The 112388-nt window shown below is 60.5% G+C and carries 110 protein-coding genes and 5 pseudogenes (2 of these 115 running past the window's edge); 53 read left to right on the plus strand and 62 right to left on the minus strand.

Features of this window, described 5'->3' with window-relative positions; all coding sequences use genetic code 11:
- From FQ192_RS09250 to FQ192_RS09265, 4 genes are all read right to left on the minus strand, one after another.
- Positions 1–227, minus strand: partial view of an AraC family transcriptional regulator gene (locus tag FQ192_RS09250; protein WP_149658335.1) — the 5' end (the start) only. Its footprint begins 733 nt before the window's first position; the window shows 227 of its 960 coding nt (coding positions 1–227); it begins with the start codon at positions 225–227; its stop codon lies off the left edge, out of view.
- 121 nt (positions 228–348) lie between these two features.
- A complete protein-coding gene (gene catA, locus FQ192_RS09255) occupies positions 349–1278 on the minus strand; it encodes a catechol 1,2-dioxygenase (protein WP_149658336.1) in 930 nt (309 codons plus the stop codon).
- Between the two features lie 51 nt (positions 1279–1329).
- The gene (gene catC / locus FQ192_RS09260) at positions 1330–1620 is read right to left on the minus strand and encodes a muconolactone Delta-isomerase (protein ID WP_149658337.1); all 291 of its coding nucleotides are present in this window, start codon (positions 1618–1620) and stop codon (positions 1330–1332) included.
- Between the two features lie 10 nt (positions 1621–1630).
- Positions 1631–2779 (minus strand): muconate cycloisomerase family protein, encoded by a 1149-nt coding sequence (locus FQ192_RS09265; RefSeq protein ID WP_149658338.1) that lies wholly within the window; start codon positions 2777–2779, stop codon positions 1631–1633.
- A gap of 127 nt (positions 2780–2906) precedes the next feature.
- On the opposite strand from FQ192_RS09265, the gene FQ192_RS09270 reads away from it, so the two are divergent.
- Positions 2907–3791, plus strand: coding sequence for a LysR family transcriptional regulator (locus FQ192_RS09270; protein ID WP_149658339.1), 885 nt, complete (start codon positions 2907–2909; stop codon positions 3789–3791).
- 65 nt (positions 3792–3856) lie between these two features.
- Here FQ192_RS09270 and FQ192_RS09275 read toward each other — a convergent pair whose 3' ends face one another.
- From FQ192_RS09275 to FQ192_RS09285, 3 genes and pseudogenes are all read right to left on the minus strand, one after another.
- The gene (locus FQ192_RS09275) at positions 3857–4099 is read right to left on the minus strand and encodes a DUF1652 domain-containing protein (RefSeq protein ID WP_149658340.1); all 243 of its coding nucleotides are present in this window, start codon (positions 4097–4099) and stop codon (positions 3857–3859) included.
- A gap of 119 nt (positions 4100–4218) precedes the next feature.
- Complete coding sequence (locus FQ192_RS09280) at positions 4219–5118, minus strand: polysaccharide deacetylase family protein (RefSeq protein ID WP_149658341.1); 900 nt, start codon at positions 5116–5118, stop codon at positions 4219–4221.
- 140 nt (positions 5119–5258) lie between these two features.
- Positions 5259–5429: pseudogene (locus FQ192_RS09285) on the minus strand (ABC transporter substrate-binding protein); the annotation flags it as partial.
- Positions 5430–5643: 214 nt separating this feature from the next.
- On the opposite strand from FQ192_RS09285, the gene FQ192_RS09290 reads away from it, so the two are divergent.
- The 6 genes from FQ192_RS09290 (at position 5644) to FQ192_RS09315 (ending at position 9975) form a co-directional block, all read left to right on the plus strand.
- Entirely contained in the window at positions 5644–6630 is a 987-nt protein-coding gene (locus FQ192_RS09290; protein ID WP_149658342.1) for an aliphatic sulfonate ABC transporter substrate-binding protein, read from the plus strand.
- Positions 6631–6746: 116 nt separating this feature from the next.
- The gene (locus FQ192_RS09295; protein WP_149658343.1) at positions 6747–7583 is read left to right on the plus strand and encodes an ABC transporter permease; all 837 of its coding nucleotides are present in this window, start codon (positions 6747–6749) and stop codon (positions 7581–7583) included.
- Between the two features lie 3 nt (positions 7584–7586).
- Positions 7587–8300 (plus strand): ABC transporter ATP-binding protein, encoded by a 714-nt coding sequence (locus tag FQ192_RS09300; protein WP_149658344.1) that lies wholly within the window; start codon positions 7587–7589, stop codon positions 8298–8300.
- Between the two features lie 29 nt (positions 8301–8329).
- On the plus strand, positions 8330–9010 hold the full coding sequence (locus tag FQ192_RS09305; RefSeq protein ID WP_149658345.1) for an SOS response-associated peptidase family protein: 681 nt from the start codon (positions 8330–8332) through the stop codon (positions 9008–9010).
- Positions 9011–9284: 274 nt separating this feature from the next.
- Positions 9285–9557: a hypothetical protein gene (locus tag FQ192_RS09310; RefSeq protein WP_149658346.1), complete on the plus strand. Its 273-nt coding sequence runs from the start codon at positions 9285–9287 to the stop codon at positions 9555–9557.
- Positions 9558–9747: 190 nt separating this feature from the next.
- The gene (locus tag FQ192_RS09315) at positions 9748–9975 is read left to right on the plus strand and encodes a DUF6555 family protein (protein WP_149658347.1); all 228 of its coding nucleotides are present in this window, start codon (positions 9748–9750) and stop codon (positions 9973–9975) included.
- Positions 9976–10060: 85 nt separating this feature from the next.
- Here the strand turns inward: FQ192_RS09315 and FQ192_RS33975 are convergent, their stop codons facing one another.
- From FQ192_RS33975 to FQ192_RS09325, 3 genes are all read right to left on the minus strand, one after another.
- The gene (locus FQ192_RS33975) at positions 10061–10219 is read right to left on the minus strand and encodes a hypothetical protein (RefSeq protein ID WP_178129064.1); all 159 of its coding nucleotides are present in this window, start codon (positions 10217–10219) and stop codon (positions 10061–10063) included.
- A gap of 61 nt (positions 10220–10280) precedes the next feature.
- Positions 10281–10595, minus strand: a complete 315-nt coding sequence (locus tag FQ192_RS09320) for an AzlD domain-containing protein (protein ID WP_149658348.1) — start codon at positions 10593–10595, stop codon at positions 10281–10283.
- A complete protein-coding gene (locus FQ192_RS09325; protein WP_149658349.1) occupies positions 10592–11290 on the minus strand; it encodes an AzlC family ABC transporter permease in 699 nt (232 codons plus the stop codon). Before FQ192_RS09325 ends, FQ192_RS09320 begins: the two co-directional genes overlap by 4 nt.
- 161 nt (positions 11291–11451) lie before the next feature.
- Between FQ192_RS09325 and FQ192_RS09330 the strand changes: the two genes are divergently transcribed.
- Positions 11452–11826 (plus strand): DUF2784 domain-containing protein, encoded by a 375-nt coding sequence (locus FQ192_RS09330; RefSeq protein ID WP_149658350.1) that lies wholly within the window; start codon positions 11452–11454, stop codon positions 11824–11826.
- Between the two features lie 133 nt (positions 11827–11959).
- On the opposite strand, the gene FQ192_RS09335 is transcribed toward FQ192_RS09330, so the two are convergent.
- Together FQ192_RS09335 and FQ192_RS09340 are read right to left on the minus strand one after the other, a co-directional pair.
- A complete protein-coding gene (locus FQ192_RS09335) occupies positions 11960–13537 on the minus strand; it encodes a diguanylate cyclase (RefSeq protein WP_149658351.1) in 1578 nt (525 codons plus the stop codon).
- A gap of 61 nt (positions 13538–13598) precedes the next feature.
- Complete coding sequence (locus FQ192_RS09340) at positions 13599–14126, minus strand: DUF3087 domain-containing protein (protein ID WP_149658352.1); 528 nt, start codon at positions 14124–14126, stop codon at positions 13599–13601.
- A gap of 217 nt (positions 14127–14343) precedes the next feature.
- Between FQ192_RS09340 and ppnN the strand changes: the two genes are divergently transcribed.
- Positions 14344–15717, plus strand: a complete 1374-nt coding sequence (gene ppnN, locus FQ192_RS09345; RefSeq protein WP_149658353.1) for a nucleotide 5'-monophosphate nucleosidase PpnN — start codon at positions 14344–14346, stop codon at positions 15715–15717.
- Between the two features lie 138 nt (positions 15718–15855).
- Here the strand turns inward: ppnN and FQ192_RS09350 are convergent, their stop codons facing one another.
- Complete coding sequence (locus FQ192_RS09350; RefSeq protein ID WP_256672238.1) at positions 15856–16878, minus strand: alpha/beta fold hydrolase; 1023 nt, start codon at positions 16876–16878, stop codon at positions 15856–15858.
- Positions 16879–17104: 226 nt separating this feature from the next.
- On the opposite strand from FQ192_RS09350, the gene FQ192_RS09355 reads away from it, so the two are divergent.
- The 3 genes from FQ192_RS09355 to FQ192_RS09365 all read left to right on the plus strand — a co-directional run bounded on the left by FQ192_RS09355 (position 17105) and on the right by FQ192_RS09365 (position 18706).
- Positions 17105–17845 carry a response regulator gene (locus FQ192_RS09355; RefSeq protein ID WP_149658355.1) on the plus strand — a complete coding sequence of 247 codons (741 nt, stop codon included), beginning with the start codon at positions 17105–17107 and terminating at the stop codon, positions 17843–17845.
- A 173-nt stretch (positions 17846–18018) separates the two neighbouring features.
- Entirely contained in the window at positions 18019–18318 is a 300-nt protein-coding gene (locus FQ192_RS09360; protein WP_149658356.1) for a phage infection protein, read from the plus strand.
- 142 nt (positions 18319–18460) lie between these two features.
- Positions 18461–18706: a hypothetical protein gene (locus tag FQ192_RS09365; protein ID WP_149658357.1), complete on the plus strand. Its 246-nt coding sequence runs from the start codon at positions 18461–18463 to the stop codon at positions 18704–18706.
- 172 nt (positions 18707–18878) lie between these two features.
- Here FQ192_RS09365 and FQ192_RS09370 read toward each other — a convergent pair whose 3' ends face one another.
- From FQ192_RS09370 to FQ192_RS09420, 11 genes are all read right to left on the minus strand, one after another.
- Positions 18879–20324: an FAD/NAD(P)-binding protein gene (locus FQ192_RS09370; protein WP_149658358.1), complete on the minus strand. Its 1446-nt coding sequence runs from the start codon at positions 20322–20324 to the stop codon at positions 18879–18881.
- Between the two features lie 13 nt (positions 20325–20337).
- Positions 20338–21105, minus strand: a complete 768-nt coding sequence (locus FQ192_RS09375) for an ABC transporter ATP-binding protein (protein ID WP_149658359.1) — start codon at positions 21103–21105, stop codon at positions 20338–20340.
- Between the two features lie 3 nt (positions 21106–21108).
- A complete protein-coding gene (locus FQ192_RS09380; protein WP_149658360.1) occupies positions 21109–22449 on the minus strand; it encodes an ABC transporter substrate-binding protein in 1341 nt (446 codons plus the stop codon).
- A gap of 25 nt (positions 22450–22474) precedes the next feature.
- Positions 22475–23524, minus strand: a complete 1050-nt coding sequence (locus FQ192_RS09385; RefSeq protein WP_149658361.1) for a branched-chain amino acid ABC transporter permease — start codon at positions 23522–23524, stop codon at positions 22475–22477.
- A 4-nt stretch (positions 23525–23528) separates the two neighbouring features.
- Complete coding sequence (locus FQ192_RS09390) at positions 23529–24410, minus strand: branched-chain amino acid ABC transporter permease (RefSeq protein WP_123598352.1); 882 nt, start codon at positions 24408–24410, stop codon at positions 23529–23531.
- Complete coding sequence (locus FQ192_RS09395) at positions 24410–25186, minus strand: ABC transporter ATP-binding protein (RefSeq protein ID WP_149658362.1); 777 nt, start codon at positions 25184–25186, stop codon at positions 24410–24412. Before FQ192_RS09395 ends, FQ192_RS09390 begins: the two co-directional genes overlap by 1 nt.
- Positions 25183–26088 (minus strand): AMP-binding protein, encoded by a 906-nt coding sequence (locus FQ192_RS09400; protein ID WP_149658363.1) that lies wholly within the window; start codon positions 26086–26088, stop codon positions 25183–25185. The genes FQ192_RS09395 and FQ192_RS09400 overlap by 4 nt, the downstream gene beginning before the upstream one ends.
- 176 nt (positions 26089–26264) lie before the next feature.
- Positions 26265–27668, minus strand: a complete 1404-nt coding sequence (locus FQ192_RS09405; protein ID WP_149658364.1) for an LLM class flavin-dependent oxidoreductase — start codon at positions 27666–27668, stop codon at positions 26265–26267.
- The gene (locus tag FQ192_RS09410) at positions 27668–28105 is read right to left on the minus strand and encodes an acyl-CoA dehydrogenase (protein ID WP_149658365.1); all 438 of its coding nucleotides are present in this window, start codon (positions 28103–28105) and stop codon (positions 27668–27670) included. The genes FQ192_RS09405 and FQ192_RS09410 overlap by 1 nt, the downstream gene beginning before the upstream one ends.
- 10 nt (positions 28106–28115) lie before the next feature.
- Positions 28116–29309, minus strand: a complete 1194-nt coding sequence (locus FQ192_RS09415; protein ID WP_149658366.1) for an SfnB family sulfur acquisition oxidoreductase — start codon at positions 29307–29309, stop codon at positions 28116–28118.
- Positions 29310–29467: 158 nt separating this feature from the next.
- Entirely contained in the window at positions 29468–30031 is a 564-nt protein-coding gene (locus FQ192_RS09420) for a helix-turn-helix domain-containing protein (RefSeq protein ID WP_149658367.1), read from the minus strand.
- On the opposite strand from FQ192_RS09420, the pseudogene FQ192_RS09425 reads away from it, so the two are divergent.
- Positions 30026–31049, plus strand: a pseudogene (locus tag FQ192_RS09425) (DMT family transporter). The gene FQ192_RS09420 and the pseudogene FQ192_RS09425 sit on opposite strands and share 6 nt — an antisense overlap.
- Before the next feature lie 31 nt (positions 31050–31080).
- Here FQ192_RS09425 and FQ192_RS09430 read toward each other — a convergent pair.
- Entirely contained in the window at positions 31081–31488 is a 408-nt protein-coding gene (locus FQ192_RS09430) for a hypothetical protein (protein WP_149658368.1), read from the minus strand.
- 281 nt (positions 31489–31769) lie between these two features.
- Between FQ192_RS09430 and FQ192_RS09435 the strand changes: the two genes are divergently transcribed.
- From FQ192_RS09435 to FQ192_RS09460, 6 genes are read left to right on the plus strand one after another with little or no spacing between them, the layout of a single operon-like run.
- On the plus strand, positions 31770–34706 hold the full coding sequence (locus FQ192_RS09435) for a monovalent cation/H+ antiporter subunit A (protein WP_149658369.1): 2937 nt from the start codon (positions 31770–31772) through the stop codon (positions 34704–34706).
- Positions 34706–35050: a Na+/H+ antiporter subunit C gene (locus FQ192_RS09440; RefSeq protein ID WP_007986256.1), complete on the plus strand. Its 345-nt coding sequence runs from the start codon at positions 34706–34708 to the stop codon at positions 35048–35050. The genes FQ192_RS09435 and FQ192_RS09440 overlap by 1 nt, the downstream gene beginning before the upstream one ends.
- Complete coding sequence (locus FQ192_RS09445) at positions 35047–36732, plus strand: monovalent cation/H+ antiporter subunit D (protein ID WP_149658370.1); 1686 nt, start codon at positions 35047–35049, stop codon at positions 36730–36732. Before FQ192_RS09440 ends, FQ192_RS09445 begins: the two co-directional genes overlap by 4 nt.
- Complete coding sequence (locus FQ192_RS09450) at positions 36729–37217, plus strand: Na+/H+ antiporter subunit E (protein ID WP_149658371.1); 489 nt, start codon at positions 36729–36731, stop codon at positions 37215–37217. The genes FQ192_RS09445 and FQ192_RS09450 overlap by 4 nt, the downstream gene beginning before the upstream one ends.
- On the plus strand, positions 37214–37492 hold the full coding sequence (locus tag FQ192_RS09455; RefSeq protein ID WP_133836076.1) for a K+/H+ antiporter subunit F: 279 nt from the start codon (positions 37214–37216) through the stop codon (positions 37490–37492). Before FQ192_RS09450 ends, FQ192_RS09455 begins: the two co-directional genes overlap by 4 nt.
- The gene (locus tag FQ192_RS09460; protein WP_149658372.1) at positions 37489–37851 is read left to right on the plus strand and encodes a Na+/H+ antiporter subunit G; all 363 of its coding nucleotides are present in this window, start codon (positions 37489–37491) and stop codon (positions 37849–37851) included. The genes FQ192_RS09455 and FQ192_RS09460 overlap by 4 nt, the downstream gene beginning before the upstream one ends.
- Positions 37852–37969: 118 nt before the next feature.
- Here the strand turns inward: FQ192_RS09460 and FQ192_RS09465 are convergent, their stop codons facing one another.
- Positions 37970–38407 (minus strand): DUF3995 domain-containing protein, encoded by a 438-nt coding sequence (locus FQ192_RS09465; protein WP_149658373.1) that lies wholly within the window; start codon positions 38405–38407, stop codon positions 37970–37972.
- 95 nt (positions 38408–38502) lie between these two features.
- Here FQ192_RS09465 and FQ192_RS09470 point away from each other — a divergent pair, with 95 nt between their 5' ends.
- The gene (locus FQ192_RS09470) at positions 38503–38889 is read left to right on the plus strand and encodes a DUF2946 domain-containing protein (protein ID WP_149658374.1); all 387 of its coding nucleotides are present in this window, start codon (positions 38503–38505) and stop codon (positions 38887–38889) included.
- 88 nt (positions 38890–38977) lie between these two features.
- Positions 38978–41110: a TonB-dependent siderophore receptor gene (locus tag FQ192_RS09475; protein ID WP_149658375.1), complete on the plus strand. Its 2133-nt coding sequence runs from the start codon at positions 38978–38980 to the stop codon at positions 41108–41110.
- 88 nt (positions 41111–41198) lie between these two features.
- Here FQ192_RS09475 and FQ192_RS09480 read toward each other — a convergent pair whose 3' ends face one another.
- From FQ192_RS09480 to FQ192_RS09490, 3 genes are all read right to left on the minus strand, one after another.
- Positions 41199–42215 carry an ABC transporter substrate-binding protein gene (locus FQ192_RS09480; protein ID WP_149658376.1) on the minus strand — a complete coding sequence of 339 codons (1017 nt, stop codon included), beginning with the start codon at positions 42213–42215 and terminating at the stop codon, positions 41199–41201.
- Positions 42216–42343: 128 nt separating this feature from the next.
- Positions 42344–42547 carry a hypothetical protein gene (locus FQ192_RS09485; RefSeq protein WP_149658377.1) on the minus strand — a complete coding sequence of 68 codons (204 nt, stop codon included), beginning with the start codon at positions 42545–42547 and terminating at the stop codon, positions 42344–42346.
- The gene (locus FQ192_RS09490; RefSeq protein WP_149658378.1) at positions 42547–43017 is read right to left on the minus strand and encodes a hypothetical protein; all 471 of its coding nucleotides are present in this window, start codon (positions 43015–43017) and stop codon (positions 42547–42549) included. The genes FQ192_RS09485 and FQ192_RS09490 overlap by 1 nt, the downstream gene beginning before the upstream one ends.
- Before the next feature lie 408 nt (positions 43018–43425).
- Here FQ192_RS09490 and FQ192_RS09495 point away from each other — a divergent pair, with 408 nt between their 5' ends.
- The 3 genes from FQ192_RS09495 to FQ192_RS09505 all read left to right on the plus strand — a co-directional run bounded on the left by FQ192_RS09495 (position 43426) and on the right by FQ192_RS09505 (position 44434).
- On the plus strand, positions 43426–43674 hold the full coding sequence (locus FQ192_RS09495) for a hypothetical protein (RefSeq protein ID WP_149658379.1): 249 nt from the start codon (positions 43426–43428) through the stop codon (positions 43672–43674).
- A gap of 159 nt (positions 43675–43833) precedes the next feature.
- On the plus strand, positions 43834–44064 hold the full coding sequence (locus tag FQ192_RS09500) for a hypothetical protein (RefSeq protein ID WP_149658380.1): 231 nt from the start codon (positions 43834–43836) through the stop codon (positions 44062–44064).
- 130 nt (positions 44065–44194) lie between these two features.
- Positions 44195–44434: a DUF2789 domain-containing protein gene (locus tag FQ192_RS09505; RefSeq protein WP_149658381.1), complete on the plus strand. Its 240-nt coding sequence runs from the start codon at positions 44195–44197 to the stop codon at positions 44432–44434.
- A 207-nt stretch (positions 44435–44641) separates the two neighbouring features.
- Here the strand turns inward: FQ192_RS09505 and FQ192_RS09510 are convergent, their stop codons facing one another.
- From FQ192_RS09510 to iolC, 14 genes and pseudogenes are all read right to left on the minus strand, one after another.
- On the minus strand, positions 44642–46246 hold the full coding sequence (locus tag FQ192_RS09510; protein WP_149658382.1) for a methyl-accepting chemotaxis protein: 1605 nt from the start codon (positions 46244–46246) through the stop codon (positions 44642–44644).
- 196 nt (positions 46247–46442) lie between these two features.
- Positions 46443–46847, minus strand: a complete 405-nt coding sequence (locus FQ192_RS09515) for a TraR/DksA family transcriptional regulator (protein WP_007907888.1) — start codon at positions 46845–46847, stop codon at positions 46443–46445.
- A gap of 327 nt (positions 46848–47174) precedes the next feature.
- A complete protein-coding gene (locus FQ192_RS09520) occupies positions 47175–48197 on the minus strand; it encodes an ABC transporter permease (protein ID WP_054052830.1) in 1023 nt (340 codons plus the stop codon).
- A gap of 57 nt (positions 48198–48254) precedes the next feature.
- Entirely contained in the window at positions 48255–49823 is a 1569-nt protein-coding gene (locus tag FQ192_RS09525; protein ID WP_149658383.1) for a sugar ABC transporter ATP-binding protein, read from the minus strand.
- A gap of 70 nt (positions 49824–49893) precedes the next feature.
- The gene (locus FQ192_RS09530; RefSeq protein ID WP_149658384.1) at positions 49894–50820 is read right to left on the minus strand and encodes a sugar ABC transporter substrate-binding protein; all 927 of its coding nucleotides are present in this window, start codon (positions 50818–50820) and stop codon (positions 49894–49896) included.
- A gap of 146 nt (positions 50821–50966) precedes the next feature.
- Positions 50967–52019 (minus strand): Gfo/Idh/MocA family protein, encoded by a 1053-nt coding sequence (locus FQ192_RS09535; RefSeq protein ID WP_149658385.1) that lies wholly within the window; start codon positions 52017–52019, stop codon positions 50967–50969.
- A gap of 160 nt (positions 52020–52179) precedes the next feature.
- Positions 52180–52248 (minus strand): annotated as a pseudogene (locus FQ192_RS34350) (AP endonuclease); the annotation flags it as partial.
- 62 nt (positions 52249–52310) lie between these two features.
- On the minus strand, positions 52311–53321 hold the full coding sequence (locus FQ192_RS09540; protein ID WP_149658386.1) for a Gfo/Idh/MocA family protein: 1011 nt from the start codon (positions 53319–53321) through the stop codon (positions 52311–52313).
- A 41-nt stretch (positions 53322–53362) separates the two neighbouring features.
- On the minus strand, positions 53363–55294 hold the full coding sequence (gene iolD, locus FQ192_RS09545) for a 3D-(3,5/4)-trihydroxycyclohexane-1,2-dione acylhydrolase (decyclizing) (protein WP_149658387.1): 1932 nt from the start codon (positions 55292–55294) through the stop codon (positions 53363–53365).
- A gap of 11 nt (positions 55295–55305) precedes the next feature.
- A pseudogene (locus FQ192_RS09550) lies at positions 55306–56128 on the minus strand (TIM barrel protein).
- Between the two features lie 23 nt (positions 56129–56151).
- Positions 56152–57654, minus strand: coding sequence for a CoA-acylating methylmalonate-semialdehyde dehydrogenase (locus FQ192_RS09555; protein ID WP_149658388.1), 1503 nt, complete (start codon positions 57652–57654; stop codon positions 56152–56154).
- A gap of 29 nt (positions 57655–57683) precedes the next feature.
- Positions 57684–58493, minus strand: a complete 810-nt coding sequence (iolB, locus tag FQ192_RS09560; RefSeq protein WP_149658389.1) for a 5-deoxy-glucuronate isomerase — start codon at positions 58491–58493, stop codon at positions 57684–57686.
- Complete coding sequence (gene iolE, locus FQ192_RS09565; RefSeq protein WP_149658390.1) at positions 58490–59383, minus strand: myo-inosose-2 dehydratase; 894 nt, start codon at positions 59381–59383, stop codon at positions 58490–58492. Before iolE ends, iolB begins: the two co-directional genes overlap by 4 nt.
- 183 nt (positions 59384–59566) lie before the next feature.
- A complete protein-coding gene (gene iolC / locus FQ192_RS09570) occupies positions 59567–61504 on the minus strand; it encodes a 5-dehydro-2-deoxygluconokinase (RefSeq protein WP_149658391.1) in 1938 nt (645 codons plus the stop codon).
- Between the two features lie 311 nt (positions 61505–61815).
- Here iolC and FQ192_RS09575 point away from each other — a divergent pair, with 311 nt between their 5' ends.
- The 3 genes from FQ192_RS09575 (at position 61816) to FQ192_RS09585 (ending at position 64560) form a co-directional block, all read left to right on the plus strand.
- Positions 61816–62736 (plus strand): MurR/RpiR family transcriptional regulator, encoded by a 921-nt coding sequence (locus tag FQ192_RS09575; RefSeq protein ID WP_149658392.1) that lies wholly within the window; start codon positions 61816–61818, stop codon positions 62734–62736.
- 83 nt (positions 62737–62819) lie between these two features.
- On the plus strand, positions 62820–63431 hold the full coding sequence (locus FQ192_RS09580) for a glutathione S-transferase (RefSeq protein ID WP_149658393.1): 612 nt from the start codon (positions 62820–62822) through the stop codon (positions 63429–63431).
- 25 nt (positions 63432–63456) lie between these two features.
- Positions 63457–64560 (plus strand): DNA alkylation repair protein, encoded by a 1104-nt coding sequence (locus FQ192_RS09585; RefSeq protein WP_149658394.1) that lies wholly within the window; start codon positions 63457–63459, stop codon positions 64558–64560.
- Between the two features lie 197 nt (positions 64561–64757).
- On the opposite strand, the gene FQ192_RS09590 is transcribed toward FQ192_RS09585, so the two are convergent.
- Positions 64758–65318 (minus strand): cytochrome b, encoded by a 561-nt coding sequence (locus FQ192_RS09590; RefSeq protein ID WP_149658395.1) that lies wholly within the window; start codon positions 65316–65318, stop codon positions 64758–64760.
- Positions 65319–65505: 187 nt separating this feature from the next.
- On the opposite strand from FQ192_RS09590, the gene FQ192_RS09595 reads away from it, so the two are divergent.
- The 7 genes from FQ192_RS09595 to FQ192_RS09625 are packed head-to-tail and all read left to right on the plus strand — an operon-like array spanning position 65506 to position 71848.
- Complete coding sequence (locus FQ192_RS09595) at positions 65506–66183, plus strand: thermostable hemolysin (protein WP_149658396.1); 678 nt, start codon at positions 65506–65508, stop codon at positions 66181–66183.
- Positions 66173–67654, plus strand: coding sequence for an AMP-binding protein (locus FQ192_RS09600; RefSeq protein ID WP_149658397.1), 1482 nt, complete (start codon positions 66173–66175; stop codon positions 67652–67654). The genes FQ192_RS09595 and FQ192_RS09600 overlap by 11 nt, the downstream gene beginning before the upstream one ends.
- Entirely contained in the window at positions 67651–68325 is a 675-nt protein-coding gene (locus FQ192_RS09605) for a TenA family transcriptional regulator (RefSeq protein WP_149658398.1), read from the plus strand. The genes FQ192_RS09600 and FQ192_RS09605 overlap by 4 nt, the downstream gene beginning before the upstream one ends.
- Positions 68312–69121: an SDR family oxidoreductase gene (locus FQ192_RS09610; RefSeq protein WP_149658399.1), complete on the plus strand. Its 810-nt coding sequence runs from the start codon at positions 68312–68314 to the stop codon at positions 69119–69121. Before FQ192_RS09605 ends, FQ192_RS09610 begins: the two co-directional genes overlap by 14 nt.
- Positions 69118–69762 (plus strand): tetratricopeptide repeat protein, encoded by a 645-nt coding sequence (locus tag FQ192_RS09615; RefSeq protein ID WP_149658400.1) that lies wholly within the window; start codon positions 69118–69120, stop codon positions 69760–69762. Before FQ192_RS09610 ends, FQ192_RS09615 begins: the two co-directional genes overlap by 4 nt.
- Before the next feature lie 11 nt (positions 69763–69773).
- Positions 69774–70436, plus strand: coding sequence for a response regulator (locus FQ192_RS09620; protein WP_149658401.1), 663 nt, complete (start codon positions 69774–69776; stop codon positions 70434–70436).
- A complete protein-coding gene (locus FQ192_RS09625; protein ID WP_149658402.1) occupies positions 70433–71848 on the plus strand; it encodes an ATP-binding protein in 1416 nt (471 codons plus the stop codon). Before FQ192_RS09620 ends, FQ192_RS09625 begins: the two co-directional genes overlap by 4 nt.
- A 478-nt stretch (positions 71849–72326) precedes the next feature.
- Here the strand turns inward: FQ192_RS09625 and FQ192_RS09630 are convergent, their stop codons facing one another.
- From FQ192_RS09630 to FQ192_RS09645, 4 genes are all read right to left on the minus strand, one after another.
- Positions 72327–72722 carry a hypothetical protein gene (locus FQ192_RS09630; protein WP_149658403.1) on the minus strand — a complete coding sequence of 132 codons (396 nt, stop codon included), beginning with the start codon at positions 72720–72722 and terminating at the stop codon, positions 72327–72329.
- A gap of 34 nt (positions 72723–72756) precedes the next feature.
- Entirely contained in the window at positions 72757–73155 is a 399-nt protein-coding gene (locus FQ192_RS09635; RefSeq protein ID WP_149658404.1) for a hypothetical protein, read from the minus strand.
- A gap of 180 nt (positions 73156–73335) precedes the next feature.
- Positions 73336–73551 (minus strand): DUF4287 domain-containing protein, encoded by a 216-nt coding sequence (locus FQ192_RS09640; RefSeq protein ID WP_149658405.1) that lies wholly within the window; start codon positions 73549–73551, stop codon positions 73336–73338.
- 148 nt (positions 73552–73699) lie between these two features.
- Positions 73700–74596: a LysR family transcriptional regulator gene (locus FQ192_RS09645; RefSeq protein ID WP_149658406.1), complete on the minus strand. Its 897-nt coding sequence runs from the start codon at positions 74594–74596 to the stop codon at positions 73700–73702.
- Between the two features lie 121 nt (positions 74597–74717).
- Between FQ192_RS09645 and FQ192_RS09650 the strand changes: the two genes are divergently transcribed.
- The 3 genes from FQ192_RS09650 (at position 74718) to lldD (ending at position 79548) form a co-directional block, all read left to right on the plus strand.
- Positions 74718–76364 carry a GMC family oxidoreductase gene (locus FQ192_RS09650; protein WP_149658407.1) on the plus strand — a complete coding sequence of 549 codons (1647 nt, stop codon included), beginning with the start codon at positions 74718–74720 and terminating at the stop codon, positions 76362–76364.
- Positions 76365–76625: 261 nt separating this feature from the next.
- On the plus strand, positions 76626–78248 hold the full coding sequence (locus FQ192_RS09655) for an MFS transporter (RefSeq protein ID WP_149658408.1): 1623 nt from the start codon (positions 76626–76628) through the stop codon (positions 78246–78248).
- A gap of 154 nt (positions 78249–78402) precedes the next feature.
- Positions 78403–79548, plus strand: a complete 1146-nt coding sequence (lldD, locus tag FQ192_RS09660) for an FMN-dependent L-lactate dehydrogenase LldD (RefSeq protein WP_149658409.1) — start codon at positions 78403–78405, stop codon at positions 79546–79548.
- A 131-nt stretch (positions 79549–79679) separates the two neighbouring features.
- On the opposite strand, the gene FQ192_RS09665 is transcribed toward lldD, so the two are convergent.
- Positions 79680–80444, minus strand: a complete 765-nt coding sequence (locus FQ192_RS09665) for an AraC family transcriptional regulator (protein WP_149658410.1) — start codon at positions 80442–80444, stop codon at positions 79680–79682.
- Positions 80445–80643: 199 nt separating this feature from the next.
- On the opposite strand from FQ192_RS09665, the gene FQ192_RS09670 reads away from it, so the two are divergent.
- The 5 genes from FQ192_RS09670 (at position 80644) to FQ192_RS09690 (ending at position 87120) form a co-directional block, all read left to right on the plus strand.
- Positions 80644–82275, plus strand: coding sequence for an APC family permease (locus tag FQ192_RS09670; RefSeq protein WP_149658411.1), 1632 nt, complete (start codon positions 80644–80646; stop codon positions 82273–82275).
- An 11-nt stretch (positions 82276–82286) separates the two neighbouring features.
- The gene (locus FQ192_RS09675; protein WP_149658412.1) at positions 82287–83213 is read left to right on the plus strand and encodes a 4-hydroxyproline epimerase; all 927 of its coding nucleotides are present in this window, start codon (positions 82287–82289) and stop codon (positions 83211–83213) included.
- 51 nt (positions 83214–83264) lie between these two features.
- Positions 83265–84212 (plus strand): dihydrodipicolinate synthase family protein, encoded by a 948-nt coding sequence (locus FQ192_RS09680; protein WP_149658413.1) that lies wholly within the window; start codon positions 83265–83267, stop codon positions 84210–84212.
- A gap of 78 nt (positions 84213–84290) precedes the next feature.
- Entirely contained in the window at positions 84291–85868 is a 1578-nt protein-coding gene (locus FQ192_RS09685) for an aldehyde dehydrogenase (NADP(+)) (RefSeq protein WP_149658414.1), read from the plus strand.
- Positions 85861–87120 (plus strand): FAD-binding oxidoreductase, encoded by a 1260-nt coding sequence (locus FQ192_RS09690; RefSeq protein WP_149658415.1) that lies wholly within the window; start codon positions 85861–85863, stop codon positions 87118–87120. The genes FQ192_RS09685 and FQ192_RS09690 overlap by 8 nt, the downstream gene beginning before the upstream one ends.
- Before the next feature lie 8 nt (positions 87121–87128).
- Here FQ192_RS09690 and FQ192_RS09695 read toward each other — a convergent pair whose 3' ends face one another.
- The 3 genes from FQ192_RS09695 to FQ192_RS09705 all read right to left on the minus strand — a co-directional run bounded on the left by FQ192_RS09695 (position 87129) and on the right by FQ192_RS09705 (position 90182).
- Complete coding sequence (locus FQ192_RS09695) at positions 87129–87497, minus strand: DUF427 domain-containing protein (RefSeq protein ID WP_149658416.1); 369 nt, start codon at positions 87495–87497, stop codon at positions 87129–87131.
- Positions 87498–87790: 293 nt separating this feature from the next.
- On the minus strand, positions 87791–89200 hold the full coding sequence (locus tag FQ192_RS09700) for a serralysin family metalloprotease (protein ID WP_149658417.1): 1410 nt from the start codon (positions 89198–89200) through the stop codon (positions 87791–87793).
- A gap of 148 nt (positions 89201–89348) precedes the next feature.
- Positions 89349–90182, minus strand: coding sequence for an oxidoreductase (locus tag FQ192_RS09705; RefSeq protein WP_149658418.1), 834 nt, complete (start codon positions 90180–90182; stop codon positions 89349–89351).
- A 173-nt stretch (positions 90183–90355) separates the two neighbouring features.
- Between FQ192_RS09705 and FQ192_RS09710 the strand changes: the two genes are divergently transcribed.
- Positions 90356–91282 (plus strand): AraC family transcriptional regulator N-terminal domain-containing protein, encoded by a 927-nt coding sequence (locus FQ192_RS09710; protein WP_372242336.1) that lies wholly within the window; start codon positions 90356–90358, stop codon positions 91280–91282.
- 54 nt (positions 91283–91336) lie between these two features.
- Entirely contained in the window at positions 91337–91666 is a 330-nt protein-coding gene (locus FQ192_RS09715) for a DHCW motif cupin fold protein (protein WP_149658420.1), read from the plus strand.
- Positions 91667–91681: 15 nt separating this feature from the next.
- Here FQ192_RS09715 and FQ192_RS09720 read toward each other — a convergent pair whose 3' ends face one another.
- The gene (locus tag FQ192_RS09720; RefSeq protein ID WP_256672241.1) at positions 91682–92341 is read right to left on the minus strand and encodes a LysR substrate-binding domain-containing protein; all 660 of its coding nucleotides are present in this window, start codon (positions 92339–92341) and stop codon (positions 91682–91684) included.
- A 173-nt stretch (positions 92342–92514) separates the two neighbouring features.
- On the opposite strand from FQ192_RS09720, the gene FQ192_RS09730 reads away from it, so the two are divergent.
- The gene (locus tag FQ192_RS09730) at positions 92515–94464 is read left to right on the plus strand and encodes a DNA topoisomerase III (protein WP_149658422.1); all 1950 of its coding nucleotides are present in this window, start codon (positions 92515–92517) and stop codon (positions 94462–94464) included.
- Positions 94465–94554: 90 nt separating this feature from the next.
- Here FQ192_RS09730 and FQ192_RS09735 read toward each other — a convergent pair whose 3' ends face one another.
- The 4 genes from FQ192_RS09735 to FQ192_RS09750 form a co-directional block, all read right to left on the minus strand.
- Positions 94555–95502: a diguanylate cyclase gene (locus FQ192_RS09735; RefSeq protein WP_149658423.1), complete on the minus strand. Its 948-nt coding sequence runs from the start codon at positions 95500–95502 to the stop codon at positions 94555–94557.
- Positions 95502–100040 carry a CHASE domain-containing protein gene (locus FQ192_RS09740; RefSeq protein ID WP_149658424.1) on the minus strand — a complete coding sequence of 1513 codons (4539 nt, stop codon included), beginning with the start codon at positions 100038–100040 and terminating at the stop codon, positions 95502–95504. Before FQ192_RS09740 ends, FQ192_RS09735 begins: the two co-directional genes overlap by 1 nt.
- A 71-nt stretch (positions 100041–100111) precedes the next feature.
- The gene (locus FQ192_RS09745; RefSeq protein ID WP_149658425.1) at positions 100112–101821 is read right to left on the minus strand and encodes an EAL domain-containing protein; all 1710 of its coding nucleotides are present in this window, start codon (positions 101819–101821) and stop codon (positions 100112–100114) included.
- Positions 101822–101908: 87 nt separating this feature from the next.
- Positions 101909–103033, minus strand: a complete 1125-nt coding sequence (locus FQ192_RS09750; protein WP_149658426.1) for a response regulator — start codon at positions 103031–103033, stop codon at positions 101909–101911.
- Positions 103034–103382: 349 nt separating this feature from the next.
- Here FQ192_RS09750 and FQ192_RS09755 point away from each other — a divergent pair, with 349 nt between their 5' ends.
- Positions 103383–104012 (plus strand): glutathione S-transferase family protein, encoded by a 630-nt coding sequence (locus FQ192_RS09755; RefSeq protein ID WP_149658427.1) that lies wholly within the window; start codon positions 103383–103385, stop codon positions 104010–104012.
- A 16-nt stretch (positions 104013–104028) separates the two neighbouring features.
- Positions 104029–104547, plus strand: a complete 519-nt coding sequence (locus FQ192_RS09760; protein ID WP_149658428.1) for a GNAT family N-acetyltransferase — start codon at positions 104029–104031, stop codon at positions 104545–104547.
- Here the strand turns inward: FQ192_RS09760 and FQ192_RS09765 are convergent.
- Complete coding sequence (locus tag FQ192_RS09765) at positions 104530–104799, minus strand: hypothetical protein (RefSeq protein ID WP_149658429.1); 270 nt, start codon at positions 104797–104799, stop codon at positions 104530–104532. The genes FQ192_RS09760 and FQ192_RS09765 overlap by 18 nt on opposite strands.
- A 243-nt stretch (positions 104800–105042) precedes the next feature.
- On the opposite strand from FQ192_RS09765, the gene FQ192_RS09770 reads away from it, so the two are divergent.
- Positions 105043–105372 carry a hypothetical protein gene (locus FQ192_RS09770; protein WP_133836029.1) on the plus strand — a complete coding sequence of 110 codons (330 nt, stop codon included), beginning with the start codon at positions 105043–105045 and terminating at the stop codon, positions 105370–105372.
- A 68-nt stretch (positions 105373–105440) separates the two neighbouring features.
- On the opposite strand, the gene cynR is transcribed toward FQ192_RS09770, so the two are convergent.
- Positions 105441–106322, minus strand: a complete 882-nt coding sequence (gene cynR / locus FQ192_RS09775) for a transcriptional regulator CynR (RefSeq protein WP_149658430.1) — start codon at positions 106320–106322, stop codon at positions 105441–105443.
- 125 nt (positions 106323–106447) lie between these two features.
- Here cynR and cynS point away from each other — a divergent pair, with 125 nt between their 5' ends.
- From cynS to FQ192_RS09790, 3 genes are all read left to right on the plus strand, one after another.
- On the plus strand, positions 106448–106915 hold the full coding sequence (cynS, locus tag FQ192_RS09780) for a cyanase (RefSeq protein ID WP_133836027.1): 468 nt from the start codon (positions 106448–106450) through the stop codon (positions 106913–106915).
- A gap of 80 nt (positions 106916–106995) precedes the next feature.
- Positions 106996–107232, plus strand: a complete 237-nt coding sequence (locus FQ192_RS09785; protein ID WP_149658431.1) for a DUF2790 domain-containing protein — start codon at positions 106996–106998, stop codon at positions 107230–107232.
- A gap of 34 nt (positions 107233–107266) precedes the next feature.
- A complete protein-coding gene (locus FQ192_RS09790) occupies positions 107267–107929 on the plus strand; it encodes a carbonic anhydrase (RefSeq protein ID WP_149658432.1) in 663 nt (220 codons plus the stop codon).
- A 48-nt stretch (positions 107930–107977) separates the two neighbouring features.
- On the opposite strand, the pseudogene FQ192_RS09795 reads toward FQ192_RS09790, so the two are convergent.
- The 3 genes and pseudogenes from FQ192_RS09795 to glsB all read right to left on the minus strand — a co-directional run.
- Positions 107978–108307: pseudogene (locus FQ192_RS09795) on the minus strand (BON domain-containing protein); the annotation flags it as partial.
- Positions 108308–108369: 62 nt separating this feature from the next.
- Entirely contained in the window at positions 108370–109872 is a 1503-nt protein-coding gene (locus FQ192_RS09800; RefSeq protein ID WP_149658433.1) for an aldehyde dehydrogenase family protein, read from the minus strand.
- Between the two features lie 77 nt (positions 109873–109949).
- A complete protein-coding gene (gene glsB, locus FQ192_RS09805; protein WP_149658434.1) occupies positions 109950–110858 on the minus strand; it encodes a glutaminase B in 909 nt (302 codons plus the stop codon).
- Between the two features lie 209 nt (positions 110859–111067).
- On the opposite strand from glsB, the gene FQ192_RS09810 reads away from it, so the two are divergent.
- A complete protein-coding gene (locus FQ192_RS09810; protein WP_149658435.1) occupies positions 111068–111691 on the plus strand; it encodes a ferric reductase-like transmembrane domain-containing protein in 624 nt (207 codons plus the stop codon).
- A gap of 202 nt (positions 111692–111893) precedes the next feature.
- Positions 111894–112388, plus strand: partial view of a DoxX family protein gene (locus FQ192_RS09815; RefSeq protein ID WP_149658436.1) — the 5' portion only. It continues 21 nt past the right edge of the window; the window shows 495 of its 516 coding nt (coding positions 1–495); its start codon is at positions 111894–111896; its stop codon lies beyond the right edge, outside the window.

Here is a 112388-nt window from a genome sequence, read left to right on the forward strand (position 1 = left end):
ATGCTTTCCAGCGCGCCGGAGGTGACCCGCACGCTGGCGCCGTAGCTGATGCGACACAGGTCGAGGCTAGCGAACTTGCGGTGATCGAGGCTGGCCAGCGGTCGGCCGACACGGGGCATCAAGATGCAATGGTTGCCAACGTGCTGATTGACGTAGCCCGACACCGCGTAAGGGTCGGCGTGGTCGAAAATTCTGCTGCGCTGACTCAACAGTTGCGCGTGCATCATCGGGTCACTCTCATTGTTGTTATCGGTTGCGTCGGGCGATTCTAAGGCACCGGTCGCAACGCAGAAGGCCACGAGATAAACGGTCGGTTATCTCGTGGCCCGGGCCGGCTAAGTGATGCACTCAGTCTTCAAGTGCGCGAACTCGCTCATGGCGCTGTTGCTCCTCGGGCTGGGCGGACGACTGCAAGGTGAAATCGAAGTCGATTTCGGCAAACCGGCCGCTGACACCGTGGGCCGCCGCCCTTTTTTGATCGTCGCTGAAGGTGATGTGGGCGATCAATTCATCGCGAGTGGCGTAGGCGAAGTCGTCGTGCAGGTATTGATCGCCATCCAGGTTGATCTGGGTCGTCAGGTGACGATGATCCGGCGCCGAGATGAAGAAGTGGATATGCGCCGGGCGCTGGCCATGGCGGCCCAGTTGATCGAGCAAGTGCTGGGTCGGACCGTCCGGCGGGCAGCCATAACCCGACGGCACGATGCTGCGAAAACGATAACGACCCTCGGCGTCAGTGACGATGCGCCGACGCAGATTGAACTCCGATTGTGTGGTATCGAAATACGAATACGTGCCGCCGGTATTGGCGTGCCAGACATCCACCACGGCCCCGGCGAGCGGTTCGCCAGCGGTATTGCGCACCTGGCCCTGCATGAACAGCACCACGCCCGGATCGACACCGTCATCAAGTCGTGCCTCGCCTTCAGACAGCGGCGCGCCGGCCACATACAGCGGCCCTTCGATGGTCCGTGGCGTGCCACCGGCCTTGCCGGCCTGCTCGTCTTCGGCATCCATCAACAGGTCGAGGTAATGCTCCAGACCGAGCCCGGCCACCAGCAAACCCGCCTCCTGACGCGCACCCAGCACGTTCAGATAATTGACCGCTTTCCAGAACTCTTCCGGGGTTACGGACAGGTCTTCAATGATGTTCACCGAATCGCGCAGGATGCGATACACCAGCGCCTTGACCCGCGGATCACCAGCCTCGTTGAGCAGACCGCTGGCCTCTTCGAGAAACTTCTGGGCGCTGGCCGTGTGGGAAATCTTGACGTTCATGGGGGTTCCTCATCTTGTAGTTATTAGCGTAGCGAACTGAGCTGGCGGGGCTCAGCGGTCATCCTCGCGAATCGAAGAAGGATGCCGGCACATCGGGTCTATCTCGATGGCCATGTAGGGAAACAGCGGCAGTTGCATCAGCAGGTCGTGCAGTTCCTGAACGCTGTCGACATCGAACACGCTGTAGTTGGCGTAGTGCCCGGCGATTCGCCACAGGTGGCGCCATTTGCCCTGCTCTTGCAGGCGCTGGGCCAGGGCCTTTTCGTCGGCCTTGAGTCGAGTGGCGAGTTCGGGGGTCATGTCGAGTGGCAGGTTCACGGTCATTTTTACGTGGAACAGCATGATGCGCTCCTCAGGCTTGATAAATGGCGGTGGACGTCTTGTCGCGACGGAAGAACGCCAGGCGTTCTTCATCCAGGCACAAGCCCAGGCCCGGTGTATTCGGCACGTGCAGTTCAAAATCGCGATAGACCAGCGGTTCGCTGAGAATGTCTTCGGTCAGCAGCAGCGGGCCGAACAACTCGGTGTCCCAGGCCAGTTTGTTCAGGGTGATAAAGGCATGGGCCGAAGCCAGCGTGCCAATGGCGCCTTCGAGCATGGTGCCGCCGTAGAGGCCGATGCCGGCCGCTTCGGCAATCGCGGCGGTTCTCAGCACGGCGCGGGGGCCGCCGTTCTTGGCGATCTTCAGGGCGAACACCGAAGCGGCGCCCTCCCGCGCCAGGTTGAAGGCGTCTTCCACGCATTCGATGGATTCGTCGGCCATGATCGGCGCCGGGCTTATCGCATTCAGACGTGCCATGCCGGCGCGGTTGTTGCGCGAGATCGGCTGTTCGATCAGGTCGATGCCGTTGCTGCCGAGAATCCGGCAAGCGCGCAGTGCAACCGCTTCATCCCAGGCCTGATTGACATCGACCCGCACACTGGCGCGATCGCCCAGGGCTTTCTTGATCGCGATGACATGGGCCAGGTCGCGGTTGACCTCACCGGCACCGATTTTCAGTTTGAAGATCCGGTGGCGGCGCAGGTCGAGCATTTTCTGCGCTTCGGCGATGTCTTGCTCGGTGTCACCACTGGCCAACGTCCAGGCCACCGGCAGCGCATCGCGAACCCGGCCGCCCAACAACTCGCTGACCGGCAGGCCGAGGCGTTTGCCCTGGGCGTCAAGCAAGGCGGTTTCGATACCTGATTTGGCAAACGTATTGCCGCGAATACTGCGCTCCAGGCGCAACATCGCCGCATTCACATTGGCGCTGTCCTGGCCCAGCAGCAACGGCGCGAAGTGTTGATCGATGTTGGTCTTGATGCTGTCGGGGCTTTCATTGCCATACGCCAGGCCACCGATGGTGGTGGATTCGCCGACACCTTCGATGCCATCGGCGCAGCGCACACGGATGATCACCAGCGTCTGGTTCTGCATGGTGTGCATGGCGAGCTTGTGCGGGCGGATGGTCGGCAGATCGACGATGATCGTCTCGATCGATTCAATGGCTGTTGCACGCATGTCGATACCCGTCAGGTTCTTTAAATTCTGGGCTGAATTCTCATACGGCTTTAAAGTGACGGCCAATATAGAATTGGTCTGGCTTGATACCTTAAAGGTATTCAACCCATGCGCATCTGGAGGCTCCATGGAACTGCGTCACCTGCGTTACTTTCAGGTCGTGGCTCGCACGCTCAACTTCACCCGCGCCGCCGAGCAGTTGCACATCGCCCAGCCGCCCCTGAGCCGGCAGATCCAGCAACTGGAAGATGAGCTTGGGGTGCAACTGCTGGAACGCGGTCGGCCGCTGAAGCTCACCGACGCCGGACGGTTTTTCCATGAGCATTCAAGTGCGTTACTGGAGCAACTGGGCAAGGTCTGCGACAACACACGGCGGATCGGCCTCGGCGAAAAGACCTGGCTGGGCATCGGGTTTGCGCCGTCGACGCTCTATGGCGTGTTACCGGAACTGATTCGCCGCTTGCGCAACCATGAGCGTCTGGAACTGGAACTGGGGCTGTCAGAGATGACCACCCTGCAACAGGTGCAGGCGCTCAAGGCCGGGCGCATTGACGTGGGCTTCGGCCGTATTCGCATCGACGACCCGGCGATCATCCAGACCGTGTTGACCGAAGATCGCCTGGTCGCCGCCCTGCCCGCCGGCCACCCGCTGCTGGCCGGTCCGATCAGCCTGCGCGATCTGGCGAAGGAACCGTTCGTGCTCTACCCCGGCAACCCGCGGCCGAGCTACGCCGACCACGTGATCGCACTGTTCGAGTCCTATGGTGTGAGCATCCATGTGGCGCAATGGACCAACGAGTTGCAAACGGCAATTGGACTGGTCGGTGCTGGCATCGGCGTCACCCTGGTACCGGCCTCGGTGCAGTTGCTGCACCGCGACGACATCGGCTTCACCCCACTGCTGGAAGACAACGCCACTTCGCCGATCATCTTGAGCCGACGGGTGGGCGATGTGTCACCGGGGTTGAATCATTGTTTGCAGATGATTGATGAATTGTTGCCGAGAGATTAGTGCCGCAACACAACTGTAGGGGTTGTGTACGTCTGCAAATGTCGTGTTGTACGCGTTTACAGGTTTCAGCCAGCAAACGCCCGCCGCCCCGCGAGCATTTCGGTGCGAAGTTCGCCAATCAAGTTGGAAATATCGCGAATCGAGGTCAGGCGCGATGGCGAGACATAGGGCAACAACAGGTCGATCCGACCGGTCGCGGGGTCGAAGACCTTGATCCGCAATGAGCCGTCGGGGTTCACCGTGCAGTTGCACGAGAGCGGATCAAAACCTGACTCGACAATGCGGCAAATATCAAGAATCGAAACCATGACGGGGGCCTCCATGGCGATTGATCGGATTCAACCCGATCAGCATAGATCTGCTTTCACCAATCTGCGCCCGCAAACACCCACAATTAATGCGATCAGCTTCGCATTCTGGCGAGCATTCAGTGGGAATCTCCGTCCCAGAGCCAGTTCCAGATCCCCGGCAATTGCACCGGTTCCGCGCTTTCACTGACGGTGCGGGCCATGGCCGCGCGCTGCAATTGCCCTTGATCGTCGTAAAACGGCTTCGGCGCGGTGTTCACCCCGGTGGCCTGGGCGCTGTCGAGCAGGATTTGCAGGTATTCGCGGGCGTGCCGGGCGGAGTAGCGATTGAGGTCGTGGAAGGTCACCACCACCGGAATCACCCCATCGACCGTAGGCAATTCACCGTTGGCGATGCGCTCGCGCACTTCCGACAACTGGCGCAGCATGTTCGCGCGGCGTCGGGGGCTGGCGTTGAAGCCCCAGATCTTGCCGTCATTGGCGCTCAGGTCGGTCAGCAGCACGTGCATGCCGTGGCGCTGATAGGCGGCGAAGGTGCGTTTGTCGTAATTCCAGAACGGCGGACGCACCAGGGTCGGCGGCGCGCCGGTGATCGCGGCGATGTCGGCACTGCCTTTGCTCAGGGACTGCTCCAACTCTTCAGGGTCCAGCGAACGATGATTGGTGTGCGAGTGGGTGGCGGTGTGAAAGCCCAGGATCTGCCCTTCGGCGTGCTCGCGCTGCATGACCCGGCGCCCGATGTCGCTGTCGCCGGCCCGTGGCGCGCCGGTCTGGACGAAGAACACCGCTTTGATATTCGGCTGTATGTCGTTGTGCGCGAGGCTGTCGAGCACGGTGTCGGTCGGGTTCCAGAAGCTCGACGCGCTGGGGCCGTCATCGAAGGTCAGTAGGAAACGGATCGGTGCCTGGGTTTGCAGGCGTTGTTGCGTCTGCGGCGTCATCTCGATAGGCGCCGCAATGCAACCCGCCAACCCGATAACCAGGGCCAGCGTCGAGATCACCTTGAACAGTTGCGTCATGTTTTGCCTTGGGCCAGACCGTTGCGGTCATCACGTTAATGGCAAAAACCCCTCGCCAGGTGATCCTCCAATGGGCCCGCAGGTGGCCGCGGGCTCAGGTTGGATAAGGTTACACACTGTTTGGTTCACGCGCTTACGGATTAGTGCGTCAGTGCCTGCTGAAAGGAGTGATCGATGATCGGCGCCGTGGCCAAGGCTGTCGGCAATGCCTTGACCTTGAACAGGAAGTCCGCGGTGCTCTGCACATCCGCGGCAGCTTGCTGATCCCCCGGGCCGACCGTCATGTGCGCCTGGCGCAACCAATGGCGCGTGCCCGGTACAGCGCAGTGTTTGCCCAGCAACAGTGGCGCAACAGAGTGTTTCGTCGGGTACATCGATTGATCCCTCCAAGTCCCGCAAAGCCCCGGAAACCGGTGAAATCCGCCACATGGCACAGAGCCTGCAATATTCCTTTTATGCAGGAAGCATTCATAAAAACCATTAATCAGGACATAAGAATCCCGTTGCCTTGCCGGAGTTTCATCCATGAGTTCTCTCTTCCGTTTCCCCAACGCCAGGCACTTGATCAGCGCCGTCGCCATCGCCCTGAGTTTGCAACCCCTGGCCCAGGCCGCCGAAACCACCCCGGCCGAAGTGCATCTGGATTACGCCTATTACTCACCGGTCAGCCTGGTGCTCAAGCACTTCGGCTTCGTGGAAAAAGCCCTGCCCCAGACCAAGGTCGGCTGGGTGCTGAGTCAGGGCAGTAACCGCTCGCTGGAATACCTCAACAGCGGCGGCGTCGATTTCGCCTCCTCCGCCAGCCTCGCGGCGGTGTTGAGTCGCGCCAACGGCAGCCCGATCAAGTCGGTGTACGTTTACAGCCGCGCCGAATGGACCGCGCTGGTGGTGCGCAAGGATTCGCCCTACAAGACCGTGGCCGACCTCAAAGGCAAGAAAATCGCCGCCACCAAAGGCACTGACCCGTACCTGTTCACCCTGCGCAGTCTGCAACAGGCCGGGCTGAGCAATGACGATGTGGAGCTGGTGCATTTGCAGCACCCGGACGGCCGCACCGCGTTAGAAAAAGGTGATGTCGACGCTTGGGCCGGGCTCGATCCGCACATGGCGGCGAGCCAGGTCCAGGCCGGTTCTCGGTTGCTCTATCGCAACACCAACTTCAACAGTTACGGGGTGGTCAGCGTCACCGACCGCTACGCCAAGGAACACCCGAAAACCATCGAAAGCGTGCTCAACGCCTATGAACAGGCACGGGAATGGGCGGTTAAAAACCCGGAAGAACTGGCGAAGTTGCTTGCCGCTGAATCGGGCTTGCCGCTGGAAGTGGCGAAGCTGCAATTGTCGCGTACTGATTTGAGCAGTCCGCAATTGACGGCCAAGGATGTGATTGCGTCCAAGGCTGCGGCGCCGATTCTGGTGTCGGAAGAGTTGGTGCGCAAAGGGGTTAACGTCGATCAAGTCATTGATCAACTGATCGACACCGGTTTCAAAGAGACCGTGGCCCGTCAATAAAGAACGCTGCCCCCTGTAGGAGCGAGGCTTGCCCGCGAAGCTTTTGGCGATTTCAAAGGCCCCTTCGCGGGCAAGCCTCGCTCCTACAAGGGGCTGTGATCTGTCTGGAGAACCCCATGACCAGCAAAAGCAAAGACCTCCCCGCGCACTTGGCGCTACCTGAACCACAACGCCTGAACAACGCCTGGAAACTGCGCCTCAAAGGTCTGGCCCTGCCGATTGCGATCATCCTCATCCTGGAACTGGTCGTGCGCATCGGCTGGCTCCCCTCCTACCAAATGCCCGCCCCCAGCGAAGTCGCCCTGACCCTGCGCGACTTGGTCGAAGGCGCGCTGTGGAAGCACATTAGCGCCAGTCTGTTGCGGGTGTTGCTGGGTTTCGCCATCGGCGCCAGCCTGGCCCTGGTGTTTGCCGCGTGGGTCGGTTTGAGCCGCGAAGCCGAAGCTTATCTGGAGCCGACCTTCGCCGGCCTGCGTTCAATTCCGAGCCTGGCCTGGGTGCCGTTGTTGCTGCTATGGCTGGGCATCGACGAGACCTCGAAGATTGTCCTGATCGCCATCGGCGCCTTCTTCCCGGTGTACCTCAACGGCGTCGCCGCGATCCGCGACATCGACCGCAAACTGGTGGAAGTCGGGCAAATGTACGGCTTCAGCCGGGCGCGGCTGGTACGGCGGATTTTGCTGCCCGCCGCCCTGCCCGGCCTGTTCACCGGGTTGCGCAGCGGCATGAGCCTGGCCTGGATGTTCCTGGTGGCCGCCGAACTGATCGCCGCGACCAAAGGCCTCGGTTATTTGCTCAGCGACGGCCGCGAAACCTCGCGCCCGGACATCGTGCTCGCCGCGATCATCGTGTTGGCGGTGCTGGGCAAACTCAGCGACGGCATCCTCGCCAGCCTGGAGACACGTTTCCTGGCCTGGCGCGACACCTTCAACGGCCAAAGCGCGGAGGATTGAGGCATGACCGAACACCTGCTGGACATCCGCGTGGAGCGTAAAACCTTCGCCAGCACCACCGTGCTGAAGAACATCCACCTGCAATTGAAAGCCCGGGAAACCGTCAGCCTGCTCGGCCCCAGCGGTTGCGGCAAAAGCACCTTGCTGCGGATCGTCGCCGGGCTGGAAAAGGACTTTCAGGGCGAGTTGAAAAACAACGCCGGTGAAGTGGCGTTCGTGTTTCAGGAACCGCGCCTGATGCCGTGGCTGACGGTGGAACAGAACATCGGTTTCAGCGCCGACAGCCATTACGACAAGGCCTGGGTCGCGCAACTGATCGAAGAAGTCGGCCTCGGCGGTTTCGCCCAGGCGCTGCCCAAGGCCTTGTCTGGCGGCATGGCGCAACGGGTGGCCATCGCGCGCGGGCTGTATTCGCGCCCGCACGTGTTGTTGCTGGACGAGCCGTTCAGCGCGGTGGACGCCTTCACCCGGATGAAACTCCAGGACCTGATGTTGCAACTGGCCGAGCGCCACGCCATCGCCCTGCTGCTGGTGACTCACGATGTCGATGAAGCGTTGTACCTGAGCGACCGGGTGTTGGTGATGGACAATCGGCCGAGCAGCATTCGTCAGGAACTGGCCGTGGACCTGGCCCATCCCCGCGATCGTCGCGATCCGCTGCTGGCGCAGCTCAAAGCCTTGTCGCTGACCGAGTTGCAGCGCGCCCATGTCATCTAAGCTGAAATCTCCACTGGGAGGTTCAGTCGATGTGCGGACGCCTGTCGCAGTACCGGGGCATTCACGATTTCGTGGCGGTGTTGAGCATCCCCGACGCGTTGATCAACCACGTCGGCGATGAACCGCTGGCCCGTTATAACGCCGCGCCCACCACCCAACTGGCGCTGTTTCACCTGCAAAACGACGGGTTGCATGCCGACAACGTGCGCTGGGGTTGGCGGCCGCACTGGGCGAAGGATCGCGCGGCGCCGATTAACGCCCGGGTCGAGAAAGTCGCCCACGGCCCGTTCTTCCGGGCGATCTGGCCGCACCGCGCCATTTGCCCGATCGACAACTGGTTTGAATGGGTCGATGCCGGGGATTCGACGCGCCAGCCGTGGCTGATTCGCCACCGCGACCACACGCCGATTTACTGCGCGGCGATCGGCCAGTTCCCGGCCGCCGGTGCCGAGCCTCGGGGCGACGACGGTTTTGTGATCATTACCGCCGACGCTGAGGGCGGCCTGCTCGACGTCCACGACCGGCGACCGGTGGTGTTGTCAGCGGAGCTGGCGCGGGAATGGCTCGACCCGGCGACGCCCAGGGAGCGCGCCGAGCAGATGGTGTTGTGGCAAGGTGAAACCAGCGACCGTTTCCAATGGCACAGGGTCGGCAAAGCGGTGGGTAATGTTCGAAACCAGGGCGCCACGTTGATTGACGAGGTGCCTTGAGGGTTATCCAGCGTCTTTTAATTCCCTTACTAAAAAGTTGCCTATATAACCCAGACGTTCAAACGTTACATTCAGTGTTTCAAGCGCGAGACACTTATATATTCGCGGCCAATTGACGCACAACCGCCGGTCTGACATTCCAACCGTCATACATACATTTAACAGGACTACAGATAGCATGCGCGCCGCATTTCCATAAGCATGCCCGGTTGACCGAAGAGTCAACAACCTCAGGAAATCCCTACAACTTTTACACACTTTGCAGAGAAATAAGTTGCGCGACGATTTTGCAATCAAACAAGTCGATGGGCTGGACTGTGTCTATCTGTCAATGACAGAACACTTGCAACTCAACTGCTTTATCGGCAATTACATAAAGACTCGAAACCTGCACGCGGTCGTCAATATCGAACGCATTCTGCGCGCCACGCTGCAAAGCTATCCGGGCAAGCCGCCGGTGATGGTCAATGAAGTCAACGCCTGGATCGACAAGACCCTCGGTTATCGCGCCGCCCACCCCGACTTCCCTCATTTGGAAGACGCCTGAAGCCTCGCTGGCGGGTCATACGGCAGAAGAACTGAACGAACCCGCCCTGCAAACACTCTGAACAATGAGGCCGACCTGGCCTCTTGTTTTTCAGGCGCCCCTATTTCTGCATGACGCTGGCACCGCAGATCTCTCTGAATTCCCGCTCAACGACTAAGCCGATGGCCTGGCTGGCTCCAAAAAGGAATACATGAGCGAACTTGTCCCTTATGCCGTGCATTACCTGCTTGACGGTGTGCGACAACACTTTTTCAAATTGGCGGTGGGGTTTTCCGATGTGGAAGCCATCCATTCGGCTTCTGCTCATGCTTATCCCGAATCAGAACGCAAGATTGCCTCCCACGCGAGCCTCGAAACGGCGCGCGATAAAGCTCAGCAATTGGGTATTACGCAGATTCGCTGGAATGAGGCGATTTAAAGCATCGGTGCAAAAAAGATCGCAGCCTTCGTCGGCCCCCACCATTGCGTAGGAGCTGGCGAAGGCTGCGATCTTTTGAGCTTTCTTAAGGTTTCAGCGGCCTCTCCACATCCCGATCAGACAATTCCTTGCCATCATCCGGATGCTTCCAGTCCGGCGTTGAACGCCGTTGCCGCTTGATCTCTTCTTCGCTCGGTTCGTCCGCGTCTTCATCCATGTCCGGCTGCTTGGGTTCGGTTGTCATGTCCACCTCTCTTCCTGAAGGGAAATCAACTTCAAGCGTAGAACACTTCCGCCCGCCCGGCTCACAGCCACCAGCGCAGCAAAAAGAAGAAGCCCATGCTCAACAGCATGCTGAGCAACGTACTGCGCGTGTAGATCACCAGCCCCACCGCCACTAGCGAGCTGAGCAGGTACGGGTTGTCCCATTGCAGGTTCAATTGTTTGTCGGGCATGAACACAATCGGCCCGCAGATCGCCGTGAGCATGCCCGGCACCGCGAACCCGAGAAATTGCCGCGCATTGCTGCTCAACCGCACCGGCAAGCGCGGTTCGAGGAACACATAGCGGTTCAAAAACACCAACACGCCCATGCCGATAATCACTGCCCAAACGATCATGTGTGCTCCCGATACAGCTTGTTGCAGATAAACCCGGCGGTCATGCCCGCCAGCCCCGACAGCACCAGGGCCGAGCCCCATTGCCAATAGCTGAACAGCACCGAACAGAACAGCGACACCGCCACGCACACCACCGTCGGCACATTGCGCACCACCGGGGTGATCAGGGCGATGAAGGTCGCGGCGATGGAGAAGTCCAGGCCCAGATGCTCCAGCCCCGGAATGCTGCTGCCCAGGACGATGCCGGCCAGGGTGAACAGGTTCCAGGCGATATAGAACGTCAACCCCACGCCCAGGGCGTACCAGCGATTGAACTGTTGCTTGTCGTGCTGGCTGGTCAGGGCGAACAGCTCATCGGTGAGCAGAAAGCCCAAGCCCACCCGCCAGCGACCCGGCAACGGTGAAATCACCGAACGCATGCTCATCCCGTACAGCAAGTGCTGGGAGGTCAGCAGCAACGTGGTCAGCAGAATCGAAAAGACCCCGGCACCGCCCTTGAGCATGCCGATGGCCACCAGTTGCGCGGCACCGGCAAACACGATGCTCGACAAGCCCTGGCCTTGCAGCGGCGTGAGGTTGGCCTCGATGGCCATGGAGCCGGCCAGCAGCCCCCACGGCGCGGTGGCCAGGGACAACGGCATGATCGCCGCCGCGCCACGCAAAAAGGCGCTGCGCGGCATGAGTGAGTTCGACATAACGCTCTACAACCTGGGGAAAGACCGCCGACTGTGCCAGCAGACGCGGCCGAAGGCTTGAACAATCTTGCGCACTTGTGGCGCCCACTCTGAATTGATGGAGCGCAGGCCACCGCCCCGAGTAACATGGCGCCATTCACTTGAAGAGTCAGGGAGTCGACATGCTTTACCGAATCGCCGCCGACGGGCTGGTGCTGTTTCACTTGTTGTTCATTCTGTTCGTGCTGTTCGGCGGGCTGTTGGTGCTCAAATGGCGCCCGCTGATCTGGTGGCACGTACCCGCCGCTACGTGGGGCGTGATCGTGGAAGTCTTTCACCTGACCTGCCCGCTGACCTATTGGGAAAACCTGATGCGCGAGGCGGCTGGGCAAACGGTTTATGGTGGCGGTTTCATCGAGCATTACGTGTTGCCGGTCATCTATCCGGCCGGGCTGACACCGACGATTCAACTGGCGTTGGGCAGCGTGGTTTTGGCGATTAACGTGGTGGTGTATGTGCGGTTGATACGCTTGTGGAGATTGCGTCGAACGGCCTGACCGCCCCTTGTAGGAGCAAGGCTTGCCCGCGATAGCGCCGGCACGGTCAACATGGCCCCCCAGGCAGACCGCAGTGGCCGCATCGCGAGCAAGGTTTGCTCCTACGGTTCTGCCGTCACTGCTTTGCCCGATCTCAGTTGGCAATCACGCTCATATTCCGACCACTGGCCTTGGCCACGTATAACGCCTTGTCCGCCGCACCGACCAGGTCGTCAGGCGTGGCTTGCGAGGCCGGGTCGTAGGCGCAGACACCCAGGCTGACCGTCACCATGCCTTCGGCACTTTCACTGTGCTCGATGCCCGCCAGCTGTACCGCACGGCGGATTTTTTCCGCCACCAGGAAGGCACCGACATAGTCAGTGCCGGGCAACACCACGGCAAACTCTTCGCCGCCATAACGCACCGCGAGGTCGCCGGGGCGGTTGATGTTTTCGGTGATGATCGCGCTGATCTTGCGCAAGCACACATCGCCCGCCACATGCCCGTAGTGATCATTGAACAGTTTGAAGTGATCGACATCGATCATCAGCAACGCCAACCCATTCTGGCTGCGCCGGGCGCGGCCCATCTCCGCCACCATGAAAATATCGAACTGACGTCGATTGGCCAGCCCGGTCAGCGCATCTTCCAGGGCCAGCAGCTCCAGGCTGCGATTGACCTCCAGGAGTTTTTCCTGGGCGCCGAGCAACTCGCTTTGAATGTGATTCTGCTGGCGCATCACGCGAATCAGCCGGTAACCGAGCGCGCCGAGAAAGCTCAACAGCAACGCGACAATTGCCGCCGTGTTCAACGACTCCTGGCGCCAGGCGCCCAGCACCTCTTGCTTGTTCAGGGCGGCGGAAACCACCATCGGATAGCCGCTGACCCGGCGGAAACCCAAGACCCGTTCGACACCATCGACCACCGACTTGATGGTCGCCGTGCCGAAACTGGCATGGGGCAGCAGTTGGGTAAACAACGGCCCACTGGCGACACTGGTGCCGATGTCGGTTTCCCGGAAGGGGCGACGCACGATGATCGTGCCGTTGTCGGCCATCAGGTTGATGGCACCGTTTTGGCCCATGTCGATGCTGTCGTACAGCGACAGGAAGTGCGTGAGATAAATCGTCGCCACCGCCACGCCGGCGAAACGGCCGTCGGGATGATTGAGCCTGCGCGACACGGTCATGATCCATTCATCGGTCGAGCGGCTCTTGATCGACGGGCCGATATGCGGGCCACGGTCGGGATGGTCGCGATGGAAGATGAAGTATTCGCGGTCAGAGTTATTGGCGTCCGGCACATTGGCGCCATTGGAGTTGGCCAGCCAGTGGCCGTTTTCATCGAAGATGAACAAGCCATGCAGTTGCGTCAATTCCTGGCGCTGGGCACTGAGCAAACGTTGCAGTCGCGGCAGTTGCGCCGGCCCCACACCGTCATTTTCGAGACGGTCCACCAGGGAAAAGAGCAACGTGTCGGCCTGCTTGACCGTCGACTGCGCCTCGGCCGCCAGGGTCTGCGCCAGGTTGGACATCGCCACTTCTTTGTCATGCAAGTGGTACTGCCGCGAGTTCCAGGCCTCCCAGATCGCAATCGCCGCCATGGACAGGCACACCGCCACCAGCAGCACCACGGCATAACGCACCTTGAGCTTCGCCTCGACCTGCTCGGCCGATATCGACGGCGTGGGCTGAAGGGCTTCGATACGAACTTTTACGGACGGTTGTCCCATGACGTTCCTTGCATTCTTATAAAAAGGCGATGCTTCCTGATCGCTGACGACACTATAGCCATTACCGCCGGGTCTGCTTCAGCGCCTCCAGCCAGGCCGGATCCAGTCGGGTCTGGTCAGTGTCGAGGCCCAGGGCTTCCATTCGCTCCTTGTGCCGGTCCATCTCGCGAACCAACTGGCTGTGGTCGCTGGAGTTGGCGTCCAGCTCATGCATCTGGTGCAGCCCCAGGTGATAGAAACGCAGCAGCTTCATGGCGTCCGGATCATCCTTCTCCACCGCCGCCGTCACCTGATGCATGACATTGGTCACGCTCATCAGGCTGCGCTTGAGCCGCCAGCCGTATACGGCCGGCGCCATCCACGCCTCGTGCCAGAACCGGCCACGCATCAGCGCCGCCATCAGCAGCACCGCGACAAACACGCCGCCGACGTTAAAGCGCAGGTTGTCGCCGCCCGGCTCACCGAACAGCGCCACCGCCGCCGTCGACAGCACCATCGCCAGCGCCAGGAAAATCAGGGCGATGATCACCGTGCTGCGCCGGGTCTGGCGACGAAAGGTTTCGGCATTCATCGGCTGGATTTCGAACATAGTGGCTAGCGTCCTTGAATCAGTGAGCGAAAAGAGTGCGGGGCATTATCGCCTCTGCGGGGGATTTAGCTATGCTGGGGCTCCTTTTCATCTTTCCATCGTCAAACGGGGAACATGGCGAGACTGCGCAGTTCGTGCCATCTTCTTTCATGGATACATATTATTCGGATGCCAATCGCTCCTCCTGTATGAATGGCATCGTTTTAAGGATCATTGAATGTCCCAACGTCAAGTAATCAATGCCTCGGTCAGCCCTAAAGGCAGCCTGGAAACCCTGTCCCAACGTGAAGTTCAGCAATTGAGCGAAGCCGGTTCCGGCAGCACCTACACCCTGTTCCGCCAATGCGCCCTGGCCATCCTCAACACCGGCGCCCACGTTGATAACGCCAAGACCATCCTCGAAGCCTACAAGGACTTCGAAATCCGCATTCACCAACAGGACCGTGGCGTACGCCTGGAACTGCTGAACGCCCCGGCCGACGCCTTCGTCGACGGCGAAATGATCGCCAGCACCCGGGAAATGCTGTTCAGCGCCCTGCGCGACATCGTCTACACCGAAAACGAACTCGACGCCCAGCGCATCGACTTGAGCACCTCGCAAGGCATCAGCGACTACGTCTTCCACCTGTTGCGCAACGCCCGCACCCTGCGCCCTGGCGTGGAGCCGAAGATCGTGGTGTGCTGGGGCGGCCACTCGATCAACACCGAAGAATACAAATACACCAAGAAAGTCGGCCACGAACTGGGCCTGCGTAGCCTGGACATCTGCACCGGTTGCGGCCCCGGCGTGATGAAAGGCCCGATGAAAGGCGCGACCATCGCCCACGCCAAGCAGCGCATCCACGGCGGCCGTTACCTGGGTCTGACCGAGCCGGGGATCATCGCGGCCGAAGCGCCGAACCCGATCGTCAACGAACTGGTGATCCTGCCGGACATCGAAAAACGCCTGGAAGCCTTCGTCCGCGTCGGCCACGGCATCATCATCTTCCCGGGCGGCGCCGGTACCGCCGAAGAGTTCCTGTACCTGCTGGGCATCCTGATGCACCCGGACAACAAAGGCCTGCCCTTCCCGGTGGTCCTGACCGGGCCGAAACATGCGGCGCGGTATCTGGAGCAACTGGACGCCTTCGTCGGCGCCACCCTGGGCGACGCGGCGAAACAGCACTACACCATCATCATCGACGACCCGGCGGAAGTGGCGCGGCACATGACGGCCGGGCTCAAAGAGGTCAAGCAGTTCCGCCGCGAGCGCAACGATGCGTTCCACTTCAACTGGCTGTTGAAGATCGACGAAGGTTTCCAGCGCCCGTTCGACCCGACCCACGAAAACATGGCCAGCCTGCAACTGAGCCGCAGCCTGCCAGCCCACGAACTGGCGGCCAACCTGCGCCGCGCGTTCTCCGGCATCGTCGCCGGCAACGTCAAGGACAAGGGCATCCGCCTGATCGAAGAACACGGGCCATACCAGATCCGTGGCGACGCAGCGGTGATGCAACCGCTGGATCAACTGCTCAAGGCCTTCGTCGCCCAGCACCGGATGAAACTGCCGGGCGGCGCGGCCTATGTGCCGTGTTATCAAGTAGTTGCGTGATTAACCTGATGTAAGCCGTAACGTTGATCGTTCCCACGCTCTGCGTGGGAATGCAGCCCGGGACGCTCCGCGTCCCAGAAGCGGACGCAGAGCGCCCGTTGAAGCATTCCCACGCAAAGCGTGGGAACGATTAATGCGTCACAGGTGATCCGCATCAATCACCGCTTTGGCAAAGGCCTGCGGATCTTCCTGCGGCAAATTGTGGCCGATACCGCCATTGATCAACCGGTACTCATACTTGCCGGTAAAACGCTTGGCGTAATCTTCGGCTGCCGGGTGCGGTGCGCCGTTGGCGTCGCCCTCCAGGGTGATGGTCGGCACGCTGATGTTGGGCGCCTTGGCCAGTCGCTGTTCCAGCGCTTCATATTGCGGCTCGCCCTGGACGATACCCAGGCGCCAGCGGTAGTTGAATACCGTGATCGCCACATGATCCGGGTTGTCCAGCGCCGCCGCGCTGCGGTCGAAGGTGGCGTCGTCGAAGGTCCATTTTGGCGAGGCGGTTTGCCAGATCAGCTTGGCGAAGTCGTGGCGGTTCCTCGCGTAACCGGCCTCGCCGCGCTCGGTGGCGAAGTAGAACTGATACCACCATTGCAATTCGGCCTTGGGCGGCAATGGATTTTTGCCTGCGGCCTGGTTACCGATCAGGTAGCCACTCACCGCCACCAACGCCTCAACCCGCTCCGGCCACAGCGCCGCGACGATGTCCGCCGAGCGCGCACCCCAGTCGTAGCCACCCAGCACGGCTTTTTTGATCTGCAGCGCATCCATGAAATCGATGACATCACTGGCCAACGCAGCGGGCTGGCCGTTGCGCGGGGTCTTGTTCGACAGGAAATGCGTATCGCCGTAGCCACGCGCATAGGGGATCAACACCCGGTAACCCTTGGCCGCCAGCAACGGCGCCACGGCGCTGTAGCTGTGAATGTCGTAGGGCCAGCCGTGCAGCAGAATCACCACCGGACCGTCGGCCGGGCCAACCTCGGCGTACGCCACGTTCAGCAACCCGGCATTGACGTGCTTCAACGCGCCGAACGGGTCAGATTTGAGGGTGCTGGCGCTGGCCGCCACGGGCTCAGTGGTTTTAACATCGGCATGGGCCGAAAAAGCTGCAACGTTCAGGACCGCGAAGAGGCTGGCTGTAGCGAGTGTGTTCCAGGTCATGGTGATTTCCTCAGGGTTGCCAGTGAAGAGCATTGCGAGGTCAGTCGCCTTGGCTCGATGGATCCCATTGAACCGCCCCGAGGTATCTGCCATGTGTCGTAAAAGCCCGTTTATTACGGCGTAAGGTGTCAAACAGGGCCCTGGATACAACGCGATACAAAGCCCATGGGCAAGCCGACCGTCGCTCCCTAGAATGCCAACGTGCGAATAACAAGAGGGTTGGGCAATGGAACATGTGAACCACATCCTGATTGTCGACGACGATCGCGAGATCCGTGAACTGGTCGGCAATTACCTGAAGAAAAACGGCCTGCGCACCACCGTGGTCGCCGACGGCCGGCAGATGCGGCATTTCCTGGAAACCAATCAGGTCGACCTGATCGTGCTCGACCTCATGATGCCCGGCGAAGACGGCCTGGTGCTGTGCCGCGAATTGCGCTCGGGTAAGCACAAAGCCACGCCGATCCTGATGCTCACCGCCCGCAATGATGAAACCGACCGCATCCTCGGCCTGGAAATGGGCGCCGACGATTACCTGACCAAACCCTTCGCCGCCCGAGAACTGCTGGCGCGGATCAACGCCGTGCTGCGCCGCACCCGCATGCTGCCACCGAACCTGCTGATCACCGAAACCGGCCGCCTCCTGGGTTTTGGCCGCTGGCGCCTGGACACCAGCGCCCGCCACTTGCTCGACGAAGACGACACCATGGTCGCCCTCAGCGGCGCGGAATACCGCCTGCTGCGGGTGTTCCTCGACCACCCGCAACGGGTGCTCAGCCGTGACCAGTTGCTCAACCTGACCCAGGGCCGCGATGCCGACCTGTTCGACCGCTCCATCGATTTGCTGGTGAGCCGGCTGCGCCAGCGGCTGCTGGATGACTCCCGGGAACCGACCTACATCAAGACCGTGCGCAGCGAAGGCTACGTGTTCTCCTATCCGGTGGAATTGCTCGGCGAGCCGTCATGAAGGGCGTTTTGTATCCGTCTGTATAAGCACCCGCGCCAGATACGAATCCACCGATTTCGCGGCATTGCGGCACACATCACCGATACACCCCGGCGTTTAACTGTGACCACCCGATAGCACTGACCCTCTCGGCGCTACTGACTCACTCAACTTAAACCCACGGAGAATCATCCATGTTCAATTTCTCGAAAGTCTCGTCCCTGGCACTCGGTCTGGCACTGGTTGGCGGCCTCGGTCTGTCGAACCTGGCTTCGGCCAACACCCCAACCGTGCCCCAAACCCCGACTCAGCCACTGCTGGCGGAAGGCGGTTCGGATCGGCTGCAACAGAATCGCGTAGCCGAAGGTGGTGCCGATCGTTTGCAGGAACTGCGCGAAAGGGTTGCGCTGATCAGCCCGAGCAACGCAGTGCGCGGCGGTTTGGTGGTGGCGCAAAACCGTCCGGAGTTCGGTTCGAAATATCAGCGCTACTGATCGGTGGGACCAGGCCTGCTCCCACGGGGGTGACACGCGGGATCAACGCTCTCGATATCGACTATGCCTAATGGTGTTTTTTCATCGCCACGCTCCAGCACTAGAGTGGCGACAACTTCTTCCCACTCTCTGGAGCAACATCATGAAAAGCCTCATCGGTCTTACCTTCGCCCTTACCGTCCTTGGCGCCACGTCGGCTTACGCAGCACCACAAGCCGTTGCCGCCGTGAAAGTCGGCCATCCAGCCAGCCAGAACGTCAACACCGTCGGCATCGACACTGAACGCAAAGGCAGCGTCAACCTGCAACAGAACGCCGAGCAAGCCAAACTCTACGTCGCGGAAAACCGTCCTGAGTTCGGTTCGAAGTATCAGCGGATTGATGCTTGAGTCTCGTATAACAGGGGGCTTTTGTGGCGAGGGGGCTTGCCCCCGTTGGGTCGCGCAGCGGCCCCCTGCTTTTTTTCATGTGACACCGAGTTGCGTGGGTCTGCGACTGCTTCGCAGCCGAACGGGGTTAACCCCCCCCTCGCCACAAGTACTCATTTATTTCAGAACTCTCTTATGAGAGTTTTTTTGTGTCTTCCGCCAGCCGCATTGCCAACGCCTTCGCCTGGCTCGCCACATCCGTCACCGCCGTGCTCTCCCACCACATGCCCCGCAACGGCGGGCCCATGGCAAACAGCCGTTGGGCGACTTGCCCGTCGGCATCGAGCACCGCACCATCCACCGCCGCCGCAATCCCCAGCGCCAACGGTCCCGGTTTGATCAGCCCACGCGCCAGCAACTGCTGCGGTAACGGACGCGCGACTCGCCGCCAGTCGTATTCGATGCCACTGGAGTTGATCAGCGCCGCGCCGCTGACCACCACGGTTTCCGCTTCGCCACGGCGCCGAATGCGAATCCTCACTTCAGTGTTCAGCGAAGGTTCCAGCCCCTTGAACGAGGCCGCCTGAATCCGCAACCGCCCTTCCCCGTGCAGCCGTTCCACCAGTTCCGCGCTCAACGGCGGCGAGCGATGGTGATGACTTTCCCACCACGGCCGCACATGCCGCACAAACTGCCGACGTTGCGCGTCCGTCGCCTGATTCCATAACCGGCCGATATGCGCCCGCACCGTGTCGAGCGGCGATTGCCAGTCGATGCCTTGGGCGATAGCGTCCCGGCAATGCCGGCGCAACTCGCGCACCAACTGGCGCGGGGTTCGAATGCTGTGATCCTCGGCCAGAAAATCCACCCACGCCGGCGGCTGACGCCGGACATGCGGCAGCAGCCCATGCCGGGAAAACACTTCGATCGGCCCGCGATGCCCGGCCTGTTCCAGGGACACCACCGCATCGACCATGGTCAGGCCCGAGCCGATGATCAGCACCGTGGATTGCGGATCGAGTTGCCGCATAGCCGCCACATCCCATGGGTCCAGCGCTGCCGCGTTCAAACCGCTGGATTCGGTCTGCGGCGTGCGTGCCGCAGGGAACATCCCCGTGGCCAGCACCGCAAACGCGCCCTGCAAGCGTTGACCGTCGCTCAAGGTCAGTCGCACGGAATCATCGATGGTTTGCAGATCCACCACCTCCGCCCGTACATGCTCAACCGAAGAACCGTTCACCGCCCCCACCGCTTGTGCTTCCGCCAACCGCTGCTGCACGTACAAGCCGAAAAGCCCTCGCGGCGGGAACAACTCGCTGATCGGCACATGCTGCTGGTCCGACTCCGGCCAGCCACCGGCGGCGATGTAGTCGGTCAGCCATTGGGTCAGATCTTCGGCGTTGTCCGGGTCGACGCTCATCCGCGCCGCGTTACCGTTCAACGTGTGGCCCAACTCGACCGCGCTGTACGCCTCGCCCCGGCCCAGTTCCGCGCGGGGTTCGATCACCAGCAACGACCGCTGGCCGGGCAAACGCAATAACTGCGCCGCCAACATTGCGCCGCTGAGCCCGCCGCCAATGATCAGGATGTCTGCATGGCGGATGGCGTCGGTCGCCTGTCCGCTGGGGGTTTGGTTCATCGCATTCTCACGGTCAGTGTTTGCCTAAATAGAAATCGTGCAAATCGCCCCGAGCCAGCAGCTCTTCAGCGCTGCCGGACAACACCACCCGCCCCGTGTCGAGCACATAAGCCTGGGACGCGTACTTGAGCGCCACATTAATGTTTTGCTCGGCAATCAGGAAGCTCACCTGCTCGTCGCGATTGAGCTGGGCGACGATCTCGAAAATCTCCTGGACGATAATAGGCGCCAAACCCATGGAAGGTTCATCAAGCAGTACCAAAGTAGGACGCGTCATCAGCGCCCGACCGATGGCGACCATCTGCTGCTCGCCACCGGAGGTCAACCCGGCCTGGGTCTTGCGCTTGGTTTTCAGGCGCGGAAACCAGGCGTAGATGCGCTCCAGGTCCCGGGCCATGTCCTGGCGGCTCAAACGCCGGACAAACCCTCCGCTGCGCAGGTTGTCCTCCACCGTCAGTTGCGCGAACACGTGCCGGCCCTCCAACACATGGACCATGCCCTGGCGCACCCGGACGCTCGGATCAACCCCGTCCAGATCGCGCCCGAAAAACGCGATGCTGCCGCGACTGACTTGCGCCCGCTCGGCCCGCACCAGCCCGGAAATCGCCTTGAGCGTGGTGCTTTTACCGGCGCCGTTGGCCCCGAGCAACGCGACGATGCCGCCCTTGGGCACCGCCAGCGAGACCCCGGCCACCGCCAGGATCGTGCCGTCGTAGATCACTTCGATGTCTTTGACCTGCAACAGGTCATGGGCGGCGATGTCGCTGGCGGCGTGGCTCATGGCTTATTCATCCCCGGTGCAGGTGCGTGGCGTCAGGCCTTTTTCCTTGGCGAACGCTGCGGATTTTTCATCGATCAACGGCCGCAACAACGCGCGATCAGCCGCAATCCAGTCGCTGATCAGCGTCCAGTTGGCGCCATCCCACTGCTGCACCCGCGCCGAACCGCCGCCCTCGTGATCCTTGCAGGACAACTTGAGGTTCTGCATCAGCCCGAAGTAGCCCATGTCCTTGAGCCGCGCATCGTCGATGTTCAAGTGCTCGAGGCCCCAGCGCCCTTCCTCGCCATTCAGCGGGCGCTTGCCGAATTTGCCTTGGGCGGTGCGGATCGCTTCGACCATCACCGCCGCGTTCACCAGCCCGGAGTTGTAGTAGACGCTGCCGAAATTCTTCAGGTCCTTGAGGTCGCTCTTGCCCTTGTCGAGGATGTATTGCTTGAGCCGTTTGTGGATCTCGAAATCGGTGCCGGCCGGGTATGGCGTCAGCGCCAGATAACCTTTGGCGGCGGCGCCTGCGGGCAATACGTCTTCGCTGGAACTGGCCCAGATGTCGCCGACGATATGGTCCACCGGGAAGCCGAAACGGGCAGCGGTCTTGACCGCCACTGGCGTGGAAACGCCCCAGGTGCGCAGGAACACCCAATCCGGGTTGACCTGGCGAATCTGCCGCCATTGCGACGACTGTTCGTTGCCCGGGTCCGCGACCGGAATCTGGATGTTCTCGAAGCCGTACTTCTCGGCCAACAGTTTCAGCGGCCCCAGGGTTTCGCGCCCGTAAGCCGAGTCGTGGTAGACCGTGGCAATCTTCTTGCCCTTGAGTTTGTCGAAGCCGCCCTCGCGCTGGGCGATGTAGTTGATCAGGCTGGAGGCCTCGCTGTAGAAGGTCAGCATCACCGGGAAGTTGTAGGGGAACACCGTGCCGTCGGTGGCTTCGGTGCGACCGTAGCCGAGGGTGATCAGCGGGATCTTGTCGACCTCGGCCCGCTCGCTCAGGGCATACGCCGCCGGGGCGCCGTTGGGGGAATAGATCGCCACCGGCGCGCCGTCCAGGCCGTTCTTGAAGCGCTCATAGCACTCGATGCCCTTCTCCGCCGTCCACTCGGTCTCGCATTCCTGCCAGACCAGTTTCACGCCATTGATCCCGCCTTCCACCTCGTTGATGTAGTTCAGGTAATCGAGCATCCCGGCCCACACCTGCACGCCGCTGGAGGCGTAGGCGCCGACGCGGTAGGTGGCCAACGGGAAGAATTGCTGGTCCGGCGAGGCCTGGGCCAGCGGCACCGTACTGCTGAACACCGCCAGTGTCAGGGCCGCGCCGAGCAAGGAACGTTTCAAGGATGTACGCATGTTGTCTCTCTAATCAGTCAGGAATTCAGAAGCGCAGCGGCCAGTGGCGCAGCCGTTCACGAAGGTTACCCAGCAGGCGGATCAAGCCCTCCGGTTCCTTGATCAGGAACAGAATGATCAGCACGCCGAAGATGATTTTTTGCAGGTTCTGCAGTTGCCCGGCATCCACCGAACCACCAAACAACGCTTGCCCGGCGTGACTGAGCAGGATCGGCAGCAGGCTGATAAACGCCGCGCCGACGAAGTTGCCGGCGATGCTGCCCATGCCGCCGATAATGATGATGAACAGGATCTGGAACGAGCGATTGATATCGAAGCTGCTGGCGCTGGCGGTGCCCAGATACGCGAAGGCCCACAGCGCCCCGGCGATGCCGAGGTAGAACGAGCTGACGGCGAACGCCAGGTGTTTGTAGCGCACCACCGGGATGCCGATTACCGCAGCGGCGGTGTCCATGTCGCGGATCGCCATCCAGTTGCGGCCGATCTGGCTTTTCACCAGGTTCACCGCGACCCAGGTCAACAGCAGCACGGTGGTCAGGGTCAGCCAGTAACGGCCGACCGGCGTGTTCAGGTCATGGCCGAACAGCGCCAGTTTCGGCGCGGAAATCGTCCCGGATGAGCCGTAGTTGTAGAACCAGGGGAATTTGACGAACAGCCATTCGAGGAAGAACTGCGCGGCCAACGTGGTGACCATCAGGTAAAAACCTTTGATCCGCGAACTCGGCAAACCAAAGACAAACCCCACCACAGCGCTGATCAAGCCGCCGCCGAGCAGCGCCACCGGCAAACCCAATTCAGGCAAGCGCAGCAAAAATCCATAGGTGGCAAACGCGCCGACCGCCATAAACCCGGCCGCGCCGACCGAGGTCTGGCCGGTATAACCGGTGAGCAAATTGAGACCGAGCCCGGCCAGGGACAGCACCAGGAAAGGGATCAGGATTGCGTTCAGCCAATAGTCGTTACCGGTCAGTGGCACGATGACAAACGCGATCAATAACAGGCCGAGCAAGCCGAATGGCACACGACGCTGGACCAGCACCGACGGCGCGGTTTCACGGGCAAGGGATATCGACATGGGTTCAGACTCGCTCGATGGCGCGCTCGCCGAACAGGCCGGCGGGACGGATGTAGAGGAAGGCCAGGGCCAGGACGTAAGCGAACCACGGGGTGATGCCGCCGCCAATCAAGGGGCCGATGTAGACCTCGGCGAGGTTCTCCGCCGCACCGACGATCAACCCGCCGACAATCGCCCCGCCAATCGAGGTGAAGCCGCCGATGATCAGCACCGGCAAGGCCTTGAGCACCACCAGCGACAGGGAAAACTGCACCCCTTGCCGCGCGCCCCAGAGCAGCCCGGCGACGAGCCCGACCACCCCGGCCACGGCCCAGACGATCTGCCAGATACGGTTGAGGTTGATGCCGATCGACAACGCGGCGGTGGTGTCATCCGCCACGGCGCGCAGTGACACGCCGATCCGGGTCTTGTTGAACAGCAGCGCCAGCACCGTCACCAGCACGATGGCCGCAGCGGCGGCGATCAGGTCGAACTGGCTGACCATCATCCCGCCGATGAAAATCGGTACGTCGTCGATGCCCAGGTCCAGCGCCCGCACCTGCGAGCCCATCAAGCCCTGGGCCAGGCCTTCGATGATGAACGACAGCCCCAGCGTGGCCATGAACAAGGTGATTTGCGAACGGTTGACCAAGGGCCGCAGCACCAGCCGTTCGATCAACAGCGCGCCGATGATCATCACCAGCACCGTCAACAACAGCGCCAACGCAAATGGCACCCCTTGGTCATGCAGGCTGACAAAGGTCAGCGCGGCGAACAGCAGCATCGAGCCCTGGGCAAAATTGAACACGCCGCTGGCCTTGTAGATCAGCACAAAACCAATGGCGACCAGGGAATACATGGTGCCGGCGAGCAAGCCGCCGAGCAGGGTTTCGAAGAAGAACGTCATCAGTGCACCACCCCCAGATACGCCGCGATCACGTCGGGATCGGCCTGCACTTGCGCGGGCGTGCCGTCGCCGACCTTGCGTCCGTAATCCAGCACCACGACATGGTCGGACAGGCCCATGACCACACTCATGTCGTGCTCGATCAACACCACCGTGGTGCCGAGGTCGCGGTTGATGTCGGCGATGAAACGGGACATTTCCTGCTTCTCTTCGGCGTTCATACCGGCCATGGGTTCGTCGAGCAGCAACAGGCGCGGGCCGGCAATCAAGGCGCGGCCCAGTTCCACACGCTTTTGCAGGCCATAGGACAGATTGCCCACCGGCACATCGCGGTGGGCCTGCAGTTCCAGAAATTCGAGAATGCCCTGGGCTTGTTGGCGGAAGTCCTGCGCCTCTCGCCGGGCGCGGGGCAAGTTCAGGGCTTGTTCGATGAAGCTGCTGCGCAGGTGCCGGGACAGGCCGGTGAGGATGTTGTCGATCACGCTCATTTTCTTGAACAGCGCGTTGTTCTGGAACGTGCGCCCGATGCCCCGGCGGGCGGCGGTCAGCGGGGCGATTCGTTTGAAGGGCTGTTGCTCGAAAACAATCGAACCGGCATCGAACGGGTACACGCCGTTCAATACGTTCAGCAACGAGCTCTTGCCGGCGCCGTTGGGGCCGATCAGCGCGCAGATCTCGCCCCGGCGTACGTCGAAGGACAACTCGTTGATCGCCTTCACGCCTTTGAACGACAGGGAAATACCGCTGACTTGCAGGATGGAATCGGTCGAGCTCATGCGATATCCCGTTTGAATTCGGCGAGCCAGGTCGGCGCGGATGGGGCGTCGGGGCTGCGGGTGGCTTGCCAGATGAAATGCAGGTTGTGAAAGCCCAGCAGCCGGCGAACGCGGTTTTTGATCAGGCGTTGCAGCGGTTTTTCCGGGTGGGCGATGGCCCAGTCGCAGAGGCGTCGGCGCCAGGTGTTTGGTGGGGCCAGACGGCTTTCGATTTCATCGGCCAGGCGTTGCAGGCGTTCGGCGGACAGCAGCAACCCGGACGGCGCCACTTCCCGTCGATCGCGGCTGGCGCTGCCGGGGCTTTCCGGGAAGGCCAGGGCTTGGCCGCTGGCCAGCCATTGATCCAGCACCACCGTCAGGCCGTCTTGCCATTCGGTGCCCTCTTCACTCCAGAGCTGGGCGCCGGAGAGGCTGAGGCGCAGGCGTTGCGGCGGTTCCACCGGGCCGAGCAGTTCGGCGAAATTCAACAGGGATTGGCCGTGGTTGAGCCACAGTTGTCGGGTTTGTCGTCCTTGAATAAAGGCGTGGGTGGGACGGCTGCGCCACAGCGCTTTGTGCAGTGACTCGGGGTCGAGGGTGTCGGGCAGCGTCAGCACTTCGCCGCCGACATGCCGGGCAGCCAGCGCCAGCAGCAACAGATCCGGCTCGAAAGCACCGCTCAGGGCCAGTCGCGAGTCCTCGGTAAAGCCTTGCTGGCGCAAGCCATCGGCCAGGCGCTCGACATCGCGCAACGCATCGATCCAGCGCCAGACAAACCACTGGCCGTGGCGCTTGTGGCGCAACGCGGTTTGCAACGGACTGACCTGGCCCCAGTGGCGCAACTGCTCCAGGGCCTGGGGCGCCTTGACCTGCCATTCGGCGCTGTCCGCGGTGGGCGGACGCTTGAGTTCGTGCACGCTCATGGGGTGACCTCCTGTTCATGGGCAAAAGCGTGCGGTGATCCGCTGGGCTGGCTCTTCATTTGATCGTTCCCACGCTCTGCGTGGGAATGCCGCCATGGACGCTCTGCGTCCGTTGTTGGAGCTGGGGACGCGGAGCGTCCCGGGATGCATGCCCACGGGTCGCGTGGGAACGATCATCACGCCGACACCACTTTCTTCCCCTGCTGCCGCAACCCCGCCAAATCCCGATACCCCGCCCCCGGATGGATGTCCGGCAAGCGCGGCCCTTCGCCAAACAACTTCTCGCGCAAGGTCCCCGGCGCGTATTCGGTCTTGTACGCCCCGCGCTTCTGCAACTCCGGCACCAGTAATTCCACGGCGTCGATGAAGGTTTCGTGGGTCAGCGCGTAAGCCAGGTTGAAGCCGTCCACGTCGGTTTCCTCGACCCACTCCTGCAACAGATCGGCGACCGTCTCGGGGCTGCCGACAAACAACGGGCCAAACCCGCCGATTCCCACCCAATCGGCCAATTCATTCGGGGTCCAGACCTTGTTCGGGTCCGCCGTGGAGAACGCTTCCACCGCCGACTGAATCGCATTGGTGTGCACATGCTTGAGCGGTTCGTCCGGTTTGAACTGGCTGAAATCAATCCCGGTCCAGCCGGAAATCAGCGCCATCGCGCCTTCGTAGCTGACCCAGGTTTTGTATTCCTCGAACTTGGCTTTGGCCTTGGCATCGGTCTCGCCGAGGATCACCGTTTGCAGGTTGAAGATCAGGATCTTCTTCGGATCGCGCCCGGCCTGCGCCGCACGCCGACGGATATCGGCCACGGTTTTCTTCAGCAGTACTTTCGACGGTGCCGCAACAAACACGCACTCGGCATGCTCCGCCGCGAACTGCTTGCCACGATTCGACGCCCCGGCCTGATACAGCACCGGCGTGCGCTGGGGCGACGGCTCACACAGGTGAATCCCCGGCACCTGGAAGTGTTTGCCGACGTGCTGGATCTCATGAATCTTGCTCGGGTCACTGAAGATCCGCCGCTCACGATCGCGCAGGATCGCGCCCTCCTCCCAGCTGCCTTCCCAGAGCTTGTAGCAAACCTCCAGGTACTCCTCGGCGAAGTCGTAACGGGCGTCGTGCTCGGTCTGGTTTTTCTGCCCGAGGTTCTTTGCGCCACTCTCCAGATACGAGGTGACGATGTTCCAGCCGGCGCGGCCCTTGGTCAGGTGATCGAGGGTCGAGAGGCGGCGGGCGAATGGATACGGATGCTCGAAGGACAGCGACGCGGTGAGTCCGAAGCCCAAATGTTCGGTGACCAGCGCCATCGGCGGAATCAGTTGCAGCGGATCATTGACCGGCACCTGCGCCGCCTGGCGGATCGCCGCGTCGCCGTTGCCGTTATAGACGTCGTAGATGCCGAGCACGTCGGCGATGAACAAGCCGTCGAACTTGCCGCGCTCAAGAATCTTCGCCAGATCGGTCCAGTATTCGAGGTCCTTGTACTGCCAGGAACGATCCCGGGGATGCGCCCACAATCCCGGCGACTGATGGCCGACGCAGTTCATGTCGAACGCATTTAAACGAATTTCACGGGCCATCAAACGACGCTCCTGAAGCTTGGAGGATGGATGCCGTTAAGGCGGAAATTGCCGATGAGATGGAGTTTCCAGCGCAGCGGATCATGCAGCGAGCCATGCAGCGCGGTGCGTTGGCCGGTGAGTTCGAATTCGGCGTTGCTCACGGCATTCAGAGCATCGGCGCTGGCCAGGTGCGACTCGGCGATGGCGATGCTGATTTCCGTGTCGTCCTCGGCGCTGCTCAGAAAATCTTCAGCGCGTTCCAACAGTGCGGCAGCGACTTCGATGCGAATGTGCAAATCGCCGAAGCGGCTGATGACGTAGGGATCATCCGTGGCCTCGGTCTGCTGGCGCACGAAACGCAGGGTTGCATCAAGCAGGCTGCGGGCGTTGTGCAAGTCGTGCTGACTTTTGGCCAGGGGCTCGGTGGCAGCAATCGGTTGGGTCAAGGCATTCATGGGAGGCTCCTCAGTTCCAGGCGTGGCGCGCGGGCTTCACGCCGTTGAGCAGGTAGTTGCCGATCAGGTGGTATTTCCATCGCGCCGGGTCGTGCAAGGTGTGAGTCCGGGCGTTGCGCCAGTGGCGGTCGAGGTTGTATTTGCCGAGCACCGAACGGGTGCCGGCCAGTTCGAAGAGCTTGCTGCTGGCGAGCAAGGCGATTTCCGCCGACAGGACTTTGGCCTGGGCCACCACCACCGAGGCGTGGGCGACCGTGTCTTCGTTGGGGTTGAGCAATGCGGCGTCGATGGCTTGGCCGGCCTTTTTCAGGATCGCTTCGGTGCCGTGGACGCGCCATTCCAGATCGCCAATCGCGGCAATGCTGAACGGGTCTTGCCAGCCGTGATCGTGACCGCTGTCGATCCACGGGCGGGATTCGCGGGCGTAACGCTTGGTTTCTTCCAGCGCGCCGACAGCGATGCCGGTGTCCACGGCAGCCTGGATGATTTGCGAGATCGGGCCGTCGGCGGTGGGTTCGTCGAAGGCTTTGTGCGCGGGGATGACCGCGCTGCGCGGGACTTTCACCGCGTTCAAGGTGACGCCACCACTGGCGGTGGTGCGCTGGCCGAAACCGTCCCAGCTGTCGATCACGGTCAGGCCCGGGTTGTCGCGCTCGATGAAGGCGATGAACGCCTTGTTGTCGTCATCCACCGCCACCGCCGGCACGATGTGCGCAAACAACGCGCCGGTGCAGTAGAACTTCTCGCCGTCGATCTGCGCAGTGTCCTCGTCAAAGCGAATGCGGGTCTCAAAGGCCCCGGCGTTTTTGCTTTTGGATTCGGAGAAGGCGTTGCCGAAACGGACGCCCTGCAGGACTTTGCCGAAGTAATAGCGTTTCTGCTCCTCGGTAGCGGTTTGCAGCAGGATGTCGAGCACGCCAAGGTGGTTTTGCGGGATCTGGCCGAGGGAAGAGTCGGCGGCGGAAATGATCTTGATCACTTCGGCGACAGTCACGTAGGACACACCGGCGCCACCGTATGCCTTGGGAACGGTGATGCCCCACAGGCCGCTGGCGGAGAATTCGTCGAGTTCTGCCACCGGCAGGCGTCGCTCGCGATCACGGACGCTGGCCTCGACGGCAAAACGCGCCGCAAGTTTGTGCGCGACGGCGATGGCCTCGGCGTCCGAGCGGATGAGATGGGCGGTGCTGGGGGAAGTTGTCATGGGGCCGACTCCGTGGTTCCGGGTGAATACCCAAGACCTTTTGCAGGAGTCGTGCCTGAAACTAAAAACGTTTTATTTCAGTGGCTTGCTGAGTTTTCAAAGAAACCGTCGCAGCTTAAAAACAGCAAAGTGTTCATCCACTGTTGGCCTGTAAACAGTCAGATCACCACATTACGCACAAACCGCGCCGCCACTTCCCCATCATTGCGATAGGTATGGGGCTGGTTGCTGGCGAACATATAAAACTCGCCGGCGGCAATGTCGTGGGGCGTATCGCCGAGCATCAGGGTCAGGCAGCCTTCGAACACGTAGATCTGTTCGCTCCAGCCATCGGCATCCGGTTGCGAGGGGTAGATTTCCCCCGGTTGCAGGCACCATTCCCACTGTTCCACTTCGCGGGTGGCGGTGGCTTTGGACAGCAGGACGGCTTTACTGCCAGGGATCGTGCCGGCCCAGGCCAGTTCGTTGATGCGGCTCGGGTCCCGCGCATCCGGCGCCTGGATCAAGTCGCTGAACGCCACTTCCAGCGCTTCGGCCACACGGTCGAGGGTGGTCAGGCTGACGTTTTTCTCGCCAGCCTCGATGGCCACCAGCATGCGACGGCTGACCCCGGACTTTTCGGCCAGGGTGGTCTGGCTCATGTCGGCGGCGTGGCGCAGGCGTTTGACGTTCTGGCTGACATGCTGGAGGACCGAAGCCCGCGGGGGAGAATCTTTGTGCACTATATTGCTCACTCGGTGGGGTTGGGCAGTATACTGCGCAACATTCGGGCGCATTGTGCGTCCGCCTCAGGTAGCGCGCAAGGTCATGACGTCGGCGAACACTCCCCACACCTCCTCCCGTTTCTCGCGATTCAGCAAGGCTGAGTGCGTGCTGGTGCTGATTACCATGGTCTGGGGCGGCACCTTTTTGCTGGTGCAGCATGCGATGACGGTCAGTGGACCGATGTTCTTCGTCGGCCTGCGTTTTGCCGCGGCGGCGTGCATTGTCTCGCTGTTTTCCTGGCGCAGCCTGCGGGCGCTGACCCTGCTGGAACTCAAGGCCGGGGCCTTTATCGGCGTGGCGATCATGCTCGGTTACGGCTTGCAGACCGTGGGTTTGCAGACGATTCCCAGCAGCCAGTCGGCGTTTATTACGGCGTTGTATGTTCCGTTTGTGCCGTTGCTGCAATGGATGGTCTTCGGCAAGCGGCCGGGGTTGATGCCGAGCATTGGCATCATGCTGGCCTTTACCGGATTGATGATGTTGTCCGGGCCATCGGGAGCTTCGCTGGATTTCAGTCCTGGCGAAATTGCCACGCTGATCAGCACCGTTGCGATTGCGGCTGAAATCATCTTGATCAGCACCTATGCCGGCCAGGTCGATGTGCGCCGGGTCACGGTGGTGCAACTGGCGGTCACGTCGATGCTGGCGTTTTTGATGGTGGTGCCTACGCAGGAAGTGATTCCGCATTTCTCCTGGCTGCTGTTGGGCAGTGCCCTGGGCTTGGGCGCGGCCAGTGCGGCGATCCAGGTGGCGATGAACTGGGCGCAGAAAAGCGTTTCGCCGACCCGGGCGACGTTGATCTATGCCGGTGAGCCGGTATGGGCCGGGATTGTCGGGCGGATTGCCGGAGAGCGGTTGCCGGCGATTGCGTTGCTGGGGGCGGGGTTGATTGTGGCGGCGGTGATCGTCAGTGAATTGAAGACGCGGGGCAAACCGGACACCGAGGAGGTATTGCAACGGGAAAGCCAGGGCTGAAAACCTGCCCGTCGCTGGAACTTGTCAACTGTCAGGCGACAATGGTGTAGACGTGACTTTTCGACTGAGTTTTCGAGCCATCCGGATGTTTGACAACGAAGTAAAGCTCGACTCTTTCATTTGGGATTGGGGCCAGAAAACCGCCCCGTCTGAATTGCAGTGTAGCCTTCAGGTTTCCCTCGGTAATGACTGCGCTTAAACCAAAAAAAGTACCATGCGTCACATAGTGGACATAAGGGCGCACTTCCTGCCCGACGGCGCGTTCTGAAGGCTCAATAGAATATACATAACCCTCTTTGACGTACTTGATCGGGAGATTGCCCCCTAGAAGATATTTCTTATCAATAGACGGAGGGATAAGTTTTTCATCGATAGGTATCACCTCTAATGGTTCTACCGGTTCTACCGACGATTCTCTGAATTTTTCCTCATTCGACATGTTGATTCTCCTGTCATAAGCCCGTCTGGATACACAGGCAGTCAACCCATTCAACTAGCGCAAGCCACAGCCTGTCTACTGTCAGACTTGACAGGTCAGGGCTCATAAATTCGTAGCCAAAAGGTTTGCAGTGAACCTGTGCGGGGAATCGAACCTGGTTCCTGAATGCTGTAAAACCGGCCGTTCCGGCCTACCTTGTAGGATCCTGCCACAGGTTGCCGTTTGGTGATCCGGTTTCCGGCACGTATGATGCATCACAAACTTCCGCAGATTAGAAGCCTATGTCCCTGATAGTTCTACTGCTTCTGCCTTTTATCGGCAGCTGTGTCGCGGCTTTGCTGCCACATAACGCGCGTAACACCGAATCGCTGTTGGCTGGTTTGGTTGCCTTGGTCGGCACCATCCAGGTCGCCCTCCTTTACCCGCAAATCGCCCATGGCGGCGTGATCCGCGAGGAGTTTTTCTGGCTGCCGAGCCTGGGCTTGAACTTCGTCCTGCGCATGGACGGGTTTGCCTGGCTGTTCTCGCTGCTGGTGCTAGGCATCGGCACGCTGGTGTCGCTGTATGCCCGCTACTACATGTCGCCGGACGATCCGGTGCCGCGGTTTTTCGCGTTTTTCCTGGCGTTCATGGGCGCCATGCTTGGGCTGGTGATCTCCGGCAACCTGATCCAGATCGTGTTTTTCTGGGAGCTGACCAGCCTCTTTTCGTTCCTGTTGATCGGCTATTGGCACCACCGCGCCGATGCCCGACGCGGCGCCTATATGGCGCTGATGGTCACCGGTGCCGGGGGGTTGTGCCTGCTGGCGGGGGTCATGCTGCTCGGCCATGTGGTCGGCAGCTATGACCTGGATAAGGTCCTGGCCGCCGGCGATCTGATTCGCGCACATGCCCTCTACCCTATCCTGCTGCCCCTGATCCTGATCGGCGCCTTGAGCAAAAGCGCGCAATTCCCCTTCCACTTCTGGCTGCCCCACGCGATGGCGGCGCCGACTCCGGTTTCGGCTTACTTGCACTCGGCGACCATGGTCAAGGCCGGGGTGTTCCTGCTGGCACGGCTGTGGCCGTCGCTGTCCGGCAGTGAAGAATGGTTCTACATCGTCGGCGGGGCTGGGGCCTGCACCTTGCTGCTTGGCGCGTATTGCGCGATGTTCCAGAACGACCTCAAGGGCCTGCTGGCCTACTCGACCATCAGCCATCTGGGCCTGATCACCTTGCTGCTGGGCCTGAACAGTCCGCTGGCCGCCGTGGCCGCGGTGTTCCACATTCTCAACCACGCCACCTTCAAGGCCTCGCTGTTCATGGCCGCCGGGATCATCGACCACGAAAGTGGCACCCGGGACATCCGCAAGCTCAGCGGCCTGATCAAGCTGATCCCGTTCACTGCCACCCTGGCGATGGTCGCCAGCGCCTCGATGGCCGGTGTGCCGTTGCTCAACGGTTTCCTTTCCAAAGAGATGTTCTTCGCCGAAACCGTCTTCATCAACGCCACGGCCTGGGTCGAGATGGCCTTGCCGATCGTGGCGACCATCGCCGGTACGTTCAGCGTTGCCTACTCCCTGCGTTTCACCGTCGACGTGTTCTTCGGCCCGCCCGCCACCGACCTGCCGCACACCCCGCACGAACCGCCACGCTGGATGCGCGCGCCAGTGGAACTGCTGGTGTTCACCTGCCTGATCGTCGGGATTTTCCCGGCACAAGTGGTCGGTCCGCTGCTCGCGGCGGCGGCTCTGCCCGTGGTCGGCGGTACGCTGCCGGAATACAGCCTGGCGATCTGGCACGGCTTGAACGCACCGATGATCATGAGCCTGATCGCCATGTCCGGCGGCATCGTGCTCTACCTGCTGCTGCGCAATCAGCTCAAGCGCGGCCGCTTCAAATACCCGCCGCTGATTGGTCGCTTCAACGGCAAGCGTCTGTTCGAGCGCTGCCTGGTGGTGATGATGCGCCTGGCCCGACGCCTGGAACGGCGGATCAGCACCCAGCGCCTGCAAACCCAGTTGTTCCTGATGGTATTCGCCGCCGTGCTGGCCGGGCTGATCCCGATGCTCCACAGCAGCCTGAGCTGGGGCGACCGGCCGAAGATTCCGGGGTCGATCGTGTTCGTGATCCTCTGGCTGCTGGCGATCGCCTGTGCCCTCGGCGCCGCGTGGCAGGCCAAGTATCACCGTCTCGCCGCCCTGACCATGGTCAGCGTGTGCGGGCTGATGACCTGCGTGACCTTCGTCTGGTTCTCCGCGCCGGACCTGGCGCTGACGCAACTGGTGGTCGAAGTGGTGACCACGGTCCTGATCCTGCTGGGCCTGCGCTGGTTGCCACGGCGGATCGAAGAGGTCTCGCCGTTGCCGAGTACGCTACGCAAGGCACGCATCCGGCGTATCCGTGACTTGCTGCTGTCGAGCGTGGTCGGCGGCGGCATGGCGTTGCTGGCCTACGCGATGCTCACGCGCCAGACGCCCAACGACATCTCCTCGTTCTACCTCAGCCGCGCCTTGCCCGAGGGCGGCGGCAGCAACGTGGTCAACGTCATGCTCGTGGACTTCCGCGGCTTCGACACCCTCGGTGAAATCACCGTGCTGGTGGCGGTGGCGCTGACCGTGTTCGCCCTGCTCCGGCGTTTCCGTCCACCGAAAGAAAGCCTGCAATTGCCGGCCCAGCAGCGTTTGCTCGCGCCGGACGTGGTCACCGATCTGGTCAACCCGCGCCAGGCCAGCGACACCGCCCTCGGTTTCATGATGGTGCCGGCGGTGCTGGTGCGCCTGTTGCTGCCGATTGCCGTGGTGGTGTCGTTCTACCTGTTCATGCGCGGCCACAACCAGCCGGGCGGCGGGTTTGTTGCCGGGCTGGTGATGTCGGTGGCGTTCATCCTGCAATACATGGTCGCCGGCACGCAGTGGGTCGAGGCGCAAATGAGCCTGCGACCGCTGCGCTGGATGGGCACCGGGCTGCTGTTCGCCACGGTAACCGGGCTGGGAGCGATGGCAGCCGGGTATCCGTTCCTGACCACGCACACCTGGCATTTTGAACTGCCAGTGCTGGGCGACATTCACATCGCCAGTGCGCTGTTCTTCGACATCGGCGTCTACGCCGTGGTGGTCGGTTCGACCCTGTTGATGCTCACCGCCATCGCCCACCAATCGGTACGGGGCCACAAGACTGCAGCGCAGCCAAAAGCCGCTGGCCTGCCGAGATCCGTTGCCGCCAAAGGAGCCGTCTGATGGAAGAAGTCATCGCAATCGCCATCGGCGTCCTCGCGGCATCCGGCGTCTGGCTGATCCTGCGGCCACGGACGTTCCAGGTGGTCATGGGCCTGTGCCTGCTGTCCTACGGCGTCAACCTGTTCATCTTCAGCATGGGCAGCCTGTTTATCGGCAAGGAGCCGATCATCAAGGACGGCGTGCCCCAGGATTTGCTGCACTACACCGACCCGCTGCCCCAAGCCCTGGTGTTGACCGCCATCGTCATCAGCTTCGCCATGACCGCGTTGTTCCTGGTGGTGCTGCTGGCCTCCCGGGGCTTGACCGGCACCGACCATGTGGATGGCCGGGAGCCTAAAGAATGAATGCGATGACGCACCTGATCGCCGCGCCGATTCTGCTGCCGCTGCTGACCGCCGCGATCATGTTGATGCTTGGCGAGAAACACCGCCCGCTGAAAGCCAAGATCAACCTGTGCTCCAGCCTGATCGGCCTGGGCATTTCCGTGATGCTGCTGCAATGGACGCAAAGCACCGGCGTGCCCGGTTCCATTGGCGTGTACTTGCCGGGCAACTGGCAGGCGCCGTTCGGCATCGTGCTGGTGGTGGATCGCCTGTCGGCCATGATGCTGGTGCTGACCGGCATCATCGGTGTCAGCGCTCTGCTGTTTGCCATGGCCCGTTGGGACGGCGCCGGTTCAAGCTTCCACGCGTTGTTCCAGATTCAGATGATGGGCCTCTACGGCGCCTTCCTCACCGCAGACCTGTTCAACCTGTTCGTGTTCTTCGAAGTGCTGCTGGCCGCGTCTTACGGCCTGATGTTGCACGGCTCGGGTCGGGCGCGGGTGTCTTCGGGTTTGCATTACATCTCGATCAACCTGCTGGCCTCGTCGCTGTTCCTGATTGGCGCGGCGCTGATTTATGGCGTCACTGGCACCCTGAACATGGCCGACCTGGCGCTGAAAATCCCGCTGGTACCGGAAGCCGATCGCGGCCTGCTGCATGCCGGCGCGGCGATTCTGGCGGTGGCGTTCCTGGCGAAGGCCGGGATGTGGCCGCTGAACTTCTGGCTGGTACCGGCCTATTCCGCGGCCAGTGCGCCGGTGGCGGCGATGTTCGCGATCATGACCAAGGTCGGCGTCTACACCTTGCTGCGGCTATGGACGCTGCTGTTCTCCGGCCAGGCCGGGGCGTCCGCGTACTTTGGCGGCGACTGGCTGATCTACGGCGGCATGGCGACCATCGTCTGCGCAGCCGTGGCGATCCTGGCGGCGCAACGCCTGGAGCGCATGGCCAGCCTGAGCATTCTGGTGTCGGCGGGGATTCTGCTGTCGGCCATCGGTTTCGCCCAGCCGAACCTGATTGGCGCGGCGTTGTTCTATCTGGTCAGCTCGACGCTGGCGCTGAGTGCGCTGTTCCTGTTGGCCGAGTTGATCGAGCGTTCCCGTTCGGTCAATGAGATGCCGCTGTACGACGACGGCGACCTGCTGCCACGGCCAATGGAATCCCTGCAACCACCCAAAGGCATCAACCTCGACGACGAACAGAAAGCCGTGGTCGGCCAGGTGATCCCCTGGACCATGGCCTTCCTCGGTTTGAGTTTCATCGCCTGCTCGCTGCTGATCATCGGCATGCCGCCGCTCTCCGGGTTTATCGGCAAGCTGGGCTTGCTCAGCGCGCTGCTCAATCCGTTGGGCATCGGCCACAGCGGCGACGTGCCGATCTCGAACGCGGCGTGGGGCTTGCTGGCGCTGCTGATCCTGTCCGGGCTGGCCTCGCTGATTGCCTTCTCGCGCCTGGGCATCCAGCGTTTCTGGACCCCGGAAGAACGGCCATCGCCGCTGCTGCGACGTTTTGAATGCGTGCCGATCATCGCCCTGCTGGGGCTGAGCATTGCCCTGACCTTCAAGGCCGAACCGCTGCTGCGCTACACCCAGGCGGCGGCGGACGCCTTGAACAACCCGCAGCAGTACGTGATGGCGGTGCTCGCCACCCGCGCGGTCCCCAGCCCTGAAGCCAAGGCTGCGATGGCGGAGGTCCAACCATGAAGCGCCTGTTTCCGGCACCGTGGTTGTCCCTGGCACTGTGGCTGTTGTGGCTGCTGCTGAACCTGTCGCTGAGCCCCGGCAACCTGCTGTTGGGCGCGATGCTCGGGTTCTGTGCGCCGTTGATGATGCGCAAGCTGCGACCATTACCGATTCGTATTCGGCGGCCTGGGGTGATTGTGCGGCTGTTCTTCCTGGTCGGCCGCGATGTGGTGGTGTCCAATCTTGCGGTGGCCTGGGGTGTGCTCAACGCTGGTCGTCGGCCACCACGCTCGGCGTTCATCAAGGTGCCGATGGACTTGCGCGACGCCAATGGCCTGGCCGCGCTGTCGATGATCTGCACGGTGGTGCCGGGCACGGTATGGTCGGAACTGGCACTGGACCGCAGCATTTTGTTGCTGCACGTGTTCGATCTGGATGACCAAGCGTCGTTTATCGAGCACTTCAAGACGACCTACGAGCGACCCTTGATGGAGATCTTCGAATGAGCGCCCTGCTGTCGAACGCGATCCTGCTGAGCCTGTTCATCTTTTCCCTGGCGATGGTGCTGACCCTGATCCGCCTGTTCAAAGGCCCATCGGCCCAGGATCGGGTGCTCGCGCTGGATTATCTGTACATCATCGCCATGCTGATGATGCTGACCCTGGGCATTCGCTATGCCAGTGACACTTACTTTGAGGCAGCGCTGCTGATCGCCCTGTTCGGCTTCGTCGGCTCGTTTGCCCTGGCCAAATTCCTGCTGCGTGGCGAGGTGATCGAATGACCGGCGAACTGTCATTGTGGATCGAGATTCCGGTGGCGATCCTGTTGCTGCTCAGCAGTCTGTTTGCGCTGATCGGTGCGGTCGGGTTGATGCGAATGAAGGATTACTTCCAGCGCATGCACCCGCCGGCCCTGGCCTCCACGCTGGGCGCGTGGTGCGTGGCGTTGGCGTCGATCATCTACTTTTCGGCGCTCAAGTCCGCGCCGGTGTTGCATGCCTGGCTGATACCGATTCTGTTGGCGATCACAGTGCCGGTGACCACGCTGCTGCTGGCGCGGGCGGCGTTGTTTCGCAAGCGCATGGCCGGGGATGATGTGCCGGCGGAGGTGAGTAGTCGGCGGACCGAAAGTCAGGGTTAGATCAAATCTTTTTTTTTGGTGTCTGGGCGGGCCTCTTCGCGGGCAAGCCTCGCTCCTACAGGTCTTGTGTTGAATTACCAACCCCAACCTGTAGGAGCTCGGCTTGCCCGCGAAGCCTTTAAATCCAGGCCACGGCGAGCAACCCCGCCCCCAACACCACACACAACGGCGAATACGCCCAGGTATCGAGCCGGGCAAACGTGGAACCCTTGACCTGCTTGAAGAACCCCATCAGGTTCGAATCACCAATCGCCCGGGCAAACATCAGCATCGCAACCGCGCTGATCACCCATTGCAGCGACCAATGCTGCACCGTCGGCAAATACAGGCCGACCCGCAAACACACCAGCATCGCAATCAGCAGCAAACCCACCGCCACCAGCAACGTGGTAAAGCCCGAAGGCTTGAACGCGGGCGTTGATTCCCCTCCGCCCTCCCCGGGCACGCGCGGCACCGCCGCCTCGCTTCCCAACTTGCCACCTGCCGCCCAGTACAGATGAATCAGACTGATCAACAGGAAGATTGCAGCAATCCATTGCGCGACCATTAGGCTCATATTCAGACATCCAGCGTGAAATGTCGCAGCAGGATGAACTTCATCGAGCATTTTTGTAAGGGTAAATTTCATCGGTGGTGGTAAAGTGCCGCTCCATGAAATTCGCCCGAACCGATCGCACGTTGATAGCCTGGATGCTTTATTGCTGCGTCCTGTTCAACGTGTTCGCCTGCAGTATCGGTCACGGGCAGATGGTCGGGATGCAGCTCAATGGCCTCGGCGGCCAGTTCTGCGCCGTCGATCCGGCCACCCGGGCCCCGGTCTCATCGAACACTTCCGAAGACAAGCTGCCGACCCTGTCCAAGGCGTTTGGCTGCCCTCTGTGTTCCACCGGCGGCATGGGCCCGGCGCTCAATTCCAGCCTGACCCTGGCGATCCTGCCGCAACAGCACAGTCCGCCGCTGGCCGTGGTTGCCAGCCTTGACCTCCCCGCCCGCTACACCTGGCCTTCGGCCAATCCCCGCGCCCCGCCTTTCGCCTGAGTTTTTTGCCTTTACCGATCAGCCCACTGCGCTAACGCGTGGCGTTTGCCTGTGCGCTGTTTCCTAGTCAAGCATTCGGGATTCATCGATGAAACATCTTCCTCTTTTGGCAAGCCTGTTCGGCTGCCTGTCCGCTAACACCTGGGCGCAATCCACCATCGACCTGGCGCCGATCACCATTGACGGTGAAGCCGGCAACGAACCGGGCCTGAGCCTCGATCAATCCAGCGGCATGGCCTCCCGCCTGGGCTTGAGTGTGCGGGACACGCCGGCCTCGGTGGCCATCGCCAACCGCAATGACATCGAGCGCCACGGCGCGCAGAACTTCCAGGACGCCGCCAACACCTTGCCCGGTGTCAACGCCAGCGCACCGCCGGGGTTCGGCGGATTCGTGTCCTATCGCGGTTTCACCAGCAGCCAGATCACCCAGATGTTCAATGGCATCAACGTATCGGGTGGCCTGGCGCGCCCGGTGGACGCGTGGATTTATGATCGGGTCGAACTGATCGGCGGCCCATCGTCATTGATCAATGGCGCCGGCTCCGTGGGCGGTTCGCTGAACTACGTGACCAAACTGGCGACTCGCGAGGAGCAAGCCGTCGAAGGCCGGGTCAGCTACGGCAGTTACGACACCACCGAGACCGCATTCGGCCTCAACCACGCCCTCAGCGAGGCCGGGGCGGACGTGCAGCACTATGCGCGACTCGACGTCAGCCACAACACCAGCAACGGCTACATCGACCGTCAGGAGCGCGATGCCTGGAGCGTGGCGTTCTCGTTGCTCAGCGATTTGACGCCCAATCTGTCCCACATCTTGGCCCTGGAGTACCAGGACGAACACGAGGACAGTCCTTATTGGGGCACGCCTGTGCTCAACCCCAAGGCTGGCGAGTTGAAGATCGACAAACACAACCGCTTCAATAACTACAACGTCGAGGATGGCCGCTATGAGCAACGCACAATCTGGGTGCGCTCAATCATCGACTACCGGATCAACGACAGCACCACCCTGCGCAACACCCTGTACCACCTCGACAGCCAGCGCGATTACCGCAACCTGGAAACCTATCAGTACAACGCCGACAACAGCGCGGTGAACCGCTCCACGGCCTATCAGGTGCGGCATCAGGGCGAGCAGAACGGCAACCAGTTCGAGTTGCGCCACGACAACACATTGCTGGGGCTGGACACCACCTGGTCTGGCGGTTTCGAGTACAAGGTCAACCAGACCACCAACTCGCCGCTGAACGTCAAAGGCCCCAGCAGCGTCGATCCGAACAACTTCCAGCCGGGGCATTTCTACGACATCCCTGGCACCAATCCGAAGTTGATCAGCGATAAGACCAACGAGGTCACCACCAAGGCGCTGTTCGTCGAGAACCGTTTGGCGCTGACGGACAAACTGGCGCTGCTGACCGGCCTGCGTTACGACGACATCGACCTCGACGTGACCAACCACCGGGCGGTAACCGCCGCCAATCCTCGGCACCTCAAGCAAAGGTGGGAGCCGGTCACCGGGCGGGTTGGCCTGACCTACCAGTTCATACCTTCAGCCAACGTCTACGTGCAATACAGCACCGCCGCCGAACAACCCAATGGCACCCAGGACTTTGATGTGTCCACCGGCAAGCAATGGGAAGTCGGCAGCAAGTTCGATTACCTGGACGGTCGCGGCTCGGCGACGCTGGCGGCGTACACCATCGAGCGCAAGGATTTCGCGGTGACCGATCCGCTGGATCCGACGTTGAGCATTCCGGTGGGTCAACAGACGTCGAAAGGCATCGAACTGGCGACGTCTTTCAGGATCACCGACAAGTTACTGGCCGAAGGCAACTTCGCCTGGGTCGATGCACAATACGACGAGTTCACCGAGAAGAATGCGGCGGGCGTGGTGGTTTCGCGCAAGGGCAACACGCCGACCAACGTGCCGGACCGGGTCGGCAACCTGTGGCTGACCTATGACTTTGCGCCGCAATGGCAGGGAGGCGTCGATGCGCGGTACGTGGCGTCGGTGTTTGCCGACAACGCCAACACCATGACGGTGCCGTCATACACGTTGTTTGGCAGTTTCTTGAGCTACAAGGTTGACCAACACACCACCGTCACCGGCCGGGTGCGCAACCTGACCAACGAGGTGTATGCCGAGTTTGCGCATGTTTCGCCGGCGTATTACCTGGGCACGCCGCGTACCTTTGAGTTGGCCGTACAAACAAGGTTCTAAACACATCTGCTGTAGGAGCAAGGCTTGCCCGCGATGACGTCCGTGAGATCGCCATCGCGGGCAAGCCATGCGCCTACAGGGTATGCGCTCAATTCAGCGAGGCGCTGACCTTATCCGCCACATCCTTCGGCACCCACGCCTGCCACACGTCCGGGTGCGCCTTCATGAAAGCCTCGGCCGCCTGGCGCGGCGCCGTGTGCTTCTCACTCATTTCCGCCAGGGCCTTGTTCAACGGCTCGATCGGCAAATCGACCTTGGTGAAGAACGCCGCGATCTGCGGATATTGCTTCTGGAACGGCGTGGACACGCCAATCGAGAGCTTGGACGCCAGGGAGCGGGTCGGTTTCGGATTCGGGTTGTCGGCGTCGGTCAGGGTTTTCCAGGCCTCGGCGTCGAACGGCGGCTCTTCCAGCTGGATCAGCTTGAACTTCCCGAGCAACGGTGTCGGTGACCAGTAGTAGAACAGCACCGGTTTGCCACGGCGGATCGACGAAGCAATCTCCGCATCCAGCGCCGCGCCGGAGCCGCTACGGAAGTTCACATAACTTTCGTTCAAACCATAGGCCGTGAGTTTCTGCTTGTTGACCACTTCCGAAGTCCAGCCGATGGGGCTGTTGAGGAAGCGGCCTTTACCCGGACTTTCCGGGTCGCTGAAGACGTCCTTGTAGCGCGGCAGGTCGCTGACACTGCGCAAGTCCGGCGCCAGGGGCTTGATGCCTTTGGCGGGGTCGCCCTTGATCACGTATTCCGGCACCCACCAGCCTTCGGTGGCGCCCTTGACCGTATCGCCCAGGCTCACGACCTTGCCTTCGGCCTCGGCCTTGACCCACACCGGACTGCGCCCGGCCCACTCTTCGCCAATGACCTGGATGTCATTGTTGGCCAGCGCGGTCTCCAGGGTGATGGTAGTCCCTGGCAACGTGTCGGTCGGCAGGCCATAGCCTTTCTCGACAATGATCCGCAGGATATCGGTGATCAGACTGCCGCTTTCCCAGTTCAGGTCGGCAAAGTGAATCGGCGCCTGGGCGGCGAATACCGGGGTCGGCCCGGCCAACAAGCCAAACGTGGCCAGGGTAGCGGCCAACAACCGTCGAAGTCCTTTCATGCTTTTGCACCTCGTGCTTTCACAGCAATAGCAGGATGGCCTGACAGACAAGACCGCAAGCCTCTGAATACTCAGTCCACTGACTGTAGTAGAGGTTCCTGCTTTTTAGAGGCTGCAAGGTACAGGGATTACTTTTCAGAAGGTTGCTGCAAGCGCGCAAGCTCCCTTCGCACCATGCTGGCGTACTCCGCCGGGCGCAAGGTGTAGATCTGTGACGCCACCCAGGTCAGCCAACCGCCTTGCAGAATCGCCTTCTGGTCGAACAGGCGCTGGGCCTCGACCTGTGCACTGGCGAGGTTCTGCACATGGAAATCGGCGCGGGTCAGGGGCATTACTCGCTGGCCTTGAAGGTGATCAGTTCACCTTTGCGCCACTTCGCGGCCTTGGCGGTGACTGCCTTGAGGGTTTTGGTCAGGCCTTCCTGCAACTGCTGGTGGGCGGCGAACACCATCACCACGCTATGCCCTTCCTTGAACACGATGCCGTGGCCGTCGGCGGTGGTGACAAACGCATAATCGCCCAGGCCGTAGACCGTCAGTTTGATTTCGCGGAACTTGATGTCCAGCTTGCCGCCTTCGCGACTGGGCAATACTGACGCGCTGAAATGATCGCCGACCTTGAGTTTCAGGCCGGGCTTGTCGTCCACAACAAGCGAGGCTTCGGTATCGATTTCGGCAATGTAGATGCCTTCGGCATTCTGTTCGGTGACATAGACAAAACGGGACTGAAACTGCTTAACCAACTTTGCCCGCAAATCACCCAGAACGAACAATGCGTGCATATCAAGATTACTTACTGCCAAGGAAACATCCCCACATCTGAAAATGATGCTGTACGCAGGAAAAACGCACAGCAGAAAAAATGGCCATGGCGAAGGGTTGCCGAATGAGCCGGGTTGAAATCCTGAGCTGAGCTGAGCGCTCATCCATCGCGAGGTAAGTGAGATTACTGGATTGTCACCCGCGCCGTCCCCCCAGACGTTCGCCAAACGTTGAAGGAAAAAGCCCTTCTCGCGGCCAGAAAAAGCGGACTACTGACTTTAGGGAAAATTCTCACTAAGAAAAGCACTTTTCCGACATATCGCCGGTAAAAAATTGCTTTAGATGGATGCCAATCGCCAACCAGTGATGGCGATTCTAGAGCAGCGATGCTCGTCGAGACTACTCAAAACAACGGACACACGTCGGTTAACACTCGAAAAGGACTTCTTATGTGCACGATGACCCACTTTACAAATCACTCCACACTTCACGCAAACAGCCCTTCCTCCCTGCATTCGACGGTGTTTCAAGCCTATGCCCTGCCCGATCAGGCGCTTGCCCTGCCGCGCTTTCAGGTTGTACCGGCCGGCAAGTCTTTCTTCCATATCAAGGAAACTTCCACCGGTCGTGTAAGAGGTTTCCGCACTGACCATAACGACGCCTGCGCCCTCGCCCGCGCACTGGCGGCGCACACCTGACGTCGATCATTGTATTTATCGCCAATGACGTTTCGTCACGCCGACGACTTAACTCAGCCGTCGGCCGACAACTACTGCCATACTGCACGCCCCATGAATTCCGGCCCCTCGGCGGACGGCGTTCAATACACCAGAACATTTCCAAGGGAAGGCAGCTACGTGACGGAATTTGATATCGGCGAATTTTTTATCCGGGGCGAAGCCAGAGAGGTCGAAGGCGAATTCCAGGCTGTCATTGTCATGCGCGCCAAACCACCCTTGACCACCGTGACCTACCACCAGGTCGAGAAGGATCGCTGGTTCAAAACCTCCGATGTCGCGGCCATCGCCGCCCAGGACGCCGCCAAGGCCCTGAAGCTGGCGGTCGATGACGGCGCCCTGAAAGCCTGATCCCGCATTGCCGTCTATGCTCTCCCCTGCTTTGAACCATCGCAATCGAACTCCTGACGCGCGGCCCCCTCAGATGCAGTGAAGCCGCCCCTCAGATCCCGCACTCGACGCGACCCGCAAGGAGATGAACATGGATTCACCGACCCACGACTTGAAAGGTTTGTTCGACCAGCTCGGCCTGGACTCCAGCGAAAAGGCCATCGACGACTTCATCGCCAGCCACTCACCGCTTCCCGACGACAAGAAACTGATTGACGCCGAGTTCTGGACCCCGCAACAAGCCGGGTTCCTGAAAGAACAACTGCGTGAAGACGCGGATTGGGCGCGGGTGGTGGATGATTTGAACTTGCGCATGCACCAGTTTCACTAGCCCGCAAGTCTCGAGTTGCTTTCCTGTGGCAAGAGGGCTTGCCTGTGGCGAGGGGGTTTGCCCCCGTTGGGTCGCGAAGCGCCCCCCCTGCAATCTGTCAGTTAAACCGAGTTACCTGGATTAACGACTGCTTCGCAGCCGAACGGGGTGATGCGGCATTCCGACAAGCCCCCTCGCCACAAACGTCCTCCAGGCCACCACTATGAGTTAGCGCGGTTGTTCCGGTTTATAGCCCAACCGCAATCCACCCCAATGCCGGCCCTTGACCGTGATCGGCACCGACAAATCGTGCATCAACTCGCCGGTGTCGCGGGTGTAGGTCTGCAACAACACCGGTTGCTGATGGCTACCGCAACGAATACCCGTGCGATCGGCAAACTTGCGCTTGGTGCGGTTCTGCATGGCGTCAACCTGCGCATCCCCGGTCAATGGCTGGCTGAACACGGTGTTATGAGTCGGCACATAGCCCTGCTGCGTACAGGCGATGGCAAACACCAAGCCCTCATGCCGCGGTAGCAATGGCTCCTGGATCGGCGGCAGCACCTGATCGGTGTAACGGTCGAAACGGGTCTGGAACTTGGACGGGCTGGTGTTGGGAATCGCCTGGTAATTGCGATCGAACAGGTCGTCGAGGCTGACGCGGCCCTGATCGATATCCGCTTCGAAGCGCGCAGCAATCTGGCTCGCCCCTTCACGGGCCAGGTCATAAATCCGTTGGTGGTAGTCGTCCAGCCCGACTTCGGCCAGGCGTTCGCTAATGGTTTCGGCCTGGCCTTCCATCTGCACGGCAGCCTGGGCCAGACGTTGGGTTTGCTGGTCACTGATCGCCAGGTCGCTGCGCATCTGCTCGATGGCATGGAACAGACTGTCCAGTTGCTCGCGGTTGGTTTCCGCGCCCCGGGCGATTTCTCCGACCTGATTTTCCACGCCGGCCGCCAGGCGGGCGATGTTTTCCAGATGCTGGCCGGTGTGTTCCACCTGTGCGACGCCAATGTCCAGGTCACTGGAAAGCTGGCGGATCTGTTCTACCACTTGCGCGGTGCGCTGGTGGATGTCGGCGACCATCTCCCCGACTTCACCCGTCGCCGTCGCCGTGCGCGCGGCCAGGCCACGAACTTCATCGGCCACCACCGCAAACCCGCGACCGTGTTCCCCGGCCCGGGCGGCTTCGATGGCGGCATTGAGTGCCAACAGGTTGGTCTGGCTGGCGATGGATTGAATCACCATCGTGACCCGCTGAATATCGTCACTGCGCAAGCTCAAGGCTTCGATCAGCTCACGGCTGTTACTGGCGCGCTGACTGAGCTGGTGCATGCGCGCAATCGACTCGATCAGTTCGGTGCGCCCGGCGGCACTGCTTTGATGGGCCTCGCTGGCCGCGCTCAAGGCTTCGCGGCTGAGGGTCGACGTTGCCTGCTCGGTGCTGATCATCACTTCGGCGTTGCTGACGATCCGCTTGGCCGCGTCGAGTTGCGATTGCACCTTCTCTGCCAGTTGCTTGACCGAAAAGGCCACGCCCGCTGCAGACAGCGCGTTGTGACTGGTGGTGTAGGAAAGGTCGCGGGTCAGCTCGGCGATGGCGCTGGCGTTGTCCGCAGGGGTTGAATCGGGAATCGCGCGCGAGCGCAAGCGCGGCAACCAGACAATCAGCACGGCCACGGGCAGGCCGATATAAAGCGAGGCGCCGCCCAGGGACATGCCGCAGAGCAACAGCACCAGGGCGATGCTTTGCAAGGTCGGCGTCAACCAAAGGTTTTTTACCGCTGGCACGGGCGCAGGTATTGCCCCAACCAGAGATCCGTCTCTCGTCATCTTCGTCACCCCATGCGTCTTCTATTTGTTGTGACTGCATTAAACGCCACTAATGAGCCATTATCTATGGTCCGTTAGTCGTGGATCTTGCAGCAGGTCAATAGAAGTGCAGGGGTTTTGCGGACGGCAAAAAGCATCGCGGGCAAGCCTTGCTCCTACAGGAGCGAGGCTTGCCCGCGATGGGGGCGCTACGGAATCAGGCCTGACGCTGGTGCTTGTCGATCTGTTCGTGACGCTCTTGAGCTTCGATGCAGTACTTGGTGGTCGGGCTGATCAGCAGGCGTTTGAGGCCGATGGCCTCGCCGCTGTCATCGCACCAGCCGAAGCTGTCTTCTTTGATGCGTTCCAGAGCTTGTTCCAACTGAGGCAGCATGCGCTGGTCGCGATCGATCGCATTGACCAGCCAGGTGCGCTCTTCTTCAACGGAAGCCGCGTCGGCCGGGTCAGCCGGGGTGTCCAGGCTTTCGATGGCGATGCGGTTCTGCTCGATGCGCTCGTGGGTTTCGACTTTCATGTTCTGCAACAGCTCGGAGAAAAAAGCATGTTGCTCGGCATTCATGTAGTCATCCGCCGGCATGGCCAGCAACTTGTCCTTTGTCATTGATATCTCTATAAAAAAACGTGCATTAAGGCGAATTAGGGAGCGTTGCGCCGAACCTCGTTCGTCCGTCGCAAAGGCGCCATTTATTCCAAGCGCCACCCGGCACTCAATTTACGAGGGGCGGCAGTCTAAGGCCGACTTGAGGCCTCAGCAACTGAAAAGACAGCGAATTTGTCCGACAACACCCGGAAAGTGCTCTATGGCAGTCGTTGTGGTGGTCATCGGAGTGCGTTTATAGCAAGAAATTCAGTCCAGCGGCTGTATATAGAAGACAAACGGCTGCGCCACGCGGGTCAGGCGTGGCGCATTTTGCGAGTTGTTTCGACTTCAGCGCTTGAGTTTGCGCTTGTTGCGGTACTGGTCGATGACCACCGCCACCACAATAATCAAGCCCTTGATGATGTCCTGGATATACGCATCGACCCCGACAAAGGTAAAGCCGCTGGCCATGACGCCGAGGATCAGCGCGCCGATCACAGTGCCGGTAATGCGCCCGACGCCACCGGCCAGGCTGGTGCCGCCGATCACGGCGGCGGCAATCGCATCCAGTTCATAGGACATGCCCATCCCGGCCTGCCCGGTCGCGGCACGGGCCGAGGCCACCACGCCGGCCAGGCCTGCGAGCAACCCGGCGATGCTGTAGACGATCACAAGATGCCGTTTGACGTTGATCCCGGAGGTGCGCGCCGCCTGCATGTTGCCGCCGATGGCGTAGGTGTATTTGCCGTACTTGGTGTAGCGCAGGGCGATGTGGAAGATCACCGCCACCACCAGGAAGATGATCACCGGCATCGCGCCGTGGCCGATGGCGGTGTAGGAATCGGACAGCATGCTCACCGGTTGGCCTTCGGTGTAGTAGCGCGCCAGACCACGGGCCGAGACCATCATGCCGAGGGTGGCAATGAACGGCGGGATCCCGGTAACCGCAATGATGCTGCCGTTGATCGCCCCCGCCAGCAGCCCGACCCCGAGCCCGGCAATCACCGGGATCCACACGGGCAAGTCAGTCAGGGATGGAAACACCGCCCGGGCGAAATCCGAAGTCTGGGCCAGGCTGGCGGCAATCATCGCCGACAGCGCCAGTACTGAACCCGAGGACAGGTCGATACCGGTGGTGATGATCACCTGGGTCACGCCGATGGCCAGCAAGCCAATGATCGACACTTGCAGGATCATCAGCACCAGGCGCTGGGAGTTCATCAGGAAGCTCTGGTCGCGCACGATCCAGCCAAACACCTCAAACACCAGGCCGATGCCGATCAGCACCAGGAAGATGCTCAACTCGGTCGGAAAGCGCCGACGACTCTTGGTCGGTGCCGTTGCTGGCTTGTTTTCCAGTATCGCGTTCATAACCACTCACCCTTCTATCGCGTCGCCCGCGCTGACCGCAGCCAGCGCCGGCATCAATTAGTGAACCGCGGACATACCCGAGGCCAATTGCATCACCCGTTCCTGGGTCGCTTCGCTGCGGTCGAGGGTGCCCATCAGGTCGCCCTCGTGCATGACCATCACCCGGTCGCTCATGCCGAGCACTTCCGGCAGCTCCGAGGAAATCATGATCACCGCCATGCCTTCGCTGGCGAGGTAGGAGATCAGCCGATAGATTTCGGCCTTGGCGCCGACATCGATGCCACGGGTCGGCTCGTCGAGAATCAGGATCCGTGGATTGGTCATCAGCCAGCGCGCGAGCAGGGCTTTCTGCTGGTTGCCGCCGGACAAGGTGTCGATGCACTGCTCAAGCGACGGGGTCTTGACCCGCAGCTTCTTGCACATGTCTTCGCACAGCACCCGCAGGGCTTTTTGCTGGATGAAACCGTGGCTGGCGTAATGCGGCAGCACGGCCATTTCCATGTTTTCCAGCACCGACAGGCACGGGAACAGGCCACTGAGCTTGCGATCCTCGGTCAATAGCGCAAAGCCCTTCTCGATGGCCATGTGCGGATCGGTGATGCGCACCACCTGGCCATCGAGGCGAATCTCGCCGCCGTCGCTGGGCGTGATGCCGAAAATCGCTTCGGCAACGTTGGTCCGCCCGGAGCCCATCAACCCGGCGAGCCCAAGGATCTCCCCGGCATGCAGGTCGAAGGACACGCCTTTGAAAATGCCGTCCAGTTTCAGGTCGCGCACCGACAGCAGCAGATCGCCAATCGGCTTCTCGCGCACTGGGAACAACTGGCTCAACTCGCGCCCGACCATCATCGAAATCAGGCTGTCGCCGTCCATGCTGTCGGCCCGTTGCAGGCCGATGTAGGCGCCGTCGCGGAACACCGCCACTTCATCGGCGATGGCGAACACTTCGTTCATTTTATGGGTGATGTAGATGATGCCTTTGCCCTGGCTTTTCAGGTCGGCAATGATCGAGAACAGGTGCGCGACTTCCTTGTCGGTGATGGCCGAGGTCGGTTCGTCCATGATCAGGATGTCGGAGTCGTAGGACACGGCTTTGGCGATCTCGACCATCTGCCGTTCGGCGATGCTCAGGTTGCCGACCTGCTCTTCCGGATCGAGGTTGATGCGCAGACGTTCCAGCAGCGCGGCGGTGCAGCGGTGCATTTCCCGGTGATCGACCATGTGCAGGCCATTGAGCTGCTCGCGGCCGATCCAGATGTTCTCGGCGATGCTCATGTGCGGCATCAGGTTGAGTTCCTGGTGGATCATCGCGATCCCGGCCTGGAGTGCCGCCAGCGGTGTTTCGAACACCACTTTCTGCCCGCGAAGGCGCAGTTCGCCGGCGTCCGGCTGGTAGATGCCGGCGATGATTTTCATCAGGGTCGATTTGCCCGCGCCGTTCTCGCCCATCAGGGCCAGTACCGAGCCGGGGCGCACCCGCAGCTGCACATCGGACAAGGCAATCACACCGGGAAAACCCTTGCTGACGTTGATGATCTCCAGCAGGTACGGCTCATCGACAGGTGTTGCGGTTGGCTGGATCCCCGCCAACGGGGTGGCGCTCGAAGCAGTCGCTGAAGCGAACATGATCAGGTACTCCATCAGCAAGGTCGCGGTGGCCACCTTGCGTGCTTATTGTTGTTATTGAGCGGACGAGCTATTTGAAGGTGTCGACGTTTTGCGGGGTGATCAGGCGGTACGGCACCCAGACGTTCTGTTCCACGGGTTCGTTCTTGGCCATTTTCACGGCGGTGTCGATGGAACCGTCGGCTTGCCCCTTGGCGTCCTGGAACACCGAGACCGTCATGTTGCCTTTCTTGATCGCGTTCAGCCCGTCCGGCGTACCGTCGACCCCGGCGATCAGCACCGTGCCTTTGTCGACCCCGGCCTGATTCAGGGCCATCGCGGCGCCAATCGCCATTTCGTCGTTGTTGGCCACCACCGCGTCAAACTTGCGGCCCTGGGTCAGCCAGTCGTTAACCAGGGTCATGCCCTTGTCACGCAGCCAGATACCGGTTTGCTCTTGCTCGACCTTGATGTTCGGGTACTTGGCCAGCACCTCTTTGACGCCTTTGGTGCGGTTGGTGGTGGAATTGTTGGCCAGGTCGCCGAGCAGAATCACGATGTCACCCTTGCCGCCCATTTTGTCGGCCAGGTATTGCATCTGCATCTCGCCGGCCTCCATGTCATTGGACGCCACGGTGACCACGCCTTTGGGCAGTTTCAGGTCATCCGGGCGGCGGTTGACGTAGACCAGCGGAATGCCAGCCTTGACGGCGGCTTCGGTGATTTTTCGGGTGGCGGCGGTGTCCACCGGGTTGACCACGATGGCATCGACTTTCTGGCTGATGAAGCTTTCGACCTGGCTGAGCTGCTTGACCACGTCGCTGCGGGCATCTTCGAATTGCAGCTGCACGCCGTCGGGGTAGGACTTGGCTTTCTTGTCCATGGATTCGCGCAGGTAGGTCAGCCAGGTGTCGTCGAACTGAGACATGCTCACGCCGATCTTCATATCGGCCAAAGCAGCGCCGCTGGTGAACATCAGGGAGAGAGCAAGGGCGGTGAAACGGATCTGGGTCTTCATGAAAAGTCTTTCTCCACATTCTTGTTGGTTTTATGGATATGGCGTGACGATTTCAGTGAGCAGATAACAGTGAAACGTGGCGCGAGGCAGGTCGCTGGAAATGACTCTATTGGAATATAATTTCTATATCAACTCATTTTAGAATTTTATTCTGATTTTATTCCACGGTGGTCGAACGGGCTCAAATCCACCACTTGCTGGCGCTCGGCACTCAAGCGTGCAGCGTCCAGAACACGGGTGGTCGCCAGTGCATCACGGGCCTCGACCGGCAGTGGGCCACCGCTCTGTAACGCGGTTTGTAGCTGTAAATAGAACTGGTTCCAGCAGCCACGTTCGGAGGGAACGCGCTCGCGCACCTCGCCTTGTTCGAACCAGCCCCAGTTCCGGTGTTCCTCGACGCCCCAGCGATCACCTTCGGATTTTGGTGAGAGCCCGGCCAGCGCCAGGGCCTCCTGCCCGTCCAGCCCATCGACGCTGTAGCAGCCCTGGGTGCCGGTGACTCGAAAGCGAGGGCCGGGGGTGTTTTGCAGGCAACTGCCGCCCAAGTGTGAAATCACACCGCTGGCGTGGGTCAGGGACATAAAGAAGCCGTTGTCGAAGGCCTGGCCTTTTTCCAGGTATTCCAATTCGGCGTAGACCTTGGTGACCGGGCCGAACAGCAACAACGCCTGATCCACCAAGTGGCTGCCGAGGTCGCGCAGGAAACCGCCGCCGCTGCCGTTGTTCACCGCGTGCGGCGAGTAGCGTTCGATCCGCGATTCGAAGCGAGTGACCTGCCCCAGCGCGCCGGACTCGATGAGTTTGCGCACCGTGAGGAAGTCCGAATCCCAACGCCGGTTCTGGTAGACGCTGAGCCGCACGCCCTGACGCTCGGCCATGGTGATCAGGGTTTGTGCCTGTTGCGCATCGGCGGCGAACGGTTTGTCGCTGACCACCGCCACGCCGTGCTCGATGCCATCGAGCACCAGCGCCGGGCGACCCTTGAGCGGCGTGGACACCACCAGCACGTCGATCCCGGCTTCCACCAGTTGGCCGATGCTGTCGAAGGCCGGCACGTTGGGGTGTTCGGTGGCCAGCAACTGGCGGCGCTCCGGGGAACGGGTGACCACGCCCACGAACGTCGCGCCCGGCAGGCTGCTGAGCAGCGGAGCATGGAAAAACCGGCCGCCATGGCCGTAACCGACAAGTCCGATACGCATGATTCAACTCCTTCTTGATCGTTCCCACGCTCTGCGTGGGAATGCATCAATGGACGCTCTGCGTCCGCTTTGGGACGCGGAGCGTCCCGGGCTGCATTCCCACGCGGAGCGTGGGAACGATCGGTTACAGGGTAATGCGGTGGTCGTTAGCGGCAGAGTTCGCTTTCTTATCGACCATCTTGCCCAGGGACAGGCTGCGGTACATGTAGGGGTCTAATGCGATGCGCATATGCTTGTTCTCCTTCACCTGACGCTGATCGTTCCCACGCTCTGCGTGGGAACGATCAGCGGTTAGCCGTAGAAGTGTGGGCGCTCCGGCAGGCTGACTTTGACGATCTGGCCGTTGTTCTGGGCTTCGATGCACGCGTCTGCCGCGACGGCGGCGGCGAAGCCGTCCCATGCTGATGGACCGCCCACCTGGCCTGCGCGAACACCATCAATGAAGGCCTGAAGTTCAACGTCATACGCGGCAATAAACCGATCCTTCCAGTCCATCAGAATCGCATTCGACAATTTCGCGCCACTGCGCAATTGCACCTGTTGCGGCTCCGGCAACTTGGCAATGCCGGTCTCCCCCACCACTTCGCACTGGATGTCGTAGCCGTACTGGCAATTGACGAAAACCTCCACGTCGATCCGCGTGCCCTTGGCCGTTTCCAGCAGGACGATTTGCGGGTCTTTCAAATGCGCGAGGGCTTTGCTGGATTTGCGTGGAAACACCACTTGCACCGAAACGTAGTCGTCGTCGAGCAACCAGCGCAGCACGTCCAGTTCATGGATCAGGGTGTCGGTGATGGCCATGTCGGTCTTGTAGTTTTCGCCCACGGTCGGGTTGCGGTGGGCGCAGTGCAGCATCAGCGGTTCGCCGATCTGGCCGCTGTCGATCACTGCTTTGAGGGCGCGATAACCTTCGTCGTACGGGCGCATGAAACCGACCTGCACCAGGCGTTTGCCGTGGGCCACTTCGGCCTCGACGATCTTGCGGCAGCCTTCAGCAGTGACCGCCAGGGGCTTTTCGCAGAACACCGGTTTGCCCGCGGCAATGGCGGCCAGCACAAACTCTTCGTGGCTCGGCCCCCAGGAGGTGACGAGGATGGCCTCGACTTCCGGCGCTTTGATCAGCGCGTGACCATCGGGGTAGACCTCGGCGGTCAGCTTCAAATCAGCAACAACCTTGGCCGCTTGCTGCAAGTTGATATCAGTCACCGCGACAACCTGGCTATTGAGCAAGGTCTGGCTGCAACGACGGATATGGTCCTGGCCGATGGCCCCGGTGCCAATCACTCCAAGCTTCAAAGACATAAAAATCTCCTGCGAAAAATTGTTGTTGGTTTCAGGGGCAATCAGTACTGACGAGCCTTCGCCAGTCGTTCATTCAGGGTCTTGGCCACGGCATCGGTACGCGCACTGGTGGAAACCTGCGCCACGCCGACTCGCCACCACGACAGGTATTTGTGAATCATGGTCTTGGGCAAAACCTTGATATCGATCAGCGTCGAGACCGTCTGCAACCGCGCATCCGCCAACGCTGCTTGCAGCTCTGCAACGGTGTTCACTTTGTAAGTCTTGCAGCCATAAGCCGCCGCGCTCATGGCGAAATCCACCGGCACGAAGCCGCCATCGAGCTTGCCGGTTTCCGGATTACGGAAGCGGAACTCGGTGCCGAAGCTGTCCATGCCGTGTTCCATTTGCAGGTTGTTGATGCAGCCGAAGGTCATGTTGTCCAGCAGCACCACGTTGATCTTGCGCCGCTCCTGAATCGAGGTCGCCAGTTCCGAGTGGAGCATCATGTAGGAGCCATCGCCGACCAGCGCATAGACCTCGCGATCCGGCTCGGCGAGTTTCACACCCAGTGCAGCGTTCACTTCGTAGCCCATGCAGGAATAGCCGTACTCGACGTGGTAAGTGTTCACGCCCTTGCTGCGCCAACTGCGCTGCAAGTCGCCGGGCAGGCTGCCGGCGGCGGCGACGATCACTGCGTCGTCGGCCAGCGTCTCATTGAGCACGCCGAGCACGCGGCTCTGGGTCAGGCAGGAACCGGTCAGTTCGATGAATTCGCGCAGCACGGCCGGGTCCATGTGGTCGTTGATTTCCGGGACGAAATCCTTGGCCTGGTAGTCGACCTGATAGATCCGATCAACTTCCTCATCCAGTTGCGCCTTGGCCTGGCGCGGTTGATCGCCCCAGCTCGAGCGGTAATCGCCCAGTGCATCGGCCAGTGCCAGCAAACCGGTTTTGGCGTCGGCCAGCAGTTGCACGCCGTCGAGTTTCAGCGCATCGCAGGGACTGATGTTGAGGTTGAGAAATTGCACGTCCGGATGCTGGAACAAGGATTTCGACGCGGTGGTGAAGTCGCTGTAGCGGGTGCCGATGCCAATGATCAAATCAGCGTCCCTGGCCAGCAGATTCGCCGCCAGGCAACCGGTTTCGCCAATGCCGCCGACGTTCAGCGGATGGCTGGACACCACCGCACTCTTGCCGGCCTGGGTTTCCGCGAACGGAATGTCGAAGCGCTCGGCAAACGCCTGCAACGCCGCATTGGCCCCGGAGTAACGCACTCCGCCGCCACAAATAATCAGCGGTTTTCGCTTGCCTTTGACCAGCGCCAGCGCATCGCCGATCATCGCTTCAGTAGCCGGACGGCGCTCGATACGGTGCACGCGTTTTTGCAGGAAGTAATCCGGGTAGTCGTAGGCCTCGGCTTGCACGTCTTGCGGCAAGGCCAGGGTCACGGCGCCGGTTTCGGCGGGGTCGGTGAGCACGCGCATGGCGTGGATCGCCGCGGTCATCAGTTGCTCGGGACGGTTGATGCGGTCCCAGTATTTGCTCACGGCTTTGAAGGCATCGTTGGTGCTGATGCTCAGGTCGTGGAACTGTTCGATCTGTTGCAGCACCGGGTCCGGTTGGCGGCAGGCGTAGACATCGCCGGGAAGCAGCAACAAGGGGATGCGATTGGCCGTGGCGGTGGCCGCAGCGGTGATCATGTTCGCGGCGCCGGGGCCGACCGAGGAGGAACAGGCGTATATCTTGCGCCGCAGGTGTTGCTTGGCGAACCCGATGGCGGCGTGGGCCATGCCTTGTTCGTTGCGGCCCTGATGCACGATCAGGTCGCCGCTGTCCTGCTCCAGGGCCTGGCCCAGACCGAGTACGTTGCCGTGGCCGAAAATGGTGAAGACCCCGGCGACGAATTTGCTCTGGACCCCATCGACCTCGATGTACTGGTTATCGAGGAATTTCACCAGGGCCTGGGCCATGGTCAGTCTTGTAGTGGTCATGTGCGCCCCTTTCAGGCCAAAGATTTTTGCAGGTGGCTCATGCTCGCGCCGATCGCCTGTTCGATATCCGCCAGGCCATGCACGCTGTCGGCAAAGGGTTCGAACGACAGGTAGCCCTCGTAACCGCTGGCGAGCAACGTCTCGATCTGCGCCGCATTGCCGAGGATGTCGCCCTCGCCCACCAGCACCCGATGGCCGTCGCGGATGCTGTTGAGCGGCGCTTCGGCATCCTCGACCCCGGAGATATGCACCAGCCCGGTCAGTTCAGGGAAAAACGCCTGCTCGCTGGCGAGGTGATGGTGAAAGGTGTCGTGCACCAGCCGGAACACATCCAGCCCACCGATGGCCTTGATCGCGTCCACCGCCGGACGTTTACGTCGCAGCGAGCACTCTTCAAACCCCAGCGGTTCAATGAACCCGAGAATGCCGTGATCGCGCAGGATCGGCGCCAGTTCAGTCAACGCCGTACGCAAACCCGAAACCCGTTCGGCTTCATTGCGCGGATCGGCGCGATCATTCAACGGGCACATCACCAGCCCCTGGGCACCGCAATCCCGGGCATACGCGGCAAGCTTCAAGGCCTGCACACGGCGTTCCTCATTCCACACATCAAACGGATACAACGCGTTGATCGACAGCACGGTGATGCCTTTGGCCGTGCACAACTCACGCACCGTTTCAGGCGCGGTGCCGTCTTCGATTTCGACGCCTTTGAGGTCGTTGCGGATCTCGATGGCGTCGGCCTTGAGGGTCACCGCCAAGTCGATGAACGCCGGCAGGGACAAACGGGGGGGCGACCATACGGTTCAGGGCGAAACGCAGGGGCTTGCTCATTATTGTTGTTCTCCGCAGGTGAATTATTTGGCGGTTGGCATGCTGAATTCAGGCCCCTTGGCGATGCTGTCGGGCCAGCGCTGCATCACGCTTTTGTAGCGGCTGTAGAAACGAATGCCTTCTTCGCCGTAGGCATGGTGGTCGCCAAACAGCGAGCGCTTCCAGCCGCCGAACGAGTGCCAGGCCATCGGCACCGGGATCGGCACGTTGATGCCGACCATGCCGACCTTGATGGTGCGGGCAAATGCGCGGGCGATGCCGCCGTCACTGGTGAAGCACGACACGCCGTTGCCGAACTCGTGGGCGTTGATCAAGGCCACGGCGCTGGCGAAATCCGGGACGCGAACGATGCCCAGCACCGGCCCGAAGATTTCTTGCTGGTAGATGCTCATCTCGGTCGTGACGTTATCGAACAGCGTCGCGCCGACGAAGAAACCGTTCTCGGCCCCCGGCACCTTGAAGTTGCGGCCATCAACGATCAGTTGCGCGCCCTGGGCCACGCCTTCGCCGATAAAGCCTTCGACCTTGGCCCTGTGCTCGGCAGTCACCAGCGGCCCCATGTCGCTGTCGCCCTGCAGGCCGTTACCGACTTTCAGTTGGTCGATACGCGGCAGCAACTTGGCAATCAATTGATCGCCGACATCCCCCACCGCCACGGCAATCGAAATCGCCATGCAGCGCTCGCCGGCCGAGCCGTAAGCGGCGCCGATCAGCGCGTCGGCGGCTTGATCCAGATCGGCATCGGGCATGACGATCATGTGGTTCTTCGCCCCGCCCAGCGCCTGCACTCGCTTGCCGCGAGCGGTGCCCTGCTGGTGGATGTACTCGGCAATCGGCGTCGAACCGACAAAGGAAATCGCCTCGATGTCCGGGTGTTGCAGCAACGCGTCCACCGCCACTTTGTCGCCCTGGACCACGTTGAACACACCGTCCGGCAACCCGGCTTCGGTGAGCAAACGGGCCATGAGCAAACTGGCCGATGGATCGCGCTCGGAGGGCTTGAGGATGAAGCAGTTACCGGTGACCAGTGCCAGCGGGATCATCCACAGCGGCACCATCACCGGGAAGTTGAACGGCGTGACCCCGGCACACACGCCCAGAGGCTGACGCAGGTTCCAGTTGTCGATGCCGCCGCCGATGTTGTCGCTGAATTTGGTTTTTAGCAGGTTCGGCGCGCCACAGGCGTACTCGACGATCTCGATGCCGCGAGTCACTTCACCCTTGGCGTCGGAGAACACTTTGCCGTGTTCGCGGCTGATGATTTCGGCCAGCTCATCGTGGTGGCGGTCGAGCAGTTCCTTGAACTTGAACATCACCCGGGAGCGACGCAGGGACGATTGCTCGGACCACGCCGGGAAGGCTTTCAGGGCCGAGGCCACGGCTTCGTCGACGGTCTTCTCGCTGGCCAATCCGACCCGCGCCTGCACCGCACCGGTGGCTGGGTTGAACACGTTGCTGAAGCGTTCGCTGCCGCTGTCCTGCACTTGGCCGCTGATGTAATGGCCGATGACCGGGGCGTTGCTCATTGTTCTTGTTCTCCGTGCAAGTGTTGGAATTAGAGATCCAGGAGCCAGCTATGCTGCGGATCGTTGTGGAACTGCCAGACGCGTTTCGGCCCAGCCATCACGTTCAGGTAATACGACTCGTAGCCGTAAGGCACGCTGACCGGGTGGTACCCCTTGGGCACCACCACCAAGTCGCTGTTTTCCACGGCCATGGCCTGATCGATGCTGCGGTCATCGGTGTAGACCCGCTGGAACACGAAGCCCTGGGGCGGGTTGATCTGGTGGTAATAGGTTTCTTCGAGAAAGCTTTGGTGCGGCAGGTCGTCGGTGTCGTGCTTGTGCGGCGGGTAGCTCGACGAATGCCCGGACGGCGTGCGCACCTCCACCACCAATAGCGAATGGGCGGGCTCGGTGTCCGGCAGGATGTCGCAGACGTAGCGCGTGTTGGCGCCCTTGCCGCGCACACTGCGCTTCATTGACTCGGGTTTGATCAGGCGTGGGCCGAGGTTGTTGGCGGCCGAACCGGGCGCAGCGCACACGGCGATTTGCACGTCGCTGAGGGCGGTGACTTGGGCCTGGCTGCCGGGCGGCAGGTACGCGGCGAACGGAGATTTGTCTTCGAACACCGATTGGCGCTCGCCAATGTTGTCCCAATCGAACGCCCCCTGCCCCGGCGCTTCGCCCTTGAGGCTGACGCGACCGCTGAGCAGCACCAGGCACAGCTCCTTATCGCCCGCCGCCACCGGCAAGGTTTCGCCGAGGCTCAAGCGATACGCGGCGAAACCGACGTATTCCAACTCCCCTTTGCGCAACTCGACCATGGTCCGGCCACGGGCATTGCTTTTGACCAGCAGGCTCATAATCCAATCCTCTCGTCGAGCAAGGTACGCAAGGTGTCGAAGCCTTTCTTGGCGTAGATGTAGCTCGGTGCGACCGCCGGGTCCTGCTCGGCTTCAACCACCAACCAGCCGTGGTAATCGGCGGCCAACAGCACGTCGAGCAAGGCGCCAAAATCGATATCGCCATCCCCCGGCACGGTGAAGGTGCCGTTGATGATGCAGTCCGGGAAGCTCCACAGGTTGTTGCGCGCCAGTTGCACCACCGGTTTGCGCACGTCCTTGAAATGTACGTGGCAGATCCGCTCGATGTGTTTGCGCAGCACCTGCAACGGTTCGCCGCCACCCATGTAGCAGTGGCCCGAATCGAACAACAGGCCGACTTCGCTGCCGGTCAGCGCCATCAACTTGTCGATGTCCGCCGGGGATTCGACGTAGGCGCCCATGTGGTGGTGATACGCCAGGCGTACGCCTTGGGACAGGGTAAAACGCGCCAGTTCGGTGAGTTTGTCGGCGTATTCCTGCCACGCTTGCTCGGTGTGGAAACGCGGGCGTTCCACCAGTGGAATGCGCTGGCCTTGAATCGAGTCCGCGACTTCGCCGTACACCAGCACTTTGGCGCCGTTCTTCGCCAGCAGCTCGACATGGCTGCCGATGGCGTCGATTTCCTCGGCCACGGAGCGGCGGGCCAGACGGCTGGAGTACCAGCCGGAGACCAGCGCCAGGTCGTAAGGCCGCAGCACGTCACCGACGCCTTTGGCATCCTTGGGAAATTTGCCGTTGAGTTCGAAACCTTCGTAGCCGATTTCCTTGCCTTCGCTCAACGCGGTGCTCAGCGGCGTCTCGCCACCGAGGGACGGCAGGTCATCGTTGCTCCAGGAGATCGGGTTGATGCCAATTCGAATAGCGGGCATGGCTGCACCTTTTATTGTTTTTTCTAAAATGTTCAACCGATTACTTGTGACTGGCTGAGCTTTTGTGGCGAGGGGGCTTGCCCCCGTTCGAGTGCGGAGCACTCGCTATTTTGGGACCGCTTCGCGCTCCAACGGGGGCAAGCCCCCTCGCCACAACGGGCCCGGCCGGCCTCATGATTGTGTTCAGGCCCGGGCCGTGCGCCAGGCGTCAATCAACTCGACAAACGTGCCCTGCACCTGGCGGATCAGCGTTTCATCGTCAATCTCCCCGGCCATCCACGCCCGGCTCGGTTCCTGGAAGATCGTGCGGCCCACGGCAAACCCGCGGCAGGTCTGGCTCTGGCTGGCCTGTTGAAAGCCTTCGGCCAACGCCGCCGCCGGGGCATTCAGGCCCAACAGAACGACGCCACGGCAGTACGGATCACGCGCCTGAATCAACTCATCCAGCTGTTTCCATTCCTCGGCACTCTGCGCTTCGATCTTCCACCACGCCGGGTAGATGCCCAGGTTGTAGAGGCGTTTCAGCGCGCGATACAGCACGTCCGGGTGCGCCGACGGGTGATCCTTCGGCGGGATGATTTCCAGCAGCAATTCGTGGCCGCTGACCTGGGATGCCTGGTACAAACCCTTGATCTGCGCTTCCTGTTCCAGGCGCAACAGCGGTTCGTCATCCGGGTGAAATTGCACCAGGCACTTGATGATTTGTTCTTGCGGCCAGGCAATCAGGTTGCTGCCAATCGAGCGTCCGTGTTCGAAGGCCAAGGGCCGCGAACCCTGCACTTCTACTGGCCGCGCCACCCACCAGCCACGACCGGTGGCGGCGTTCAGCGAGTCCTGGCCGAAGCGTTGATCGGCCAGCAGCCCGACATCCGCCTCAATGCCTTGAGTGCGCAAATCCGCTTCGACCCGTTCCACTGCCTTTATAAAGAGTTGCTTGAGTTCGCAGATCGCGCTCAGGTCGCGCGCGCCCTTGTGCGCCAGTTCCACCAGTTGCCCGCGATGGTCGAAGGCGAAGATGAACAGTTGCTTCCACTGTTTGCGCGGCACGCTGACTTGATGCAGGCGTTGCAGCGTGACGTCCTGATCCGGCCGGGTGATCGGCACCGGGCTGTTGAACAGATAGTCGAGTTCGGCGCGGGTCGGCATCGCCGGGGCGCAGGCGTGGCGCGACACCACCAGCCCGCCGCAGGCATTGGCCAACTGGCAGCAACGCTCGTCGCTGGCGTCCTCCAGCCAACCGGCGAGGAAACCCGACATAAAGGCATCGCCAGCGCCCAAGACGTTAAGTACTTCAACCCGCACGCCGGGGTAAATCGCGCCGTCTTCAAGGCGTACCGGAATCACCCCGTGAATCACCGTGCAACCCTGCGGGCCGAGCTTGACCACCAACGTCGCGTCACTCAAACGTCGAACGTTACGCAGTGCAGTGAGCAAATCCTCAGAGCCGCCGGCAATCAAAAACTCTTCTTCAGTGCCGACGATCAGGTCAAAACGCGGGAGGATTTTCTGCACGTGCTGGCTGACGTTCTGGTCGGCGACGAAACGGGTTTCACCGTCCGCCTTACCCGCCAGGCCCCACAGTACCGGGCGGTAGTCGATGTCCAGAATGCGTTTGACGTTGTGCTTCTCGGCATAGTCCAGGGCCTGGATGCTCGCCTTGTACACGCCGTCGGTGGAGAAATGGGTGCCGGTGATCAGCAAGGCTTTGCTGGAGGCGATAAAGGCTTCGTTGATGTCTTCGGCCCGCAGCGCCATGTCGGCGCAATTCTCGCGGTAGAAGACCAAGGGAAAGGTTTCGCGGTCCTTGAGGCCCAGCAGGACCATGGCGGTCAAGCGTTCCGCATCGACCTTGATGCCGCTGACGTCACAGCCTTCGCGGGCCAGGGATTCGAGCAGGAAACGGCCCATGTGGTCGTCCCCTACCCGGCTCAGCATCGCCGACTTGAGGCCCAGGCGTGCGGTGCCGAACGCGATGTTGGCGGAGGATCCACCGAGGTATTTGGCGAAGCTTGAAACATCTTCCAACCGCGCCCCGACTTGCTGCGCATAGAGGTCGACGCCAAGGCGCCCCAGGCAAATCAGATCCAATTGACGCCCACTGGCAAAACGAGTCTGGCCCATGCTGGCTCCTGTTATTTTTATCAGCCTGCGTTCGGGACGATGGCCGTGCCGAACACTCTTGGTGGATGCAGACTAAAACGACCGGGACCGAATAATCAATATTTATTCTATATATTTTTTACGTGGAATATTTTTTCCAATAAACTCCGGTACAAGCGTTCCAGAGCGCAGTGCATCGTTTCAGCAGCGTGTATGTCGACGGCATGCTCAAGATTTTATTCCGGCCTACCCTGTAGACTGCGCACAGCCAACCTATTGTCAGGGGATGACCGATTCGTCATTCCTATAAGAACAAGCCAGAAGGATCCTTTATGTCCCGCACCGATCAGCCGGCCACGACCGAGAGCCCGCCCGAGAGCGATCTCCAGAGCCCACCGATCAATGCCGAGCGTTTGCTGCAGCTGATCACCAACGAATACGAAAGCCTGCCGCGCCAGCTCAAACGCATCGCCAGCTACATGAGCCAGCAGAGCGACCGGATCATGGTCGACCGCATCAGCGACATCGCCCGGGAATGCGAAGTGCACCCGTCGGCCATCGTGCGGTTTTCCCAGCGCTTTGGGTTCAGCGGTTTTAGCGAAATGCAAGCGTTGTTCCGCGAGGCGTATACGCACAAAACCACGCCGGTGCAGAACTACCAGCAGCGCATCCGCAGCATGATCGCCAACAAATCGCAGAAGGCCAGCGGCGGCGACCTCGCGCGGGAATGCATCGACGCCACGCTGTCGGGCATCGAACGCCTGGGCATGGAGCTCGACGATGTGGCCTTCGATAAGGCCGTGGATCTGGTGGTGAATGCCGACAACATCTACGTGGTCGGCGTGCGCCGCTCGTTCGCGGTGGCCGACTATCTGGTCTACAACCTGCAACACACCAATAAGCGCATTCACTTGGTGTCCGGGCTCGGCGGCAGCTACCGCGAACAGATGCGCAGCGTGCGCGCCAATGATTTGGTGATTGCCATCAGCTTCACGCCGTATGGCAAGGAAACCCAGCATTGCCTGCGCATCGCACAGAATCATCAGGCGAAAACGTTGATCATCACTGACAGCAACCTCTCGCCGCTGGCCAAGCGGGCGAGCACGGTGTTGCTGGTCAATGAAGGCAGTTCGTTTGCGTTCCGGTCGTTGAGTGCGACGTTGTGCTTGTGTCAGGCGTTGTTTATTGCGGTGGCGTATCGGTTGGAATTGAAGGTGGATGAGATTCATGAGCAGGTGGGGTTTGAGGATTAGCGCGAGAGCGTTTGCAGGTCGCTGAACCTCTGACTAAGGTTGTCCGCATCGCGAGCAAGCTTTGCTCCTACAGTGGAACGCAGATGAAACTGATCGGCATGCTGGATTCGCCCTACGTGCGTCGGGCGGCTATTTCCGCCCGGTTGTTGGGCATCGACCTGGAACATGAATCGGTGTCGGTGTTCCGGCATTTCGAGCAATTCCAGCAGATCAACCCGGTGGTCAAGGCGCCGACGCTGGTGCTGGATGATGGCGAAGTGTTGATGGATTCGACGCTGATCATTGATTATCTCGAAGCGCTGGCCGGGCCTTCGAAGAGTTTGATGCCGAGTGATCTGAAGCAGCGCTTGCGCTCGTTGCGGGTGATTGGGCTGGCACTGGCGGCGTGCGAGAAGTCGGTACAGCTTTACTACGAACGTAATTTGCGGCCGGCGGATATTCAGTATCAGCCGTGGGTTGAGCGGGTTGAAGGGCAACTCGCTGCGGCCTATTCGGTGCTGGAGCGGGAGCTTTCGAAGCAACCATTGCTGGGAGGTTCCGCGATTGCGCAGGACGGGATTACCGTGGCGGTCGCGTGGAGCTTCACCAACCTCGTGGTACCAGATCAAGTCGATGCTGAGCGCTTCCCGCAGATCGCCGAGTTCACCGCCCAGGCGGAAAAGCTTGAGGCGTTCATCGCTACCCCGATAACCTGAGCCGCCCTCCGCCACGGATTCACCCATGACCGCCGCTGAAACCTCTAACCCGGCGCTGAAAGAAATCTTCAACGCCGAGCGCCTCAAGCACATCGCGACCGAAATGACGGCGGTCTACCCGGCATTCAACGCCAACGCCTTCCTGAAGATGGCCAATGAGGGCCTCGCTGAACTGTCGATCATGCAGCGCATGGCGCGGGTCAGTGAGTGCCTGCATGCAGTGTTGCCGCTGGGGTATGAAGAATCCCTCGACGTACTGCGCGCCCTCGCCCCTCGACTGAACAGCGGGTTTGTCAGCATCTCGTTGCCGAATTATGTGGCGATGTATGGTGCGCATGACTTTGAACAGTCGATGGAAGCGCTCAAGTTTTTCACCTCATTCGGCTCTTCTGAATTCGCGATCCGGCATTTTCTGCGCAGTGATCTTGAGCGCTCGCTGGCGCTGATGCAGGTGTGGTCGCGGGATGAAAACGAACATGTGCGCAGGCTGGCCAGTGAAGGCAGTCGGCCGCGATTGCCGTGGTCGTTTCGCCTGGAACCGATTCAGGCTGACCCGAGGTTGGCGGCGGCGATTCTCGATAATCTCAAGGCGGATGAAAGCCTGTACGTGCGCAAATCCGTGGCCAACCACCTCAATGACATCACCAAGGACCACCCCGACTGGGTGCTGGACTTGATCGAGGGTTGGTCGCTGGAGAACAAGCACACGGCGTGGATTGCCAAGCATGCGTTGCGCAGTTTGATCAAACAGGGGAATCAGCGGGCGTTGGCGGTGATTGGGGCGGGTGGGAAGCCTGAGGTTGAGATGATCGATGTGAAAGTGGAACCGAAGGTTATTCGGCTGGGGGAGAAAATCAGCCTGTCGTTTACGGTGAAATCCACAGTCCCGGACAGTCAGCGATTGGTGATCGACTATGCGATCGATTACGTTAAAGCCAACGGCAGCACTGCGGCAAAGGTGTTCAAGCTCAAGGCCCTGACCCTGCCCGGCCACGCCAGCGAATTGGTCAGTCGTGGGCAGCAAATCAAGGAACTCACCACGCGCCGGCACTACGCGGGCGCACACGCCGTGCACATCATGGTCAACGGCGAACGCCTGGCCAGCACCTCATTCGAAATCCTCCCCTGAAACACGATCCCCGTAGGAGCGAGGCTTGCCCGCGAAGAACGATAACGCGGTGCACCAGACCTGACGCCATCACCGTAGGAGCAAAGCTTGCTCGCGATGAACGATAACGCGGTGTGTCAGGCACGACGCCTTCGCGAGCAAGCTTCGCTCCTACAAGAGATCCAGATCTGGCAGGTGAAACCCTCGGAGCCGGACGATCAGCGCTGACGCTCTGTACCGCGCCCCGGCAACATGCGCACCAAGGTGTTATCCCGCACCCAATAGTGATGAAACAACCCCGCCGCCGCGTGCAAGCCGATCAACCAGTAACCGGTGCTGCCCAGCAGTTCATGCCAATACTTGATCTGCTTGGCCAGGTCCGGATCAATCACCACCGGCGAGAACAACGCAAAACCGAAATACGGCATCGGTTTGCCGGCGACGGCCAGGGTCAACCAGCCCAACACTGGCGTGACAATCATCAAGACATAGAGCGCAAGGTGCATCAGGTGCGAAACGCCGGCCTGCCAGATGGGCAACGCCGGGGTAATCGGTGGACGCGGGGTCAGGCGCCCGAGCAATCGAACCCAGACCAACACGAAAATGCTGGCGCCGAACAGCCCATGCAACCCCAGGAACAGGCTTTTCGCCGAGCTCCCACGGGGCAGCAGCCCCTTGATTTCGATGCAGGCGTAAACGCCGACAAACAGCGCCAGCATCAGCCAATGCAGGGTGATCGACAGTTTTCCATAGCGATGAGCGATTGAATCGCGGGTCATAACGGGCCTCATGAATTCAGAATGGCCGGCGATTCATTCGCGCAGCCTGGTTCGACCGGCGTCACCCTGCCCGCCCAGCCTTAAGGCAATCTGAAGGTGCCCGGGTGACATCCTTTCGCCACCTTCAGACTTCGTTAAGAAATGCCTCTGATACTCCTCCCAAACTAATCCCGGGAGGCGCCATTCAATGCCTGACTTCGACTGGAACATCCCTTTGCCACTGCGTTTCGGCCAAGCCGAAACCCCGCCGATGAGTCTGGCCAGAGCGTTGCCGGATGAGCCTCAGCGCGCTGTTTTCGAGGCCTATATCCAGCAGCGTTTTCGCAAGGCCCACGGAGCCGATATCCGCCATTTCATGCCGGAGCTGTTCGGCATGAGTAAAGCGGACGGGGAGCTCTGCGCGGTGGCCGGAGTGCGACGGGCAGATGACGAGCCGCTGTTTCTGGAACGTTACCTGGACGAGTCCATCGATCCATTGATCAGCGCCGCTGCGGACCGCCCGGTGGACCGCGCCGGCATCGTCGAGGTGGGCAACCTGGCCGCCAGCGATACCGGCAGCGCACGCCTGAGCATCATCGCCATCACCTACCTGCTGGCCATGGGTGGCCTGGAATGGGTGGCCTTCACCGGCAATATCGGCCTGGTGAACAGCTTTCATCGCCTCGGGCTGAAACCGGTCACCCTCTGCGCCGCCGACCCAGCGCGGCTGGGTGACGACAGCAACAACTGGGGCAGCTACTACGAAAGCAAACCCTGGGTCCATGTCGGCAACATCCGCGCCGGGTTCATTCATTTGCGCAACATCGGGATGTTCAATCGCCTGGGTTTGCCGTCGTCCATCGAGGATTCCAGCCATGTCGCTTGAAGTCGAGCGCTTCAAACAAACCTTGCGCAGCCATGCCGAACGCAAGGGACACGCCATCGCCTTGTGGGGCGATCAACTGAAAGTGGACTACGCCACGCTCTACGCTGAAGTGGTCTATCGCCAGCAGCGCCTGCGTGACCAACACGTCAAGGTCGTCGCGCTGGCACTGGACAATGGCACCGAAGCGATGCTCTGGGACCTGGCCGCGCTGTTCGAAGGCTTGACCTGCCTGACGCTGCCGCCGTTTTTCAGCCCCGCGCAACGCAAGCATTGCCTGGAGCAAAGCCAGGCCGAACGGGTGATTGCCGAACCGGAACTGGAAGCCGAGCTGCAGGCCGCCGGGTATGAGCAAAACGGGGAGTTCTGGCGCCGGACCTTCAGCCGCCCAAGCCCGATGCACGCAGGCACCGCCAAGCTGACCTTCACATCAGGCACCACCGGCACCCCCAAAGGCGTGTGCCTCAGTGCCGAGAGCATCATTAAGGTCGCCCGCGAACTGGATCAGGCCAGTAAACCGACCGACCCGCAGCACCATCTGGCGCTCTTGCCCCTGGCGATCCTGCTGGAAAACATCGGCTGTTACGCCGCGTTGTATGCCGGTGCGACGTTGAGTGTGCCGAGCCAAAAGACCCTGGGCATCCAGGGCGCCAGCGGCGTCGAGGTGCCGAAGCTGCTCGGTTGCCTGGCCAGCCGTGTGCCCGAAAGCGTGATTCTGGTGCCGCAACTGCTGCTGATGCTGGTCAGCGCCGCCGAGCAAAAAGCCTTCAACCCGCACACCCTGCGCTTTGCAGCGGTCGGCGGTGCGCGGGTGTCCGAAGAGCTGTTGCACCGCGCGCAACGCGCAGGCTTGCCAGTCTACGAAGGCTACGGGTTGTCGGAGTGTGCGTCGGTGGTGTGCCTCAATCGTCCCGGTGCACGCCGCCCCGGCAGTGTCGGCCGGCCCCTGCCCCACGTGAAAATACGCCTGGCGGACGACGGCGAAGTGTTGATTAAAGGCTCGCCCCTGCTCGGCTATCTGGGCGAGGCGCCACACGTTGATGAATGGTGGCCCAGCGGCGATCTCGGTGAGTTCGACCCCGAGGGTTTCCTCTACCTCAACGGGCGCAAGAAGCATCAGTTCGTCACCAGTTTCGGACGCAACGTCAATCCCGAATGGGTCGAGGCCGAACTCACGCAACGACGGCATATCGCCCAGGCCTTCGTCTACGGCGAAGCGATGCCAACCAATCACGCCCTGCTCTGGCCCCATCGCCCGGACGCTACCGACGCCGAACTGGCGGCTGCCGTGGCCGAAGCCAACGAAGCCTTGCCCGATTACGCCCAGGTCCATCACTGGACTCGCCTGGATCAACCCTTCACACCCACCAACGGCTTGCTCACCGCCAATGGCCGACCGCGCCGGGACGCCATCGTTGAGCGTTACCGGGCGCCACTGACTGAATCGGCACTTTCCAAGGAATCCGCGTCATGAACTTTTTCGACACGCTGCAAGAAGCCACCCAGCAAGAACGCCATGAACTGTTCAACCTGCCGATCATTCGTGATGCCCTTGAAGGCAAGGTCAGCCTGGAGAGCTACCGCGCCTTCCTCGCCCAGGCCTATTACCACGTACGCCATACCGTGCCGTTGATGATGGCCTGTGGTGCCCGTCTGCCGTCGCGCCTGGAATGGCTGCGCAAAGCGGTCTGCGAATACATCGAAGACGAATACGGCCACGAACAGTGGGTGCTCGATGACATCGCGGCCTGCGGCGGTGACAAGGAGGCGGTGCGCGACGGGCGTCCGACATTGCCAATTGAACTGATGGTGAGTTTCCTCTACGACCTGATTGCCCGGGACAACCCCGTGGGCCTGTTCGGCATGGTCAACGTGCTGGAAGGCACCAGCATTGCCCTGGCCACGCACGCGGCGGGCAGCATTCGCCAGCGTCTGGACCTGCCGGAAAGCGCCTTCAGCTACCTCAGCTCACACGGTGCTCTGGATGTGGAGCACATGCAGACCTATCGCCGGCTGATGAACACCCTCGATGACCCGGCCGACCAGGCTGCCGTGATCCATGCCTCGAAAGTGGTCTACCGGCTTTACGCCGATATGTTCCGCGGCTTGCCGCGTGATGGGGAGAACCTGCATGCGCCTGTCTGAGGCTCGAGTGGTATTGACCGGTGCCAGTGGCGGCATCGGCCTGGCCATCGCCGACGCCCTGTGCGCCAGCGGTGCACGGGTATTGGCAGTGTCCCGGCACCGGGAAGTGTTGGAGCCGTTGCTGGAACGTTATCCGCAGCATCTGGCCTGGGTCGCGGCCGACCTGACGTTCCTCGCCGACCGCCGCAAGGTCCTGACCGCCGCCGAGGCCATCGGTGGCATCAACCTGTTGATCAACGCCGCCGGGATCAATCACTTCGCCATGCTCGAACAGCTCGACGACAGTGAGATCAACGCGATGCTGGCGGTGAACGTCAGCGCGCCGATCTGCCTGACCAAACTGATGTTGCCGCTGCTCAAGCAAGCGGACAGCGCGATGGTGGTGAATGTCGGTTCGACCTATGGCTCCATCGGCTATGCCGGTTATGCCAGTTATTGCGCGACCAAGTTTGCCCTGCGCGGCTTTTCCGAAGCGCTGCGCCGGGAACTGGCCGACACCCGGGTCGGCGTGCTCTACGTCGCGCCCCGCGCTACCCGCACGACGATGAACAGCCCGGCGGCCCAGGCCCTCAACGATGCGCTGAAGGCTAACGTCGATGATCCGATAACCGTCGCATCGGCGGTGATCCACGCGATTGCCGGTGACCGTCGTGACCTGTACCTGGGCTGGCCGGAACGCTTTTTCGTACGCCTCAATAGCTTGCTGCCCAACCTGGTGGATAAAGGTTTGCGCAAGCAATTGCCGCTGATCCGTCGCCTGAGCCATAAGCCTGATAACGAGAACCTCAAACCATGAAAAAACTCATCGCGTGCCTTTTACTGGGAGCCTTGAGCCCCACCGTCTGGGCGCTGGACGCTGCCGATCAGCAACGCCTGGCCAGCATCCAGCAAAACTGGGGGCACATTCAGTACGAAGTGGCCGCCGAGCAACGCACGGCGGCCTTCGAGCAACTCGCGGCCCAAGCGTCGGCGTTCACCCAGCAACGACCAACGGCGGCCGAAGCCTGGATCTGGTCCGGGATTGTCACCAGCAGTTGGGCCGGCGCCCAGGGTGGTCTCGGCGCGTTGAGCAAGGCAAAAGCGGCAAAGGCTGATCTGGAAAAAGCGTTGACCCTGGACCCCAAGGCCCTGCAAGGCTCGGCCTACACCAGCCTCGCGGCGCTGTATGACCGCGTGCCGGGCTGGCCCATCGGTTTCGGCGATTCGGACAAAGCCGAGCAACTCCTAAAACAAGCCTTGCAACTGAACCCGAACGGCATCGATAGTCTGTACTTCTGGGGCGATCACCTCTACCGTCAAAAGCGCTACAGCGAAGCTCGGGTCGCCCTGCAAAAAGCCCTGCAAGCCGATCCGAGGCCTGGCCGGGAAGTCGCTGACGCGGGACGGCGCAAAGAGATCGAAACGTTGCTGGTGGACGTGAACAAGAAACTCGACTGACAGGAGTCCGTGTGCGCTTATTACTGATCGAGGATGACGTGGCCCTTGGCGAAGGTATTCATCAGGCGTTGGGGCGCGAGGGCTACACCGTCGACTGGTTGCAGGACGGCAGCAGCGCCTTGCATGCGCTGCTGAGTGAAACCTTCGACCTGGCCGTGCTCGATCTCGGCCTGCCGCGCATGGACGGCCTGGAGGTGCTGCGGCGTCTGCGCGACAGTGGCTCCAACCTGCCGGTGCTGATCCTTACCGCCCGGGACGCCACCGAAGACCGGATCGCCGGGCTGGATGCCGGGGCCGACGATTACCTGATCAAACCCTTCGACCTGGCCGAGTTGAAGGCCCGGCTGCGCGCCTTGCTGCGACGCAGCGCCGGGCGCGCGCAGATGCTGATCGAGCATGCCGGCATCAGTCTGAACCCCGGCACCCAGCAAGTCAGTTATCAGGGTGAACCGGTGGCCCTGACGCCCAAGGAATATCAACTGCTCCATGAATTGCTCTCGCCGCCGGGCCGGGTCATGACCCGTGATCACCTGATGCAGTTGCTCTACGGCTGGAACGAAGAAGCCGAAAGCAACACCCTGGAAGTGCATATCCACCATCTGCGCAAGAAATTCTCCAGTGATCTGATCCGCACCATCCGCGGTATCGGCTACCTGGTGGAGGAGCGTCGATGACCTCGATCCGGCGTCGTACCCTGACGCTGATCATTGGCTTGCTGCTGACCGGTCTGGCGATCATCAGTGTGTTCAACCTGCATGACAGCAACCACGAAATCGCCGAGGTCTACGACGCCCAACTGGCCCAGAACGCCCGACTGCTGCAGGGTGTGATGCGCATGCCGCTGGCCAGCAAGGAACACGCCGAGCTGTATCAGGCGTTCAATCAGGCCCTGAGCGAAGCGATGCCGCGGGTGGATGGCCATCCGTATGAAAGCAAGATTGCCTTTCAGGTCTGGAATCCCAAGGGCGAAGTACTGGTGCATACCGCGAGCGCGCCGACCTTCAGCACGCCACCGGGCACACCGGGGTTCAGTGATGTGGTGGATCTGAAAAACCGCCACTGGCGCGCGTTCATGCTCGAAGACAAACAGAACAACCTGCGCATCTGGGTGGGCGAACGGGACGACGTGCGTTCCGACCTGGTGGACCGGATCGTGCGCCATACCTTGTGGCCCAATATTCTGGGCAGTCTGATTCTGGCGGCGATGGTTTGGCTGGCGATTGGCTGGGGGCTCAAGCCGCTGGCGAATATGGCGGCGACTTTGCGGGCGCGGCACAGTGGCTCGCTGGAACCCCTGCAACTGGCGCCCTTGCCCAGCGAGCTGGAACCGATGCAAGCGGCGCTCAACCGCATGCTCGCGCAGATTCAGGAGGTACTCGGTCGGGAACGCCGCTTTATCGCCGACGCGGCCCATGAAATGCGCACGCCCCTGGCGGTGCTGCGGGTGCATGCGCAAAACCTGCTGGAGGCCGGCACCGAACAGGAGCGCCGCGAGTCCCTGGAGTTCCTGATTTCGGGGGTGGACCGCACCACACGGCTGGTCAATCAACTGCTGACCATGGCTCGCCTTGAACCCAAAGCCGTAGCGCCGGTGCTGCATCGCATCGACTTGGCCGAAACCGTACGCGACAGCCTGGTTCAACTGACGCCGTGGCTGCTGAGCAAGAATCTGGAGCTGGCGTTCGACGTCGACAACCAGCCTTTCAAAGTCGTCGCTGATGCCGCAGTGATCGACATTGCCCTGAACAACCTGATCAGCAACGCGGCCAACTTCTCCCCTGAACACGGCGTGATCACCGTGCAGTTAAGTCAGGCTGACGGGTTCTATTCGCTGAGTGTCGAAGACCAGGGACCGGGCATCGATGAAGCGGATCGCGGGCGCTTGTTCGAACGCTTCTACAGTCGCGGAAATGCGCAAGGCGCCGGGCTGGGGCTGACGATCGTCAACACCATTGCGACGCGCCTGGGTGGGCGGATTACCTTGGTCAACCGGCCGGAAGGCGGGCTGCGCGCGACACTGTCAATTCCCGACGGCCAGCCACATGACCCGTTACAGCGAACCACCCGTGCTCTCGAAGAACGATAACGCGGTGCACCAGACCTGACGCCATCACCGTAGGAGCAAAGCTTGCTCGCGAAGAACGATAACGCGGTATGCCAGACCTGACGCCATCACCGTAGGAGCAAAGCTTGCTCGCGAAGAACGATAACGCGGTGTACCAGACCTGACGCCATCACCGTAGGAGCAAAGCTTGCTCGCGAAGAACGATAACGCGGTGTACCAGATCTGACGCCATCACCGTAGGAGCAAAGCTTGCTCGCGAAGAACGATAACGCGGTGCACCAGACCTGACGCCATCACCGTAGGAGCAAAGCTTGCTCGCGAAGAACGATAACGCGGTGCACCAGATCTGACGCCATCACCGTAGGAGCAAAGCTTGCTCGCGAAGAACGATAACGCGGTGTGTCAGGTATGACGCCTTCGCGAGCAAGCTTCGCTCCTGCAGGGGGTAGTTCCTGGGTTGATTAATCCGTCTTCTTAATGACGCCCCGGTAAACCACTCTCACTGAGGTGCCAGTGTGTAATGGTAGTGAACGGCTCCCGTCTGCGGATCTACCAGCCAGTAGTCATCCTTGTCTTTCTTGAGTCGATAACATTCATGGGGAATCTTGACCGAGGTGAAACAAATCACCCCATCTTTGACCGACCAATGTTCAGTCTCGGGGTCATTGCCAGACATTTTGAATATTTCGGTCCCGTCGGCATTGAAACTCAAAGAATAGGGCAAACCTGAAGGGCCTATATTTTTGAGTTTATTCCCAATCAAGGTGCTGCGGACTTGTTCATCATCAAGCGCGACGGCTGAAGCTGAAACTGGCTTCACCGTATGTCCACCAGACGGAGCGCACCCATATAAGACAAGTGCCAAGCCTATGCAACTCCAGCGTTTAATATTCATATCGCACCTCTACTGATCGCCACGCCAATAGAACTTACTTAAGGGTAAATTTGTTATTGGTTTTATTACTCATACTGTCCACAAACCAGAGGGTAGTCCCGTCACTGAGTACCTTATTGCATTCCTTGCCATATTTCTGATAGGTCACGCAGATGACGTCCTCCACGATAACCCATCGACCGTTTTGCATCGACTCGCTGGAGATCTGGATCACCGCAGTCCCGTCAGGGTTTAATGTTTCAGAGAAGGGATAACCGGTAGACGTCACACTCGAATGTTTGCGACCTATCACCGTCGAGTTAATCTCGCTCGCATTGAGTTGTTTTGCGTTGGCGGGCGCATCGGCGTGAGCATCAACCGCAGCTTGATGACCGGAAGATGAACAGCCCGCCATGAACAGCATAACTAACGAGTAGACAACTATCTTATTCATAACCTGACCCTTTGTTATGAGCGCAACGGATCCAACGCTTTAATAGTAGCCATACAAACATCCGTGAATATATTAATTCACGATAAATTTAATAGCGCGAAACCACCAAAGTTGAATCATTTCTGAAACAACGTTTACTCTACGAAACATTAGTGGGATCGCGCTTCGGCGCCTGCTCACTCACTTTTTAGCGCTCGCCAAATAATGCGCTACCAACGCATTCGCATGACCATGCCCCATGCCATGCTCGGTTTTCAGCCACGCCACCAATTCCATATGCTTCTTGTCGCTCACTGTTTCGAGCAGGCTCAGCCAGTGGTCGATGGGTTGGCCATACTTTTTTTCAATGGAGGGGAAGTACGACGCCGGGCCTTTGGTTTTTGTATCGTCGGTCATGGTGCAAACTCCTTTTTTGCTTAACTTCTCTTTTTATTCCCTGAAATTCAATCCCCCGCAGGAACGAGCGGTGCGGCGTTCCGACTTGCCCGCGAATAACAATAACGCGGTGAGCCAGACCTGACGCCATCGCGAGCAAGCTTCGCTCCTACAGAGGATCGGGGCCTAGCAGCAGGTTTTGTTCGCGCTCACACAACTCCACCACGTAATCCCACAACACCCGCAGCCTTACCGACTTGTGCAACTCCCGCCGGGTGCTGATCCAGTAGCTGCGCTGAATGCTCTCATCCGGCAACAGCGGCACCAGTTCCGGATCGGCACTCGCCATATAACAAGGCAGCACCGCAATCCCGAGCCCTGAGCGTGCGGCCTGTTGCTGGGCGATGACGCTGGTGCTGTGGAACACGACTTGGGGGTTGCGGCAGAAGCTGTTGAGGAACATCAGTTCCTGGCTGAACAGCAGGTCGTCGACGTAGCCGATCCAGGCGTGGCGGCCGAGGTCTTCGCGGCTGTTGAGCGGTGGCGCTTTGTCGAGGTAGGCCTGGCTGGCGTAGAGCGCCAGGCGATAGTCGGTGAGTTTGCGCGTGACCAGCATGTCGGCGGCCGGGCGTTCGAGATGGATGCTGATTTCGGCCTCGCGGTTGAGAATGCTGACGAAGCGCGGCACGGCGACCAGTTCCACTTCGAGGCCGGGGTAGCGTTCGAACAGGCCGTTCATGCGGCTGGCGAGGAACATGATGCCCAGGCCTTCGGTGACGCCGACGCGGATTTTGCCGAGCGGCGCGGTGGATTGGGTGATTTCTTCCTGGGCCAGCAACGCGACGTTTTCCATGGCTTCGGCGTGCTTGAGCAGCGCTTCGCCGGCCGGGGTCAACTGGTAGCCCTGGGCGTGCTGGACGAACAGCGCGGTGCCGAGGCTCTTTTCAATCGCCTCGATGTGCCGGGCCACGGTGGCGTGGGTGGTGTTCAAGCGGCGGGCGGCGGTGAGCAAGCGGCCGCTGCGCTGTAATTCGAGAAAAAACCGCAGGTCGTTCCAATCGAACATCAGGCTTCCTTAGGGCTACGCTGTCTGAAAACGCACAGCGGCTGCGCAAAAACTAACATTCTTTATACGAAAGCTAACAACTAGGATGAAGTCCAACAACAAAAACAATACGAGGTAAGGGATGCAGACCTCTCAGGATGAATTCGATTACATCGTGGTCGGCGCCGGGCCGGCCGGGTGTTTGCTGGCCAATCGATTGTCCGCCAACCCGCAACACCGGGTGCTGCTACTCGAAGCCGGCGGGCGCGATAACTATCCGTGGATTCATATTCCCGTGGGTTACCTGTTCTGCATCGGTAATCCACGCACTGACTGGTGCTTCAAAACAGAAGCACAACCGGGTCTGCAAGGCCGGACGCTGAGCTATCCACGGGGCAAAGTGCTCGGTGGCTGTTCCTCGATCAACGGCATGATCTACATGCGTGGCCAGGCCGGCGACTACGACGGTTGGGCGGCTGATGGCAATCCCGGTTGGGCGTGGAAAGACGTGCTGCCGCTGTTCAAGCAGAGCGAAAACCATTTTGCCGGCGACTCGGAATTTCACGGCGCCGCCGGGCAATGGCGGGTCGAGCGTCAGCGGCTGTCATGGCCGATTCTGGATGCTTTCCGCCGCGCCGCCGAGCAAAGCGGCATCGCCAGCATCGATGACTTCAACCAGGGTGATAACGAAGGTTGCGGTTACTTTCAGGTCAACCAGAAGGCCGGGATTCGCTGGAACGCGGCCAAGGCGTTTCTCAAACCGATTAGAAATCGCACCAATCTCACTGTGCTAACCGACGTTGAAGTCGATCGCGTGTTGCTGGAAAACGGTCGCGCCTCTGCCGTCCTCACTCGCTACCAAGGCCAGGCCAAAACCTTCAAGGCGCGCAAGGAAATCGTCCTGTGCGCCGGCTCCGTCGGTTCGCCGAGCATTCTGCAACGCTCCGGGATCGGCCCGCGTCCATTGCTGCAACGCTTGGGGATCGGCGTGGTGCATGAACTGCCGGGGGTGGGCGGCAATTTGCAGGATCACCTGCAATTGCGGCTGATCTACAAACTGGAAAACGCCCGCACCCTCAATCAAATCGCCGGCAGTGTGTGGGGCAAGATGGGGATGGGCCTGCGTTATCTGTATGACCGCAGCGGGCCGTTGTCCATGGCGCCGAGTCAGTTGGGTGCGTTTGCCCGCTCGGGGCCGGAGCAGGCTTCGGCGAATCTTGAATACCATGTTCAACCATTGTCGCTGGAGCGATTTGGTGAGCCGTTGCATGCGTTTCCTGCGTTCACGGCGTCGGTGTGTGATCTGCGACCGCAAAGCCGTGGGCGGATCGAGATTCGCAGTGCTGATCCGCAGGAGGCGCCGCTGATTCAGCCTAACTATTTGAGTCATCCCGAGGATTTGCGGGTGGCGGCGGATGCGATTCGACTGACCCGGCGCATCGTGGCGGCACCGGCGCTGGCGGCGTTCAAACCGGTCGAGTATTTGCCGGGCGATAGCTTGCAGAGTGAAGAAGAATTGCACGAAGCGGCGGCGCGGATCGGTACGACGATTTTCCATCCGGTGGGCACTTGCCGAATGGGTAACGATGCGGAGGCGGTGGTGGATGCGCAACTGAATGTTCATGGCATCCCTGGTTTGCGCATTGCCGATGCCTCGATCATGCCGCGTATTACCTCAGGCAATACCTGTTCGCCTACGCTGATGATTGCCGAGAAGGCGGCGCAGTTGATCCTCAACCCTGACACCAGGAGCTTCGCCCCGGAGAAGGAACTGTTAAGTAACGCCTGAATCACACACCTGTAGGAGCATGGCTTGCCCGCGATGGCGATTTCATGGACGCCTTCGCGAGCAAGCTTCGCGCCTACAAAGAGCAGGGTTCGATGGTGATTTTGAGGACGCCTTCGCGGGCAAGCCTTGCTCCTACAAGGAATGGGTACACACGAAGATTTGCGGTACGTACACCCCGCTTTATGGATAAACGCGGCGCCCGCCCACAAGGCCGGCGCCGACAGTGGAACAACAAAAACAATCACTGTGAGGGATACCGATATGTCAGAACACGTTCAGCCTCTGGAAGCCATGCGCAGCGCGGGCGTCAGCAGCGGCACCAAGAAAGTCATCTTCGCTTCGTCACTCGGCACGGTGTTCGAGTGGTATGACTTTTTCCTCTACGGCGCCCTCGCGGCGGTGATCAGCAAGCAGTTCTTTGCCGGGGTCAACGACACCACCGCGTTTATCTTCGCGCTGATGGCGTTCGCCGCGGGCTTCATCGTGCGGCCGTTCGGGGCGCTGGTGTTCGGTCGGTTGGGGGACATGATCGGGCGTAAATACACCTTCCTCGCCACCATCGTCCTCATGGGTCTGGCAACGTTCTGCGTCGGGCTGCTGCCGACCTACGCCAGCATCGGCATTGCCGCGCCGATCATCCTTGTGGTGTTGCGCATGCTCCAGGGCCTGGCCCTCGGCGGCGAGTACGGCGGTGCCGCGACCTACGTGGCGGAACATGCGCCGATGGGCAAACGTGGCTTCCACACCAGCTGGATTCAGTCCACCGCCACCCTCGGCCTGCTGCTGTCGTTGCTGGTGGTGCTCGGTTGCCGCTACTTCACCGGCGATCAGTTTGAAGTCTGGGGCTGGCGCATTCCGTTCCTGTTTTCCATCGTGCTGCTGGGCATCTCCACCTGGATTCGCATGAGCCTGCACGAGTCACCGGCCTTCGTGAAAATGAAAGAAGAAGGCAAGCTCTGCAAACAGCCGCTGCGGGATTCCTTCGGCAAATGGGAAAACCTCAAAGTCGTGTTGATCGCCCTGTTCAGCATCAACGCCGGGCAAGCGGTGACCTTCTACGCCGCGCAGTTCTACGTGCTGTTCTTCCTCACCCAGTTCCTGAAAATGGACCCGGCGCTGGCCAACAGTCTGCTGATTGTCAGCGTGATTATCGGCGCACCTTTCTTTATCTTTTTCGGCTGGCTGTCGGACAAGGTCGGGCGCAAACCGGTGCTGATGATCGGCCTGTTGCTGGCGACCGCGCTGTACTTTCCGATCTTCAAATCCATCGCCCACTACGCCAACCCGGCGGTCGACCAGGCTCGCCAACAGGCACCGATTACCGTGCTGGCCGACCCGGCTACTTGCACCTTCCAGTTCGACCCGGTGGGCAAGGCGAAATTTGACAGCCCGTGCGACAAGGTCAAGACCTTCCTGGTCAAACAAGGCCTGCCTTACTCCAGCATCGCCGCCCCGGCCGGCAGCGACGTGCAAGTCAGCGTCGGTGACGTGAAAATCGATGGCTACGATGAAGCCGCCCTGCGTGGCGCGGTGACCCTGGCGGGCTATCCGTCGCAAGCCGACACCCAGCAGGTCAACAAAACCATGATCGTGGCGCTGATGGTCGCGCTGATCATCATCTCCGCCATGTGCTACGGCCCGCTGGCCGCGCTGATGGTCGAACTGTTCCCGACACGCATCCGCTACACCTCGATGTCCCTGCCCTACCACATCGGCAATGGCTGGTTTGGCGGATTCCTGCCGACGGTGTCGTTTGCGTTGGTGGTGTACACCGGGGACATCTTCTACGGGCTGTGGTACCCGGTGGTGATTACCGGAGTGAGTTTGATTGTGGGGCTGATTTGTTTGCGGGAGACGAAGAACGTGGATCTGGATACCAATTGATACCGAGAAATGCGCGGGCTCTGTAGCAACTGCCGAGCCCGCAAGCGTTCGGCTTATAGCAGCTGCCGAGGTACGAGGCAGCTGCTACAAGTCACTCGCCACAGGTTAAGCTCAATGAACATTTCAGCCCCGCCATTCCAAAAAACGAGGCCCCATGATCATTTCATCCGCATCCGACTACCGCGAGGCAGCACGCCGTAAACTTCCCCGATTCCTGTTCGATTACATCGATGGCGGTGCTTACGCCGAGCATACGTTGCGGGCCAACAGTGCCGACCTGACGGGCATCAGCCTGCGTCAGCGCATTCTGAAGAACGTCGAAACCCTGAGCCTGGAAACCACCCTCTTCAACCAACCCCTGGCCATGCCGATCATCCTCGCGCCGGTGGGCCTGACGGGCATGTTTGCCCGGCGTGGTGAGGTGCAGGCGGTGCGTGCGGCGGAGAACAAAGGTATTCCGCTGTGCCTGTCCACGGTGTCGGTGTGTTCGATTGAGGAAGTCTCGGCGCAGAGTCAACAGCCCATCTGGTTCCAGCTGTATGTGTTGAAAGACCGCGGTTTCATGAAAAATGCCCTGGAGCGGGCGAAGGCGGCCGGGGTGAAGAACCTGGTGTTTACCGTGGATATGCCCACGCCCGGCGCGCGATATCGGGATGCGCACTCGGGGATGTCCGGTCCATTTGCTTCGTCGCGGCGCATGCTTCAAGCGATGACCCGACCCGATTGGGCGTTCAATGTTGGCCTGATGGGGCGGCCGCATGACCTGGGCAATATTTCGGCCTATCTGGGCCAAGCCGTCACGCTCGAAGACTACATGGGCTGGCTGGCGAAGAATTTCGACCCGTCGATCAGTTGGGCCGATCTGCAATGGATTCGTGATTTCTGGGAAGGCCCGATGATCATCAAGGGCATTCTCGATCCGCAGGATGCCAAGGACGCGGTGAGCTTTGGTGCGGACGGCATCGTGGTGTCGAACCACGGTGGGCGGCAGCTGGATGGCGTGCTGTCGACCACCAAGGCCTTGCCGGCGATCATGCAAGCCGTCGGCGACGATTTGACCGTGCTGGTCGACTCGGGGATTCGCTCGGGGCTGGATGTGGTGCGGATGTTGGCGCTGGGGGCCAAAGGCGTGTTGCTCGGGCGTTCCATGGCTTATGCGCTGGCGGCGGATGGGCAGCGCGGGGTGGAAAACATGCTGGATATTTTTGCCAAGGAAATGCGCGTGGCCATGACGTTGACCGGGGTGACGTCGATTGGGCAGATTGATGAATCGACGCTGGTGAGCGCTGTCCGGCAGTGAAGATCGTTCCCACGCTCCGCGTGGGAATGCAGCCCGGGACGCTCTGCGTCCCTTCCCGGAGCTGGAACGCGGAGCGCGTCCCTTGAGGCATTCCCACGCGGAACGTGGGAACGATCAACGACCTCTGCCGCTCATTGCGCGGTGGCCTGTCGGTACTGACGCGGAGTGAAACCGGTCAGCGCCTTGAACTGGCGGGTGAACGCGCTGTGGTCGGTATAGCCGCACTGCAGGGCGACTTCGGTGATGGGGATGTCGGTGTGCAACAGACGATGCGCATGTTCCAGGCGCACCTTTTGGATCATCTGCCGAGGCGTCAGGTGGAACACCCGCTTGCAGTACCGTTCCAGTTGCGCCACGGAAATACCGGCGATGCGCGTCAGTTCGCCCAAGGTGACCCGGCGATTGAAATGCGCGCGAATGTGTTCATCGACCGCCGCCAGACGCTGGTAAGCCGGATGCGTGTCGCTGGCCGATTGCAGATCAACCGAGATTCCGGCCAGGCCGATGATTTCACCGTTGCGGTTGTACAACGGGCGTTTGTGCGTCAGGCACCAACCGGGCTCCCGGCTGCCGTACAAGTGCAATTCCAGTTGATCTTCCAGCACCAAACCCTGTTCCAGGACCCGTCGATCCTGCTCGGTGTAGCCCGGCCCCAACTGCGCTGGAAACACCTCGGCGCTGGTTTTGCCCAGCAGCGGTTTCATGCCACAGCGCTGGACCAGGGCGAGGTTGGCCATGACGTAGCGCGCCTGGACGTCCTTGATAAAGATCGCCGCATTCGGGATCACATCCAGCATCGGCAACAGCGGTGCCACGCCGGCCAATAATGCTTCGATGGTTTCCGGACGATCCGCGTCGTTCTCCCCGCACAACATCGCCAACGCGCTCTGCGCCATCACTCTCACCCTCTCACTCTTGAGGCATTTTCCGCTCACCTTGCCCCGTCCCGCGTGCGCTGTCGAGCACCGCTGCATTGTGCTGATTTCGTCATCCATACCCACGCAAAACATCAATCGCCCGTGCGCCGTCGCGTTCACTCTATGGCCATTGCATGCACCCCTGCCTATCCAATAACTCACAAAAAGGCGCGACGCTATGTCAGGCAAAGGCAAGTTCAAAAGGCAACTTTCGTTGATGGACCTTACGTTCATCGGGCTGGGCGCCATCTTCGGCTCCGGCTGGTTATTCGCCGCCAGTCACGTGTCGGCAATCGCAGGTCCAGCGGGGATTTTTTCCTGGTTGCTAGGCGGTTTTGCCGTGTTGCTACTGGGCATTGTTTACTGTGAATTGGGCGCGGCGCTGCCCCGGGCCGGTGGTGTGGTTCGCTACCCGGTGTACTCCCACGGCCCGCTGCTCGGTTACTTGATGGGCTTTATCACCTTGATCGCTTTCACCAGCCTGGTGGCGATCGAAGTGGTGGCCTCCCGGCAATATGCGGCGGCGTGGTTTCCCGAGTTGACCAAGGCCGGTTCCAGCGATCCGACGATGATTGGCTGGCTGATGCAATTCGCCCTGCTCTGCCTGTTCTTCGTGCTCAACTACCGCAGCGTGAAGACGTTTGCCATGGCGAATAACCTGGTCAGCGTATTCAAGTTCATCGTGCCGCTGCTGGTCATCGGCGTGCTGTTCACCTTCTTCAAACCGGCCAACTTCCAGGCTCAGGGCTTTGCCCCATTCGGTCTATCCGGGGTTGAGATGGCGGTGTCCGCGGGCGGTGTGATCTTCGCTTACCTGGGGTTGACGCCGATCATTTCGGTGGCCAGCGAAGTGAAGAATCCGCAACGGACCATTCCGATTGCGCTGATCCTGTCCGTGCTGCTTTCCACCTTGATTTATGTGCTGTTGCAGGTCGCCTTCCTTGGCGGCGTGCCCACCGAAATGCTGGTCAACGGCTGGGCCGGCGTGGCCAAGGAACTGGCGCTGCCTTATCGCGATATCGCCCTGGCATTGGGCGTGGGTTGGCTGGCTTATCTGGTGGTCGCCGACGCGGTGATCTCCCCCAGCGGTTGCGGCAACATCTACATGAACGCCACGCCGCGAGTGATCTACGGCTGGGCGCAAACCGGTACGTTCTTCAAGGTCTTCACCCGCATCGATGAAAAGTCCGGCATCCCGCGCCCGGCGCTGTGGCTGACCTTTGCCCTGTCGGTGTTCTGGACCCTGCCGTTTCCTTCCTGGGAAGCGCTGATCAACGTGGTCTCCGCCGCGCTGGTGTTGAGCTACGCCGTGGCGCCGGTCTCCGTCGCCGCCCTGCGCCGCAATGCGCCAGACATGCCGCGCCCGTTCCGGGTCAAGTGGATGGGCGTGCTCGGTCCGCTGTCGTTCATCATCGCCGCGCTGATCGTCTACTGGTCGGGTTGGGCCACCGTGTCCTGGCTGCTCGGCCTGCAAATCCTGATGTTCGTCGTGTACCTGTTGTGCGGTCGTTTTGTTCCGACCAATCACCTGAGCCTGGCCCAGCAAGTGCGCTCATCGGCGTGGCTGATCGGCTTCTACGCCGTGACCATCGTCCTGTCCAAGCTCGGCAGTTTTGGTGGCCTGGGGGTGCTCAGCCATCCCTTCGACACCGTGGTCGTGGCGGTCTGCGCCATGGGCATCTATTGCTGGGGCGCGGCGACTGGCGTACCGGCGCACTTGGTCCGTCTGGAATCCGAGGACGATGAAAGCGAAGCCGATTCGACCCTCGCCGGCACTGCGACAGGCCGCCCTGCGCCTGCACACTTCTAAAGGATAGGTATATGAAACGGGTTCACGTGATTGACTCCCATACCGGCGGCGAACCGACGCGCCTGGTGATGAAAGGCTTCCCGCAATTGGCCGGCCAGACCATGGCCGAGCAGCGCGATACCCTACGCGATCAACATGACCAGTGGCGCCGCGCCTGCCTGCTGGAGCCCCGGGGTAACGATGTGCTGGTCGGCGCCCTGTATTGCGAACCGGTGTCGCCGGATGCCACGTGCGGCGTGATCTTCTTCAACAACGCCGGCTACCTCGGCATGTGCGGCCACGGCACCATCGGCCTGGTCAATTCGCTGCATTACCTGGGGCACATCGCCCCCGGCGTGCACAAGATCGACACCCCCGTCGGCCCGGTCAGCGCCACGCTGCACGACGACGGCACGGTGACCCTGGGCAACGTGCCCGCCTACCGTTATCGCAAACAAGTGCCGGTCGAAGTGCCGGGGCATGGCACCGTGCATGGCGATATCGCCTGGGGCGGCAATTGGTTTTTCCTGGTGTCCGATCACGGCCACGCGTTGCAAATGTACAACGTCGAAGCCCTCACCGATTACACCTGGGCGATGCTCAAGGCCCTGGAAGACCAGGGCATCCACGGCGAAGACGGCGCGCTGATCGACCATGTCGAACTGTTTGCCGACGACGCTCACGCCGACAGCCGCAACTTCGTCATGTGCCCCGGCAAAGCCTACGACCGCTCGCCCTGCGGCACGGGCACCAGCGCCAAACTGGCGTGCCTGGCGGCCGATGGAAAACTGGCCGCCGGTGAGCCCTGGGTCCAGGCGAGCATCACCGGCAGCCAGTTCATCGGCAGCTTCGAATGGGAAGGCGAACGCGTGCGCCCGTTCATTACCGGCCAGGCCTTCATGACCGCCGACGTCACGCTACTGATCGACGAACAGGATCCCTTCGCGTGGGGCATTTGAGCTGCCCCGTGCCACTTCACCTTCAATTAAACGTTTCGAGGAGTTAGAACCATGAGCGAGAACATTTTCACTGGCTGCATCCCTGCGCTGATGACCCCGTGCACCCCTGAGCGCAAGCCGGACTTTGAGAAATTGGTGGCCAAGGGGCGCGAGCTGATCGATATCGGCATGAGCGCCGTCGTGTATTGCGGCTCCATGGGCGACTGGCCGTTGCTGACCGAAGCCGAACGCCAGGAAGGCGTGGCGCGTCTGGTCGCCGCCGGCGTTCCGACCATCGTCGGCACTGGCGCGGTGAACAGCCGCGAAGCGATCTCCCACGCGGCCCATGCAGCCAAAGTCGGCGCCCATGGCTTGATGGTGATCCCGCGCGTCCTGTCCCGTGGCGCCTCTCCCGCCGCGCAAAAAGCCCACTTCGCCGCCATTCTCAAAGCGGCGCCAAACCTGCCGTCGGTGATCTACAACAGCCCTTACTACGGTTTCGCCACCCGCGCCGACCTGTTCTTCGAACTGCGTCGTGAGCACCCGAACCTGATCGGTTTCAAGGAATTCGGCGGGGCTGCCGACCTGCGCTACGCCGCCGAAAACATCACGTCCAAGGACGATGACGTCACCCTGATGGTCGGGGTCGATACCCAAGTGGTGCATGGCTTCGTCAACTGCAACGCCACCGGCGCGATTACCGGCATCGGCAACGCACTGCCCCGGGAAGTGCTGCAACTGGTGGCCCTGAGCAAGCAAGCGGCCAAGGGCGATGCCAAGGCCCGACGCTTGGCCCGGGAGCTGGAATCGGCGCTGGCGGTGTTGTCGTCGTTCGATGAGGGCTGCGACCTGGTGCTCTATTACAAGCACTTGATGGTGCTCAACGGCGACACGGAATACACCCTGCATTTCAACGACACCGATGTGCTCAGCGATGCCCAACGGCATTACGCCGAGAACCAGTACACGTTGTTCCGCCAGTGGTACAAAAACTGGTCGGCCGAGCAGAACGTCGCCTGATCCCACCCCGTGTTCGTGCCCGTTGCGAGACAGCCGTGTTTCGCAGTCGGGCCCCCTCCTCTTTTCCAGGAAAGCGCCATGACTCTGACAGGCCAAATGCTGATCGGTCGGCACGCCATCACCGGTAGCCGCGAAGCGATCCGGGCGATCGATCCGGCCACCGACAAACCCCTTGAACCGGCTTATCCCGGTGGCACCGAGGCACATGTCGAACAGGCGTGCGCGTTGGCGTCGGCAGCCTTCGACAGCTATCGCGAAACACCACTGGCGGCACGCGCCCAATTCCTCGATGCCATTGCCGATGAGATCGAAGCCTTAGGCGATGAGTTGATCGAGCGCGTGATCGCCGAAACCGGTCTGCCGCGCCCGCGTATCCAGGGTGAACGTGGCCGCACCTGCCAGCAACTGCGCACCTTTGCCCGCACCGTGCGCGCTGGAGAATGGCTGGATGTACGGGTCGATAACGCGCTGCCGGAACGTCAGCCCCTGCCACGTCCGGACTTGCGTCAGCGTCAGGTGCCGTTGGGGCCGGTGGCGGTGTTTGGTGCGAGCAATTTTCCGCTGGCCTTTTCGGTCGCTGGTGGCGATACCGCTTCGGCATTGGCCGCCGGCTGCCCGGTGATCGTCAAGGCCCATGGCGCGCATCCCGGCACCAGCGAACTGGTGGGCCGAGCGGTGGCTCGGGCGGTGAAATCATGCGGCCTGCCTGAAGGCGTGTTTTCGCTGTTGTTCGGCTCGGGCCGCGAAGTGGGCATCGCGCTAGTGAGCGATCCGCGGGTCAAAGCCGTGGGTTTCACCGGTTCGCGCAGTGGCGGCATGGCGTTGTGCAAAGCGGCCCAGGCGCGGCCCGAGCCGATTCCGGTGTATGCGGAAATGAGTTCGATCAATCCGGTTCTGCTGTTCCCGGCAGCCCTGCAAGCGCGCGGTGAAACGCTGGCACAAGGTTTCGTCGCGTCACTCACTCAGGGGGCTGGCCAGTTCTGCACCAACCCTGGATTGGTGATTGCCCATCAAGGCGCTGCGTTGGACCGTTTCGTCCGCGCAGCGGCTGATCTCGTTCAACGCAGCCCGGCGCAGACCATGCTCACGCCCGGCATCTCCACGGCCTATAAGACTGGCGTGGGTTTGATGCATGCAGAAACCGCCGCCACGGGCCTGAAGGGTGAAACACCGAACCAATGCCAGGCGCATTTGTTCGTGACCCGGGCGCAGGATTTTCTGCGCGACCCAACGTTGCAGGCCGAGATGTTCGGCGCCGCGTCGCTGGTCGTGCAATGTGCCGACGACAACGAAATTCGTCAGGTTATCGAGCACCTGGAAGGTCAACTGACCGCCACCCTGCACCTGGATGACGCCGATCTGGAGAGCGCCAGGGCGTTGCTGCCCCTGTTGGAACGTAAGGCCGGCCGCCTGCTGGTCAACGGCTGGCCCACCGGGGTCGAGGTGTGCGACGCCATGGTCCATGGCGGACCTTTCCCGGCCACGTCCGACCCGCGCTCGACCTCGGTCGGCACCGCCGCCATCCTGCGATTCCTGCGCCCGGTCTGCTACCAGGACTTCCCGGACAACTTGTTGCCGGCCGCGCTCAAGCACGGCAATCCGCTGCAACTGCGGCGCCTGCTCGATGGCCAGAGAGAAGCTCAGGCCCATGTCTAATCAGTCCGCTTCGAACGATATTACCGTGGTCGGCGCCGGCATCATCGGCGTCGCTTGCGCCCTGCGCCTTGCCCGCCTGGGTTTGCGGGTGGTGGTGATCGACCAGCAGGAGCCCGGTCATGGCGCCTCGTTCGGCAATGCCGGGCACCTGGCCACCGAGCAAGTATTTCCGATTGCCGACTTGTCGATCCTCAAGCGCCTGCCCGCCATGCTCATGGACCCGATGGGCCCGCTGCGCCTGGACTGGAAATACCTGCCACGCGCCCTGCCCTGGTTTTTGCGCCTGTTGTTGAACCTGCGCCCGGCGCCGTTCCAACGCACCGTGGCCGGCATCCGCGCGCTCAATGAAAGCAGCCTGGGCGCGTGGCAGCGGCTGCTGGCGGACATTGCACGCCCGGATTTGCTCAGGGAAGACGGCTCGTTGCTGGTGTTTGAGCGGGCCGAGTCGCGTCAGGCGATTGAAGCGTTGCAGGCGCGGATGCGTCAGCAGCAGGTGCCGGTGGATTTCTGGCAGGCCGAGGCGATACGCGAGGTTGCTCCGCAGCTTAGTGAACGGATTCAGGGCGGCTTGTTCTTTCCGCGCACCGGGCACTTTCTTGATCCGTACCGGGTTGTCTGCGAACTGGTCGACGCGGCCAAGGCCAGCGGCGTGCAGTTCCTGAAACAGCAGGTTCGGGGCGGACACTTGCGGGAGAACGGCGTCGCGCTGATCACCGACCAGGGCAGTCTCAACGCCCGCCAAGTCCTGATCGCGTGCGGTGCCCACTCGGCGAAGCTCACCGCAGCGCTAACCGGCAAAAAGGTCCCGCTGGATACCGAGCGCGGTTATCACCTGATGTTGCCCCACGAGCAGGATCGGTTGCCGTTCGCCGTCACCTCGCTGGAGCGCAAATTCATCATGACGCCCATGGCCGCCGGGCTGAGGCTGGCCGGCACCGTCGAGTTCGCCGGCCTCGACCGCCCGCCGAGCATGGAGCGTGCGTGGCAGTTGCACCGGCTGAGCAAAGGCCTGTTCCGCCGGGATTTGAACGCTGACGATGCCACGCCGTGGATGGGGTTTCGCCCGTCCTTGCCGGACTCGCTGCCGATCATCGACCGGGTGTGCGATGGCAAGGTATTACTCGCCTTTGGCCACCAGCATTTGGGGTTGACTCAGGCAGCCGTCACGGCCGAGCTGATCGCCCACATGGCGGCGGCCACTGCGTCTCATGGACTACCGGCCATCGAACCGTACCAGCTCGATCGCTTCTGATAAAAAAGTCATTCAACTTCATTGAGGATCTCGAATTTCACCTGATCAGGATAGAACGCCACGTAGTTGCGAATCTGCTCGACCGACACCTTGGGGTTCTCATAGGTCCACACCGCGTTGGCGCCTTCATGCCCCGGGATCTGCAAGCTGAAGTAACTGGCATCGCCCTTGTAGGGGCAATAGCTGGTGTGGTCGGTGCGGGCGTAATATTTTTCGTCGATGTCTTCGCGCGGGACGTAATACACCGGAGGGTAATTGGCCTCCAGCAGCACCAGCGCCCGGGCGGATGCGGCCACCTGAATACCGTGGAACTTCACCAACAGACAGCCGGGTTGCTCGGCGATGGTGATGACAGGACTGGGACCGGAGCTTTTCATGGAATACGTTCCTCATGACGGTGATGAACCTGTAGGAGCAAAGCTTGCTCGCGATGAACGAAAACGCGGTTTACCCGACGTAACGCCATCGCGAGCAAGCTTTGCTCCTACGGGCTGGGCGGGGAAGCAGACCCAAAACCTTGGACCACGACTGTCAGGTATAACCCATGTTTCGCCATCGCGACGGCTTCGCAGCCGAACGGGATCACAAAATCAAAAGATCGCAGCCTGCAGCAGCGCCCACAGGCGCGTAGGCGCTGCCGAAGGCTGCGATCTCTTGATCTTGCCTCACATCAAGCGACGATATCGTTCGCCACTGCCTGCCCCACCATCCCCACCGCGAAATCCACCGCGCCATGGCCGGTCAAATCGACCATCAAACTGGTCTGATTAGTCTCGGCAAACCAGGTCAGGATCGCGTCGCCCGCGTGCCCGGTGAAACCGCTGACGAAATTCAACATCGCATTACCCGAGGCAAATTCGGCGATGCCCGACAGGTCGATCTTGTCCTGGCCGCTGGTGAAATCCATGATCCAGTCCGGCGCGGTCATGGTCGAATCGCTGGCGGCGCCGAACACAAAGGTGTCCGCCCCGGCGCCGCCCCACAACGAATCACCGCCACCGGCACCGTAAAGGATATCGTTGCCCGCCCCGCCTTCCAGACCGTTCGCTGCAGCGTTGCCGATCAGCAGGTCATTGCCCGAACCACCGATGGCATTTTCCAGGGTCACGCCATGCGCGATGGAAACGTTGCCGACCAGACCGCCCACGTCAGAGAACGCGCCTTCGTTGAGGTTGATCTTCTGGTTCTGGCTGAAACCGGAGAAGTCCAGGGTGTCGTTACCGCCGCCATCCCACACCGAAAACACCACTTTCGAGGCGGCCGAGGTGGCGCTGTAGAAGTCGCGTTCGGCGTTGGAATTGAAGCCGTAGACCGTGTCGCTGGCGCGGGTTTCAAGGTTGGCGCCGTAGAGTTTCTGCACCGCCACGATGTCGTCGAGCAACGGGGCCGAGGCATAGGCGCCGCTGCCGTCCTTGCTGAAGTTCTGGTGGGTGTTGCTTTCACTCCAGTAGCTCATGAGGCTGTAGCCACGGGTGTCCTGGGCATAGGTCACGTCGTTGTAGGTCGGGTTGCCGTTGCCGGCGTTGTAGACGCCCGGGTGCGACAGGCCCAGGGTGTGGCCGATTTCGTGGGTCAGGGTCTGGCGCCCGTAGTTGTTGGTGTCCGGGGTTTTGTTGACCTGGTATTGGTCGTTGATCATGTACCAGGACTGGCCGTCGTACTGGCTGCCCTGGGGCAGATAGGCGAACGCCGCGCCGCCGGTGTTGTTGCTGTAGTTGCCGAAGGTCATGTGACCATCACCACCGGCGCCTTCGCGGAAAGTGACATTGGCCACGTCCGACCAGGATTGCATCGCCAGCACCGCCTGGGCCTTTTGCTGGGCGCTGAATTCGCCGAACGTGCCGAGGGCCGGGTTGTAGTTGCCCGGTTTCGAGGTCAGGAAGGTGTAGCTGAGGTCGATCTTGCCGTCGGCATTCTGATCGTGCCAGGACGCGCCTTTGCGCAGGATCTGGTCCGCCGCCTGGTCGGCAGTGAACGACGGCTTGCCGTTGATCAGTGCGCTGCCGCCACGGTCGTACAAGTGGCTGAACGTATCGACGGTCGAGTAGGCGTCACTGGTCCGGGCTTTTGCTTGAGACATGGTTTACGTCCTTGTTCAAAGTAGTCAGTTTCGACAGACCACGGCGATCCCTTGGCGAGATCGTCCTGTCACTCGCCCCATTGCAGGCGCGGTGAAACTGACACAGCTTGATACGTGGCGCTAATCAATTTCTCGATAGCCCTGGGGTTCAACCGTCCGTGGAGCGAGTCAACGCCTCCCACGCGTCAATCTCCCGGGTCATGCTTGCCAGGCGTTCGCGCACCCGTTGCAGCGCATCGCTGCCGAGCAACAAATGCGCTGGCGGTGCGTCGCTGGCAATCAAGGTCAACATGGCCTGGGCGGCTTTGACCGGGTCGCCCAACTGCTTGCCGCTCTTGGCCTGGCGCGCCATGCGGATCGGGTCGAAGGTCGCGTCATAGTCGGCGATGCTGCGCTCGGAGCGGCGCATCGAGCGTCCGGCCCAATCGGTGCGAAACGAGCCCGGCGCCACCGCCGTGACCGCGATGCCGAACGGTTTGAGTTCTTTGCTCAAGGTGTCTGATACCCCTTCCAGGGCAAACTTGCTGCCGCAGTAATAGGCAATGCCGGGCATGGTGATAAAGCCGCCCATGGAAGTGATGTTGATGATGTGCCCGGCCCGACGCTGACGGAAGAACGGCACGAACGCCTTGGTCACGGCCACGGCGCCGAACACGTTGACATCGAACTGTTGGCGCATCTCTTCCAGCGCCGATTCCTCGAAAATCCCTTCATCGCCGTAACCGGCGTTGTTGACCAGCACGTCCACCGGACCGAGGGTGTTTTCGACTTCAGCGACGACCGCGTCGATGGCGCTGAAGTCGGTGACATCCAGGCAGCGGCCGAAAGCGTTTTTCGACGGGTGCTGTTCAAACTCGATGCGCGCCGTTTCGCTGCGCACGGTGCCGATCACCCGGTGGCCTGCGGCCAGAGCTTCGTTAGCCAGCGCCTGGCCGAAGCCACTGCTGACGCCGGTGATGAAGAGGGTTTTGGTGGTCGTCATGGTCGCGTTCTCCTGTGATGTGTTGGCCATGATAGGGCGGCCACGGCGACGGCTGAACGCCGATTACTGTGGGGCTTTTGCCTAATCCTATGAGGCGATTGATTTGCGGCTCGCAGCGGTTCACATTCGAGCCTTGTGTTATCGAGCGGAAAGGTCTTTTGAGCGACTCAGGTATAGATCAAAACGATTGCCAGATACAGACGATTGCGCTGCTGGCGAAACTCGCCCCGGATGAGGGTTACAACCTCACGGCCCTGGCCGATGTGCGTTTGCTGCGCTCCAACCGGGCGCTGGAACGCACGCCGGTGCTCTATGATCCGGGTATCGTCATCGTCTGTCAGGGCCGCAAACGCGGGTACTGGGGCGATGCGACGTACCTCTACGACGCCCAACACTATCTGGCGGTTGCGGTGCCGGTGCCGTTCACCATGGAAACCGACGCCAGTGCCGAGGAGCCGCTGCTGGCGATCTATTTTCATCTGGATTTCAACCTCGCCGCCGACCTGATGCTGCAACTCGACGACCAACCCGTCGCCGCCCCCAAAGGCATGTATGCCTCGCCGATGGAACCGCGCCTGAGCCAATCGGTGCTGCGCCTGCTGGAAGCCCTCGACTCGCCACTGGACGGTCGCCTGCTTGGGCCGGCGCTGGTGCGGGAAATCTACTATCGAATCCTCACCGGCGCCCAGGGCGGGTCAATGCGCGCAGCCCTCGCCGCGCGCGGGCAATTCGGACGCATCTCCCGGGCCCTGCGCAAAATCCACGGCAGCCTCGGCGAGCGGCTCGACGTCGAACACCTGGCCGCGCAAGCGAACATGAGCGTGCCGACCTTCCACGCGCACTTCAAAGCCGTCACCCACACCTCGCCCATGCAGTACCTGAAATCCACACGCCTGCACCAGGCGCGGCTGTTGATGGTGCGCAACGGCTACAGCGTGGCGCGGGCGGCTGCGGACGTCGGGTATGAAAGCGGCTCGCAGTTCAGTCGCGAATTCAAAAGGCTGTTTGGCCGCACGCCTACCGAGGAAGTGGCGCGGATGAAAGGTGCGTTTGCGCTGCCGCCGCCGGTAGAAAATTCGGTGTTTGTGTCGTCGCATTGAGCGGTTAAAGTGCCGGGCCATCACAGCGAAATACCCCAACCTCTGGAGCGCAAAATGGACATTGCAAACATCCCCTTCGGCACCACCGACTGGTCGCAGATCCCACCTACCGAACACCCGGGAGAAACCGGCAGTGCGTTATGGCGCACCCAGCAGTTCGGGGCGATTCGGGTGCGCATCGTCGAGTACACGCCGGGCTACCTGGCCGATCACTGGTGCTCCAAGGGCCATGTGCTGTTTTGTCTTGAAGGCGAACTGCATACCGAGCTGGAGGATGGTCGCCAATTCGTCCTTACACCTGGCATGAGTTATCAGGTGGCGGACAACGCCGAGGCCCATCGATCCTCGACGGCCGTTGGTGCGCGATTGTTTATCGTCGACTGACAGCCAGCGCAACGGTCATCGCGTCAACGGCATGTTCGCGACAAAAAACTCAATAAACACCCGCAACTTCGGCGGCACCTGCCGCCCGGACGGCCAGAGCAGATTGAACTGGCCCTTCTCCCAGGTGAAGTCCTCCAGCACCTCCACCAACCGGCCATCGGCCAGGGCCTCGCACACCACAAAGTCGGCGGCATACGTCAGGCCGAGGCCTTGAATGGCGAGGTCCATGCGTCCTTCCACCGAATTGCAAATCATGGAGCGCGGCAGTTCCAGCTCAACGGGCTGATCGTCCCGATTGAACAGCCACGCCTGCAACTTGCCGGACTTGGGAAAGCGGAAATGGATGCAGGCATGCTGGTGCAGATCTTCCGGCTGCTGCGGCACACCGTGGCGAGCCAGGTAGGCGGGCGATCCGACCGTGAGCATCCGATAAGTGCCCAACGGCCGCGCGGATAGCCCGGAGTCCCTGGGCACGCCGCTGCGGATGACCGCGTCGAAGCCTTCGGTGATGACATCGGTCAGGCGATCCGTGAATTCAAGGTCGAGCTGAATCTGCGGATAGCGCGATTGAAACTCGCCGAAAATCGACACAAAGGGTTTGGCGATCATCGGCAGGCTGACGCGCAGCGGCGAGACGGTCGCTGGGCTTTCACCGAACGCCGGTTCGAGTTGCACTTCCTGACACCATTGGCCGGTTGGAAAGCCGTCGCCAGCACTGAAGCTTCGGCCTAGGCTTCGTCATCGTCAGCAACCTTTTATCTGTATATCCATACAGATAAAGGTTGCCCCAATCAAAATCCCTGCGCATTCTGTACGCCTTCTTCAAACCGACTTGAACGATGGTGGTTATGCAGCTGTACCTCTGTGAAAAACCTTCCCAGGCCAAAGACATCGCGGCTGTGCTCGGCGCCAAGCGCCGGGGCGACGGTTGCTGGCTGGGAACGAACGTCACGGTGACCTGGTGCATCGGCCATCTGCTGGAAACCGCTCCGCCGGATGCCTACGACGCGCGCTACAAGCGCTGGGTGCTGGCGGACCTGCCAATCATCCCCGAAAAGTGGAAGATGACCGTCAAACCGCGCACCGCCAGCCAGTACAAAGCGGTCAAACGCTTGCTCGGCGAAGCCACAGAGCTGGTAATCGCCACCGACGCCGACCGTGAGGGCGAGATGATCGCTCGGGAACTGGTGGAGCATTGCCGTTATCGCGGGCCGATCCAGCGGTTGTGGCTGTCGGCGTTGGACGATGCGTCGATCCGCAAGGCCTTGGCGGCGCTCAAGCCGGGGGCCGAAACCTTCAGTCTCTATCATTCGGCGCTGGGCCGTTCCCGGGCCGACTGGCTGATCGGCATGAACATGAGTCGGCTGTTCACCCTGCTGGGCCGGCAGTCCGGTTATCAAGGGGTGCTGCCGGTGGGTCGCGTGCAAACGCCGACCTTGCGCCTGGTGGTGGATCGGGATCGCAGCATTGCCGATTTCGTCCCCGTCGCCTATTGGGCCATCGACGTGCAACTGCTGCACGATGGCACCGCATTCACCGCCCAGTGGCGTGCAGCTTCCGATGTGTGTGACGATCAGGATCGCTGTCTGAATCAGGCCCTGGCGCAGCAAGCGGCAGCGGCGATGAGCGGCGCGGCGAGCGCCCGGGTGATCAAGCTGCGCACCGAGCGCATGCGAGAAATCGCGCCGTTGCCGTTCGATCTGGGCACCTTGCAGGAAGTCTGCTCGAAGAAACTTGGCCTCGGCGCCCAGGAAACCCTCGATATCGCCCAGGCGCTCTACGAAACCCACAAAGTCATCACTTACCCGCGCAGCGATTGCGGGTTCCTGCCCGTCAGCCAGCACAGCGAAGCTCCCGGTATTCTCGCGGCGCTGCGCCAGGCCGATCCGAGCCTGAACGCGTTGAACGAGCATCTGCAGCCTCAACGCTGCTCACGGGCCTGGAACGATGCCAAGGTCAGCGCGCACCACGGCATCATCCCCACCGCCGCCGCGAAAAACCTCGAACGGCTGGTTGGCAAGCAGCGGGCGGTCTACACCTTGATCCGCGCACGTTATCTGGCGCAGTTCCTGCCCAACCATGAATATGACCGCACCCAGGCCGACTTCGACTGTGCCGGTGAAGCCTTGCGCGCCGTGGGCAAGCAGATCGTCGAACCGGGCTGGAAACGTGCCCTGCCCGAAGCCCTCGCCCCGGCCAAGGGCCGTGAGGCGCCAGCGCCGCAAACCTTGCCGACACTGGCTGAAGGAAGGGATTGCGCGGTGGACGAGGTCAAACTCAAGGATCTCTGGACTCAACCACCCAAGCCATTCACCGAGGGCGACCTGATCAAGGCGATGAAGAACGTCGCCAAACTGGTGGAAGACCCGCTGCTCAAGCAGAAACTCAAGGACACCACCGGGATCGGCACCGAAGCGACCCGCGCCTCGATCATCCAGGGCCTGCTCGACCGGGGCTACCTGGTGAAGAATGGCAAGGCCCTGGCCGCAACGCCGGCAGCGTTCAGCCTGATTGACGCCGTACCGCGGGCCATCGCCGATCCGGGCACCACCGCGATCTGGGAACAGGCCCTGGACATGGTGCAAAGCGGTGAAATGAGCCTGGAGGAATTCGTCACCAAACAGGCCGCGTGGATGAGCAAGCAAGTCGCCCGTTGCGCCGGCCTGAGCATGACCATCAGCGGCCCGGCGAGCCCGGCCGGTCGCGGCGCCACGCCGTGGAAGAAAAAACGCAAGGCCACGGCGCGCAAACCGGCGACCGGCGCCAAGCGCGCCGCCAAACCAGCGAGCAAAGCGTAATGGGTGCGCAGCCAGGCAACAACGGGGCGTTTTAGATTGACGCAAGCTCTTGATTCAACACTTGCCTTTAAGACTCAGCAAAAGGGCGCCTTAACCGGGCGCCATTGAAGATGAGCAGACCCTTCCCCGGCCAGCGCTCTTCGCTTCGTAGAGTTGCTTGTCTGCTGCTTCTATCAAGGCCTGGAAATCAAGATCACCCGAGGGTGTCAATGTGGCGACGCCTAGTGAAATAGTCACCACACGATCAACATCAGACGCAGAGTGCTCGATATCCAATGCCCTGACACACGCTTGCATTCGTGTCGCAATCTCGACCGCTCCAGAAAGATCAGTATTGGGCAAAACGCAGGCAAACTCTTCGCCGCCATATCGAGCCAGCAGATCGTAGGGGCGTCTAACCGTTTCAGCTAATGCCTGGGCAACGGCTCTCAGACAGCCGTCTCCAGCCTGGTGCCCATATCGATCGTTGTAGCGTTTAAAAAAATCGACATCCGCCAGGATCAGCGACAGCGGCTTTTGCTCTCGAAAGCACTGGCGCCAATCGGCGGAAAGGTCCTCATCGAATTTGCGCCGATTGGCCACCCCGGTAAGGCCATCCATCAGCGCCATGGTCCGTAGCAGATCGCTCTGTAACTTCAGGGTCAGATGTGTTCGCACCCGAGCTTTAACAATAACTGGATTGATGGGTTTGCTGATGAAATCCACCGCACCCAGCTCCAGGCCCAGCAGCTCCTCTGACTCCTGTTGCTGTGCGGTAATGAAGATGATGGGAATGCCTTGGGTGGCCGGGTCAGCCTTGAGTCGACGGCATACTTCATACCCGTCCATGCCCTCCATGACCACATCCAGCAGTATCAAATCAGGCTGTTGAGCCTGGCATACGGTGATCGCCTGTTCACCACTGGTGGCCATAAAGACATCAGAGTCCTCACGAAACAGCTCATGCAGTACCCGGATATTCGTCGGCTGATCATCGACAATGAGCAATTTTGGACGGCTGTGGGGATGCGGCAACCAGGTTTCCATCGATTGTTTCATCAGGCAGATCTCAGCAGGTCACGACCGATCGGCATCGCGGCCGAAAAGTCCAGCGACTGGACCCTGGTCACCAATTCGTCGAACCGGGGTCGCAGTGATGGCGGGGTTTTTGCCACCAATGCTTCGGTCAATTCCAGGGCTTGAAGATTACCCGCCTCCAGCAATAGCAAAATCTCTTCAAGGGATTGCTTCCACTGTGTCGGTTTCATGATTTCGTTGCCAGTACTGATCTTTGCTGGAGGGCTCTGACCAAAGTCGACAGTCATCTGCTCAAGACTGAGTTGCAGTAACCTGCTTAATTCGTCAAACCAGGCGACGTCAGCAAAGATGTCCGCCGCAGACGCTGGATCTTTTAATCTGTGCTCCAGATTACCAGCCAGCATTGACAGCGCCTTGGCCCCCATGGTGCCGCTGCTGCCTTTAATGGTATGGAGCACGAAAGCGGCCCCCGCTGCGTCTTGTTGCTGGATCTGTTCGTGCAACCGGATCAGCTGTTTTTCCAGCTCCGGGCCGAAGTTTTTCAGCACGATGCGGATCAAATCGAGGTCGCCACCAAAACGATCAACGATTGACGCCCGGGAATCCATAATGCCTTCGCCCATCATGGTTTGCCCCAGGCCTGAAACTGCCTGGATGCCCTCACGGCCCACCTGCAAGAGCAGCGTTGCGACAAGTTGTTCCAGGTCGATGGGCTTGCCAACATGCTCATTCATCCCTGCGGCAAAACACGCCTCACGGTCGCTATTGGAGGCATTGGCGGTCATCGCCACGATCGGAAGCGTTGCAAAACGCGGGTTTGATCGAATGCGACGGGTCGCCTCCAAGCCATCAATATCCGGCATCTGGATATCCATCAATACGACGTCGAAGCGCTCACTCATCACCTTGCTAACACCTTCCAGTCCGCCTTCCGCCAGCCTCACCTCCGCGCCTTCCCTTGTCAGTAACTCATCGGCAACCTGGCGATTGAGCATATTGTCCTCCACCACCAACAGCCGCAGCCCGGCCAGACGCCGGGGCCGGTCAACCGTTGACCGGGAAAGGGGGGAATGCAGCAGGTCTTTGCCGTTGAGTGCAAGCTCAACAGCATCGGCCAGCTGCTTGGGAGTGACAGGTTTAGTGAGAAAACCCACAAAGGAAGCTTCTCCCGCCTGGTGGGCGTCGGCCAATACTTCGCGGCCGTAAGCAGTGATCATAATGACTACCGGCGGTGGCACACCGTTACCCTGCTGATGGATCAATTGCGCAGCGCTCAGCCCATCCATATCGGACATCCGCCAGTCCATCAGCACCACGTCGTAGGCATTACCTGACGCCTGGGCTTTCTTCACCCATTCCACCGCTTGCGTGCCACCACTCACGCGGTCAGCTTTCCATCCCAAGGCATGAACGGTTCGCAACAGCAATTCACCCGCCATGGCGTTGTCGTCGACGACCAGAATCCGTATGGACGCATCGGCTTCAGGGTGGGTGGATTTCGGCAGAGACGCTGGCGCTACATCCAGAGTGATATCGAACCAGAAACGACTCCCCACACCTTGCTGGCTTTGCACCTGAAGTTCACCGCCCATTAACGCGACCAACCGCTTGCAGATCACCAGGCCCAGGCCTGTACCACCAAAGCGCCGGGAAGTTGAAGCCTCGGCCTGAGTGAATCCTTCAAAAATACGCTGAAGTTGTTCCGGGCTGATACCGATACCCGTATCAGAAACGGCGATGCGCAAGCTCACAGTGTTTTCCGTGCGCAGCCGTTGTTCAACGCTGACCACGATCTGGCCTTCCAAAGTGAACTTGAGGGCATTACCCGCCAGGTTGATCAGCACCTGTTGCAGTCGCAGGCTATCGCCAATCAGATCGTTGGGTAAATTGGAGTCCAGGTCGAACATGACCTCGACTTCTTTCTGGCCCTGGTTGCCTGCCAGCACGACGGCGAGGTCACGCATGAGCGTTTCGAGCTCGAAGGGATGCACATCGAGTTGCAGTTTGCCCGCCTCAATCTTGGAGTAATCGAGGATGTCATTGAGCAAACCCAACAGTGATCTCGCTGCGGACTGCGCTTTGCTCACATAATCGAGTTGGCGACCATCCAGGTCGGTGTTCTGCACCAACTGCAACATACCCAGCACGGCGTTCATCGGTGTGCGTATCTCATGACTCATGTTGGCCAGGAAGGCAGACTTGGCCGCACTTCCTGCATCGGCCTGTTCCTTGGCGTGAAGCAGATGGGACTCGAGTTCGCGCTGGGCAGTGATGTCCCGATTGATACCGGTCACGCGCAAAGCTTCACCGCCCGGACCGCGTTCTATCTGCGCGCCGGCCTGTATGAAACGGGTCTGGCCGTCGGGGCGAACGACACGGAAAATGGTGTCATACACATCCGTGCCCTCGACAGCACCCTTCAACTTTGCAGCCGCGGCCACAACATCATCTGGGTGAACACGCGAGTACCAGTGCTCATAACCCAGGCCGGTATTGCGCAACGACAAAGGCTGCCCGTAGAACTCAAACATGCGGTCATTCCACTTCAAGGCATTGTCAGTCAAGGTCCAGGACCAGACGCCCAGTTCGGCCACTTCAGCCGCCATCAGCAACTGATCGTGCACCGCCATCAGTTCGCTGCGTTGTTCCAGTGTTGTCTTCAGGCTCGCAGCCAGTTCCTTTTCTGCCGCTTTACGTTCGGTAATGTCTACGGCGATACCCAGGTAACCGCTCAACCCCCCCTCGGCGTCGCGCATGGAAGTGACCACCAGCGTGACAGGAACCCGCAAACCATCCTTGCGTATGTAAGTCCACTCTCGGGTTTCTGCGCCTTCAAGCTCAGGTTTATGGGTAAGCACACGAAAACCGATGATGGGCTGAGCGTACTCCTCGCTCAGCTCTACACCACGGGCAGCCACGTCTTCGGGTACATGGAAGAGCGCCGGGGTGTCTTTGCCTACTAACTCCTCGGCGTCATAACCCAACAAATGCTCGGCACCTTTGTTGAACACTCTGATAACGCCATCGAGATCCGTCGCAATGATCGAAACCTCGGTAGCCGAGCGTAGCACCGTGCCCAACAGCAGATTGAGATGCCGCAACTCGGACGTTCGCTGCGCAACCTGCTCCTCAAGGTTGGAATTGAGTTCCAGAATCTGGGCCTCAGCTGCTTTTTTCTCCGAGATATCCCTTAAGGTCTTGGAGGCCCCAACGACGCGACCACCCTCGCCATAAATGGGTGAAATGCTGGCGGAGACATCGATCAGTCGCTGGTCTTTGTGATGGCGTTGGGTGTCAAAGCTACCGATACGCTCTCCCGCCCTGATGCGCGCAAGGATATGAGCTTCCTCGGTGACAAGTGCTGCCGGAACAATCAAATCGGCGAGCGTCTGCCCCACCGCTTCCTCGGCGGTGTACCCAAATAGGTACTCGGCACCTTTGTTCCAGTTGGTGACGACGCCATCGAGTGTCTTTCCGATAATGCCATCTGCCGAACTTTCAACGATGGAAGCCAGCCTTGCCTGCTCGGCAAATATCTGCCGCCGACGTTGACGGCTGACGCTCACGACACTCGCCAGGGTCGCCAGAAGCAGCGTGAGCAAACCACCGAAAAACAGCACAACTTTTGGTGAGACCTGGTGTAGGCGCTGAATGAACAGCGCGTTTGCGTCGAGTTCGATTTTCCACCGTCTCCCGTAGACCTCGAACTCCATCTGATGGGTCATCAGTGTTTCACGGCGAGCCGAGTCGTCGGTGCTTTCATAAAACAGCGTCTCTTGTCCTGGGACGGTGATATCCCTTAATCGTAGATGTACCGTCTCATTTTCTATGCGCAGGCCTCTGAGTACCTCCTCCGTGCGCAACACGACATAGCTCCAGCCAAAAGCGGCGGCCTCGCGTTCAGCAGCAGTTGCCGGAGTCACTGCGCCACGAAAGATGGGTAACAACACCAGGAAGGACTGCTGCGGTTTCCCCTGGGCCTGTATAAGCGTTATGGGCCCAGTGATCCGTGCCGCACCGCTTTGTATCGAGGATTGTGCAGCCTCTCGCCGCGATGTTTCCGAAGCGATGTCCAAGCCAATTGCGGGCTGGTTACCCTCAACAGGGTCGACATACTGGACAACGTAACGCTCGCCTGAATGGGGTGAGAATTGGCGAATGGAGAAATCCGCTTTTCCGTCGGCCCGGGCATGCTTGAGAAAGTCGCTTTCATCCTGCTCCAGGACACGCCTGATAAAGCCCAAGGCACTTGCGCCGGGGAACTCGACAGCGAGGTCGCGCGTTTGATTATATTGATCAAAAATCTCACGACTGACGCCATGCTCACCCGCCGTCAGCACCGCTCCACGAGCGCCCCGCAATCCGTATTGGTAAAGATTAAGGCGAGTTAAAACCAAATCTGCGGCTTCGTCGGTGGCCGCTACGATCGCTTCTTGAGCCTGCTGTTGGTTAACGCGGTCAAGGATCCAGCCGCCTAGAATGCTTGCCCCCGCCCCCACCGCCAGAGTGATGACCACTCCCCAGCTCAATGCAAAAAACTTATGCTTTCTCACCCGCATTGCCCCGTTGCAGAAGACCTGAAAGCCTTCAAATTTTAAGGTTCTAACCCAGTTGGGGGGGCGTCAGCAGCTTAGTTCGTATGCGCAACATCAACGTTAAGCCCGGACGATAAAAATGAAGATATCTGAGTAAAAGGAATCGGACGGCAATACAAATAACCTTGCATGATCTGGCAGCCCTGCCTCAGAAGCGTATCGGCCTGTTCCTGGGTTTCTACACCTTCGGCCACCAATTCAAGTCCTAGCGCCTGGCCCAGCTTGATGATCGCTTCAATGATTGCCGAATCGCTTTTGTCGGTGAGCATATCTCGCACAAAGCTCTGGTCTATTTTCAGCACATCAATGGGAAATCGCTTGAGATAAGCCAGGCTCGAATAACCGGTGCCGAAATCGTCGATCGAAATGCGAACCCCGAGGTTCTTGAGAAGAAAGAGGGTCTCTCGAGCGTTATCAATTTCCCTGGCCAGCACCCCTTCGGTAATCTCCAGTTCCAGGAATCTTGCTTCCAGTCCGGATTCGACCAGGATGCTTTTCACCATGTCCAGAAAGGAGGCTTCGCGAAACTGCACGGCAGAGATGTTCACGCTAATAGAAATGTCATGACCCTGCTCACGAAGCACCCTCGTGTCCTTGCAGGCCTGGAGCAGAACGTATTTTCCAATGGGAATGATCAGCCCGGTTTCCTCTGCCAGAGGAATGAAATCGGCTGGTGAAATCAAGACACCGTCATGATTGCGCCAGCGGATCAGCGCCTCCATCCCGATGATCCGGTGATACCGGGCATCAATTTTCGCCTGGTAAAAAACCTCGAAAACACCTTCTTCCAGGGCGCTACGCATATGGCGCTCAAGTAGGTGCCTGGCACGCAGGCTGCTCTCGATATGTGAAGAGAAAAAACAATAGCGATTACGGCCTGAAAGCTTCGCCTGGTACATGGCGGCATCGGCGTGCCGGTAAAGCGATTCCACATCGCAGCTGTCTTCAGGGAACACACTGATGCCGATGCTCGCGCAAAGGTCGTATCGGTTTGCCTGGATTGAAAAAGGACTGGAGATTGTGGCGAGCACCCTTTCAGCGAAGTCGCCAACGGCATCGAAACTGACTACCTCTGGCAGGAGGAGGATGAACTCGTCCCCTCCTTGTCTGCTGACGGTATCCTCCAAGCGCAGGGATCTCGACAATCGCGATGCAACCTCTTGCAACACCAAATCGCCGACCGAGTGGCCCATCGAATCGTTGATGACTTTGAAGTTATCCAGATCCAGCAGCAGCATCGCCACACGGCCATGGTTGCGACGAGCCTTTTGTAGCGCCTGCTCGGTACGATCCTGCAACAGTATTCTGTTGGGCAGCCCGGTCAATGCATCGTGATTGGCAAGCCTCTTCGCCTCCTTGCGCAAGGCGATATGAGCTTTGATGCGGGCTCTGGCAACCGGGACATTCAGCGGCTTTTGAATGAAGTCCACGCCGCCGCACTCCAGAGCGAGCAGCTCATCGGCTGTCTGCGTATGAGCGCTGACAAAAATGACCGCTGCATCCAACAGTTCGGGATCAGACTTTAGCGCCCGACACACCTCGAAGCCGCTCATGCCTGGCATTTCTATGTCGAGCAAAACCACATCGGGCCTGAATTGGCGCGCAATCTCAAGCGCCTGCTGACCATTTTGGGCGATATAGACCTCAGCTAAATCTTTCACTGCCGTGCTCAGGACTCTTAGATCGGTGACTTGGTCATCGACGATCAGGAGGATGGGTTTGAGACTGAACGTCTTGTCGTGCATTCCGTTACTCCTGCCAAATCCCTTTCATTGAGTGACAAGCCATCCTGAACAGCTTCTATCTGCACCGGAACATCCAGCCGGCCTGGCTCAGGCCAGGCCGGCCAATCGTTGCAGTCTTTCGACGTCAGCTTCGGATTCACCGTTGTTCATGGCGGCGGCAAGGCGCATCACCACTTGTTCGCGCCGAACTTGCATGGGAGGCAGCGCATAAATAGCGCCTATCAACTCACGTAGAACCATAGGCAGTCCCCAGCGTGCTTTCAAGCGAACGGCAAAAGGCGCTGCAAAATCGCGGACAGCGTGCGAGAGCGTTTCTTCGTCCACGCTATTGCCCTGGTTCTCCCATTTCCGGGTCTGGTAAAGCACACAGAGCTCGCCCATGCGGTGCAACAGGGCTGCACACTGCAAGGGTGCAGGGTCCAAACCGCATTGTTGAGCCAATAGAACAACCTTCTCAGCCAACTGCTCAGCATCATCCAAATGAGCCTGGACGAGCGTCATCAACATGCCGTCAAGTTGAGTATTAGTCTGTCGCAGGGCCTGGCTAATCGCCAGGTTCACGCTGGTAAGCCCTCCTAACCGTGTCAGGGCACCGTTCAAATTCGTGCAGCGCTGGCCGAGCCCGAGATACGCGGCACCGTTGGCTGCCGCGATCAAATGGGCGCACAGCGCCGGGTCGTGCTGCCAGTCATTGGCGTGTTCGCGCAAATCCATCGACGCCCCGCCATAGCCTAGTTGAAGCTTGTCCTTTACCGAGGCCAGCAAAGGCAAGTCCAACTCATCGGCAGACAAACCACTGAGATAGCTGATCAGGTCTTCAGTATTGAGCGTGACGGTCTGGGGGGGCTCATCAAGCGGAAGGAGTGCGTCGAGAAACTGTACGACGCGCGAAACCTGGAATGGCTTGGTGAAAAAAGCGCTGATCCGCAGCGATTTTACCGCCAGCACGCTGTCTCGATCAGCGCGACCGGTGATCATGATCAGCGGCGTATCCTGGTCTTTTTCGCGAATTTTCTGCAGCAGGTTGACGCCGGGAGCATCCGGCAGATTCCAGTCGGCCATAACCAACTGGTACGTGTTCGGCTGCCAAGCGTCTAACGCACTGGCGACATCGATAAAGCAATCGATTTGCGCAACCGGGCGGATGCTCAACACGAGCTGTTTTAAAAGATCTGATATCCAGGGGTCATCATCCAGAATCATCACTCGCATTCGGTAATCCTCACTGGATTGACACGCAACTTCACAACGCCTTAGGAACCAGGATTATCGGCCACCTGCAAAAAATTGATGTCGTTGAGATCAATGGATGAGGTTGTAACCAAGCGAATTTGAGTCAGTCACGGCAATTTCCCTTTGGCTGATGGCAAGATGGCATCCTTGAGGCTCGAATCTATTCCTCACCAGCAAACTATACAAGCGCTCAACAAGGCACAGGCTCGCGAGGCATTTGGCGGAAGTTGAAGATGACCGCAACGCCTGAGGGCACTTCGGCAAGCCCCGAATGGTCTAGTGTTGCTCAAGCCAGGCGTTAGCCCCACTTTCTGAAAAGGCACCGACCATGATCATCGTTCACCACCTGAACAACTCCCGTTCCCAGCGCATTCTCTGGCTGCTCGAAGAACTGGCCATCCCCTACGAACTGAAGCTCTATCAGCGCGATCCGAAGACCAACCTCGCGCCACCGGAGCTGAAAGCCATCGATGCCCTGGGCAAGTCCCCGGTAATCGAGGATGGCGCGCAGAAGCTGATCGAGTCCGCCGCGATCATCGACTACCTGATCCGCCGTCATGGCCAGGGTCGTTTGCAACCTGATCCGTCCACCGCCGCCTACGATCAATACGTGCAATGGCTGCACTTCGCCGAAGGCTCGGCCATGCTGCCACTGATGCTCAATCTGTATGTCGGCAAGTTGGGTGAAGCCGGTGCGCCGCTGCATCCACGGATCAATTCGGAAGTGGCCAACTACCTGAGCTACCTCGACACCGCACTGAGCGGCTCCGATTACCTGCTCGGCGATGAGTTCAGCGCTGCGGATATCCAGATGAGCTTTATCGGCGAGATCGCCCGGGCCCAGGGCAAGTTGCGTGACTATCCGCACATCGCTGCGTGGGTTGAACGTTTCCAGGCCCGCCCGGCCTATGCCGCGGCGTTGAAAACAGGCGGAAAATATGACTTCGCGCCCAACTGAGCCTTAAAGATTCGCCATGTCTCGAATAGAACTTCACGCCGCCCAGCGCGATGAGCTGCAGACGATTGAAAACCTGATGCAGTTCTACGTGTATGACTTCAGCGAGTGGCTGCCGCTGAAGCTTGGCGAGCATGGTTTATTCAATATCCAGCCCAAGCCGGGTTACTGGCGCAATCCGGCGACGCAGCCATTCCTGATCTGGGTTGACGGCGAATTGGCCGGGTTCGTGACCGTCGATGACGATACACACGTGGCCGGGGCCGAATTCAACATCGGCTACTTTTTTGTCTGTCGACGCTTTCGTGGCCAAGGCGTCGCGAAGTTTGTCGTCTCTGCCCTCTTGAGCCGATTGCCCGGTCAATGGCAAATTTTCCACATCGACGCGAACCCGCCTGCACGGCGGTTTTGGGCCCGAGAGATGCCTGCGCTCACCTCGGGAGAATTCACAACGCATCAACTGGCAGTGGACGGTTATCCCTGCACGCTCTACCGCTTTGAAACCGCGCCCCACAGCCCTTCAGCCGCCCTTTCCTAATTCCAAAACCACTTTGTCCGACAATATGTAGTGACTAAAAATAATCACTACATAATCGTTGACGCCGTCGATTTGCCCTTGCATGATGCAGGCAACTCCCCGATCGGGAGTACAGGCAACACGTTTGAGCAAGCTCGTCTGACCGCCGAGCTGTTTTTCCCGGATACACGCTGCCCACAAGGCAGATTGAAGAAGCTGACCTGGCCCGAACGTCCAGTACAAGGACGAGAAGCGCTGGCGAAACGTACTCATGAAGCTTGTGGCCGACCCTGAAAACGTCGGCAGTGGCCTTAAGGTTTTCGCCGCTTCTCTTCGTTGTGACGCTATTGCGTAGCAGTTATTCAACACGACTACATGCAACAGACGCGAGACCCCGTCAATTTGGCGGCTGACCGCTGACGTCCTGGTTTCGGTGCCAGGGATCAACTAACCGATGGGCTACCGGTATTAGCGAATCAACTTTGAAAGATCACCAAATGGTCAAGGGGCTTAATGATGAATCTGAACAATCAACCGACTATCGATGAACTGGCTCGTATGTTCGCTGCGCAAAAAGACAGCCACGACAGCCATATCCTGTGGATCAGCAAGTCGGGCCAGGTGCACATGGACTGCCTGTCGCCCCATGCTCACGAAGCAGAGTTCGACCAGAACAACCAGAACTTGCTGGCCCGATTGAAGATGTACCGTCGCGGCCAGGGTTATGTCGGCAAGAAAGCCGCGGCCGATAAGGACTTCATCGGTAATGTTCTGCAAACTCTGAAACAGGCGTGGGCATCGATGCAGAACCAGAACGAAGTTCGGGTGATTGATCGGTTCTATTAATCAAGATTGAAAAAGGGCCTGCTCCCCTCAAGGAGCAGGCCCTTTTTTATGCGCGACGTTTACCGCCACTAAACAGGCTTCATTTCCAACACCAACTCCACAAACGCCAACGCCGCCGCACTGTGGTAATTGTTCTTCCTGCGCAACAACGCCGCGCCCCGCTGCGGCGCTTCACCCTGCAACGCAATCTTGCGCAACGCCCGATCCTCGGTGGCAATCGCCTCCGGCAAAATGGTCGCGACCGCCGTATGCCGAATCACCTCCAGCAACGTACTCACCGAATTCACCTCGATCACCACTTTGGGGGTGATGGCCTGTTGGCGAAAGTAGTCATCGATGGATGATCGAGTGATGAACTCCGGCGCCAGCAACGCAAACTCCAGTTGCGCCACCTCGCTCGGCGCCAGCGTCCCTTGGCTTTCATACAACGGATGATCACGCCCGACCATCAGTCCCAGCGTCTCGACAAACGCCGGGATGCATTCGATCTCGGGATTACGCACCGGCGTAAAGGCAATGGCGATGTCCAGTGAGTCGTCCGCCAGCCCGGCCTCGATGTCGTCCATGGACAGTTCGAAAATCTCCAGATGGATGTTCGGGAAGCGTGCCGAGTAATCGCGCACCAGCGGCCCCACCAAATACGCCATGAAGGTCGGCGTCATCGCCAGACGCAAGGTGCCACGGGACAAATCCTTCACGTCATGCAACGCGCGCTTTCCCGCCTCCAGCTCCACCAGCACCCGCCGGGCGCATTCGATGTAGGCCACGCCGGCGTCGGTGGGTTTGACCGTGCGCGAAGTGCGGTCGAACAGACTGACGCCCAGGGTTTCTTCCAATTGCCGGATCTGTTGCGACAGGGTCGGCTGAGAGACGTGCAGCGCTTCGGCGGCGCGGGTGAAGCCGCCGTGGTCGGCGACGGCGATCAGGTAACGCAGATGTCGGAGCAGCATGGGCAAATCCATCTATAGGCTGTGCTTATGCTGCGCATTGTATATCGGTCTTGGACGCTATGGATCAATCGGCAGAAGATTGCTCCACACACAGCAACAACCCCATCCGATAAAGGAGTCACACCATGCAACAGTCCCACGCTTACAACGACCAGAGTCTGGCCCTGACCACTTCGATCCTCGACGCCAAGGCGCGCAAAAACCTGTCCTGGCAGGACCTGACCGACGGCACCGGCCTGGGCCTGGCGTACGTCACCGCCGCCCTGCTCGGCCAGCACCCACTGCCGGAAGCCGCCGCCAAAGTGGTTGGCGAGAAGCTAGACCTGGACGCTGACAGCATTGCCCGTCTGCAGATCATCCCGCTGCGCGGCAGCCTTTCGGGTGTGCCGACCGACCCGACCATCTACCGCTTCCACGAAATGATCCAGATCTACGGCACCACCTTGAAAGCCCTGGTGCATGAGCAATTCGGCGACGGCATCATCAGCGCCATCAACTTCAAGCTCGACATGAAGAAAGTCGAAGACCCGGAAGGCGGCTCCCGCGCCGTGATCACCCTGGACGGCAAGTTCCTGCCACTGCGTCCTTTCTAACTCAGTACCGGCCCGCACTTAACGTGCGGGCCAACCACCCCGACCTCTTCCACTCACCACGTTCATCTGGAGGCTGCCCCATGCACAAATTTCTGCTCGCACTCTCGCTGATCGCCGGCCTGGCAACCCAGGCTCAGGCCCAGGACAGCGCCGTCGCCTACCAGTACGGCATGGACCTGGATATCGCCCAAGTCGTCAGCATCACCCCGGTCGCCGATGTCTGCGGCCCGGCACCGGTGGAGATGACGTATCTCGATTCCAAAGGCTTGACCCACATTCTGCAATACAGCGAATTCGGCACCGGCTGCTCGAACTGAGCCGCCCCCGTTCAGCACTTATGAGGAAGCACACATGAAAGCGCTCATCGACGGTTTTTTGAAGTTCCAGAACGAAGCCTTTCCACAACGCACCGACCTGTTCAAACACCTGGCCACCACCCAGCACCCCGGCACGTTGTTCATCACCTGTTCCGACAGTCGCGTGGTCCCGGAACTGCTGACCCAGCAAGAACCCGGTGAGCTGTTTGTGATCCGCAACGCCGGCAACATCGTGCCGTCCTACAGCCCCCACCCCGGTGGTGTCTCGGCCACGGTCGAATACGCGGTCGCCGTGCTCGGCGTGACGGACATCGTGATCTGCGGCCATTCCGACTGCGGCGCCATGACCGCCGTGGCCAAGTGCAAATGCATGGATCACCTGCCCGCCGTCAGCGGCTGGTTGCAACACGCCGAGTCGGCCAAGGTCATCAATGAATCCCGCACCCACGCCAATGAAGCGGCCAAGGTCAGTTCGATGGTGCGCGAGAACGTCATCGCGCAACTGGCAAATATCCAGACCCACCCGAGCGTACGCCTGGCCCAGGAAAAAGGCCTGTTGAACCTGCACGGTTGGGTGTACGACATCGAGACCGGTTCGATTGACGCGCTGGACGCTGACAGCCGCCGCTTTGTGTCCTTGGCCGAGCATCCGGTGACGTGCGCGATTCAAGCGCGCTCCGTAGACGCCGCCGCTTGAGAGATGAACATCGATACCCGACGCAGCGCCCCCGGTTAACGGGAGCGCTGCGTTCTCACGCCGACGCTCAGTGGTTTCTTCCGCATTGGGCGGTGTTGACGTGCTGCCTGGCTTGAACACATGCGTGCGCAAACCGCTGGCCTCGACATCGACCACGCCATTGATCGTGCGGGCCAGGTCCATCGCCTGTTCGCACTGTCTATGGGTGTCGACGAGGCCACTCAACGCCACCGTACCGGCGTGAGTCTTGACGTGGATATGCAGGCCAAGACCGGAATCGGCCTTGGTCAGGGCCGATTTGACCCTGGCGGTAATCCACGCATCGCGAGCGACCGTCGCCAGGCCATGGGAGTACTGATCAAAGGAATGAAGTTTCATGGTGAAAACCTCCATGACGCAAACACAGACACCCTTTGAGTATAGTTCGGCCGTTACAGGGCTCAGCGTTTGACCGACAAATCGGTCTGGGTCATGCGGCTGCGAATGGTGAACACCCCATCGCCGGACAGAATCGCGCTACGAGCGAACAGCCGACCGCTTTCCCAGTTCGAAAGGCCCAGTTCCGGCTTGTTCAGCGCGTATTGGCCGTCGACCCAGCGAGTGATGCCGTTGCCGACAAACGGGGCATTCACGGCGTTGTAGAAACGCTCGTGGGCCTCGGCGGTTTCACTGATCAGCGACACGGTGAATTGCGGGCTGTAGCGGTTGAACAAGGTGATGGCCTGATCGAGGTCGTCGACGATTTTCAAGCTGACTTCCGGGGTTTCTTCCCACTCCCACTCGCGACCCAATTGATCTTCCGCCAGCGGCTCGGCCATCGCTTCGGTGACATAGCCTTCGGCGCGGTAGACCTCGACGCTAGCGGTTTGCCAATCGCTCGGCAGGAATGATTCGCTGCCCTCGACGATGTGCAATTTGCAGCCCTGGCCGCGAGCCGTGCCGGCCTGTTGCAAGGCGTCGAGAAACAGCGGCACCAGTTCAGCGGCGCGGTCGCGCTGGATCAGGCAGACGTTGAGGGTGTTGCAGACTTTGCGGTCCAGGGAGTTGCGCACCACGGCGGCAAATCGCGTGGCATCCGCGCCTTGATCGGCGATCAGCCAGGCACCGCCAGTGCCATGCAGGCTGACGGCGGTGCCGGCCTGTTGGGCGATGCTGCCCAGTTGACTGACCGCTCGACCCGACCCACGGGCCACGGCCAGCGACAGACGTCGATCTGCAAACATCGCCCAACCGGCCGCGTGATTGACGCTCTCCACCAGCGACACCGCGCCGGCCGGCAACCCGGCATCGGCCAGCGCCGGATTCAACGCGTGCGCGACGATGGCTTGCGCGGTGCCCAGCGCGTCGCTGCCAATGCGCAGCACGGCGGTGTTGCCGGTACGCAGTACGCCAGCGGCGTCGGCAAACACATTCGGCCGCCCTTCGAAGACGAAGGCGACGATGCCCAGCGGCGACACCACTTGCTCGACTTTCCAGCCGTCATGCTCAACACAACTGATGACTTTGCCGCGCGTGGCCGACGCATCGCGCCAGGCCCGCAGGCCGGCGATCATGTCGCGACGCATGCGCTCATCGGCCAGCAACCGCGTGGTGGAACGCCCGCGAGCCTTGGCGCGCTCGATGTCAGCCAGGTTCGCGGCTTCGATCAAGGCCCAGGTTTCGGCGGTTTCCAGGCGTTGGGCGAACAGGTCAAAGAACTTGCTGATGGCCGCGTCCGACACCGCCGACATCGCCGTGAACGCCGATTGCGCGCGCTCGATCGCCACTGTCGCTGCTTGCTGGTCCACTACCGGGATCAACAACAATTCGCCGCTGACCTGTTCCACCAGCAAATGGTCACCGGGCTGAAAACGTGCCGCGAGTTCGGGGCTGACCACGGAGACACGATTACCGGCAAAAGGGATTGGCGTGCCAGCGACGAGACGTTCGAGCATCAGGGACATGAAGCGGTTTCACCATGCAGGGGGCGGCCGGAAAATGTATAGGAAATTCGCCGAAGCGTCATTACCGGCGCAGGACCTTAGAACACCGACCAGCCAATCCGCTGGCTCAACAACTCCAGCGCCGCCATCCCCGCCAGCGAATTACCCGCCGCGTTCAGCTCCGGCGACCACACGCACACCGTGAATTGCCCCGGCACCACCGCGACAATCCCGCCACCGACGCCGCTCTTGCCGGGCAGGCCGACGCGGTAGGCAAAGTTGCCCGCTTCGTCGTAAAGGCCGCTGGTGGCCATGATCGAGTTGACTTGCTGGGTCTGCCGGGCGGTGAGGATCTGTTCGCCGCTGTGTTTGCAGAAGCCGTCATTGGCCAGGAAGCAGAACGCTCGCGCCAAATCGACGCAACTCATGCGCAGCGCGCAGTGGCTGAAGTAGCTGCGCAGTACTGCTTCGACGTCGTTGTGGAAATTGCCGAAGGATTGCATCAGGTAAGCCATCGCCGCGTTGCGCGCGCGGTGCTGGTATTCGGATTCGGCGACCTTGCCGTCCACCATCACTTGCGGGTTGCCGGACAAGCGCCGCACGAAATCACGCATCGACAGGGCCGGTGCGGCGAAGCGCGACTGGTTGATGTCGCAGATCACCAGCGCCCCGGCGTTGATGAACGGATTGCGCGGGCGGCCGCGCTCGAATTCCAGCTGCACCAGGGAGTTGAACGGCTGGCCAGACGGCTCGTGGCCCAGGCGTTCCCAGATCGCTTCGCCGGAATGATCGATGGCCTGCACCAGGCTGAACACCTTGGAAATACTCTGCACCGAGAACAGCGTCTCGGCGTCCCCGGCGCAGTACAGTTCGCCGTCGTTACCGTACACGGCAATGCCCAATTGGTTGGCCGGCACCGTGCCGAGGGCGGGAATGTAGTCAGCCACCTTGCCCTGGCCGATCAGGGGACGAACTGCGTCAAGGATCTCGTTCAACAGCGCTTGCATGCCGGGTTCCGAAGTCTCGCCCCATGGGTTTGCGGGGACACAGTCGCTAGACGCCACTGGCGCGTGACGGATCACAGTTTTGTAGGGGAATGTATCTGGCGCACATGCTGATACATGAAGAGGCTTTCAGGACATATCGCCCACACACCGCACTGGAACACTCCGGTTGTCTGCTGACCTCGGTCGGCCCTTGCTCCGGAGTAGCTGTCATGAATACCTCAATCCCGCGTTATCACGGCTGGTCGCTGTTCGGCCTGCTGTCCTTGCTGGTACTGCTGATGACCGGCCTGATCCTGGTCCTCAACCCGGATCTGGTGGAAGCCACCCGCAGCGCGATTCGCGCCACGGCACGGACCTCGTTTGCGTTGTTTCTGGCGGCGTTCCTGGCGTCCGCTTTTGCCGTGCTGGTGCCCTCGCCCTTTACTAAATCCCTGGTGCGCGAGCGGCGCTTTATCGGTTTGGCGTTTGCCTTTTCGCATCTGGTACATGCGGTGTTGATCTATAGCTATGGGCAGTTGAATCCGGAGTTCTGGCCGGGGCGTACCACGGTGGGCAATATCCCCGGCTCGGTCGGCTATCTGTTCATTGTGTTGATGGCGATCACTTCATTCAAAACCACCACAAAAATGATCGGTCCCAAAGCCTGGAAAGCCCTGCATGTGACGGGGATGTGGGTGATTGCGGCGGTGTTTACCTATTCCAATTTCAAACGGATTCCGATGAGCGTCTGGTATGTGCTGCCGTTCGGGATCATGTGCGCGGCGATTGCCGTGCGGTGGGTGGGCAAACTCGCGTTGAAAAACAAGCGCAGTCAGCGCCACGCCTACCCCTGACTGAAATACGCAGCTCCTGCGGGGGGATTTCGTTGTTATCGGATGCTGCATCCGGCCGTGTATCCGAGTGTGTACAGCTGCCCTTTCGATACACCCCTCGCCTAAAACCCCATCCCGACGACATACCGCAGATACACCCGCTTGATGAAATGTGCGGGTCGATTGGCCAAGCCGATCAAAGCCCTCAACGGAGATCAAGCCCATGAACACTTCACTGTCTTCGGCCGTCAAAGGCCTGCACCTGAACCTCGACCGCGCCGGCAGCTGGATTGCGCCGCTGACCCTGCGCATTTTCCTTGCCTGGGAGTTTTTCGAGTCGGGCCTGGAGAAATGGAACGGCGAGAACTGGTTCGCCGACATCCAGGACGCCTTCCCCTTTCCGTTCAACCATGTTTCCGCCAATTTGAACTGGGAGTTGTCGATGTGGGCCGAGCTGATCTGCGCCCTCGCCCTGCTGGTGGGCCTGGGTACGCGGGTGTCGGCGATGATCCTGATCGTGGTCACGGTGGTGGCGACCGCAGCCGTTCACTGGCCGGCCGATTGGTCTACATTGAGTGAACTTGCCCAGGGCTACGCCATCACTAATAAGGGGCACGGTAACTTCAAGCTGCCACTGATCTACCTCGTCGCCCTGATGCCGCTGTTGCTGTCCGGCGCCGGCAAGCTCAGTCTGGATGCCCTGCTGGCTCGATTCTTC

It is taken from the genome of Pseudomonas sp. ANT_J12 (assembly GCF_008370045.1).
GTDB lineage: Bacteria > Pseudomonadota > Gammaproteobacteria > Pseudomonadales > Pseudomonadaceae > Aquipseudomonas.

Bases quoted from the DNA above. Each gene is read 5' to 3' on its own strand.
- FQ192_RS09435 (WP_149658369.1), top strand. From the start codon at position 31,770: ATGTCCCTGATAGTTCTACTGCTTCTGCCTTTTATCGGCAGCTGTGTC.
- iolC (WP_149658391.1), bottom strand. From the start codon at position 61,504: ATGGGCCAGACTCGTTTTGCCAGTGGGCGTCAATTGGATCTGATTTGC.
- FQ192_RS09455 (WP_133836076.1), top strand. From the start codon at position 37,214: ATGAGCGCCCTGCTGTCGAACGCGATCCTGCTGAGCCTGTTCATCTTT.
- FQ192_RS09495 (WP_149658379.1), top strand. From the start codon at position 43,426: ATGTGCACGATGACCCACTTTACAAATCACTCCACACTTCACGCAAAC.
- FQ192_RS09335 (WP_149658351.1), bottom strand. From the start codon at position 13,537: ATGGGACAACCGTCCGTAAAAGTTCGTATCGAAGCCCTTCAGCCCACG.
- FQ192_RS09575 (WP_149658392.1), top strand. From the start codon at position 61,816: ATGTCCCGCACCGATCAGCCGGCCACGACCGAGAGCCCGCCCGAGAGC.
- FQ192_RS09590 (WP_149658395.1), bottom strand. From the start codon at position 65,318: ATGACCCGCGATTCAATCGCTCATCGCTATGGAAAACTGTCGATCACC.
- FQ192_RS09690 (WP_149658415.1), top strand. From the start codon at position 85,861: ATGTCTAATCAGTCCGCTTCGAACGATATTACCGTGGTCGGCGCCGGC.
- FQ192_RS09740 (WP_149658424.1), bottom strand. From the start codon at position 100,040: ATGCGGGTGAGAAAGCATAAGTTTTTTGCATTGAGCTGGGGAGTGGTC.
- FQ192_RS09525 (WP_149658383.1), bottom strand. From the start codon at position 49,823: ATGTTCGCTTCAGCGACTGCTTCGAGCGCCACCCCGTTGGCGGGGATC.
- FQ192_RS09370 (WP_149658358.1), bottom strand. From the start codon at position 20,324: ATGAACCAAACCCCCAGCGGACAGGCGACCGACGCCATCCGCCATGCA.
- FQ192_RS09755 (WP_149658427.1), top strand. From the start codon at position 103,383: ATGATCATCGTTCACCACCTGAACAACTCCCGTTCCCAGCGCATTCTC.
- FQ192_RS09665 (WP_149658410.1), bottom strand. From the start codon at position 80,444: ATGGCGCAGAGCGCGTTGGCGATGTTGTGCGGGGAGAACGACGCGGAT.
- FQ192_RS09340 (WP_149658352.1), bottom strand. From the start codon at position 14,126: ATGTTCGAAATCCAGCCGATGAATGCCGAAACCTTTCGTCGCCAGACC.
- FQ192_RS09415 (WP_149658366.1), bottom strand. From the start codon at position 29,309: ATGACAACTTCCCCCAGCACCGCCCATCTCATCCGCTCGGACGCCGAG.
- FQ192_RS09635 (WP_149658404.1), bottom strand. From the start codon at position 73,155: ATGAATAAGATAGTTGTCTACTCGTTAGTTATGCTGTTCATGGCGGGC.
- FQ192_RS09640 (WP_149658405.1), bottom strand. From the start codon at position 73,551: ATGACCGACGATACAAAAACCAAAGGCCCGGCGTCGTACTTCCCCTCC.
- FQ192_RS33975 (WP_178129064.1), bottom strand. From the start codon at position 10,219: ATGACAACCGAACCCAAGCAGCCGGACATGGATGAAGACGCGGACGAA.
- FQ192_RS09615 (WP_149658400.1), top strand. From the start codon at position 69,118: ATGAAAAAACTCATCGCGTGCCTTTTACTGGGAGCCTTGAGCCCCACC.
- FQ192_RS09515 (WP_007907888.1), bottom strand. From the start codon at position 46,847: ATGACAAAGGACAAGTTGCTGGCCATGCCGGCGGATGACTACATGAAT.
- FQ192_RS09770 (WP_133836029.1), top strand. From the start codon at position 105,043: ATGAATCTGAACAATCAACCGACTATCGATGAACTGGCTCGTATGTTC.
- FQ192_RS09610 (WP_149658399.1), top strand. From the start codon at position 68,312: ATGCGCCTGTCTGAGGCTCGAGTGGTATTGACCGGTGCCAGTGGCGGC.
- FQ192_RS09325 (WP_149658349.1), bottom strand. From the start codon at position 11,290: ATGTCGAACTCACTCATGCCGCGCAGCGCCTTTTTGCGTGGCGCGGCG.
- FQ192_RS09390 (WP_123598352.1), bottom strand. From the start codon at position 24,410: ATGACGTTCTTCTTCGAAACCCTGCTCGGCGGCTTGCTCGCCGGCACC.
- FQ192_RS09270 (WP_149658339.1), top strand. From the start codon at position 2,907: ATGGAACTGCGTCACCTGCGTTACTTTCAGGTCGTGGCTCGCACGCTC.
- FQ192_RS09630 (WP_149658403.1), bottom strand. From the start codon at position 72,722: ATGAATATTAAACGCTGGAGTTGCATAGGCTTGGCACTTGTCTTATAT.
- FQ192_RS09480 (WP_149658376.1), bottom strand. From the start codon at position 42,215: ATGAAAGGACTTCGACGGTTGTTGGCCGCTACCCTGGCCACGTTTGGC.
- iolD (WP_149658387.1), bottom strand. From the start codon at position 55,294: ATGACCACTACAAGACTGACCATGGCCCAGGCCCTGGTGAAATTCCTC.
- FQ192_RS09320 (WP_149658348.1), bottom strand. From the start codon at position 10,595: ATGATCGTTTGGGCAGTGATTATCGGCATGGGCGTGTTGGTGTTTTTG.
- FQ192_RS09410 (WP_149658365.1), bottom strand. From the start codon at position 28,105: ATGAATGCCTTGACCCAACCGATTGCTGCCACCGAGCCCCTGGCCAAA.
- FQ192_RS09400 (WP_149658363.1), bottom strand. From the start codon at position 26,088: ATGAGCGTGCACGAACTCAAGCGTCCGCCCACCGCGGACAGCGCCGAA.
- FQ192_RS09790 (WP_149658432.1), top strand. From the start codon at position 107,267: ATGAAAGCGCTCATCGACGGTTTTTTGAAGTTCCAGAACGAAGCCTTT.
- FQ192_RS09705 (WP_149658418.1), bottom strand. From the start codon at position 90,182: ATGACGACCACCAAAACCCTCTTCATCACCGGCGTCAGCAGTGGCTTC.
- ppnN (WP_149658353.1), top strand. From the start codon at position 14,344: ATGTCCCAACGTCAAGTAATCAATGCCTCGGTCAGCCCTAAAGGCAGC.
- FQ192_RS09730 (WP_149658422.1), top strand. From the start codon at position 92,515: ATGCAGCTGTACCTCTGTGAAAAACCTTCCCAGGCCAAAGACATCGCG.
- FQ192_RS09675 (WP_149658412.1), top strand. From the start codon at position 82,287: ATGAAACGGGTTCACGTGATTGACTCCCATACCGGCGGCGAACCGACG.
- FQ192_RS09440 (WP_007986256.1), top strand. From the start codon at position 34,706: ATGGAAGAAGTCATCGCAATCGCCATCGGCGTCCTCGCGGCATCCGGC.
- FQ192_RS09520 (WP_054052830.1), bottom strand. From the start codon at position 48,197: ATGAACGCGATACTGGAAAACAAGCCAGCAACGGCACCGACCAAGAGT.
- FQ192_RS09810 (WP_149658435.1), top strand. From the start codon at position 111,068: ATGAATACCTCAATCCCGCGTTATCACGGCTGGTCGCTGTTCGGCCTG.
- FQ192_RS09760 (WP_149658428.1), top strand. From the start codon at position 104,029: ATGTCTCGAATAGAACTTCACGCCGCCCAGCGCGATGAGCTGCAGACG.
- FQ192_RS09265 (WP_149658338.1), bottom strand. From the start codon at position 2,779: ATGCGTGCAACAGCCATTGAATCGATCGAGACGATCATCGTCGATCTG.
- FQ192_RS09680 (WP_149658413.1), top strand. From the start codon at position 83,265: ATGAGCGAGAACATTTTCACTGGCTGCATCCCTGCGCTGATGACCCCG.
- glsB (WP_149658434.1), bottom strand. From the start codon at position 110,858: ATGCAAGCGCTGTTGAACGAGATCCTTGACGCAGTTCGTCCCCTGATC.
- FQ192_RS09350 (WP_256672238.1), bottom strand. From the start codon at position 16,878: ATGACCTGGAACACACTCGCTACAGCCAGCCTCTTCGCGGTCCTGAAC.
- FQ192_RS09625 (WP_149658402.1), top strand. From the start codon at position 70,433: ATGACCTCGATCCGGCGTCGTACCCTGACGCTGATCATTGGCTTGCTG.
- FQ192_RS09670 (WP_149658411.1), top strand. From the start codon at position 80,644: ATGTCAGGCAAAGGCAAGTTCAAAAGGCAACTTTCGTTGATGGACCTT.
- FQ192_RS09445 (WP_149658370.1), top strand. From the start codon at position 35,047: ATGAATGCGATGACGCACCTGATCGCCGCGCCGATTCTGCTGCCGCTG.
- FQ192_RS09450 (WP_149658371.1), top strand. From the start codon at position 36,729: ATGAAGCGCCTGTTTCCGGCACCGTGGTTGTCCCTGGCACTGTGGCTG.
- FQ192_RS09655 (WP_149658408.1), top strand. From the start codon at position 76,626: ATGTCAGAACACGTTCAGCCTCTGGAAGCCATGCGCAGCGCGGGCGTC.
- FQ192_RS09745 (WP_149658425.1), bottom strand. From the start codon at position 101,821: ATGCACGACAAGACGTTCAGTCTCAAACCCATCCTCCTGATCGTCGAT.
- iolE (WP_149658390.1), bottom strand. From the start codon at position 59,383: ATGCCCGCTATTCGAATTGGCATCAACCCGATCTCCTGGAGCAACGAT.
- FQ192_RS09330 (WP_149658350.1), top strand. From the start codon at position 11,452: ATGCTTTACCGAATCGCCGCCGACGGGCTGGTGCTGTTTCACTTGTTG.
- FQ192_RS09485 (WP_149658377.1), bottom strand. From the start codon at position 42,547: ATGCCCCTGACCCGCGCCGATTTCCATGTGCAGAACCTCGCCAGTGCA.
- FQ192_RS09650 (WP_149658407.1), top strand. From the start codon at position 74,718: ATGCAGACCTCTCAGGATGAATTCGATTACATCGTGGTCGGCGCCGGG.
- iolB (WP_149658389.1), bottom strand. From the start codon at position 58,493: ATGAGCCTGCTGGTCAAAAGCAATGCCCGTGGCCGGACCATGGTCGAG.
- FQ192_RS09685 (WP_149658414.1), top strand. From the start codon at position 84,291: ATGACTCTGACAGGCCAAATGCTGATCGGTCGGCACGCCATCACCGGT.
- FQ192_RS09735 (WP_149658423.1), bottom strand. From the start codon at position 95,502: ATGAAACAATCGATGGAAACCTGGTTGCCGCATCCCCACAGCCGTCCA.
- FQ192_RS09600 (WP_149658397.1), top strand. From the start codon at position 66,173: ATGTCGCTTGAAGTCGAGCGCTTCAAACAAACCTTGCGCAGCCATGCC.
- FQ192_RS09430 (WP_149658368.1), bottom strand. From the start codon at position 31,488: ATGTCGAATGAGGAAAAATTCAGAGAATCGTCGGTAGAACCGGTAGAA.
- FQ192_RS09380 (WP_149658360.1), bottom strand. From the start codon at position 22,449: ATGCGTACATCCTTGAAACGTTCCTTGCTCGGCGCGGCCCTGACACTG.
- lldD (WP_149658409.1), top strand. From the start codon at position 78,403: ATGATCATTTCATCCGCATCCGACTACCGCGAGGCAGCACGCCGTAAA.
- FQ192_RS09715 (WP_149658420.1), top strand. From the start codon at position 91,337: ATGGACATTGCAAACATCCCCTTCGGCACCACCGACTGGTCGCAGATC.
- FQ192_RS09355 (WP_149658355.1), top strand. From the start codon at position 17,105: ATGGAACATGTGAACCACATCCTGATTGTCGACGACGATCGCGAGATC.
- FQ192_RS09315 (WP_149658347.1), top strand. From the start codon at position 9,748: ATGAGCGAACTTGTCCCTTATGCCGTGCATTACCTGCTTGACGGTGTG.
- FQ192_RS09505 (WP_149658381.1), top strand. From the start codon at position 44,195: ATGGATTCACCGACCCACGACTTGAAAGGTTTGTTCGACCAGCTCGGC.
- FQ192_RS09510 (WP_149658382.1), bottom strand. From the start codon at position 46,246: ATGACGAGAGACGGATCTCTGGTTGGGGCAATACCTGCGCCCGTGCCA.
- FQ192_RS09275 (WP_149658340.1), bottom strand. From the start codon at position 4,099: ATGGTTTCGATTCTTGATATTTGCCGCATTGTCGAGTCAGGTTTTGAT.
- FQ192_RS09645 (WP_149658406.1), bottom strand. From the start codon at position 74,596: ATGTTCGATTGGAACGACCTGCGGTTTTTTCTCGAATTACAGCGCAGC.
- FQ192_RS09405 (WP_149658364.1), bottom strand. From the start codon at position 27,668: ATGGCCCGTGAAATTCGTTTAAATGCGTTCGACATGAACTGCGTCGGC.
- FQ192_RS09540 (WP_149658386.1), bottom strand. From the start codon at position 53,321: ATGTCTTTGAAGCTTGGAGTGATTGGCACCGGGGCCATCGGCCAGGAC.
- FQ192_RS09530 (WP_149658384.1), bottom strand. From the start codon at position 50,820: ATGAAGACCCAGATCCGTTTCACCGCCCTTGCTCTCTCCCTGATGTTC.
- FQ192_RS09695 (WP_149658416.1), bottom strand. From the start codon at position 87,497: ATGAAAAGCTCCGGTCCCAGTCCTGTCATCACCATCGCCGAGCAACCC.
- FQ192_RS09290 (WP_149658342.1), top strand. From the start codon at position 5,644: ATGAGTTCTCTCTTCCGTTTCCCCAACGCCAGGCACTTGATCAGCGCC.
- FQ192_RS09785 (WP_149658431.1), top strand. From the start codon at position 106,996: ATGCACAAATTTCTGCTCGCACTCTCGCTGATCGCCGGCCTGGCAACC.
- FQ192_RS09555 (WP_149658388.1), bottom strand. From the start codon at position 57,654: ATGAGCAACGCCCCGGTCATCGGCCATTACATCAGCGGCCAAGTGCAG.
- FQ192_RS09765 (WP_149658429.1), bottom strand. From the start codon at position 104,799: ATGAGTACGTTTCGCCAGCGCTTCTCGTCCTTGTACTGGACGTTCGGG.
- FQ192_RS09750 (WP_149658426.1), bottom strand. From the start codon at position 103,033: ATGCGAGTGATGATTCTGGATGATGACCCCTGGATATCAGATCTTTTA.
- FQ192_RS09300 (WP_149658344.1), top strand. From the start codon at position 7,587: ATGACCGAACACCTGCTGGACATCCGCGTGGAGCGTAAAACCTTCGCC.
- FQ192_RS09585 (WP_149658394.1), top strand. From the start codon at position 63,457: ATGACCGCCGCTGAAACCTCTAACCCGGCGCTGAAAGAAATCTTCAAC.
- cynR (WP_149658430.1), bottom strand. From the start codon at position 106,322: ATGCTGCTCCGACATCTGCGTTACCTGATCGCCGTCGCCGACCACGGC.
- FQ192_RS09280 (WP_149658341.1), bottom strand. From the start codon at position 5,118: ATGACGCAACTGTTCAAGGTGATCTCGACGCTGGCCCTGGTTATCGGG.
- FQ192_RS09360 (WP_149658356.1), top strand. From the start codon at position 18,019: ATGTTCAATTTCTCGAAAGTCTCGTCCCTGGCACTCGGTCTGGCACTG.
- FQ192_RS09295 (WP_149658343.1), top strand. From the start codon at position 6,747: ATGACCAGCAAAAGCAAAGACCTCCCCGCGCACTTGGCGCTACCTGAA.
- FQ192_RS09595 (WP_149658396.1), top strand. From the start codon at position 65,506: ATGCCTGACTTCGACTGGAACATCCCTTTGCCACTGCGTTTCGGCCAA.
- FQ192_RS09305 (WP_149658345.1), top strand. From the start codon at position 8,330: ATGTGCGGACGCCTGTCGCAGTACCGGGGCATTCACGATTTCGTGGCG.
- FQ192_RS09365 (WP_149658357.1), top strand. From the start codon at position 18,461: ATGAAAAGCCTCATCGGTCTTACCTTCGCCCTTACCGTCCTTGGCGCC.
- FQ192_RS09580 (WP_149658393.1), top strand. From the start codon at position 62,820: ATGAAACTGATCGGCATGCTGGATTCGCCCTACGTGCGTCGGGCGGCT.
- catA (WP_149658336.1), bottom strand. From the start codon at position 1,278: ATGAACGTCAAGATTTCCCACACGGCCAGCGCCCAGAAGTTTCTCGAA.
- catC (WP_149658337.1), bottom strand. From the start codon at position 1,620: ATGCTGTTCCACGTAAAAATGACCGTGAACCTGCCACTCGACATGACC.
- FQ192_RS09375 (WP_149658359.1), bottom strand. From the start codon at position 21,105: ATGAGCCACGCCGCCAGCGACATCGCCGCCCATGACCTGTTGCAGGTC.
- FQ192_RS09605 (WP_149658398.1), top strand. From the start codon at position 67,651: ATGAACTTTTTCGACACGCTGCAAGAAGCCACCCAGCAAGAACGCCAT.
- FQ192_RS09460 (WP_149658372.1), top strand. From the start codon at position 37,489: ATGACCGGCGAACTGTCATTGTGGATCGAGATTCCGGTGGCGATCCTG.
- FQ192_RS09535 (WP_149658385.1), bottom strand. From the start codon at position 52,019: ATGCGTATCGGACTTGTCGGTTACGGCCATGGCGGCCGGTTTTTCCAT.
- FQ192_RS09700 (WP_149658417.1), bottom strand. From the start codon at position 89,200: ATGTCTCAAGCAAAAGCCCGGACCAGTGACGCCTACTCGACCGTCGAT.
- FQ192_RS09470 (WP_149658374.1), top strand. From the start codon at position 38,503: ATGAAATTCGCCCGAACCGATCGCACGTTGATAGCCTGGATGCTTTAT.
- FQ192_RS09475 (WP_149658375.1), top strand. From the start codon at position 38,978: ATGAAACATCTTCCTCTTTTGGCAAGCCTGTTCGGCTGCCTGTCCGCT.
- FQ192_RS09395 (WP_149658362.1), bottom strand. From the start codon at position 25,186: ATGAGCTCGACCGATTCCATCCTGCAAGTCAGCGGTATTTCCCTGTCG.
- cynS (WP_133836027.1), top strand. From the start codon at position 106,448: ATGCAACAGTCCCACGCTTACAACGACCAGAGTCTGGCCCTGACCACT.
- FQ192_RS09385 (WP_149658361.1), bottom strand. From the start codon at position 23,524: ATGTCGATATCCCTTGCCCGTGAAACCGCGCCGTCGGTGCTGGTCCAG.
- FQ192_RS09465 (WP_149658373.1), bottom strand. From the start codon at position 38,407: ATGAGCCTAATGGTCGCGCAATGGATTGCTGCAATCTTCCTGTTGATC.
- FQ192_RS09800 (WP_149658433.1), bottom strand. From the start codon at position 109,872: ATGTCCCTGATGCTCGAACGTCTCGTCGCTGGCACGCCAATCCCTTTT.